At 36.3% G+C, this 115,343-nt stretch carries 107 protein-coding genes and 2 tRNA genes (2 of these 109 running past the window's edge); 63 read left to right on the top strand and 46 right to left on the bottom strand.

Going from position 1 to position 115,343, the window contains the following annotated elements:
• Positions 1–337: the 3' portion of a hypothetical protein gene (locus KIK00_RS21850; protein ID WP_255814359.1), read on the top strand. The gene continues 314 nt to the left of window position 1, outside the view; the window shows 337 of its 651 coding nt (coding positions 315–651); the start codon falls outside the window, past its left edge; its stop codon occupies positions 335–337.
• A gap of 42 nt (positions 338–379) precedes the next feature.
• Here the strand turns inward: KIK00_RS21850 and msrB are convergent, their stop codons facing one another.
• The 4 genes from msrB to KIK00_RS21830 form a co-directional block, all read right to left on the bottom strand.
• Positions 380–1,477 (bottom strand): peptide-methionine (R)-S-oxide reductase MsrB, encoded by a 1,098-nt coding sequence (gene msrB / locus KIK00_RS21845; protein ID WP_255814358.1) that lies wholly within the window; start codon positions 1,475–1,477, stop codon positions 380–382.
• A 17-nt stretch (positions 1,478–1,494) separates the two neighbouring features.
• Positions 1,495–1,938, bottom strand: coding sequence for a DUF417 family protein (locus KIK00_RS21840; protein WP_255814357.1), 444 nt, complete (start codon positions 1,936–1,938; stop codon positions 1,495–1,497).
• A gap of 79 nt (positions 1,939–2,017) precedes the next feature.
• Positions 2,018–2,287: a hypothetical protein gene (locus KIK00_RS21835; RefSeq protein ID WP_255814356.1), complete on the bottom strand. Its 270-nt coding sequence runs from the start codon at positions 2,285–2,287 to the stop codon at positions 2,018–2,020.
• 5 nt (positions 2,288–2,292) lie between these two features.
• Positions 2,293–2,847: a sigma-70 family RNA polymerase sigma factor gene (locus KIK00_RS21830; protein ID WP_255814355.1), complete on the bottom strand. Its 555-nt coding sequence runs from the start codon at positions 2,845–2,847 to the stop codon at positions 2,293–2,295.
• A 240-nt stretch (positions 2,848–3,087) separates the two neighbouring features.
• Here KIK00_RS21830 and alaS point away from each other — a divergent pair, with 240 nt between their 5' ends.
• The 6 genes from alaS to KIK00_RS21800 all read left to right on the top strand — a co-directional run bounded on the left by alaS (position 3,088) and on the right by KIK00_RS21800 (position 13,881).
• Positions 3,088–5,691 carry an alanine--tRNA ligase gene (gene alaS / locus KIK00_RS21825; protein ID WP_255814354.1) on the top strand — a complete coding sequence of 868 codons (2,604 nt, stop codon included), beginning with the start codon at positions 3,088–3,090 and terminating at the stop codon, positions 5,689–5,691.
• Positions 5,692–6,108: 417 nt separating this feature from the next.
• The gene (locus tag KIK00_RS21820; RefSeq protein WP_255814353.1) at positions 6,109–7,587 is read left to right on the top strand and encodes a PhoX family protein; all 1,479 of its coding nucleotides are present in this window, start codon (positions 6,109–6,111) and stop codon (positions 7,585–7,587) included.
• A gap of 65 nt (positions 7,588–7,652) precedes the next feature.
• A complete protein-coding gene (locus KIK00_RS21815) occupies positions 7,653–9,467 on the top strand; it encodes a cytochrome-c peroxidase (RefSeq protein WP_255814352.1) in 1,815 nt (604 codons plus the stop codon).
• Between the two features lie 231 nt (positions 9,468–9,698).
• On the top strand, positions 9,699–12,098 hold the full coding sequence (locus KIK00_RS21810; RefSeq protein WP_255814351.1) for a DUF5686 family protein: 2,400 nt from the start codon (positions 9,699–9,701) through the stop codon (positions 12,096–12,098).
• A 68-nt stretch (positions 12,099–12,166) separates the two neighbouring features.
• Entirely contained in the window at positions 12,167–12,403 is a 237-nt protein-coding gene (locus KIK00_RS21805) for a hypothetical protein (protein ID WP_047377060.1), read from the top strand.
• 8 nt (positions 12,404–12,411) lie between these two features.
• The gene (locus tag KIK00_RS21800; protein ID WP_255814350.1) at positions 12,412–13,881 is read left to right on the top strand and encodes a M20/M25/M40 family metallo-hydrolase; all 1,470 of its coding nucleotides are present in this window, start codon (positions 12,412–12,414) and stop codon (positions 13,879–13,881) included.
• Positions 13,882–14,296: 415 nt separating this feature from the next.
• Here KIK00_RS21800 and ilvA read toward each other — a convergent pair whose 3' ends face one another.
• The 7 genes from ilvA to folP all read right to left on the bottom strand — a co-directional run bounded on the left by ilvA (position 14,297) and on the right by folP (position 22,633).
• Positions 14,297–15,559 (bottom strand): threonine ammonia-lyase, encoded by a 1,263-nt coding sequence (ilvA, locus tag KIK00_RS21795; protein ID WP_255814349.1) that lies wholly within the window; start codon positions 15,557–15,559, stop codon positions 14,297–14,299.
• Between the two features lie 11 nt (positions 15,560–15,570).
• The gene (gene ilvC, locus KIK00_RS21790; RefSeq protein WP_255814348.1) at positions 15,571–16,617 is read right to left on the bottom strand and encodes a ketol-acid reductoisomerase; all 1,047 of its coding nucleotides are present in this window, start codon (positions 16,615–16,617) and stop codon (positions 15,571–15,573) included.
• Positions 16,618–16,664: 47 nt separating this feature from the next.
• On the bottom strand, positions 16,665–16,946 hold the full coding sequence (locus tag KIK00_RS21785) for a hypothetical protein (RefSeq protein ID WP_052184688.1): 282 nt from the start codon (positions 16,944–16,946) through the stop codon (positions 16,665–16,667).
• Positions 16,947–16,956: 10 nt separating this feature from the next.
• Positions 16,957–18,681 carry a biosynthetic-type acetolactate synthase large subunit gene (ilvB, locus tag KIK00_RS21780; RefSeq protein WP_255814347.1) on the bottom strand — a complete coding sequence of 575 codons (1,725 nt, stop codon included), beginning with the start codon at positions 18,679–18,681 and terminating at the stop codon, positions 16,957–16,959.
• A gap of 6 nt (positions 18,682–18,687) precedes the next feature.
• A complete protein-coding gene (gene ilvD / locus KIK00_RS21775) occupies positions 18,688–20,370 on the bottom strand; it encodes a dihydroxy-acid dehydratase (protein ID WP_255814346.1) in 1,683 nt (560 codons plus the stop codon).
• A gap of 180 nt (positions 20,371–20,550) precedes the next feature.
• Positions 20,551–21,423 carry a branched-chain-amino-acid transaminase gene (gene ilvE / locus KIK00_RS21770; protein WP_255814345.1) on the bottom strand — a complete coding sequence of 291 codons (873 nt, stop codon included), beginning with the start codon at positions 21,421–21,423 and terminating at the stop codon, positions 20,551–20,553.
• Between the two features lie 367 nt (positions 21,424–21,790).
• Entirely contained in the window at positions 21,791–22,633 is an 843-nt protein-coding gene (gene folP / locus KIK00_RS21765; RefSeq protein WP_255814344.1) for a dihydropteroate synthase, read from the bottom strand.
• A gap of 372 nt (positions 22,634–23,005) precedes the next feature.
• Between folP and KIK00_RS21760 the strand changes: the two genes are divergently transcribed.
• From KIK00_RS21760 to tpiA, 5 genes are read left to right on the top strand one after another with little or no spacing between them, the layout of a single operon-like run.
• A complete protein-coding gene (locus tag KIK00_RS21760; RefSeq protein ID WP_255814343.1) occupies positions 23,006–23,572 on the top strand; it encodes a DUF1599 domain-containing protein in 567 nt (188 codons plus the stop codon).
• Between the two features lies 1 nt (position 23,573).
• Complete coding sequence (locus KIK00_RS21755; protein ID WP_255814342.1) at positions 23,574–24,683, top strand: BT_3928 family protein; 1,110 nt, start codon at positions 23,574–23,576, stop codon at positions 24,681–24,683.
• A 14-nt stretch (positions 24,684–24,697) separates the two neighbouring features.
• Complete coding sequence (locus KIK00_RS21750; RefSeq protein WP_255814341.1) at positions 24,698–25,378, top strand: DUF6058 family natural product biosynthesis protein; 681 nt, start codon at positions 24,698–24,700, stop codon at positions 25,376–25,378.
• Positions 25,379–25,381: 3 nt separating this feature from the next.
• The gene (locus tag KIK00_RS21745; protein ID WP_142719433.1) at positions 25,382–25,729 is read left to right on the top strand and encodes a TerB family tellurite resistance protein; all 348 of its coding nucleotides are present in this window, start codon (positions 25,382–25,384) and stop codon (positions 25,727–25,729) included.
• A 35-nt stretch (positions 25,730–25,764) separates the two neighbouring features.
• A complete protein-coding gene (gene tpiA / locus KIK00_RS21740; protein WP_255814340.1) occupies positions 25,765–26,523 on the top strand; it encodes a triose-phosphate isomerase in 759 nt (252 codons plus the stop codon).
• 100 nt (positions 26,524–26,623) lie between these two features.
• Here tpiA and KIK00_RS21735 read toward each other — a convergent pair whose 3' ends face one another.
• From KIK00_RS21735 to dnaG, 3 genes are all read right to left on the bottom strand, one after another.
• Positions 26,624–27,892, bottom strand: coding sequence for an esterase-like activity of phytase family protein (locus tag KIK00_RS21735; RefSeq protein ID WP_255814339.1), 1,269 nt, complete (start codon positions 27,890–27,892; stop codon positions 26,624–26,626).
• A gap of 202 nt (positions 27,893–28,094) precedes the next feature.
• A complete protein-coding gene (clpP, locus tag KIK00_RS21730; RefSeq protein ID WP_034726592.1) occupies positions 28,095–28,781 on the bottom strand; it encodes an ATP-dependent Clp endopeptidase proteolytic subunit ClpP in 687 nt (228 codons plus the stop codon).
• A gap of 111 nt (positions 28,782–28,892) precedes the next feature.
• Positions 28,893–30,881 (bottom strand): DNA primase, encoded by a 1,989-nt coding sequence (gene dnaG / locus KIK00_RS21725; RefSeq protein ID WP_255814338.1) that lies wholly within the window; start codon positions 30,879–30,881, stop codon positions 28,893–28,895.
• 78 nt (positions 30,882–30,959) lie between these two features.
• Here dnaG and KIK00_RS21720 point away from each other — a divergent pair, with 78 nt between their 5' ends.
• From KIK00_RS21720 to KIK00_RS21675, 10 genes are all read left to right on the top strand, one after another.
• The gene (locus KIK00_RS21720; protein ID WP_255814337.1) at positions 30,960–31,613 is read left to right on the top strand and encodes a transglycosylase domain-containing protein; all 654 of its coding nucleotides are present in this window, start codon (positions 30,960–30,962) and stop codon (positions 31,611–31,613) included.
• Positions 31,613–32,020 (top strand): tRNA (adenosine(37)-N6)-threonylcarbamoyltransferase complex ATPase subunit type 1 TsaE, encoded by a 408-nt coding sequence (tsaE, locus tag KIK00_RS21715; protein ID WP_255814336.1) that lies wholly within the window; start codon positions 31,613–31,615, stop codon positions 32,018–32,020. Before KIK00_RS21720 ends, tsaE begins: the two co-directional genes overlap by 1 nt.
• A 67-nt stretch (positions 32,021–32,087) precedes the next feature.
• Positions 32,088–33,278: an alanine dehydrogenase gene (locus KIK00_RS21710; protein WP_047381225.1), complete on the top strand. Its 1,191-nt coding sequence runs from the start codon at positions 32,088–32,090 to the stop codon at positions 33,276–33,278.
• Positions 33,278–33,649, top strand: coding sequence for a hypothetical protein (locus KIK00_RS21705; RefSeq protein WP_255814335.1), 372 nt, complete (start codon positions 33,278–33,280; stop codon positions 33,647–33,649). Before KIK00_RS21710 ends, KIK00_RS21705 begins: the two co-directional genes overlap by 1 nt.
• A 15-nt stretch (positions 33,650–33,664) precedes the next feature.
• Positions 33,665–34,438, top strand: a complete 774-nt coding sequence (locus KIK00_RS21700; RefSeq protein ID WP_255814334.1) for a histidine kinase — start codon at positions 33,665–33,667, stop codon at positions 34,436–34,438.
• Complete coding sequence (locus KIK00_RS21695) at positions 34,413–35,123, top strand: LytTR family DNA-binding domain-containing protein (RefSeq protein ID WP_255814333.1); 711 nt, start codon at positions 34,413–34,415, stop codon at positions 35,121–35,123. The genes KIK00_RS21700 and KIK00_RS21695 overlap by 26 nt, the downstream gene beginning before the upstream one ends.
• Positions 35,124–35,233: 110 nt before the next feature.
• Positions 35,234–35,623, top strand: a complete 390-nt coding sequence (locus tag KIK00_RS21690) for a hypothetical protein (RefSeq protein WP_255814332.1) — start codon at positions 35,234–35,236, stop codon at positions 35,621–35,623.
• Between the two features lie 96 nt (positions 35,624–35,719).
• Positions 35,720–37,999, top strand: coding sequence for a cation:proton antiporter (locus KIK00_RS21685; RefSeq protein WP_370647721.1), 2,280 nt, complete (start codon positions 35,720–35,722; stop codon positions 37,997–37,999).
• A 104-nt stretch (positions 38,000–38,103) separates the two neighbouring features.
• Positions 38,104–38,589, top strand: a complete 486-nt coding sequence (locus KIK00_RS21680; RefSeq protein WP_255814331.1) for a hypothetical protein — start codon at positions 38,104–38,106, stop codon at positions 38,587–38,589.
• Positions 38,590–38,637: 48 nt separating this feature from the next.
• Positions 38,638–39,162, top strand: coding sequence for a hypothetical protein (locus KIK00_RS21675; protein ID WP_370647720.1), 525 nt, complete (start codon positions 38,638–38,640; stop codon positions 39,160–39,162).
• Between the two features lie 7 nt (positions 39,163–39,169).
• Here KIK00_RS21675 and KIK00_RS21670 read toward each other — a convergent pair whose 3' ends face one another.
• The gene (locus tag KIK00_RS21670; RefSeq protein ID WP_255814330.1) at positions 39,170–39,817 is read right to left on the bottom strand and encodes a hypothetical protein; all 648 of its coding nucleotides are present in this window, start codon (positions 39,815–39,817) and stop codon (positions 39,170–39,172) included.
• Positions 39,818–40,253: 436 nt separating this feature from the next.
• Between KIK00_RS21670 and KIK00_RS21665 the strand changes: the two genes are divergently transcribed.
• From KIK00_RS21665 to KIK00_RS21630, 8 genes are all read left to right on the top strand, one after another.
• On the top strand, positions 40,254–41,276 hold the full coding sequence (locus KIK00_RS21665) for a LysM peptidoglycan-binding domain-containing protein (protein ID WP_255814329.1): 1,023 nt from the start codon (positions 40,254–40,256) through the stop codon (positions 41,274–41,276).
• 1 nt (position 41,277) lies between these two features.
• Positions 41,278–42,129 (top strand): PAAR-like protein, encoded by an 852-nt coding sequence (locus KIK00_RS21660; protein WP_255814328.1) that lies wholly within the window; start codon positions 41,278–41,280, stop codon positions 42,127–42,129.
• 3 nt (positions 42,130–42,132) lie between these two features.
• Positions 42,133–44,355, top strand: coding sequence for a hypothetical protein (locus KIK00_RS21655; protein ID WP_255814327.1), 2,223 nt, complete (start codon positions 42,133–42,135; stop codon positions 44,353–44,355).
• A gap of 455 nt (positions 44,356–44,810) precedes the next feature.
• Complete coding sequence (locus KIK00_RS21650) at positions 44,811–45,959, top strand: SH3 domain-containing protein (RefSeq protein ID WP_255814326.1); 1,149 nt, start codon at positions 44,811–44,813, stop codon at positions 45,957–45,959.
• A gap of 396 nt (positions 45,960–46,355) precedes the next feature.
• Positions 46,356–47,075, top strand: a complete 720-nt coding sequence (locus KIK00_RS21645) for an SH3 domain-containing protein (protein WP_255814325.1) — start codon at positions 46,356–46,358, stop codon at positions 47,073–47,075.
• Positions 47,076–47,088: 13 nt separating this feature from the next.
• The gene (locus tag KIK00_RS21640; protein ID WP_255814324.1) at positions 47,089–47,565 is read left to right on the top strand and encodes a hypothetical protein; all 477 of its coding nucleotides are present in this window, start codon (positions 47,089–47,091) and stop codon (positions 47,563–47,565) included.
• 50 nt (positions 47,566–47,615) lie between these two features.
• Entirely contained in the window at positions 47,616–48,197 is a 582-nt protein-coding gene (locus tag KIK00_RS21635) for a hypothetical protein (protein WP_255814323.1), read from the top strand.
• A gap of 247 nt (positions 48,198–48,444) precedes the next feature.
• Positions 48,445–49,287: a prephenate dehydrogenase gene (locus KIK00_RS21630; protein ID WP_255814322.1), complete on the top strand. Its 843-nt coding sequence runs from the start codon at positions 48,445–48,447 to the stop codon at positions 49,285–49,287.
• Between the two features lie 107 nt (positions 49,288–49,394).
• Here KIK00_RS21630 and KIK00_RS21625 read toward each other — a convergent pair whose 3' ends face one another.
• On the bottom strand, positions 49,395–50,813 hold the full coding sequence (locus KIK00_RS21625; protein ID WP_255814321.1) for an L-serine ammonia-lyase: 1,419 nt from the start codon (positions 50,811–50,813) through the stop codon (positions 49,395–49,397).
• Positions 50,814–50,994: 181 nt separating this feature from the next.
• Here KIK00_RS21625 and KIK00_RS21620 point away from each other — a divergent pair, with 181 nt between their 5' ends.
• Positions 50,995–51,573: a Crp/Fnr family transcriptional regulator gene (locus KIK00_RS21620; RefSeq protein WP_255814320.1), complete on the top strand. Its 579-nt coding sequence runs from the start codon at positions 50,995–50,997 to the stop codon at positions 51,571–51,573.
• Positions 51,574–51,633: 60 nt separating this feature from the next.
• Positions 51,634–52,257, top strand: a complete 624-nt coding sequence (locus KIK00_RS21615; RefSeq protein WP_255814319.1) for an FMN-dependent NADH-azoreductase — start codon at positions 51,634–51,636, stop codon at positions 52,255–52,257.
• Positions 52,258–52,317: 60 nt separating this feature from the next.
• Here the strand turns inward: KIK00_RS21615 and KIK00_RS21610 are convergent, their stop codons facing one another.
• The 6 genes from KIK00_RS21610 to KIK00_RS21585 all read right to left on the bottom strand — a co-directional run bounded on the left by KIK00_RS21610 (position 52,318) and on the right by KIK00_RS21585 (position 57,687).
• Complete coding sequence (locus KIK00_RS21610) at positions 52,318–53,661, bottom strand: ammonium transporter (RefSeq protein WP_255814318.1); 1,344 nt, start codon at positions 53,659–53,661, stop codon at positions 52,318–52,320.
• 103 nt (positions 53,662–53,764) lie between these two features.
• Positions 53,765–54,412 carry an alpha/beta hydrolase gene (locus KIK00_RS21605; protein WP_255814317.1) on the bottom strand — a complete coding sequence of 216 codons (648 nt, stop codon included), beginning with the start codon at positions 54,410–54,412 and terminating at the stop codon, positions 53,765–53,767.
• Positions 54,413–54,542: 130 nt separating this feature from the next.
• Positions 54,543–55,169, bottom strand: coding sequence for a YceI family protein (locus KIK00_RS21600; protein WP_047377095.1), 627 nt, complete (start codon positions 55,167–55,169; stop codon positions 54,543–54,545).
• 78 nt (positions 55,170–55,247) lie between these two features.
• A complete protein-coding gene (locus KIK00_RS21595; RefSeq protein WP_255814316.1) occupies positions 55,248–55,814 on the bottom strand; it encodes a YceI family protein in 567 nt (188 codons plus the stop codon).
• A 143-nt stretch (positions 55,815–55,957) separates the two neighbouring features.
• The gene (locus KIK00_RS21590; protein WP_255814315.1) at positions 55,958–57,007 is read right to left on the bottom strand and encodes a glucokinase; all 1,050 of its coding nucleotides are present in this window, start codon (positions 57,005–57,007) and stop codon (positions 55,958–55,960) included.
• Positions 57,008–57,123: 116 nt separating this feature from the next.
• Complete coding sequence (locus KIK00_RS21585; protein ID WP_047377098.1) at positions 57,124–57,687, bottom strand: membrane protein; 564 nt, start codon at positions 57,685–57,687, stop codon at positions 57,124–57,126.
• A 407-nt stretch (positions 57,688–58,094) separates the two neighbouring features.
• On the opposite strand from KIK00_RS21585, the gene KIK00_RS21580 reads away from it, so the two are divergent.
• Both KIK00_RS21580 and KIK00_RS21575 read left to right on the top strand, forming a co-directional pair.
• Positions 58,095–59,474: a DUF1800 family protein gene (locus tag KIK00_RS21580; RefSeq protein ID WP_255814314.1), complete on the top strand. Its 1,380-nt coding sequence runs from the start codon at positions 58,095–58,097 to the stop codon at positions 59,472–59,474.
• 162 nt (positions 59,475–59,636) lie between these two features.
• Entirely contained in the window at positions 59,637–60,821 is a 1,185-nt protein-coding gene (locus KIK00_RS21575) for a DUF1501 domain-containing protein (protein WP_255814313.1), read from the top strand.
• A 350-nt stretch (positions 60,822–61,171) separates the two neighbouring features.
• On the opposite strand, the gene KIK00_RS21570 is transcribed toward KIK00_RS21575, so the two are convergent.
• The 3 genes from KIK00_RS21570 to KIK00_RS21560 all read right to left on the bottom strand — a co-directional run bounded on the left by KIK00_RS21570 (position 61,172) and on the right by KIK00_RS21560 (position 62,837).
• On the bottom strand, positions 61,172–61,309 hold the full coding sequence (locus KIK00_RS21570) for a hypothetical protein (protein WP_255814312.1): 138 nt from the start codon (positions 61,307–61,309) through the stop codon (positions 61,172–61,174).
• A gap of 100 nt (positions 61,310–61,409) precedes the next feature.
• Positions 61,410–62,429, bottom strand: a complete 1,020-nt coding sequence (locus KIK00_RS21565) for a YafY family protein (RefSeq protein WP_255814311.1) — start codon at positions 62,427–62,429, stop codon at positions 61,410–61,412.
• 72 nt (positions 62,430–62,501) lie between these two features.
• Positions 62,502–62,837 carry a HopJ type III effector protein gene (locus KIK00_RS21560; RefSeq protein WP_255814310.1) on the bottom strand — a complete coding sequence of 112 codons (336 nt, stop codon included), beginning with the start codon at positions 62,835–62,837 and terminating at the stop codon, positions 62,502–62,504.
• A gap of 751 nt (positions 62,838–63,588) precedes the next feature.
• Between KIK00_RS21560 and KIK00_RS22925 the strand changes: the two genes are divergently transcribed.
• From KIK00_RS22925 to KIK00_RS21540, 4 genes are all read left to right on the top strand, one after another.
• On the top strand, positions 63,589–64,389 hold the full coding sequence (locus KIK00_RS22925) for an RtcB family protein (protein WP_370647756.1): 801 nt from the start codon (positions 63,589–63,591) through the stop codon (positions 64,387–64,389).
• A 79-nt stretch (positions 64,390–64,468) separates the two neighbouring features.
• Positions 64,469–64,578 (top strand) — tRNA-OTHER (locus tag KIK00_RS21550).
• Between the two features lie 245 nt (positions 64,579–64,823).
• Positions 64,824–66,578: a hypothetical protein gene (locus KIK00_RS21545; RefSeq protein ID WP_255814308.1), complete on the top strand. Its 1,755-nt coding sequence runs from the start codon at positions 64,824–64,826 to the stop codon at positions 66,576–66,578.
• A 164-nt stretch (positions 66,579–66,742) separates the two neighbouring features.
• Positions 66,743–67,966 (top strand): hypothetical protein, encoded by a 1,224-nt coding sequence (locus KIK00_RS21540; protein WP_255814307.1) that lies wholly within the window; start codon positions 66,743–66,745, stop codon positions 67,964–67,966.
• A 57-nt stretch (positions 67,967–68,023) separates the two neighbouring features.
• On the opposite strand, the gene cobC is transcribed toward KIK00_RS21540, so the two are convergent.
• Both cobC and KIK00_RS21530 read right to left on the bottom strand, forming a co-directional pair.
• Positions 68,024–68,578, bottom strand: coding sequence for an alpha-ribazole phosphatase family protein (gene cobC, locus KIK00_RS21535; RefSeq protein WP_255814306.1), 555 nt, complete (start codon positions 68,576–68,578; stop codon positions 68,024–68,026).
• A complete protein-coding gene (locus tag KIK00_RS21530; protein ID WP_255814305.1) occupies positions 68,563–69,345 on the bottom strand; it encodes an adenosylcobinamide-GDP ribazoletransferase in 783 nt (260 codons plus the stop codon). Before KIK00_RS21530 ends, cobC begins: the two co-directional genes overlap by 16 nt.
• A gap of 179 nt (positions 69,346–69,524) precedes the next feature.
• Here KIK00_RS21530 and KIK00_RS21525 point away from each other — a divergent pair, with 179 nt between their 5' ends.
• Positions 69,525–70,541, top strand: coding sequence for a hypothetical protein (locus tag KIK00_RS21525; RefSeq protein ID WP_255814304.1), 1,017 nt, complete (start codon positions 69,525–69,527; stop codon positions 70,539–70,541).
• A 61-nt stretch (positions 70,542–70,602) separates the two neighbouring features.
• Here KIK00_RS21525 and cobT read toward each other — a convergent pair whose 3' ends face one another.
• Complete coding sequence (gene cobT / locus KIK00_RS21520; protein WP_255814303.1) at positions 70,603–71,610, bottom strand: nicotinate-nucleotide--dimethylbenzimidazole phosphoribosyltransferase; 1,008 nt, start codon at positions 71,608–71,610, stop codon at positions 70,603–70,605.
• Positions 71,611–71,826: 216 nt separating this feature from the next.
• Between cobT and KIK00_RS21515 the strand changes: the two genes are divergently transcribed.
• The 3 genes from KIK00_RS21515 to KIK00_RS21505 all read left to right on the top strand — a co-directional run bounded on the left by KIK00_RS21515 (position 71,827) and on the right by KIK00_RS21505 (position 74,310).
• Complete coding sequence (locus KIK00_RS21515) at positions 71,827–72,573, top strand: nucleotidyltransferase domain-containing protein (RefSeq protein WP_255814302.1); 747 nt, start codon at positions 71,827–71,829, stop codon at positions 72,571–72,573.
• A gap of 133 nt (positions 72,574–72,706) precedes the next feature.
• On the top strand, positions 72,707–73,234 hold the full coding sequence (locus tag KIK00_RS21510; RefSeq protein ID WP_255814301.1) for a hypothetical protein: 528 nt from the start codon (positions 72,707–72,709) through the stop codon (positions 73,232–73,234).
• Positions 73,235–73,239: 5 nt separating this feature from the next.
• On the top strand, positions 73,240–74,310 hold the full coding sequence (locus tag KIK00_RS21505; RefSeq protein ID WP_255814300.1) for a DNA polymerase beta superfamily protein: 1,071 nt from the start codon (positions 73,240–73,242) through the stop codon (positions 74,308–74,310).
• Positions 74,311–74,396: 86 nt separating this feature from the next.
• Here the strand turns inward: KIK00_RS21505 and KIK00_RS21500 are convergent, their stop codons facing one another.
• Positions 74,397–74,738, bottom strand: coding sequence for a TfoX/Sxy family protein (locus KIK00_RS21500; RefSeq protein WP_255814299.1), 342 nt, complete (start codon positions 74,736–74,738; stop codon positions 74,397–74,399).
• Positions 74,739–74,905: 167 nt separating this feature from the next.
• Here KIK00_RS21500 and KIK00_RS21495 point away from each other — a divergent pair, with 167 nt between their 5' ends.
• The 6 genes from KIK00_RS21495 (at position 74,906) to KIK00_RS21470 (ending at position 82,862) form a co-directional block, all read left to right on the top strand.
• Complete coding sequence (locus tag KIK00_RS21495) at positions 74,906–75,421, top strand: DUF2975 domain-containing protein (protein ID WP_255814298.1); 516 nt, start codon at positions 74,906–74,908, stop codon at positions 75,419–75,421.
• 1 nt (position 75,422) lies between these two features.
• Positions 75,423–75,626 carry a helix-turn-helix transcriptional regulator gene (locus KIK00_RS21490; protein ID WP_002980904.1) on the top strand — a complete coding sequence of 68 codons (204 nt, stop codon included), beginning with the start codon at positions 75,423–75,425 and terminating at the stop codon, positions 75,624–75,626.
• A 153-nt stretch (positions 75,627–75,779) separates the two neighbouring features.
• On the top strand, positions 75,780–76,652 hold the full coding sequence (locus KIK00_RS21485; protein ID WP_255814297.1) for an ABC transporter ATP-binding protein: 873 nt from the start codon (positions 75,780–75,782) through the stop codon (positions 76,650–76,652).
• Between the two features lie 2 nt (positions 76,653–76,654).
• Entirely contained in the window at positions 76,655–79,879 is a 3,225-nt protein-coding gene (locus KIK00_RS21480; protein ID WP_255814296.1) for a M1 family aminopeptidase, read from the top strand.
• A 118-nt stretch (positions 79,880–79,997) separates the two neighbouring features.
• On the top strand, positions 79,998–80,438 hold the full coding sequence (locus tag KIK00_RS21475) for a MarR family winged helix-turn-helix transcriptional regulator (RefSeq protein WP_255814295.1): 441 nt from the start codon (positions 79,998–80,000) through the stop codon (positions 80,436–80,438).
• A gap of 6 nt (positions 80,439–80,444) precedes the next feature.
• Positions 80,445–82,862, top strand: a complete 2,418-nt coding sequence (locus KIK00_RS21470; protein ID WP_255814294.1) for a TonB-dependent receptor domain-containing protein — start codon at positions 80,445–80,447, stop codon at positions 82,860–82,862.
• Positions 82,863–83,019: 157 nt separating this feature from the next.
• Here the strand turns inward: KIK00_RS21470 and KIK00_RS21465 are convergent, their stop codons facing one another.
• Complete coding sequence (locus KIK00_RS21465) at positions 83,020–85,278, bottom strand: polyribonucleotide nucleotidyltransferase (protein WP_255814293.1); 2,259 nt, start codon at positions 85,276–85,278, stop codon at positions 83,020–83,022.
• A 440-nt stretch (positions 85,279–85,718) separates the two neighbouring features.
• On the opposite strand from KIK00_RS21465, the gene KIK00_RS21460 reads away from it, so the two are divergent.
• Together KIK00_RS21460 and KIK00_RS21455 are read left to right on the top strand one after the other, a co-directional pair.
• Positions 85,719–87,140, top strand: a complete 1,422-nt coding sequence (locus KIK00_RS21460) for a sugar MFS transporter (RefSeq protein ID WP_255814292.1) — start codon at positions 85,719–85,721, stop codon at positions 87,138–87,140.
• A 118-nt stretch (positions 87,141–87,258) separates the two neighbouring features.
• Positions 87,259–87,618, top strand: coding sequence for a DUF4260 domain-containing protein (locus KIK00_RS21455; RefSeq protein WP_255814291.1), 360 nt, complete (start codon positions 87,259–87,261; stop codon positions 87,616–87,618).
• 272 nt (positions 87,619–87,890) lie between these two features.
• On the opposite strand, the gene rpsO is transcribed toward KIK00_RS21455, so the two are convergent.
• Positions 87,891–88,160: a 30S ribosomal protein S15 gene (gene rpsO / locus KIK00_RS21450; protein WP_034692246.1), complete on the bottom strand. Its 270-nt coding sequence runs from the start codon at positions 88,158–88,160 to the stop codon at positions 87,891–87,893.
• Between the two features lie 173 nt (positions 88,161–88,333).
• Here rpsO and KIK00_RS21445 point away from each other — a divergent pair, with 173 nt between their 5' ends.
• From KIK00_RS21445 to KIK00_RS21420, 6 genes are all read left to right on the top strand, one after another.
• Positions 88,334–88,882: a pyruvate decarboxylase gene (locus KIK00_RS21445; protein WP_255814290.1), complete on the top strand. Its 549-nt coding sequence runs from the start codon at positions 88,334–88,336 to the stop codon at positions 88,880–88,882.
• 690 nt (positions 88,883–89,572) lie between these two features.
• A complete protein-coding gene (locus tag KIK00_RS21440; protein WP_255814289.1) occupies positions 89,573–89,719 on the top strand; it encodes a hypothetical protein in 147 nt (48 codons plus the stop codon).
• Positions 89,720–89,866: 147 nt separating this feature from the next.
• Positions 89,867–90,016, top strand: coding sequence for a hypothetical protein (locus KIK00_RS21435; RefSeq protein ID WP_164976669.1), 150 nt, complete (start codon positions 89,867–89,869; stop codon positions 90,014–90,016).
• Positions 90,017–90,352: 336 nt separating this feature from the next.
• Positions 90,353–91,675 carry a magnesium transporter gene (gene mgtE / locus KIK00_RS21430; protein ID WP_255814288.1) on the top strand — a complete coding sequence of 441 codons (1,323 nt, stop codon included), beginning with the start codon at positions 90,353–90,355 and terminating at the stop codon, positions 91,673–91,675.
• Positions 91,676–91,701: 26 nt separating this feature from the next.
• Positions 91,702–92,442 carry an ABC transporter substrate-binding protein gene (locus KIK00_RS21425; protein ID WP_255814287.1) on the top strand — a complete coding sequence of 247 codons (741 nt, stop codon included), beginning with the start codon at positions 91,702–91,704 and terminating at the stop codon, positions 92,440–92,442.
• Between the two features lie 42 nt (positions 92,443–92,484).
• Complete coding sequence (locus tag KIK00_RS21420; RefSeq protein ID WP_255814286.1) at positions 92,485–92,952, top strand: cupin domain-containing protein; 468 nt, start codon at positions 92,485–92,487, stop codon at positions 92,950–92,952.
• 111 nt (positions 92,953–93,063) lie between these two features.
• On the opposite strand, the gene KIK00_RS21415 is transcribed toward KIK00_RS21420, so the two are convergent.
• A complete protein-coding gene (locus KIK00_RS21415) occupies positions 93,064–93,513 on the bottom strand; it encodes a GAF domain-containing protein (protein ID WP_223600517.1) in 450 nt (149 codons plus the stop codon).
• Between the two features lie 13 nt (positions 93,514–93,526).
• On the bottom strand, positions 93,527–94,954 hold the full coding sequence (locus KIK00_RS21410) for a hypothetical protein (RefSeq protein ID WP_047377120.1): 1,428 nt from the start codon (positions 94,952–94,954) through the stop codon (positions 93,527–93,529).
• A 54-nt stretch (positions 94,955–95,008) separates the two neighbouring features.
• Here KIK00_RS21410 and KIK00_RS21405 point away from each other — a divergent pair, with 54 nt between their 5' ends.
• The 3 genes from KIK00_RS21405 (at position 95,009) to KIK00_RS21395 (ending at position 97,348) form a co-directional block, all read left to right on the top strand.
• Entirely contained in the window at positions 95,009–95,776 is a 768-nt protein-coding gene (locus KIK00_RS21405) for an MBL fold metallo-hydrolase (protein ID WP_255814285.1), read from the top strand.
• 93 nt (positions 95,777–95,869) lie between these two features.
• Positions 95,870–95,949 (top strand) — tRNA-Leu (locus KIK00_RS21400).
• Positions 95,950–96,277: 328 nt separating this feature from the next.
• Complete coding sequence (locus KIK00_RS21395) at positions 96,278–97,348, top strand: acyltransferase (RefSeq protein WP_255814284.1); 1,071 nt, start codon at positions 96,278–96,280, stop codon at positions 97,346–97,348.
• Positions 97,349–97,658: 310 nt separating this feature from the next.
• Here the strand turns inward: KIK00_RS21395 and KIK00_RS21390 are convergent, their stop codons facing one another.
• Complete coding sequence (locus tag KIK00_RS21390; RefSeq protein WP_255814283.1) at positions 97,659–98,354, bottom strand: VIT family protein; 696 nt, start codon at positions 98,352–98,354, stop codon at positions 97,659–97,661.
• Positions 98,355–98,572: 218 nt separating this feature from the next.
• On the opposite strand from KIK00_RS21390, the gene lgt reads away from it, so the two are divergent.
• Complete coding sequence (lgt, locus tag KIK00_RS21385; RefSeq protein WP_255814282.1) at positions 98,573–99,409, top strand: prolipoprotein diacylglyceryl transferase; 837 nt, start codon at positions 98,573–98,575, stop codon at positions 99,407–99,409.
• A 78-nt stretch (positions 99,410–99,487) separates the two neighbouring features.
• Here the strand turns inward: lgt and KIK00_RS21380 are convergent, their stop codons facing one another.
• A complete protein-coding gene (locus tag KIK00_RS21380) occupies positions 99,488–100,243 on the bottom strand; it encodes an SDR family oxidoreductase (RefSeq protein WP_255814281.1) in 756 nt (251 codons plus the stop codon).
• A 735-nt stretch (positions 100,244–100,978) separates the two neighbouring features.
• Between KIK00_RS21380 and KIK00_RS21375 the strand changes: the two genes are divergently transcribed.
• A complete protein-coding gene (locus tag KIK00_RS21375) occupies positions 100,979–101,401 on the top strand; it encodes a cold shock domain-containing protein (RefSeq protein ID WP_255814280.1) in 423 nt (140 codons plus the stop codon).
• Positions 101,402–101,769: 368 nt separating this feature from the next.
• On the opposite strand, the gene KIK00_RS21370 is transcribed toward KIK00_RS21375, so the two are convergent.
• The 8 genes from KIK00_RS21370 to queG all read right to left on the bottom strand — a co-directional run bounded on the left by KIK00_RS21370 (position 101,770) and on the right by queG (position 111,187).
• Entirely contained in the window at positions 101,770–103,221 is a 1,452-nt protein-coding gene (locus tag KIK00_RS21370; RefSeq protein ID WP_255814279.1) for an efflux transporter outer membrane subunit, read from the bottom strand.
• Positions 103,202–106,324 carry an efflux RND transporter permease subunit gene (locus KIK00_RS21365; protein ID WP_255814278.1) on the bottom strand — a complete coding sequence of 1,041 codons (3,123 nt, stop codon included), beginning with the start codon at positions 106,322–106,324 and terminating at the stop codon, positions 103,202–103,204. The genes KIK00_RS21370 and KIK00_RS21365 overlap by 20 nt, the downstream gene beginning before the upstream one ends.
• A gap of 28 nt (positions 106,325–106,352) precedes the next feature.
• Positions 106,353–107,441: an efflux RND transporter periplasmic adaptor subunit gene (locus KIK00_RS21360; protein WP_255814277.1), complete on the bottom strand. Its 1,089-nt coding sequence runs from the start codon at positions 107,439–107,441 to the stop codon at positions 106,353–106,355.
• 60 nt (positions 107,442–107,501) lie between these two features.
• Positions 107,502–107,798 (bottom strand): hypothetical protein, encoded by a 297-nt coding sequence (locus KIK00_RS21355; RefSeq protein WP_149388227.1) that lies wholly within the window; start codon positions 107,796–107,798, stop codon positions 107,502–107,504.
• Positions 107,799–108,050: 252 nt separating this feature from the next.
• A complete protein-coding gene (locus KIK00_RS21350; protein WP_255814276.1) occupies positions 108,051–108,503 on the bottom strand; it encodes an SRPBCC family protein in 453 nt (150 codons plus the stop codon).
• A 51-nt stretch (positions 108,504–108,554) separates the two neighbouring features.
• Positions 108,555–109,202, bottom strand: coding sequence for a murein L,D-transpeptidase catalytic domain-containing protein (locus tag KIK00_RS21345; protein WP_255814275.1), 648 nt, complete (start codon positions 109,200–109,202; stop codon positions 108,555–108,557).
• 3 nt (positions 109,203–109,205) lie between these two features.
• On the bottom strand, positions 109,206–109,889 hold the full coding sequence (locus KIK00_RS21340) for a TIGR02117 family protein (protein WP_255814274.1): 684 nt from the start codon (positions 109,887–109,889) through the stop codon (positions 109,206–109,208).
• 359 nt (positions 109,890–110,248) lie between these two features.
• Complete coding sequence (gene queG, locus KIK00_RS21335) at positions 110,249–111,187, bottom strand: tRNA epoxyqueuosine(34) reductase QueG (RefSeq protein ID WP_255814273.1); 939 nt, start codon at positions 111,185–111,187, stop codon at positions 110,249–110,251.
• 175 nt (positions 111,188–111,362) lie between these two features.
• Between queG and KIK00_RS21330 the strand changes: the two genes are divergently transcribed.
• A complete protein-coding gene (locus KIK00_RS21330; RefSeq protein WP_255814272.1) occupies positions 111,363–111,662 on the top strand; it encodes a rhodanese-like domain-containing protein in 300 nt (99 codons plus the stop codon).
• Between the two features lie 30 nt (positions 111,663–111,692).
• Positions 111,693–112,310 carry a hypothetical protein gene (locus KIK00_RS21325; protein ID WP_255814271.1) on the top strand — a complete coding sequence of 206 codons (618 nt, stop codon included), beginning with the start codon at positions 111,693–111,695 and terminating at the stop codon, positions 112,308–112,310.
• 98 nt (positions 112,311–112,408) lie between these two features.
• On the opposite strand, the gene KIK00_RS21320 is transcribed toward KIK00_RS21325, so the two are convergent.
• The 3 genes from KIK00_RS21320 to KIK00_RS21310 all read right to left on the bottom strand — a co-directional run.
• On the bottom strand, positions 112,409–113,179 hold the full coding sequence (locus KIK00_RS21320; protein WP_255814270.1) for an alpha/beta fold hydrolase: 771 nt from the start codon (positions 113,177–113,179) through the stop codon (positions 112,409–112,411).
• Positions 113,180–113,194: 15 nt separating this feature from the next.
• A complete protein-coding gene (locus KIK00_RS21315) occupies positions 113,195–114,184 on the bottom strand; it encodes a nitronate monooxygenase family protein (protein ID WP_255814269.1) in 990 nt (329 codons plus the stop codon).
• A 120-nt stretch (positions 114,185–114,304) separates the two neighbouring features.
• A protein-coding gene (locus tag KIK00_RS21310; RefSeq protein WP_255814268.1) for a peptidylprolyl isomerase crosses the window boundary here: on the bottom strand, positions 114,305–115,343 show its 3' portion. 329 nt of this gene lie beyond the right edge of the window; 1,039 of the gene's 1,368 nt are visible here — the last part of the coding sequence; its start codon lies beyond the right edge, outside the window; it ends in the stop codon at positions 114,305–114,307.

The raw sequence follows: 115,343 nt of genomic DNA, 5'->3' as shown, positions 1-115,343 counted from the left end.
TACATATGGTGATTTTGTATCTGTTTTGAATGATCTGGCAATAGCTAAACAAGAACAGTATGCCGTTGACCTGGAGAAAACAGGACATATTTTTGCGGTTTATAACTATATTACTCCCAATGTCCAAGCTCCCGAATATGAATGTTTGCTTTGTAACGATACTATAGATTGGGGACCAGCAGAAACTTTCAATAATTTTGGAACTACCCGATACGGGAAAATCTTTAATTTGTTTACTACTGCTTCTAAAGAAACCTCCTATATTATTTTTGGATTTCTGATATTTCTGAATATTTCAATGTTCAGCATTAAAGAAAGGTTTCAATTGCATCATTAATTCAAAATAAAAAGGCTGCCAGATGGCAGCCTTACTTTCACATTACTTTTTATCTAACAACGGAAGATATTTTCCGTATCCTTTACTTTCCATTTCCGCTTTAGGAATAAATTTCAGCGAAGCACTGTTGATGCAGTAACGAAGTCCACCTTTATCCTGCGGTCCGTCTGTAAAAACGTGTCCCAAATGGGCATCACCGGTTTTACTTCTTACTTCTACTCTATCCATACCATGGGTACGATCCAGTTTTTCGTCAATCAGATTTTTTGTAATTGGTTTTGAGAAACTTGGCCATCCACAGCCGGATTCAAATTTATCTGTTGAGACAAACAAAGGTTCTCCAGTGGTAATATCTACATAAATTCCTTCACGGGTTTCATTCCAGTATTCATTCTGGAAAGGTCTTTCTGTACCGTTTTCCTGAGTAACATTATATTGTTCTGCGGATAATTTTTCTTTTAAAACTTTTTTATCCTGTTTTTGATAGGCTGGCTTTGGAAGCGGGTTGGCTTTTTTTGCCATTTCAAAAAGTCCCGGTTCAATGTGACAGTAGCCTCCCGGATTTTTATCCAGATAATCCTGATGATAATCTTCTGCTCTGTAGAAATTTTTCAATGGAATTGTTTCCACCAATAAAGGTTTGTTATAGTTTTTCGCCAGTTTCTGCACTTCATCTTTTACCACAGCTTCATCTGTTTTGTTGGTAAAATAGATTCCTGTTCTGTACTGGTTTCCTCTGTCATTTCCCTGCTGATCTTTACTTGTAGGATCAATTGTTTTAAAATATAAATCAATCAACAGTTTCAGATCTACCTGCTCGGGATCATACTTCACTTTCACTGTTTCAGCAAAGCCTGTTGTATGACTTACCACCTCTTCATAAGTAGGATTTTGGGTATTTCCATTGGCATAACCCACTTCTGTTCCTACAACTCCACGAATTTGTTGAAAAAAATGTTCTGTTCCCCAGAAACATCCACCTGCAAAATAAATCTCTCTAACGTTTTTACTATCCATAATTTTCTCATTTTCTTTTTTTATTTCCGTTACATTTGGCTTATTTTTTTTGAAAAGCCCGGATCCAGCAGCAAAGACTGCTATACCCAGAATGACTCCGAGTACAATTAATATATTTTTCATTTTTACCTTTTTATTCATTACTTATTATTTTGAACGATCATTAATCCAAATCCTAAAAGCATAAGGTCTTTTAAAATAAAGAAATCCGTCACAGGCACTCCATCCACTATTTTCCAGATCCCCGGTGTTGTAAATAAATAGCTTAATGTCACCAGAAAAGTCACTATCATTCCTATGCCTGCATACTTCTTCAGTACAGCAAATTTCGCACTAAATATGAGGAGTAATGCAATGATAATTTCTATCGCTCCGATAAGATTTGACACTGCCTGGACGCTCATAATTTTATATACGAAAAAAGTTAGGAAATGGTTTTCCACCAAGGGTCTTATTGCTGAAGCTTCTGTGGGGGTAAATTTGAAAATGCCAATCCACAGCAAAATAAGAGCTGCTCCGAAGAGTGAGATGTAATACCCGGTCCGGGTCAATTGATTTTTAGATTCCTGTACTGTTCCGACCATGTTTTAAGATTTTAATTGAATACTTTATTGTTTTCAATAGTATAGTCGGAGTCTTTTTACAATCCTGACAGAAATTTTCTTAAAAATTCAATTTATCGATCATTTTATTTTTAAAATCCTGAATTTCCGACTCATTTATTTCAGTTTCTTTTTCAGAAAAAGTTTTTTTAAAAGCTTTATCCAGAAGAGCCAGCTTTTCATTGTACATTCTGCACCATTTACAGATCATCAGGTGCATAGTGAGCATTCTGTTTTCTTTTGAAGAAATGGATTGGGCATTCCTCTTTTCCATCAGTAACGTGGCCTCACTGCATGGTAAAAATAATATATGTAGTATTCTTCTTATCATTTCACTTATGATTTTGAAAACCAGTTAAACTCCAGACACTCTCTGAGCTGCATACGGCTTCTTTGCAAAATCTTCCAAAGATTAGTCGTAGAAACTTCCAATTCCTGACTTACTTCCGGTGCTTTTTTTTCTTCTATATAATACATTTTAAGCAGGATTTTCCATCTGGAGGGCAGTTCCTCGATACATTCCTCCAATGTTTTATTAAAATCTGCGCTGTCTAAAAGTTCATCACCTTCACCAGATACATCCCAGTTATTCAAAACATCATTATTTTTCCATGATCCGGTTTCATCAAAAAAATGATCAAGTCTGATATTAGGCTCTGATTTATATTTTTTCCTGTAAAAATCAGCAATTTTCCTGTTCAGAATAGCCATCAGCCAGGTGAGAGGCTGGCTTTTCGCTTCAAAAGAATCATATCCCGAATAGGCAGCAAGAAAAACCTCCTGAACTACGTCCTGAGCATCTTCTTTATTCGAAAGCAGATACAGCGCTTTTTTCAGGAGAGGCCCCGAATATTGCTCTATCCAGCTTTTCAGAATTTCATTTTTCATCATGGGAAAGGATATTTTTATCTTAATCAGATCATCACGAAGGTAATAAGTTAAACGGATAACTGCAAAATTAGAAAGATTATTATTGATTACAGGTACTACAAACCTTATAGGTTTACCACACACCTATTACCCAAACCCGTCATCATTCAAAACATGGCATAAAATTATTACAAATCGCTTAAAAATCTTAAATTTGCATCTTATCAAAAATTTGATATTAAAAAAAGCAAAAGCAATACTATGACATCACAAGAGATACGTCAAAAATTTTTAGATTATTTCAAAAGTAAGGAACACCTTATCGTTCCTTCAGCTCCAATTGTGCTGAAAGATGATCCTACCCTTATGTTTTCCAACTCCGGAATGACACAATTCAAGGATTTTTTTCTTGGTTACAAAACTCCTACCGCCCCTAGAATTGCCGATACACAAAAGTGTCTGAGAGTTTCAGGGAAGCACAATGACCTGGATGATGTAGGTAGAGATACTTACCACCACACCATGTTTGAGATGTTAGGAAACTGGTCTTTCGGGGATTACTTCAAAAAAGAGGCTATTGCTTTTGCCTGGGAATTACTGACTGAAGTATACGGAATTCCAAAAGAAAATTTATATGTAACGATTTTTGAAGGTGATGCTTCTGAAAATCTGGACAGAGATCAGGATGCTTATGATTTCTGGAAATCTCACATTTCAGAAGACAGAATCATCAACGGAAATAAAAAAGATAATTTCTGGGAAATGGGTGAAAGCGGACCATGCGGACCGTGTTCAGAAATCCATGTTGACTTGAGAACACCGGAAGAAAAAGCGAAAGTTTCAGGACTTGAACTGGTAAATAATGACCACCCCCAAGTTGTAGAAGTATGGAACCTGGTTTTCATGGAGTTCAACAGAAAAGCTGATAAATCTTTAGAGAAGCTTCCTGCTCAGCATGTAGATACAGGAATGGGCTTTGAACGTCTTTGTATGGCGCTTCAAGGGAAGTCTTCCAACTATGACACCGATGTTTTCACCCCACTTATTTCTAAAGTTGAAGAGCTTTCAGGTAAGAAATACACCGGAATTTTAGAAGATGAAAAAGATATTGCGATCCGTGTTGTAGTAGATCACATCAGAGCGGTTTCTTTTGCGATTGCTGACGGACAGCTGCCATCGAACGGTGGTGCTGGTTATGTTATCAGAAGAATTTTAAGAAGAGGAATTTCTTATTCTTACCGATTCCTGGATATGAAAGAACCTTTCCTTTACAAACTGGTTGCTGTTCTGCAGGAGCAGATGGGACCTTTCTTCCCTGAACTTGAAAAGCAGGGAAAATTGGTTGCTGAAGTGATCAAAAGTGAAGAAGATTCATTCTTAAAGACAATTGAAAACGGTCTGATCAGAGTTGAAAAGCTAATTCAGCAGACCATTGCAAATAATCAGAAAGTATTACCAAGCGAAGAAGTTTTTGAGTTGTATGATACTTATGGTTTCCCTGATGATTTAACGCGAATTATTGCTGAAGAAAAAGGGTTAACTATTGATGAAGCAGGATTCAAAGCTGAAATGGAAAAACAGAAGCTTCGTTCAAAAGCAGATTCTGCTCAGAAAGTATATGACTGGGTAAATCTTGAATCAAAGCCTGAAACATTTGTAGGCTACGACCAGATTGAATCTGAAACCTATATTACAAGATACAGAAAAGTAGAAAACAAAGACGGAGAATTTTACCAGGTGGTATTAAGCAGTTCTCCTTTCTATCCTGAAGGAGGTGGACAAGTGGGAGATAAAGGGGTTCTGGAAAATGCTGTTGAAAGTTTTGAAGTACTGGAAACGAAAAAAGAAAACGGATTGATTATTTCGTTAATCAATGGTCTTCCAAAAGATGCAGGTGCTGTTTTCTATGCTAAAGTAAATGCTTCCGAGAGAAAAAATTCTCAGGCTAATCACTCTGTGACTCACCTTCTGCATGAAGCTTTAAGAGAGGTTTTAGGTACTCACGTAGAGCAGAAAGGTTCTTATGTAGGTCCTGATTATCTTCGTTTCGACTTCTCTCATTTCAATAAAATGACTGAGGAAGAACTGGCATTAATTGAAGAAAAAGTAAACAAAAAGATCAAAGAAAGTATTGCTTTACAGGAATTCAGAAATATTCCGATCCAGGAAGCTCTGGAGAAAGGAGCAATGGCTTTGTTTGGTGAAAAATATGGTGACAGTGTGAGAATGATCCAGTTTGGAAGTTCAAAAGAACTTTGCGGAGGAACTCACGTAAAAAACACCAGCGAAATCGGTCATTTCAAAATCACTTCTGAAGGTTCTGCAGCAGCTGGAATCAGAAGAATTGAAGCCATTTCTGGAGATAAATCTGAGGAATATTTCAACAATCTTGAAAAACAGATCGCTGAGCTTTCTCAATTATTAAAGTCTAAAGATGTGGTAAGATCTATCGAAAAACTGATCGAAGAAAATACGTCATTGAAGGCTGAAGTAGATGCTCTTAAAAAAGAAAAAGCAAAAGGAGAAATCGGAGAATGGAAGAATGCTTATGAACAGAAAGGCAATAAGCAGCTTCTTGTAAAGAAAACTTCTCTGGATGCAGGGTCTGTAAAAGATATCGTATTCCAGTTGAAGAGAGAAATTCCTTCTTCAGTAACGATCATTCTTTCTGATGCGGACGGAAAACCAATGATTACCGTTGGAGTTTCTGATGATCTTGCTGCAGATTATCAGGCTGGAGCTATTGTAAAGGATCTTGCAAAAGAAATCCAAGGCGGTGGCGGCGGAAACCCTGGCTTCGCAACAGCTGGTGGTAAAAATCTTGAAGGTCTGGAAAATGCTTACCAAAAAGCTTTGAATATCTAAAATAGAAACATCTATTATAAATTTTAGCCCCGGCTGTCTCAGAATTGAGACAGCCGGGGTTTATTTTTATGGTATATATTTAAAAAAAACGCAAAGATTTAAACCTTAATATTTTATATTCAAGAAGCAAACAAGGGAATCAATTTTATTGATTCTTACCAAGCACATGTAATATTCATATTTCTCTCAAATCAAACAGAACAGTTTTTTAAATGATTAAACCTTTGTGTTCAAAGAAAATAACACAAAAATTTAAATCATTGAAAATAAGAGCATTCCTTATTTATACCCGTTCTAATTATTGACCTTATCTTAACAAATCATTACCTAATATTAAACTATTTGTTTTATCCTCTTAAAACTTAGTTAACAATAGACCTTTAGTTTTGCCTTAATCGAAATTCAAAAAAAGTAATTATGAAAATTAACCAAACTATTGGAGCTCTATTCCTTGCAGCAATTGTTTTTCAAAGCTGTAATGATGATAATAACGGGGACTCCAATACCCCTGTCAATGACAAAATAAAGATTGAAAATTTTTCCAAAGAGCCCGCTTTCGTTTTTGGAATGCCTGGCTTTGAAAATTTAAATATTACCACTCTTATTTCCAGTTCTGATGTTCTTTCAGGTTCTCCCGATTTCGTTTTCGGAGGTCAGCCGGATGGAATGGGAATTATGAAAGATCCGAACTCTGACGGCTATCTGATGATCACCAATCATGAAATCAAGCAGTCTGTATCAAGAGTATATCTGGATAAAACGTTTAAGCCTGTAAAAGGAGAATATATTTTAAATGGAACCGGAGGAATGACAAGATTATGCTCCGCTACATTGGCAACTCCTGAGACTCATGGTTTCAGTGCATTTCTTACTGCCGGAGAATCTGGTGAAGAAAGTATGGTTCATGCTTTGAATCCATTGGCAGCAGTATCTCAGGCATCAGACAAAACAAGAGTAAAACCAGCATTGGGAAAGGCTTCCATGGAAAATGCAGTTCCACTTCCTAAGGATGTTTCCAATGGAAAAACTTACATCGTCATTGGGGAAGACCAGTCTTATTCTTCTTCCCACCAGTCTGCAGGACAATTAATCATGTATGTTGCCGATACACAGGGAGATCTGGATAATGGTAAGTTGTATTCTTTAAAAAGAACCAACAGCAACTATACTGAAACAGATATGACGAAAGGAAGCAGCTACGATGTAGAATTTGTGGAAATTCCAAATGCTAAGAGCCTTACAGGAGCTCAGATCAATCAGAAAAACATTGACAATAATGCTATCCGTTTTTCAAGAGTGGAAGACGTAGATTACAGAAAAGGAGCAGGAAAAGGAAGAGAAATTTACTTTACAGCTACCGGAGAATCTTCTGACGGTGTGAATCCAAAAGCTGGATTAACAATGTGGGGAAGAGTGTACAAACTTGTCTTGAACTCCAATAACATGCTGACAGGAAAACTGGAAGTAGTTGCAGAAGGAGATTCCAATCCGGGAAATAACCTGATCAATCCTGATAACTTATGTGTTACTGAAAACTTTGTATACATCCAGGAAGACGGAGATTCTTATTACAAAAATGCAAACCACGATTCTTATATCTGGCAGCTGAATATTGCTACAAAGCAATATAAACCATGGCTGAATATGAAACATAACAGAAATGATTCTGCTTGGCAGACTGCTTACAATCAGTCCGGAGATCTGCAGAAGTTTGGCTCATGGGAATTCGGAGCAATGGTTGATATTTCTGACATCATTGGAATTCCAAATACATTCTCTGTGAATATTCACTCACATACATGGCAGCTTGATAAATTCAAAAACCCTGATGGCTCCGGAATCAACACCAATAAAGAAGGTGGACAGATTGTAATCATCAGAAACGTAGAAAAATAGTTTTAATTCCTTCATATCAAATTAAAGTATCAATAGAAAATCTCTGTTGATACTTTTTCATACCTATGAATAAACTTTCTAAATACCCGATACTTCTTTTCTTATACTGTGCAGCAGCACTTTTTACGCTCTATTATTGTAAAAATGATAAGCAGCAGCCTGTATACGAAGATCTTGGTTCTGTAAAAAGCAGGATTATCAAAACCAATACTGATTTTGAAAAACAGATCAATAAACTGAAAGCCCTTGTTTCTAAAGATTCTGACGAAAAACTTCTTCAGGAAAAATTTCAGGATATCAGAAAAACCTACAAAAAAATGGAATGGGCTGTAGAATACTTCCTTCCCCACTCTGCTAGGTTTATCAATGGTCCTGCCCTTCCTGAAATTGAAATGGATGAACATACAGAAATAGAGCCGGAAGGATTGCAGATTTTGGAAGAGATGGTATACCCCTACGATAAAGCGAATAAGGATGAAGTGATCAGAATGCTCAATAAACTCATCAACAAAAGTAATACTATAGAAACCAATTTTCAGGTCATTACCATCAGTAAAGATCAGGTTTTTGATGCTTTAAGACAGGAAGCATTCAGAATTTCAAGCTTGGGAATTTCAGGTTTTGACACCCCAGTTTCAGGTGTATTTCTGCAGGAAATGCCTTTTTCGCTGGAAGGAATCAAGGAGACATTGGAACAAATTTCCACCGACCGGTCGAAAGACAGGGCATTAAAAAGTATCATTGCAGAAATTAATTCAACCGTTGGAATTCTGAAAAAGAATACAGACAAAAATACGTTTGACTACGCCAGTTTTATCCCTGACCATTTGAATAAAATCACCACTCTGATGCTGGATTTTAAAAATCAGGAAAAAATTCCGGATGTTGAAGTAACGACTGCTTTAAACAAAAATGCAGCTACTTTCTTTGCTAAAAATGCTTTTAACCCTAATGCTTTCACTCCAGGAAAAGAATATGCGTTCTCTGAAGAAAAAGCAGTTCTTGGGCGTCAGCTTTTTAATGATAAAATCCTTTCCAACAACAATAACCGAAGCTGTGCAACATGTCATATTCCTGAGAAAGCATTTACTGACGGGCTTGCAAAATCTATATCTCTGGAAAATTCGGAGCTTGCCAGAAACGCTCCTTCTCTCAACTACGCAGGATATCAGCACGGCCAGTTTTGGGATATGAGAAAGGATGACCTGGAAGGACAAAGTTCGGATGTGATCTCCAACAAAGAAGAAATGCATGGTGATCTGAATGTAATTCTGGCGAAAATTAATCAGGATAAAAACTATCAGGCGGCATTTAAAAAGATTTATCATTCTCAAAAAACCGAGGTGTGGCAGCTTCAGAATGTGCTGGCGAGCTATATCCGTTCTTTGTCAAAATTCAATTCTGCTTTTGATGATTATATGAGGGGAAATAAGTCAGCAATGACGGATAGCCAAAAACGTGGATTCAATCTTTTTGTTGGAAAAGCCCAATGCGCAATATGCCATTTTATTCCATTATTCAATGGTACAGTTCCTCCTAATTTCAAGAAAACCGAACAGGAAGTTTTAGGAGTAGCAATCAACGGAGACAATAAAACATTTGACAATGATCTGGGAAGAGGAAAGTTTCATGAAACAGTGCCTTCATTACAGCATTCCTTCAAAACTCCTACGCTTAGAAACATCAATAAAACAGCTCCTTATATGCATAATGGAGGATACAGAACATTGAAAGAAGTTATGAATTTCTACAACAAAGGTGGTGGAAAAGCTTTTGGATTTAAAGTAGAAAATCAGACACTGTCTGATGCTCCGCTACAGCTTACCGATAAGGAAATAGATGATATTATTGAATTTATGAAAGCGCTGGATGATCGATAAAGCCATTCAGGGACACAAAAGATAAAAAAATTAAAACTCCTGAGAATCATTGGTTCAGGAGTTTTTTTATTGGAAATTCTGAAAAAAGACAGAAAGACTATCTAAGTGATCTTATCATTCAGTTTTATAAGGTACAAAGTCCATAAAAACATTAGATTAAATCAATGTTATACTCTGTTAAAAACTTTTTTACAACAATAAATATCATTAATTTTGACGTAGTTTTTTTACATGAAAAGGGAATTACTGTTATTATTTTTTCTGCTTAGTTTTTTGGGGTATTCACAATCAAAGATTAAAGTTGTGGATGACGCCAGTCAAAAACCTGTTATTAATGCAAAAGTATCATGTGACAATACCATCATTGGATACACTAATGAACAGGGCATTTTGGAATTTAAAACAGGATGCAAAAACATTGATATTGACGCCAATTTTTACCAGAAAGAAACCATATCAGTTGAGAGCAGCATGGAGATTTCCCTGCTCAAAAAAATTTCAAAAACCACCAGTATTGAAGCTGTAGTTATTGAAGATAAAAGTGATCCCAGAGCATTGGAAATTCTGAAAAAAGTAAATAAACTGTTTAACGAAAATTCTCCAAAAAGTTTAGGCTCTTATTCTTATAAATCTTACGAAAAAATATCCCTGGATATTGATGAGGACAGCCTTTCTCAGTTTAATCAGTATTTTAATGATTTAAATATTTTCAAGAAAAAAAGGGAAAAAGACTCATTGAATAATATTTCCGCAAGAAAAGTATTTTCGAAAAGTAAACTCTTTCTCTGGGAAAGGGCACAGGAGTTTTTATACTCCAAAAAATATGGTGAAAAGATCAATATTCTGGACAACAGAATTTCTGGCCTGAAACAGCCTATCTATGAAATGATTGCTCTCCAGCAGAGTAACAGGGACATTGTTCCTGAACAGGTGAAACCCGAGAACAGAGGACTTTACAGGTTCTTTCTTTCGGATACTGTTACCCTTGACGGGAGAAAAAACTTTGTGATCCGTTTTCGTGAAGTCAATTACAAAAAGCCGGACAGAAAACGAAAATATAATGGTGCTATCTATGTAGATACGGAAACCTACGGAATCAAAAAGATTGAAAATTTCAGTAAAAATAAAAACGACGGGATCATTACCAGCACATGGGTATTCTACAATAACAAATGGTTCCTTGCCCATGAAAAAACCAAGCTTAAAATGGGTAAAATGGCGATGGACGACAAGGAGCATGCTGACGATAAGAAAGCTAAAAAAAGCTTTGGAACCTACGCTTTTCTTACCTCAAAATATTTTGATTTCGAAGCTCCCATAGAAGAGAATCCCAAAGATTTCAAAGGGTATACCTTCTCTGTAAAAAATATCGACGGCCATTCTCTGGACCGTTACAGAACCGAACCTCTTACCGAAAGAGAACAAAATACCTATAAGACCATCGACAGTTTAGGTAAAAAATATAAAATAGACAGCAAAGCCCAGATCTTATCCGGATTACTGAACGGGCAGATCAGAGTAGGCTCTGTAGACTTCGCTGTGGATGAAATTGTCAATTATAACTCTTATGAAGGCTTCAGATTAGGTTTAAAAGCCAAGCTTAATGAAAATTTTAATCCTTATTTTTCGCCGGATTATTATTTTGCATACGGTGTAAAAGACAGAAGATGGAAATACGGAATGGGACTTGATATGAAAACCTCGTTGGAGAAAAATTCAATTTTCAGATTTGAGGTGTATGATGACGTAACAGCATCTGGAGAGTTTAACAGAAAACTCTGGAACTTCAAAATGAGAACGATGAATTTCGGGAACAACCTGAATAATGATAAATATTTTCACTTCAAAGGAGCTTCTTTATCATATATGAATGATGTGACAAACGGTCTTACCCTTGCGCTTGCCGTAAGACGAAATACAGAGGAAGCAGAATTTGATTATCAGTTCAGAGACAGAGGTACTTCATACAGGAATTTCAACACCCTTTTTACCTTAAAATATTCTCCGAATTCTACCAATATTATGACACCTCAGGGAAAATCTCTGATTGACCAGAAATATCCTGAACTGTATTTTAATTATGAGCAGAGCTACAAACTGCTGCAAGGGAACTTTAATTATTCGCGTTTTGATGCCCTGTTTGTTCATAATTTCAAGACCCCCATTGGGACCACCGGTTTCAGATTGTATGGAGGGGTGGTTTTGGGTGAAGCCCCAATCTGGAAGAACTTTACAATGAACGGACTTGCTTCTCCCGGTAAAGATTTTAATTTCAACCTTACATCTTACCTTGGATTTGCTACACTGGAGGGAGGAAAATATTATAATGATAAGTTTATAGCGTATTACTTCACTCACAAGCTGCCATTGTATTTTAAGAGTTTCGGGCACAATGTTTCCAGTTTTGATTTTGTTCTGAGAGGAACTATCGGAGATATGAAGCATCCGGAATACCATCAGTTTAAATTCAGAAAACTGGACCACCTGTATCAGGAAGTCGGTTTGGAATGGAACAATTTCCTTTCCAGCTACTTTAATCTGGGCTTATTCTACAGGGTGGGTTATTATGCCACCCCTTATTTCAAAGAAAACTTTGCGATCCAGTTTAAGCTGAAGTTTCTGGAATTTTAATATTCCCGATCTTTACCGCAAAAATTTTACATTTTACATTTTACATTTTACATTTTATATAAAATATCATGCAGAAAATCGAAATCAAAGCAGAACAGTTTTTTGAACTATTAAAATTAAAAGACACTTCAATGTGGGCCATTTTCTCACAGATGATGGACGGAAATGAAAAGGAAATTATCTTTTTAGATAATGAAGATAAGATTCTTTTTAACTATATTCTGCCTTCTACACCGGAAAAACTGGAGGAAGACAGAAAAGAGTTTTCAAAACAGTTTTCAGAAAAATTGACTAACTTCAATTAAAAATTTTGATGAATAAAAATTATGTTTTTTCTCTGCTAAGTCTCTTCCTGTTTACCATTGGAAATTCTCAGAGTTATAAAAAGCCTTTGGTTTCTGCCATCAAAGAATCTGATCTTCGTACCGATATGTATCAGCTTGCAGCAGACCAATTCTGGGGCCGTGAAGCAGGAACTCTGGATGAACTGAAAGTTTCTATGTGGCTGGCTGACAAAGCCAAAGAAGCTGGAATGAAACCTGCCGGAGATAACGGAACTTTTTTCCAGTTTTTTGATATGTACAGGCATCAGGTTATTCCGCAAAGCAGCCTAAAAATTGGAGATAACACCTTAAAACTATGGAAAGATTTCCTGGTTGCAGAACCTGTGAACGCTTCTTTAGATGCTGAAATTGTATATGCCGGAAACGCAGAACCTGAAGATCTTGCCAAATTGAATATTAAAGGAAAGGTTCTTGCCATAAACGCTTCTGACAAAAATATATCAAAAGATATGACTCTTTTTGTAAGAAGATATCCCGGATTCGTAAGAAATAAATATTACAATAAAACTTCTGAACTGGGAGCGAAAGCCATCATTTTCATTACCGATGATATTTCTGAACAAAGCTGGATAGAAGTATTGCCACAAATGACAAGAGGAAGTTACGGCGTGGAAGGATTAAGAGAGAAAATCACGAACAATATTCCTGTTTTATGGATTAAAAGAGAGAATGCAGGTTGGGTAAAAAACAATCCAAAAGCTTCTCTGAACCTGATCACTGAAACGTACAAATATCCATCAGTTAATATTATCGGGAAAATAGAAGGTACAGATCCTGTTCTTAAAAACGAATATGTTTTGCTAAGTGGACATCAGGATCATGACGGGATCAGACATCCTGTAAAGAACGACACCATCTACAATGGTGCTGATGATAATGCCAGTACCTGTGTTGCCATGTTGGCAATGGCGAGAGCTTACAAAAAGCAACCGGGAAAAAGAAGTATCCTGTTTGTTTTTCATGGAGCCGAAGAAAGAGGATTGCTAGGTTCCAGATGGCACGCAGCACATCCAGTAGTTCCGAAAGAGAAAATTGTAGCTGTTCTGAACGGTGATATGATCGGGAGAAATGATAATAATGAAGCGGCTTTATTGGGAGGAAATGCCCCTCACAAAAATTCTGAAGAGCTTGTAAAAATGGCTGAAGAGGCCAATAATGAGAGTACAAAATTCAAATACCTGAAAGATTGGGATTCTCCTAGCCATGCTGAATATTTCTATTTCAGAAGTGATCACCTTCCTTATGCTAAAATCGGGATTCCTGCGATATTTTTCACCAGTGTGCTGCATGATCAGTATCATACACCACAGGATGAATCAGAAAATATCAATTATAAAAAGCTATATAAAATGACGGAATGGATGTACAGAACATCCTGGAAAGTTGCTAATGAAACAGAACGTCCGAAAGTAATTTCAAATTTTTCGCTTGAAAGATAATTTATAAGGAAAAAGAATTGAACCATTAAGAAGAATTTAGGTGATAAGGAAAGTTAAGATTAAAATCAGTTTGAATGAAACATTCCGCTTAATAAATATCAAAAGATATTTTCCTTCGCTATTCTTAAAAACTTAATCATCCTTAATGGTTTCAAAATAATTTTCATCCTATCAAAAAAGCTTCACAGATTGTGAAGCTTTTTTCATCATTGTATTTTTAGAATCCGTTTGAAAATGAAATAATTTAATATAGAATACAATTTGAAATTGAGACTTTAAGAAAGGTTAAGATTCAAGTCAGTTTGAATGAAGCATTCCGCTTAATAAATATCTCAAGATATTATCCTTCACTATTTTTAAAAACTTAATCATTCTTAATGGTTTCAAAAATTATTTTTAATTAATTATAGTTCTTTTAAATAAGAAGATTCATCAGAGAAGGATCATTGTTCAGGTAGTTGACAAAAAAATCATTTTGTTTCATCTTATCGATTAAAGGGGTGAAATCTTTGTTTTGTTTCAGAGCAATTCCTACTACTGCAATTCCTTTTTCTTTTGAATTTTTCTGGGTGTACTCAAAGTAGGTAATATCGTCATCAGGGCCTAATACATCTATCACAAAGGTTTTCAATGCTCCCGGACGCTGTGGAAATCTGACCAGGAAATAATGCTTTAACCCCGCATAAAGCAATGCTTTTTCCTTGATTTCTTCCATACGGGTAATGTCATTGTTGCTTCCGCTGATAATACACACAACATTTTTACCTTTTATTTCCTCTCTGTATCTTTCCAATGCTGCTACTGAAAGTGCTCCCGCCGGTTCTACTACGATAGCATCTTTATTATACAGGGACAATATGGTTTCACATACAAGTCCTTCATCTACTGTAACCATATCGTACAGGATATTTTTACAGCGTTCAAAAGTAATATCTCCTACTTTCTGTACTGCTGCCCCGTCTACAAAACGGCTTATCTTTTCAAGAAGAACAGGTTTTCCTTTTTCAAGGGCTTTTTTCATGCTTGCTGCAGCGGAGGGTTCTACTCCGATAATTTTTGTTTGCGGAGACAAATGCTGAAATACAGTACAGATTCCTGCTGCCAGTCCACCGCCACCTATCGGAACAAAAAGATAATCAACAGCACCTTCTGCCTGCTCCAGAATCTCGAGTGCTGTTGTTGCCTGTCCTTCAATAATCGCCGGATCATCAAAAGGATGAATAAATACGCTGTTATGATCTTTACAAAACCTCATCGCAGCATCTTTTGCTACATCAAAAGTATCTCCATAAAGAATAACATCTATGTATTCTCCACCGAACATCTTTACCTGTTCAAGCTTTTGTCCGGGCGTTGGTAAAGGCATGAAAATAGTTCCTTTTACTTTCATTGTCTGACATGCAAACGCAACGCCCTGCGCATGATTTCCGGCACTGGCACAAACAACACCTTTTGAAAGTTCTTCCTCAGACATGGTTGCCATCTTATTATAGGCTCCTCTTATTTTATAAGATCTTACCCTTTGAAGGTCTTCTCTTTTAAAACGAATGTTCGACTCATAAATAGCTGACAAATTATTATTGACAGCCAAAGGTGTTTTTACCACTACATTTTTTAATCGTTCCTCTGCTTTATAGACATTCTCTAAAACAGAGGAACTTACTCCCTCTTTCATCATCTGTTTGGTAATTAATTGTTTTCTGGTCTCAGGCTTCGTACTGTCTTACCAGCTTTCCACATTTCGCTTTCTCTCAGCTCAGTAAGTTCGACTTCTAATTTTTCACGATAATCCGGTTTGCTGTTGCTGTCGATTGAACGTTGTGCTTCGTTTCCTTTGGCTACATTGTCATATAGTTCTTCAAACAAAGGCGAAGTAGCATCTCTGAAGCGTTTCCACCAGTCTAAAGCTCCTCTCTGAGCTGTTGTGCTGCAATTGGCGTACATCCAGTCCATTCCATTTTCTGCCACTAAAGGCATTAATGACTGAGTCAATTCTTCTACGGTTTCATTAAAGGCTTCGGAAGGGCTGTGTCCGTTTTTTCTCAATACATCATACTGAGCGGCAAATATTCCCTGTACAGCTCCCATCAATGTTCCACGCTCTCCGGCAAGATCACTGTATACTTCTTTTTTAAAGTCGGTTTCAAAAAGATATCCGCTTCCTATTGCGATGCCTAATGCTGTTACTCTTTCTCTGGCTTTTCCTGTAGCATCCTGATAAACGGCAAAACTGCTGTTCAGACCTCTGTCCTGCAGGAACATTCTTCTTAATGAAGTTCCTGAACCTTTTGGTGCTACCAGAAATACATCTACATCGGCTGGAGGAACAATTCCTGTACGCTCGCTGAACGTGATCCCGAAGCCATGAGAAAAGTATAACGCTTTTCCTGGAGTAAGATGCTGTTTTACTTTCGGCCAGTATTCAATCTGTGCGGCATCACTCAGAAGGTAGCAGATTATGGTTCCTTTTTCCAATGCTTCTTCGATTTCAAATAAAGTTTCTCCCGGTACAAATCCGTCTGCTACTGCTTTATCCCATGATTTGGAGTTTTTTCTCTGCCCTACAATAACATTAATTCCGTTATCTTTCTGGTTCAAAGCCTGTCCGGGTCCCTGTACTCCATATCCGATCACTGCTACGACTTCGTTTTTTAATGTTTCCTGAGCTTTTTCCAACGGAAATTCTTCTCTTGTTACTACATTCTCTTCTACTCCTCCAAAATTCAATTTTGCCATTTTCTTTGATTTTATTTATTATTGATTGTGATGTTTAATTTTTATTCTTAGCTGGCATATTCTACTGCCGTCAGGTATGGATTTCTGTGATAATGTACTTCCAGAACGTCTACCTGCTTTTCCATTTGTCTGCTGATCTTCTGAACAGAGTCTTCTGTTTCTCTGATTACGATGACAAACTTTTTTACTTTTTCTATTTCGGAAGGACCTACATTGAAGGTCACCATAGAAATTCTTCTTCTTGAAAAAATAGCATTAATCCGTCCGATTAACCCTAAATAATCTTCTGTGTACGCCGTAATGGTGTATTCTTTATGATCTGTTTTCATCTTTTTATTTTTAAGCTTTATTATTTAATACAATCTCCGAAACACTTTTTCCCTGCGGAATCATCGGAAATACATTGTGTTCTTTTCCTGTCATTACTTCAAGGAGGAAAGCACCTTTATGATCAAGCATTTCACGGAGAGCCCACTTCAAGTCTTCTCTCTCGGATACTTTCTTTCCTGATATATTGTACCCCTTTGCTACCTGAACAAAATCCGGACTCTGAATATCTACTGAGGAATATCTTTCTTCGTGAAACAATTCCTGCCACTGTCTCACCATTCCGAGATAGCAATTATTCAGAATTAAAATCTTTACTTCCGGATGATACTGCATTATAGTTCCCAGTTCCTGAATATTCATCTGAGCTCCACCATCACCCATCACCGCAATAACAGGACGGTTGGTCTCTGCATAAGATGCTCCTATTGCAGCAGGAAGACAGAATCCCATAGTCCCAAGCCCTCCACTTGTGACGTTGGTTCGGGAATGTTTGAAATGAGAGTAACGGCATGTTGCCATCTGATGCTGCCCCACATCGGTTACAATAACCGCATTCCCTTTTGTCATCTCATTCAGGTAACGGATAACTTCTCCCATTGTAATCTCGCCTTCTTCAGGGTAAAGCTCTGTATTGATCAATTGGATACTTTCAATTTCATGACATTTTTTAAATCTCTCATGCCATTCCGGATGTTCTCTTTTCACAATCCATTTTGTAAGAAATGGAAGCGTATGTTTACAGTTTCCAAGAACCGGAACATCAACTTTTACATTTTTATTAATCTCTGCGTTATCAATATCAAGGTGAATGATTTTTGCCTGTTTCGCATACTGATCCAGTCTTCCGGTTACGCGGTCATCGAATCTCATTCCGACAGCAATCAGAACATCACATTCGTTGGTTAATATATTCGGGCCATAGTTTCCGTGCATTCCTACCATTCCTACAGCTTGGGGATGATCGGTAGGAATGGCGCTCATTCCTAAAACCGTCCATGCTACCGGAATTCCTGATTTTTCGGCAAACTCTAAAAACTCTTTTTCAGCTTTCCCCAGCATAATCCCCTGTCCAGCAATGATAAATGGCTTCTCTGCATTATTGATCAGTTCCGCTGCTTTTTCAATACTTTCAAAACATAAATTGGGATCTGGTTTATAACTTCTCAATGATTGACATGGAGAATATCCTTTATAATCAACAGACTGCAGCTGGGCATTTTTGGTAACATCAATCAATACAGGACCTGGACGACCTGATTTTGCAATGTAAAATGCTTTTGCCAATACTTCGGGAAGCTCATTAGCATCGGTTACCTGATAATTCCATTTGGTAACCGGGCTCGTGACGTTCATTACATCTATTTCCTGAAAGGCATCAGTTCCGAGAAGGTGTTCAAAAACCTGCCCTGTAATGCATACCAAAGGAGTATTATCCAATAGTGCATCAGCTAAACCGGTTACGAGATTGGTCGCGCCGGGACCGCTGGTAGCCAATACAACACCAACTTCCCCTGAGACTCTTGCTAAACCCTGTGCCGCATGTACTGCAGCTTGTTCGTGACGTACAAGTATATGTTTCAGGTTCTCCTGATAGTCGTAAAGAGCATCATAAATAGGAATAATAGCACCTCCCGGATATCCGAAAACTGTTTTTATGCCTTCGTTAAGAAATGCCTCCAAAATGATCCGGCTTCCGCTAAGTTGTATTTCTGTTGATAAATTCAGGTTTTCCATATACTTTTATTGAGTGATTTCGTCTGTTACACAGCCTTCTGCCGCTGATGATACTGTTAATGCATATTTATAAAGCAATCCTTTCTGTACTTTAAGAGGCGGTTTTTGCCAATCTTTCTTTCTTTTTTCTATTTCTTCTTCCGAAACTTTGAGCTGTATGGTGTTGTTTACGGCATCAATTTCAATCAGGTCATCATCATTTACAAAGGCTATCAAACCTCCTTCGTGAGCTTCTGGAGTGATGTGCCCAACTACAAATCCGTGGGTTCCTCCGCTAAATCTTCCGTCTGTAATCAAAGCGACGCTGCTTCCAAGACCTGCTCCTATCAGTGCACTGGTAGGTTTCAGCATTTCAGGCATTCCAGGAGCACCTTTCGGTCCTTCATGACGGATAACAATGACATCGCCATGCTGTACGGTTCCATCCTGAATTCCTCTGATCAGATTCTTTTCACCATCAAATACACGGGCTTTTCCTACGAAACGTTCTCCCTCTTTACCTGTGATCTTTGCCACGCTTCCTTTTTCAGCAAGATTTCCGTATAATATTCTCAGGTGTCCGGTAGCTTTTACAGGCTCTGACAATGGTTTTATGATTTTCTGTGTATTGAAATCCAGATCAGGAACATTTTCTAAATTCTCTGCTAATGTTTTTCCTGTTACTGTTAAGCAATCACCGTGTAATAATCCCTGATTTAAAAGATATTTCATTACTGATGGTATTCCTCCGTGTTCATACAGATCCTGCATCAGGTATTTTCCGCTGGGTTTCAGATCTGCCAGTACTGGAGTTTTATCACTCATCTTTTGGAAATCATCCTGAGTAAGCGGCACTCCAACACTTTTTGCCATGGCTATGAAATGTAAAACCGCATTGGTACTTCCTCCGAGAATAACAATCATGCGAAGAGCATTTTCAAAGGCTTTACGGGTCATGATATCCGAAGGTTTAATATCTTTTTCCAATAATACTTTCAGGTATTTTCCTGCTTCAAGGCATTCTTCCTGTTTTTCTTTGCTTAAGGCTGGGTTGGAAGAGGAATATGGAAGACTCATTCCTAATGCTTCTATCGCGGAAGCCATTGTATTGGCAGTATACATTCCACCGCATGCACCTGCGCCTGGGCAGGAATTCTTTACAACACCATCAAAATCTTCTTCAGTGATTTCTCCGGCAATCTTTTTCCCTAATGCTTCAAAAGCAGAAACAATGTTAAGCTGTTCACCTTTGTAGCAGCCTGGAGCAATTGTTCCTCCATACACCATGATGGATGGTCTGTTCAGCCTTCCCATTGCGATGATAGTTCCCGGCATATTTTTGTCGCATCCTGGCAATGCGATCAATCCGTCGTAGTATTGTGCTCCGCAGATCGCTTCGATACTGTCTGCAATTACATCACGGCTTACCAGAGAATAACGCATTCCATCTGTTCCATTGCTCATACCATCACTTACTCCGATTGTGTTAAAAACCAATCCGGCTAACCCATGATTCCATGTTCCTTTTTTTACAACCTGAGCCAGATCATTCAAATGCATATTGCAGGTATTTCCGTCATACCCCATACTGGCAATTCCTACCTGAGCCTTGTGCATATCTTCTTCTGTAAATCCTATCCCGTACAACATTGCTTTGGCTGCGGGTTGCTCACTGTTCTGCGTGAATGTTTTTGAATATTTATTTAACATATTTTTACTGCATTTTCTATTCTTTTCCTCTTCTTAAATTGGAGTTCTTTACTAAATTTCGATCCAAAACTACATTTTGTAATATTCTTTTCATTTTCGGTTTTTCTAAAAACTACAATACTCAACCGTTTAAAAAATAGATGTATTTGATTGATAATTAAATACTTAAACCATAAAAATTTACAATGACAGAACTCTTACCAATTTCAAATATGCCTGCTGTACTCTCCCGCTTGCAGTATCTTCCCAGTTTTTGGTAAAAGGAATATCATCAAGTGAATTCAGGGCAACAATTTCTGCTGCTGTACCACAGAAAAAACCGGCATCTGCACCTCTCATTTCTTCCGGTTTAAAAAAAGTCTCTTTTACAGGAATATCAAGCTTATTACAAATTTCCATCACGGTTTGTCTAGTGATTCCCGGAAGGATACTTCCTTTGGCCGGAGTATATAAAACTCCGTCTTTTTCGTAGAAAACATTGGCACCTGAGCTTTCGGCAACGTTTCCGTTTTCATCCAGTACCAGCGCTTCATCATAACCTTTGTCTTTAGCGTCTTGACAAGCCAATATTGAGTTTACATAATGGCCACCTACTTTGGCTTCAACCTTGAAAGCTTTAGGATTAGGACGTTGAAAAGGGGAAGTCATAATTTTCATTTTGTCTGCCAGATAGCCGTTATTCCATTCCCAGGCAAGAAGTGACAGATAAGATTTTTGTCCTTTTGAAAGTGACATATTGGGTGAACATGTGACCAACGGACGGATATAAGCATCTGTGAAACCATTACGTTCCAGAAGTTCGTAAGTAAGATCAGTAAGCTGTTCTACGGAATAATCAAAGGGAATGTGCATCAGTTCTGCTGATTTTTTCAGTCTTTCGTAGTGTTCTTTTGCTTTGAAGATTCTGGTTCCCTGATCTGTGCTGTAGGATTTAATTCCTTCAAAAACAGAATAACCATAGTGAAGTGATTGTCCGTAGAGGTCTGTTCCGGCATCTTTCGCTTTCATAAATTTTCCGTCAAAGTAGATGGTCGTGTCGTCGTTGTAATACATGTTATAAGGTTTAAAAAATTTAAAAATGGGAATAAAAAAAGCCCTCTCACGTTGTGAGAGGGCTCAATATATGTACAGTCATACACTTTCCTTCTCACAGACGCAAGGGAATAATAATGACGATAATAATTACTGATAATAACTGATACATACTCTTGTACTATAAAAAATTAAAACAAAAAAACCGTTTCATCATTTGAAACGGTTTTATATATAATTTAAATTAAATCTATTTAAAATGCCGTTTCCTTACTGTTGCTAATGACAACAGCAATAATAGAAATGACAATAATATTTTTCTGATTCGTAAAATTCATATTGCAAATGTATAAACTTTTTAATTACTCACAAGTTTTTTTCACACTTTTTATTTTTTTCGTAAAAAACGGGTCAGTATTTTCTTTGCTTCAGCCACATCATGAACTCTTAAAATTTTTGCGCCCTGCTCCAACACTTTCATATGAAGTTTCTGAGTTTCTTCATTGATATCCAGAGGTGATTTTCCGAGCGGTTTATAGATAAATGACTTTCTGGAAATACCTATTAAAAGAGGGAATTTTTCAAATCCGAGATATTCAACTTCATGGATCATTTTCATCTGATCTTCTACTGTTTTTCCGAAACCAAAACCGGGATCAAGAATGATATCATTCACTCCTTTTTCTAAAAGTTCTTTCGTTTTTTGGGAGAAATACCGGTTCACTTCCAGCGTAATATCTTCAAATTTTATTTTATCATGCATGGTTTGGTAGGAAGGATTTACATGCATGAGGATGTAAGGAAGCTTCGTTTCAGCAGCTGTATCAAACATTTTTGCATCATACTGTCCGCCTGAAATATCATTAATCAGATCAATTCCTTCGTTAAATCCGAATTTCACTGTTTCTGCATAAAAAGTATCAAGGGAAATCAGAGCTTCCGGAAATTCTTTTTTGATCAGAGAAATAAGATTTCCGATTCTGTTTATTTCTTCTTCAGTACTTAAAAAATCAGCATTGGGACGTGTAGACTGAGGACCGATATCCAATATTTCAGCTCCTTCTTTTAACAGCTTTTCGGCATGATTCAGTGCTGATTTTTCATTATTAAATTTTCCACCGTCAGAGAATGAATCCGGAGTCAGATTCAGGATTCCCATGATCTTTGGAGTGTCCAGTTGTACTAAACGACCGTTGCAGTTGATTGAGTGAATTTGAGGGTTGGAGAGCATGGAAGTTATTATTGATGGATGAGAGTTAATAGTTGATAAATGATTTGTGGTGCAAAATTAGTGATTTATGAGTTTTTAATGAGAAGAAATTAAAAATTATAGGCTGGAAGCTAGAAGCTGGAGGTTGGAAGCTAAATGTACACTCTCAAATCCCAGAACTCAGTAAATCGAATCTTGAAACTTTTTCCTCAAATACTTTCTAATCTAAAACTCTCTCACTCTCAAACTCTAACACCTAACTACTCGAAATCCGCATCAAGAATCCGAAATACTCGAACTCTCCCACTCTCAAACCCTCTGACTCACAAACTCAGCTCATCAAATTCAAAAATCTAAAACCGAATTCGTATATTTGGAAGATTAAGAAAATTTATGCTAAAAACATCAGTACAGTTCGAGAAAGTTATCAGTCAGTGCCGTGATCTTTTCGGTAAAAAATTACAGGATTATGGTGCAGCATGGAGGGTGTTAAGACCGAGTTCCATTACAGATCAGATTTACATCAAAGTCAACAGGATCCGTACGCTGCAGATGACTGATAAAAAAATGGTGGATGAGAGTGAGGAAGATGAATTTATTGCCATTGTGAACTACTCTATCATTGGACTTATTCAGCTTGAGAAAGGTCTTTCCAATGATTTCAATGAAAATAAAGATGAAATTTTAGGTCTGTATGACAAATATGCCAATGAGGCAAAGGCTTTGATGGAAAGAAAAAATCATGACTATGGTGAGGCATGGAGAGATATGAGAATTTCTTCAATCACGGATCTTATTTATCAGAAAGTATTAAGAACTAAGCAGATTGAGGACAATCAGGGAAAAACAATCGTTTCGGAAGGGCTTGATGCCAACTATTTCGATATGCTGAATTATGCCGTCTTCTGCCTTATCAAGTTCTCGGAAAAAGAAAATCAATTCGAACCCAAAAATATTTAATATGCTCAAAGGTTTATTACGCTTTATTATTGCTGTTATTTTTATCCTTTCAGGCTTTGTGAAAGCCGTGGATCTGATAGGTTTTTCTTTCAAAATGGAAGAATATTTTGCTCCTCCTGTTTTCAACATGCCGTTTTTAGAAAAGTTTGCCCTGCTGTTTTCCATTATAGTAGTGGTACTGGAGCTTTTCCTTGGATTTATGCTGCTGCTTAAATTAAAGCTTAAATTTACCTTGTCCCTATTAATTGCCCTTTGTATTTTCTTTGGATTCCTTACTTTTTATTCAGCCTATTTCAATATGGTAACGGACTGTGGATGTTTTGGCGATGCCATCAAATTTACGCCTTGGCAGAGCTTCCTTAAGGATGTTGTACTTCTGATAGGATTGATTATATTATTTGTTTTGTACAGAAAAGATTTCCGTAAAAAAGATGAGTATGGGGTTACCAAGAAAGAGACCTCCAACACATTTAAATATATCCTTTTAACCGTCTTTTCTCTAGGGATGATCTATGTAATGGCGCAGGGAATTATGCATGAACCTATCATTGATTTCCGTGATTATAAAATAGGCACGGACATTAAAGGTGAAAAAGGAAAAATCGGAAAAAACCCTTCCGAATATAAAACTTTTTACTCTCTGAAAAACCAGAAAACAGGAGCTGTTATAAAGGTAAATCAGGATGATTATATCAAAAAAACAGAATACTGGGCAGAAGGTTCTCCATGGAAAATTGAGGAAGGAAAAAATGAATCTGTAATGATCAAAGAAGGTTACAAATCTGAAATTGTGAAATTTAAGATTGAAGATCCTACAGGAATGGAGGTTACGAACGATATCATCAACGCCCCAAAAGCTGTTTTGGTATTCTCTTATCATCCAAAAGATGTTCCTGCTGATCTGCTTCAAAAGGTGGAAGCTAAAGTAAATACACAGAAAGGAGCTCTTATCTATGGTATTTCTACCTATCCGAATACTTTTAAAACTATTAAAAATGCAATGATGGACGGAACTGCCATCAAAACCATAGCAAGAAGCAACCCGTTTGTACTGATTCTTGAAAATGGAAAAATTATAGACAAACAGCCTGCAAAGGATTATATCAATTAATTATTTCAAAAGTGATGGAACAAAATTTTGATTATATTAATGAAAATTATATTACAGAAAATGAATTGTGTACTATAACGAATATCAGTAAGGATGAACTGGCTGCGCTCATTCAAAATCAATTAGTTCCACAACCTTCTTACACGGTTTCCAGAAGTATCAGAATTACATCACCTCTTAATGATGAATTTGAAAGTGAAATTACAGAAAAATATTTCAGTAAGAACTGTATTTCACTGGTTAAAAAGAATAAAGAATTGAGGGATATTCATCTATACAAAGAAGAATTTAAAGAAAACTTTATCCTAAATCTGATCAACCATCCTGATAAAGCCTTTGCTTATGATAGTATATTCAATACTTCTTTTCCGGAACAGGAAAAGCTAAATGAAATATTTGAAAGTGAGTGGGCTGCCTATTGTAATGGCATATATGGGATTTGTACATTACATTCTACAGAAGAGGAAATTGTAAAAAAGGAAATTGCAGTAAAAAAACTGATTCATTTCAACACACAGTCTTCTGATAAAAAACTTACCCCAGAAGAATCAGATGAACTGATAAAGCTGAACGAGGAATTCAACGAAGTAACTCAGAAATTTGCTCCTTATCAAAGAAATTCAAGCAGTAGAGGTAAATATCTCGATAAAATTTTAAAAGAAAATAACTTAGACGATCTAGTAATAAAATATTAAAAAATGCAAAAATCAAATAAATCAATCGCCGGCTATCACTTATTAATGATTCTTTCTTCTGTAGACGGAGAGTTTGCTCCTGAGGAAGGAATGCTGGTTCAGCAATATCTGGCAGATGAATTTCCGTTCAGAATGAATCTTGACAACGAACTAGACACATTAGCTCTTTTGCAGCCTGAAGAATGGAAAGATCATTTTGAATTCCATGCAAGATGTTTTCATGATGATTCTACAGAAGATGAGCGTGTAAAGTTTGTTCAGTTTGCAAAATCATTGATCAAAGCTGATAATAAAGTAACTGAAGAGGAGCATACGTTCTACGTTCTGCTGAAAAATCTTTGGGGATTGTAACAAAAAAAAATAAAATAAATCTATATTTAAATCTTATGAGAAGAAAAATAGTTGCAGGCAACTGGAAAATGAACAAAAATGTAATTGATGCACAACAATTGATGATTCAGTTACTAAGCTATAAAAACAACAACGCTACCAACTGTGAGGTTTGGATCGCTCCACCTGCATTATATTTAATGATGGCAAAAGACATCTTTGAAAAGGATGAAATCGGGGTATTTTCTCAGGATATGAGTGAGCATGAAAGTGGTGCTTATACAGGAGAAATTTCTGCAGATATGTTGGAATCTATCGATGCTACCGGTTCATTAATCGGGCACTCTGAAAGAAGACAGTATCATGGAGAAACAGATTCTCACTGTAACAGAAAAATCAAATTAGCGCTTGACAAAGGTCTTATTCCTGTTTACTGTAATGGGGAAACTCTTGAGCAGAGAAAGGCAGGACAACATCTGGAAGTAGTAAAAAATCAGACTGAAGTAGCTCTTTTCACACTTTCTGCTGAAGAAATTAAGAAGGTAGTGATTGCTTACGAACCGGTTTGGGCTATCGGAACAGGAGAAACGGCAAGCCCGGAGCAGGCTCAGGAGATTCATGCACATATCAGAAGTATCATCGCTGCAAAATACGGACAGGAAGTTGCTGATGAGGTTTCAATCCTTTATGGAGGATCTGTAAAGCCAGACAATGCAAAAGAAATCTTCTCTCAGCCGGATATCGACGGAGGTCTGATTGGAGGGGCAGCTTTGAAATTAGAGGATTTCTCTAAGATTATTGAAGGTTTTAATTAATAAGCAAAAAAATAATGGGGTTCCGGATAAAACCCGTTCCTATTGATACATAAAAACGGCGGCATCTTCGATGCCGCCGTTTTCCGTTAAAAAAATCTAATTATTGAATATCGACTACATACATAGTTCCTTTGTCTACTTTACCTGTCTTTGGTAAAATTTTGGCTTTAGGATTTCCGTTTCCATCATCCACTACTCCAAAGTCATCATCATTGAAAACAGCCAGTTTATTATTTCCTAAATAAACTATTCCTTCAAATTTATCATGTTCATAGCCCAGTTTTGCAACCAGATCTACGGCTAATGTTTTTGAAACAGCTTTTATCCCTGCATTGGTAATTTCATCCCATGAGCACTGTTCTAAAGCTTTCCCATTAATTTTCATCCCGTCTACTGCATTAATATCAGTCCCGTTCACATCGGAGGCATTGCTCAGGTTAATTCTGTATACTTTTTTTATTCCTCCCTGAGATCCGAAATTTCCATCTCTTTCAATCACCAGGAATTCATTGTTACTTAATGCTGTAATATCACAAACTGAATCAGAAGCGCCTCCATCCTGCTTATATAAAAACTGTTTGGTCTGCCCTGTAATAATATCAAATGTGACAATTCTCGTTAAAGTAGTATTAGTTGCCAATGCTTTGCTCGGTACAAGCATCATTGACTGTATGGTTCCTACCAGCGTTCTTCCATCCGGGGTAATGCAAAGTCCTTCCATACCTCTGTTAGCTCTTCTTTTCGCTAAAACTGCGGGTAATTTTCTTGGTCCGGTATTTACACCTATCGGACTTATTCTTTCCATTTCTACTCCATCTGCACTGTAATGTACGATGTGTGGACCATATTCATCAGAAACCCAGAATGTACCGTCTGATGCTGCCACAATACTTTCACTGTCTAATCCATATTTATCTGTGCCTAAAACATTTCCGGAAGCGTCATAGGCTATTTCCCCTGTACTTCCCATTCCTACCGGGTTTGGAAGCCCTGTAATAATCTGTCCTGATGGATTTTTAAGCTTAATATATTTGATTACTTCCACATTCCCTTCAGCATTGATTTTAAAATGCATAATGGTAGGAGTAAAGTTAGGAGCAAGGAATTTTTTTCCATTCTGAAAGTCAGTATTAGGCCCTCTATCTGTGATGACGTAGAATTCACCTTTTCTTGTAGGGTGGGCTGCTGCTCCGGAACCAAATCCACCATTGATGACATCTACTCCGTTTATGGTAGCCAGTTTTGTAAATGGAAATTCCTGAGGTAGTTTGGAATAATTAATATCCTGATTAATTATTGTGGTATCATCATCACTTTTACATGAAGCCAATACTGCCAGCACTACAACAGACAATAGTAATTTTTTCATATTCACTTTTATGGCTGCGAATGTATAAATTGATTGTAAACTGATCTTGAATATAATGATAATTGTATTTTAACATTAGACTCTGAAAATAATTTGAGCACAAGCACAAAGATCCATGATTAAAAAAATGTGACTACTGCTGCCATAAGCCAACAAAAAAACCGCACCAGATTGGTGCGGTTTCTTATGATTTTACAATCAATTATTTTTTCTCTGTAGATCTTTGTAGAACCTCATCTACCATTCCGTAGCCTTTAGCTTCTTCAGAAGTCATCCAGTAATCTCTGTCAGAAGATTTTTCTACCCACTCGTAGGTTTGTCCTGAGTGGTGACCAATGATTTCATAAAGTTCCTGCTTCAGTTTCAGCATCTCTCTCAAGTTGATCTCCATATCAGAAGCAACTCCCTGAGCACCTCCTGAAGGCTGGTGAATCATTACTCTTGAGTGCTTAAGCGCAGAACGTTTTCCTTTTTCTCCTGCAACCAGTAATACAGCTCCCATTGAAGCAGCCATACCTGTACAGATTGTAGCTACATCCGGCTTAATGATCTGCATCGTGTCATAAATACCTAAACCTGCATAAACACTTCCACCAGGAGAGTTGATATAGATCTGAATATCTTTTGATGGGTCTGCACTTTCTAAGAATAAAAGCTGTGCCGTAACGATGTTTGCTACCTGATCATCAATCCCTGTTCCCAGGAAGATAATTCTGTCCATCATCAAACGGGAGAAAACGTCCATCTGAGCAACGTTTAATCTTCTTTCTTCCATGATGTACGGAGTAAGATTCGTTGGGCCATACATTCCCATATACTGATCGGTAACCAAACCGTTGTTTCCTAAATGTTTTACAGAGAAATCTCTGAAATCCTTTTTAATGTCCATATTTCTATTATGTATTATTTTTATATTATTCTCGAAGTTTAAATTACAATATTTATTCCTAAAATTTTATAGGACTTTTTGTCACAGAATATCAAAAAAACTGACTTAAAACTATCTTTTCCTATCTCCATAGATTCCTTTGATGGGCGAATATTCGATGATATTACTCAATCGCATTGAAGCCTGTTTCAATAAAGTGATTTTTTTGATAAGCTCATAGTACTTTACTTCGTCTGTATCCCTGTATAGATCTAGCTCTTTATCTGTTTCTGTGATTAAATAATCAATATATCTGTATTTATGCAATAAAACATCTCCCTGAATCTGATCCGCCACCTTATCCCCGTAATTGGGAGGATAAATATTTCTGGAAGCCCAGTTTTCAAGATCATCCAACGGAATCAAAGCATCCACAACCTTTGTGGTAATCTCTTCATCCATAAAAGATACAAAAAAGTTTCCACTTCTAAGCTCATCTTTCTGAATTCCTTCCCTCACCTGAGTGATAATGATTTCATTGCCTTTGACTAAAAATACATACTGCTCTTCTTCAAAATGATGAAGAATTTCCTCAATTACTGTAATCTGATATTCTTCACCTTGTTCATTTCTACGTTTCAGAATAATATCCCCAAATGCCAGCATGTGTTCTACAAGTTTATTCTCCATGAACAGCACATCATACAAAAATGGATCTTCCTTTTCCTGGTCCAAAGGAACAATCTCCATCTTCGGAGATGCTGCTTTTTCCTTCTGCTGTTGCTGAACATGATGTGTCTGGTTCTGTGTGATCTGCTTCTGAACATCCAGCTCATTGAAAAGACTCTGCTCAGAAAGTCCGAATTTATTGGAAACCTCTTTAAGGTAAACTTCCCTTTTCAATGCATTCTGTACAAAGGAAACAGATTTTACGATATCCCTTATCGCTTCTGCTTTTTTAATAGGATCATTACCAACATCCCTCAACAGAATTTCCGCTTTGAAGTCGATAAAATCCATCGCTTCATTTTCAATATACTTTTCTACGTATTCCTGCGGATGTTTTCTGGCGAATGAATCCGGGTCGTCTCCATCAGGGAAAAGAAGGACACGAATGTTCATTCCTTCTGTCAAAAGCATATCAATACTTCGGAAACTGGCTTTGATACCGGCATTATCACCGTCAAAAAGAATCGTTACATTTTCTGTAAGCCTCTTAATCAGTTTAATCTGCTCCGTTGTCAAAGACGTTCCGGAGCTGGCCACCACATTTTCAATGCCTGACATATGAAGGGAAATCACATCCATATATCCTTCCACCAAAAGACAGCCATTCTTTCTTGAAATAGCCTGTTTGCTTTGGTTTAATCCATAAAGAACATTGGATTTATGGTAAATTTCTGTTTCCGGCGAATTGAGATATTTTGCAGTCTTAACATTATTTTTAAGAATCCTTGCACCAAAACCCAGAACCCTTCCTGAAAAACTGTGAATAGGGAAAATCACACGTTCCCTGAAACGGTCTACTCCTGCAGGAGTGTTTTCCGGGAAAATAGAAAGCCCGGACTTCTCAAGAATTTCTTTGTTGTATCCCTTTTCCAGCGCATAAGCAGTAAAGGCATTCTTCTTCTCGGGAGAATACCCCAACTGAAATTTTCTGATAATATCGTCCTTAAGCTCTCTTTCTTTAAAATAAGCCAATCCAATACTTCTTCCCTCTTCTCCATCCCAAAGAATTTCCTGGAAATAAGCATTGGCAACCTCATGAATTTTATATAAAAGATCTTTTTCGGTCTGTGCATGTTTTGCTTCTTCAGAAATTTCACGCAAGTCCTCTTCAATTTCAATTCCATACTTTTTTGCCGCATGGCGAAGGGCTTCAGGATAGGTAAAATTCTCAATTTCCATCAGGAAAGAGATTGCAGTTCCTCCTTTTCCGGTTGAGAAATCTTTCCAGATCTGTTTGCTTGGTGAAACAACAAAACTTGGAGATTTTTCTTCATGAAAAGGGCTGAGTCCTTTAAAGTTAGACCCTGCTCTTTTCAACTGCACGTACTCACCCACAATCTCTTCAACCCGGATTGTGGAGAATATTTTATCAATGGTCTGTTTGGAAATCATGATGTAAAAATAGGTAATTTTATAGAAATGTTAGATACTAGAAAGCAGAGGTTAAATTTTTGATTATGCTAAAATTTTATGTATAAATCACTTCCATTGATTATTTTTGAACAAAGATTTATCTTTATGAAGTATCTAAAAAAGATGTTATTACTTATAACTTGCAGTCTCTTTTTATTTGTCTTATATGTAGAATTGAGTGGCAGATATATTTTAAGTACATCTGATAAAAGGGTTATTACATGGTACATTAGAAGCAGTAATGGATTACCAGAAAATTTCAACACCTTTTATAATACAATTTATCCCAACTCTTTATTCCAAAATTCTTGGTCTTTTTTAGGAAATGCTATCATAAATCCAAATTCTCAAAAAAAAGAATGTCCTTGTAATCAGATGGCCTCTAACATTTTTCCTGGATTAGAGTATCAAAATAAATCTTCTTTCGATCAATTTTTTATAGCCAGATATATTGAACATTCTTACAGCCAGAAAGATTGCCTGAATTTTAATTTCCGTAATTTTGACTTTTTAGAAAATAGAAAAGGGATTGAAAATGTTTCCAAATCATTATTTAATAAAGATGTGAAAGACTTGCAACCAATAGAAATTGCTGAAATATTAGCTTTATACGAAAATCCAGTTAAAAACAATCGTTACAGAAATTCTGAAAGAGCAAAAAATAGGGCTGAACATTTTTACAATTTATATTCTAAAAATTTAAAGAAATAATGAATTACACTATACATAAAATTGAAGACTGGCAGGAAGTTGTTGACAGCATCATTCCGGAATTAAAACATAACATTCTTTTATTAAAGGGAAATCTGGGAGCCGGAAAAACTACTTTTACCCAATTTCTGCTTAAAAATATGGGCAGCAAGGATGAAGTCAATTCTCCCACCTACTCTATTGTCAATGAATACAATACAGAAAAGGGAAAAGTATATCATTTTGATCTTTACCGCTTAAAAAACATTGAAGAAGTCTATGATATCGGAATTGAAGAGTATCTGGACAACTCTTTTTTATGCATTATCGAGTGGCCGGAAGTCTATGAAGAGGAGCTTTACGGTCTCAACTATCACACAATGAGTATTGTGAACACGGGTGAAAACAGAGAAGTTTCATTCGATTAAATATTATGTATCTTTGCTCATTAATTGAGTGTAAATAACAATCTGTAAGACATAATTTAATTTAAGGATGAGTACAAATATTTTTACTCCTTTCACAGAAGAAGAATTAATGCCGAAAGAGGAAAAATTGGAGGTTATTAAAAAGGGGAAACAGTTTAGTATTGGAATTCCTAAAGAGACCTGTCTCAATGAAAGGAGAACCTGCATCACTCCTGACGCCGTACAGGTGTTGGTAGAGCACGGCCATGAGATCATTATAGAATCCGGGTCCGGAGAAGGTTCGTTTTTTACAGATTTACAATATTCCGAATCAGGAGCGAAGATCACTAATGATCCTAAAGAAGCTTTCGGGCAGGATCTCATTCTGAAAGTCAACCCTCCTACTGAAGACGAAATTGAGTACATGAAACCTAATACTTATTTGGTTTCGGCACTTCAGATCAACCTCAGAGACAAGGAATATTTCTTAAAGCTTGCAGAGAAAAAAATAAATGCCATTGCTTTTGAATTTATCGTTGATGAATACAAACAGCTGGCATTGGTAAGATTAATCGGAGAAATTGCAGGAACTGTTTCCATTTTATATGCTTCGGAATTACTAGCCTTATCAAACGGCTTAATGCTGGGAGGGATCACAGGAGTAAGACCTGCAGAAGTAGTGATTCTTGGAGCCGGAATTGTAGGTGAATTTGCCACGAAAGCAGCCATTGGCTTAGGAGCCAGTGTAAAAGTTTTCGACAACTCTTTATCAAAGCTGAGAAGACTTCATACGATTGTTGACAGCCGTGTACCGACTTCCATTATTGATCCTAAAGAGCTCAGCAAAAGCTTAAGACGTGCTGATGTAGTGATAGGAGCTCTTCCAAGATTGAATATGACTCCTATCGTCACTGAAGATATGGTGATGAAAATGAAAAAAGGAAGTGTCATTATTGATATTACCATAGACAACGGTAAAGTTATTGAAACCTCAGAGCTTACTACCATGGAAGATCCTTATGTCATCAAACACGGTGTCATCCACTGCGGACTTCCGAACCTTACTTCAAGAATGCCGAGAACCACTACGAAGGCAATCTCGAATTTCTTCCTTTCCTATATTTTAAATTATGACGAGGAGGGCGGCTTTGAAAACATGCTGATCCGCAAAAACGAAATGAAGCAGAGCTTATATATGTACAAAGGAAGACATACCAAGAAGATCATCTGCGACCGTTTCGGACTTACGTACCACGATATCAATCTTTTAATTTTCTAATGAAAAAACTGAAATTTTATGCAATAGGCTTCATTCCGGGGCTTTTGCTTGTATTTTTTATTTTAAACAAAAAAGGGGCAAGCTGCAGCGGCTATTTACCCAACAGCCGTGTCATTGCCGAAAGTCTTTCCAAAGAATTCAAATATTCTGAAGAGGCCAAAAGTGCAATGGCAGCCTACAAGATTGATGAGAAATTTATAAAAGACAGTATCATTACCAAAGGAAAAGTAGATTTTGACCGCAGCCATGCACAGAAGAAACCTTGTCCAAGCTATCTTTTAACCTATCCTGAAAAAAATCCGTCTTACGAAATCACTTATGAAAAATGTGAAGAAACAGTGATGGTAAACGGTCTTAAAAAACTTAAATAGTTTTAATACCACATTATGGGCGGCAATTATTACATGATTCATGATTATCTGATATTCATCGGAGTTTTTGCCATTTTCCTGTTTCTCACCACCAGTATTTACCTTTTCAGCCAGAATCAGAAGCTAAAGCAAAGAAATACCAAATTATCGGAAACCAACAAACTTATTGAACAGCGTCTGAATGAAGTTCGTCTGGAACATATCGGGACAAAGCTGAATCCGCATTTGTTTAAAAATATTCTCAATTCGGTACAGTCTCATGCCTATCAGACCTATATGTCACTGGATAAGCTGGCAAATGTTCTGGACTATATTTTATACGAAAGCAACAATAAGTATGTAAGCCCAAAAGAGGAGCTCAATTTTGCTTTAAGTCTTATTGAAATTAATAAAATTAAAATTAATCCTCTTTTTGACTTCAGAATCAAATCAAGGATTAATAAATCTGATGCTTTGTATGAGGAAAAGGTATTTGCTCCGCTAATTTCTGTGGATCTTATTGAAAATGCCTTCAAACATACAGATTTCCTGGCCCAAGACTCCTTTATTTCCATTTATATGGAGCTTGAGGGCGGAATTTTTACGATGAAAGTAAGCAATAAAGCTTCGCTAAAGAATATTCTGGAAAAGGAAAAAAGCGGTTTTGGAAGCCAGTCTTTTGATCAAAGGCTTAAAATGATTTACAGTACGTATTACCAACTGGAAAGAAGCTCAAAAAACGGAGTCTTTACGGCGGAATTAAAAATCAATTTAGGAGAATTCTATGATAAAATGCGTTATTCTGGATGATGAATTACTGGCCATCAGTTATTTAAAACTTCTATGCGAACAGATCGACAATGTAGAAGTTGTAAAAGCATTCAATGATCCCAAAATCTTCCTGAGTGAAATAGATAACATCGACTGCAATCTGTGTATTCTGGATATTGAAATGCCCGGAATGACAGGTCTTCAGGTTGCTGAGATTATTTCAGGCTCAAAAAAAATAATCTTTACCACTGCTTATAAAGAATATGCAGCCGAAGCTTTCGATCTGAATGTGGTAGATTATGTAAGAAAACCTATTAAAAAAGAAAGACTGATACAGGCCTTCAAAAAAGCCAAAGAATTAGTGGAAAATTCTCCTAAAAAGGACTTCATCGAATGGAATACCAATATCGGGAAAACCATCATATTCACAGAACAGATTTCTTATATTAAAACCTCTGAAATTGACAGCAGAGATAAAGATATTATCCTCAGCGACGGAACCACCATCGTATTAAAAAACCTGAATTTTAAAAACCTCCTGGAAATGCTTCCAGCCAAAGATTTTGCTCAGGTCAACAAAAAAGAGATCATTGCGCTTTCTTCCATTAAAGTATTTTCTACCAACGAAATTATTACAACAATTGCTACTGAAGACCACACTTTTCTGAAACTTCAGATTGGAGATGCCTATAAAAATTCTTTGATGGAACTATTCGGAAAATAGGCCTTTTTCAAATCTTCAGGGTTTCGTTACAGAATATCCAACCTTTATTACAGCTTCCCTTTTCCAAGGTAAAATCCATTTATTTTTGCATAGAATTAATTGATTTTATAATGAAAAATTGCTTTTATGCTGCAGGAATCCTCATATCCGGGTTGTGCTTCTCCCAGGAACCCCCTTCAAAAGTTAAGGTATCATTTTTTGACGGAATAGCAGTGGCCGGATATGTAGATCATGGTGCTTTTATTAACTTTACAGGACCAAACATAAGTCTTACCCATAAAAAAGTTAAATTCGTATTGGGAATGCTTCCTTCACTGAGAATAAAAGAAGACCGGTCATCAGGAACGAAAAACAGTCCTATTATGCCTACATTGGGCGCTGGTCTTACCATGGTTTATAAAAAGATTGCCTTTCAGATTCCCGCTTACTACAATACCAAAACAGCCGATCAGAATGGCAGCTGGAAAATAGGGATCGGACTTGGCTATTCTTTTAAATAGATTTTATTACATTTTTTAGAACATTCATTACATTTTAAAAAAAAGAGTATTTAACATAACTATATTCTTATCAACTTTGCATAAAATATTGGAATTATGAATTTGGGGAAATACAAAAATTTAATTTTCTACATTACTACCATCGCAGTTTTTTCGTGTCTGATGTATTATTTCATTATCGAAGGACAGACATTGGAAGTAAAAGAAAATATTGTTGCTAAAACCAGCGGCGGCTCTACCTGGGAAAATTTCCTGGAATCATTTAAAACCAATCTTCACCATCCGCTTGCATTATTATTGGCGCAAATCGTCACTATCATTATGACTGCAAGGCTTTTCGGATGGATTTGTATGAAAATAAAACAGCCCACTGTAATCGGAGAAATGATTGCTGGTATTGTGCTGGGACCGTCACTTGTGGGAATGTATTTCCCTGAGTTTTCGGCATTTCTTTTCCCCAAAGAATCATTAGGCAATCTTCAGTTTCTGAGTCAGATAGGTCTTATCCTTTTCATGTACATTGTTGGAATGGAGCTGGATCTGAGTGTATTAAGAAAAAAAGCTCATGATGCCGTAGTAATCAGCCATGCAAGTATTATTATTCCTTTTGCTTTAGGAATTGGACTTTCTTATTTTGTTTACCAGGAATTTGCACCGGAAGGTATCCAGTTTACTTCTTTTGCTTTATTCATCGCCATTTCTATGAGCATTACAGCGTTTCCGGTATTGGCAAGGATTGTACAGGAGAGAAATCTTCAGAAAACCAAACTGGGAACAATTGTTATTACCTGTGCAGCTGCAGACGATATTACTGCATGGTGTATTCTTGCTGCTGTAATTGCCATTGTAAAGGCAGGCTCTTTCGCAAGCTCCATCTATGTAATTATTATGGCCATTGCTTATGTGTTTTTAATGATAAAAATTGTCAGACCATTCCTGAAAAGAATCGGAGACCTTCAGGCAGGTAAAAATACAATCAGCAAACCAATGGTTGCTATTTTCTTTTTGACTCTGATTTTATCTGCATATGCTACTGAAGTAATTGGTATTCACGCATTATTTGGTGCTTTTATGGCGGGAGCTATTATGCCGGAGAATACAAAATTCCGTACTCTTTTTATTGATAAGGTAGAGGATGTGGCTTTGGTGCTTCTGCTTCCGTTGTTCTTTGTATTTACAGGACTTCGTACCCAAATAGGACTTCTGAATGACAGCCATCTATGGATGACGGCAGGATTTATTATTCTGACCGCTGTTCTCGGAAAGTTTGCAGGAAGTGCACTCACAGCCAGATTTGTAGGCATTAACTGGAAAGAAAGCTTAACGATCGGAGCTCTGATGAATACAAGAGGTCTTATGGAACTTATTGTGCTGAACATTGGATATGACCTTGGGGTTTTGAGTCCTGAAATTTTTGCAATGCTCGTGATTATGGCTCTTTTCACCACTTTTATGACAGGACCTGCCTTAGACTTTATTAATTTTATTTTTAAATCTAAAAAAAATCAGGACGAGCTAATTCATGAAAATGATTCCAAGTACCGTGTTCTCCTCTCTTTTGATAAACCGGAATCAGGAAGTACTCTCTTAAAACTGGCTCACAATTTCACTCATAAAATGAACGGCAATAAAAGCATCACTGCTATGAATATTGCTCCGGTAGATGAGATGCATGCCTACGATATCAACGAGTATGAAGATTCACAATTTCAGAATGTGATTGAAACCTCTCACGATCTTAATCTGGAGGTTACCACCCTCTTCAAAGCATCTACAGATATTGAAAGTGATCTTACCAGCATTACCAATAAAGGACATTATGACCTTCTGCTGATCATGCTTGGAAAATCCATGTATGAAGGAAGTTTATTAGGACGATTATTGGGTTTTACAACTAAAATCATCAACCCTGAAAAGCTTCTGAATACGGTAAAAGGCAAAGGAAATATATTCAACAATTCTCCTTTTGACGATTTCACGCTTCAGATTCTGGACAAAACCAATATTCCTGTGGGAATTTTGGTAGAAAAAGACTTTAAAGTGGCGGATAAAGTATTTGTTCCGATCTTTAATCTGAGTGATTTTTATCTTCTTGAATATGCTAAAAGGCTTATCAATAACAACAATTCTCAGGTTATCATTCTGGATGCTGCAGGACAGATCCGAAACAATATTGAAGTGAAAGAATTGATCAGAAGTATAGAACAGGTAGCTCCAAACCATATTACGCTTTACAATGAGAAAAAGATTGAGAAAGAATTTCTGAATTCTCAGGATCTGATGCTGATCAGCAGTAAAAGCTGGAAAAACCTGATTGATACAAAAAGTCTTTGGCTTTCTGATATCCCATCTACATTAATAATTTCAAACCCATAGCCCAAATAACACACCGATATTTCTATTTCTACTAGAAGCTGTAAATATTATTCGTTGTCTGTAAAGAAAAAACGGGTATATTTATAGCTTCAATTTTTTGGGACATGCTGATTAACAGTGAAAATGGAGTTATAGAGCTGAAAACCTTCAATACACAGCTTTATCAGGGAATGAGTCTTGATCAGCTTAAGCAGACTGATTTTTATAAAGAAAAATATCATAATTGCTGGGATGTAAAAACCGGGTACTTTTGGTATTACTTTCAGCGTATAGAAATAAAAGGGTATCAGGTATCTTTCAGTTTGTGCTTTTCCGGAAATCAGCTGGACATCATCCATATGAGCACCTGGGAAAATGGTGACGCAAAAGACTGGAATGAATGGACAGAGGAAAAAGAAATGAAAGTTTTTCACAGAAACAACACCTTTCTCACCCAGATCCTGGAAATCCCTCCAACCCAAAAAAAGAAAAAACCTTACCCAAGCTGCACCTTCAAGTTTCCCTGGGGAAATGTATGGTCGGTCTATGATCCGCGAAGTGCCAGCAGCCTGATGGGAATCAGTTTTAATGAAGAGGATAAAAACAAATAAAAATAACTTATAACCAAAGAATAAGATCATAGTATGTGCCGATACTCCATGATGGTTTACAAAGGACATTATGCCTGTTTCAACTGCCAGAAAACTTTCAAACGACGCCACCTAAAAGATGTGGACCGGGATACTAAAACCTCGGTAGAAGCCAAGTGCCCCGAATGCGGAAACCTTATGGCCAATATGGGACTCGATTTTAAATCCCCTCCCAAAAATGACGACAAACAATGGGCTCACATCCGCGATTTGTATACGGTAGGAATCACTTTTCATTCATGTGGATGCTCTGGTCCCGGATATATCCCGCAGGACCGAAAGGCTATTATTACCTATCTGGAAAAAATCCGCTCAGAATATATGCATTCTCTGGTCTTCTGGAGATACCGGATAGAACCTGAGAATAAAAAGGAACGCGAACTGGATTATCAAAAAAACAGCGGCCATCTGTGGGCTGTCAATCGTAATGCTTTTAAGGAAACTGTGACCAACCAGGAAGGAATCAACTATTGGCTCAAAAGGATCAATGAAGTTGAAGAAAGACTTAATATTATCAAGGCAGATAAACCATAGCACTCCTTTAATCCATAAGTTTCAGAAGCCTTTTAAAATCTTCTTTGATCTTTTTCTCCTGCTCATTGGCATAATCCATACTGATACCAGATCCATGTCCGGCATTATTGCTGATCAGGATTATATTTCCGTTTTCAAAATAATTTCGGGTCATTGTAATTTTTGATTTTCTCAAGTCAAATGCTTCCGTATCATTATTTTCTTTCATTGCTTTAGCATCATAGAAAAGCGGTCGGTTATACCTGTACTCTTTCTCGAAAACAAACGATAGCTGTCCGTTCAGAAGATAATATTCTATCAGCTCCTGTCCCATTTCTCCATAATATCTGGCAATAACTTTTTCCAACCCTTTATCTGTATAATAAAATGCTGCCTCTCCTCCTTCTGCCGATTCTCCTTCAATATTTTTCTTTTGAACAGAAGTCCATTTTGTCGTGGAATTGATCCTTTTAAAATTGGTCTGAATAGGTTTCAGCCGGTTTTTTAAGCTCTTACTGTTTGTTGTATCCTGTTCGTTGAATGTTTCGTTGATTCTTACAATATCCTTTGCCTTCGTGGTGAAAAAAACAGATGACTGAGTATTGGACTTCTGAGCATATGCGGAACCCAAACTGATTAATACAATGATAACTCCGTGTAAGAATCTATTCTTCATGTTTGTTGTTTTTTATAGCTTTAAAATTAGTAATAACTTTTGGTTGTATTGTATATAATGAAACTACAAAAGTTTTTTTGTTGGCTTGTTTTAAGTTGCTACTAACTGTTTTAAAAGTATACCAGTTTTGAAATATAGCAGCTTAGATTCCTACGGAATGACATAATTGGAATGATAGTCTTACCCATACAGTTTATCATTCCATAGGAATCGCATTAAAGTATTGGAAAGTCACAATTCTGACAAAAACCTCAACTGAAGACGTAATATTCCCTTCCTCTGAAGGGGTTGCGAAAATTCAAAGAATTTTTGACGGGGAGGTTTTCATACTGCCTTTATCCTTATGTCGTAATTCTACTACAATTTTTAAAATTTAACCCCAAAAATTAATTTCAAATATAGTTTTTTAATAGCTTTATGCGATAATTCACATTGGATGGAAATTGATTTCTTACAATATCAGGTACGAAATGGAGACACGCTGACCTCTATCGCTTCCCGGCTGGGTATGACTGGTGAGGAATTAAAGCTGTTTCACAATTCCCATTGCCAAAGGATGGATAAAGTTTGGCTTGACAACCTTAATGACGTTAAAAATATTTTGGTTCCTACCAATTTTAAAACGGAGACACAAAGAGAACAGGAGAGAAAAAACAAACTTCCTGCTGAACTTTCAGATTCTTTTTTTGCTAAAACATATGCCGTTAATGAAACTTTTGAAACTCCGTTCGAGTCTCCGGTTACTATCGATTATATTATTGAACTTAATCTTCGCAAAGAAAGAAACACAGCCCAGCACATTCTGAGCTACAGCCAGAATAATTTTAAATCCAATGGAAATACGCCTGATGATAAGGTAAGTATTTTATCCATTACCTGTATGAAAAGTATTATGCCTCTTGAATTTATGATTGATGAACTGGGTAAAATCATCGGATTTGCAGATCATAAGAAAATTACGGACACTTTTTCCAAACAACGTAAAGAACTTGAGGATTTTTACATAGGTGAAGTTTCTCAAAATTATATGGATACATTTGAAAGAAGTATCCAGGATGAATCGTTTTTTTTACAGCAGCTTAAGAGTACACTCCTGTTTCAGACTCTGCTTCCCAAAATAGATTGGTTCCAAAGGAAAAAGAATTGGACAGAACCCTTTTATTTTTTACAGAATTCATTTCCTGTACAATGTGAACTCAATATTGAACAGTCAAATGATGATGATAACTCTGTTTTGACTATTTTAAACGGTAAAATCACAGAATTATGTACTTCACAGGAGATTACGCGCGGTATTAAGCTTAAAGAATCTGCGCCTGAACCTGCACAGGGAAACATTGTATTAGAATACACCACTCACACCAAAAATAAGAATCTTCTTCAGGCCAAAGCTTCGGTTTTACTCAGCCATGAAGAAGCGTTTATTCACCAACATCACATCACCATAACACAAGGATAATATGAAAAATTATGTTACACAAAAAGGCGATACATTCAGTTCGCTGGCCCGGCAGTTCAAACTGAAAAATGAAGGCGTTTTAAAAACCTATCATAATCTCCACTGCCCGCCGGAAGATATCATGCAGGAACCTGTTCCTGGGAAAACTATTCTTATTCCGCAAGATCCACAGCTTATGGCTGATGAAACAGAACCCCAAATTATTACTGCATCCTCTCACAAGGAATCTACAGAAGATGGCGTTTCTGATGAAGAAAATTCTACGGAAGAATCTCCACAAAATGAAGATCAGTCATCCGGAAAAGCTGAACAGCAAGCTAATAAAGAAGAAAAGAAAGATAAAAAAGAAGACAGCGGTTCCAGTCCTCATGAAGGAAAATATTTCGTTGTGCAGAAAGGAACCGTACAATGTAATCAGGGATTTAAATTTCCAAAATTTAAAGTAACCAGCCATCAGAAACATTACTGGAATGATGAGGAAGGACAGGCTGATTATCTGGCTGTAACAGAGGATGACCTTCAGCTTGATCCTGCGGCACAACCATTCGGACAGTGTAAACTTAAACCCACTTCCGGAGGATACCTTCCCTGTGCCTATGCTCCTGCTGGAAAATGGCAGAAGACTTACGAAAAAGTAAAAGTCATGGAAAAAAGCTGCCTTACAGAAATTTCAGAGCTGATGTGCAGTACAGGAGGAAAAATAACCATCCTGAAGCATGGACAGCAAAGTGCAGTGGGTAAAAGCCAGGTGGCAAAGGCAAATACGCAGGAACAGCAGGTTTACAATCCTGTTGTGGATTTTGATGAATTCAAGGAAGATACAAAAGGAACAGACGAACTTTATTACAGCTAAGCCATGACAGGAAATATTATTGGGAATCAGAATCCTCTGGTAGGAACAACATACACCTACGAAATAAAACCTTCCATCCTCTCATTTGGACTGAAAGGTGAATATGAATGGTATCTTTACAAGAAACAAAAAAACGGAATCTGGAAAGACATCACCGGAAAGCCTAAAACCGGTGAAAAGGTTACTTATAGATTTGGAGAAATTGGTTTGGGAATAGAATTCCAAATGAAGGTCTATGAGACTAAAAAAGGTATTTTCCCAGGTCTTCCTGCTACTAAAGAACTGGTTGGCAGCTGTATACTAATTCCTACCAGTGATAAAGTTTCAAAAATAGATAAAGTGGTACTCTTCAACAGAGGAGGAACGAACGTCAATAAGGCCAGTTATCGTGATACTCTGATTGCTCAGGCTCACTGCATTGCGATGTTTAATAAAGAGATAGAATTCCATCTTTGGGAAGATGATGCACCTGGAAAGGGCCATGATGCTGTCATCAACAAAAACAACCGCCATACTCGCAGTTACAAAGCATTGGTGAATGCAAAAGGTATTGCAGAAGTACAGATACCTCTGATGTCTGATGAAAAAATCCTTCGTCAGGTTGCCAACCAGTTTATGATGAAAGGTGACAAAGGTGAAGGAACCAATCACGAATATTATGTAACAGCCACTTACTCCGGGAAAATTCAGGGAGCCAGCCAGGTGAATGTAGATGTAGCCAATCCTGATTATAAAGGACAACCTCAAAACCAACCCAAACCTAAGCCTCAACCCGGCACACAGACCCCAAAATTTTCTCCAAAACAAGGAGCTGGTCCCAAACAACCAGATCCTAAGGGTAATATTATAGAAGCTCTTTTCATTGATGATACAGGAAATGAACTGTCCAAAGTCGCTGTAGGAGATAAAGTAAGAATAAGAATCCACTCCAAAAATATGGTAGGAAAACACATCCAGTATGTAGTTTGGGAATATGATTCCACTTCCAATGATGAAGTTTACAGAAGCGGAAACATTAAAATTCCTGCCGATGTATGTGATACTTCAGGATTTGTCATTACAAAAGATATTTTTGGAAAAGGAATAGACTCTCCTATCGGCGATCCGGATTCCGATAAACAAAATTATTTTATAGAAATTATCTCTAAAGATCTTTCCGCAGAATCTCAAAAATTTGGGGTAAATTCGGAAGGCCTGATGCAGGTGGAGAAGGTGAAGAGTGCGGCGGGGGTGCAGAATACAAAAGATCCCAAACCAGAAAACGGAAAATGTCCAAATTGTGAGAAGGATATAACCTTAGAACAAATTAAATCAATATGTGTAAGTAAAAAAAATAAAAATGGTAGCGAAACATGTCTTATAAAAGATGACTCACTTATTAAAGCTGCATTACCATTTCTAAATAGTTATAGAAAAAAAGCTGACATAAATACTTGTATTACCAAAGCACATTTTATCGCTCAACTATGCCAGGAATCTAAATTTTATGATTTACAAGAAGCTTTCAGGTACAGAGACCCTGAAAGAATGAGAAAATTATTTTTTTCTTATTTTAAGCAGTTTGGTAGTTTAGAAAAGCAACGTGCAGAAGCTAAAAGACTTTCAGATTTATCTTTAGATTCTAAAAATTGGAAAACTGTAGCAAATGCGATTTATGGAAAAACACATCCAAATGGTAAAAATAATACTGATAAAGATGATGGTTGGCGATATAGCGGAAAAGGATTCAAACAAATTACCTGGAGAGATAATTATTTAAATATACAGAAAACTGCAAAAAATATATTTGAAAAAAATGTTACCTGGGTAGATAATGATAATCCATATAAATTAGTGAATTCCTCTGAGGATTCCATGCTATCTGCACTAGCATTTTGGAAACGGGGTAACATCAGTGGTAAAGCCACAGAAATAAGTGATGAGGCCGTAACAAATGTCACCTCACTTGTTAATCCTGCTTTAGTGGGTTTGGATGAACGAAAAAGATTCTTTAAAAAAGCTGTAGAAATTCTTCAAGTAGATAAATGCAAACCTAAAGGAAAAGTAAATAATGGTAAGGAAGATGGAACTGTTGTTGTTGTTTCTGGTACAGATACAAAAATAGAAAATGATGCTTTTAAACCTACAGAGTTCTCATGGAAAATGTATAAAACAAGCGTCTATAAAAATATGAGTTTAAGCACATATTATAATTTAGAAAAAAACAATAAATTACCCGGAGGCTGACTATGTAACTTATTTAAGTAGAGATACACATCAGACTTCTACTAGTAAAGGAAAAATTTTAAAACATTCGGATAAGAGGTTTGGTACCTATAATGAAATTCCACCAGGCGAATACTACCTTGTACCAGGTGTCTCCGGTCAAAAATATAAAATATATGTAATTGATTCTGAAAGCAAATCTGCTGCTGCTGAAAATGGTATTGACGGACCTGATGGTACACGAGGAGGAGTCGCTCTACACCATTATACTCCACGTTTTTCTGTTGGATGTTTTACGTTTAATTCAGGAAAGGATACAAGTCCTGTTCAGAAATTAATTGACAACTTACCAGACTTGCCTTTAAATGATAAGAAACCTGTCCGTTTTATTGTTAAGGAAAGAAAGGTGAAAGAATCTACATGGACCAACTCCAGCTTTGGAACTAAAAAATGGACAGGAATTTAAAAAAAAGAAAATGAAAAATATTACACCTTACTTCTTAGCAGGCTTGTCTCTTTTCATATCATGTAATGGGCAAGAAAATAAATCACAAAAAATTAAAGAAACAAAAAAAGATATGAACTCTTTAAAAATAGCACCTTATAACATTACAGATGAAGGAGACGGCACAAAATCAAACTATGATGACCTGTCTCCTGAATTTATCAATAAAGCGAAAAAAGTATTAGAGCAAAGAAAATTTCAATTTCCTGATGAAAATACCTTTAATCAAAAAATTTTGGATGTATTTTCTTTAAATTTAAAAGATTATAAAAATTCCATAATTGCTTTACGTCCGGCAATGTTTCCAGAGGTAGCTATTAAAGAAAATAAATTTATTTTCATTCAGGATGCTAGTGCTGCCGAACCAGAGTTTATAAATCCTGACTTGTTATATCATTTTAATTCTTACGTATTTTATAATACTCCCGTATCATATGTTTGGCTGCAAGCAAACAATTCAAATCTTTTATATGATTTAGTTGTTTACTATGGATACAATAAGGATAAAAAACTTGTAGAATCAGTGTTTAAAAAATTTGATTTTAATAGCCTTTCCGATATGGAGCAGTTAATTTTTATAGATTCTGGTGGCTATAAAAAGTTGAAAAAACAAATATTTGATGACATAGAAACCATTATTTATAAAGGTAAAGTTGAAGACTTTTCTTATGCCAAAGAAGGTAATGGTTATTTAAGAATAGGTGATATTATAAGTAAAATATCATCATCTCCAAAAGAATATTTTGAACCTGAAAAAGCAATATCTTATTTATTTGAGAGAGAATTAAGAGTTGGAATACAAGGTGATATTGAAAGCTATTTAAATAAAAATCCTATATATATATCAAATCTGGAAAAAAATAAATTTTATGATTTACCTACTTTAAAAGACTATGTGAAATATATTTACCAAAAAGAAAGCAATACCAATTTTATCATTCAGGATAGTGACGGTTTTACCAATCTAAGAAAGGAGAAAAACTCTTCTTCCCAAATCCTGCAAAAAATCAACACAGGTGAACAAGTAGAAGTTTTAGACCAAAACGGAGATTGGTGGTTGGTAGTATCTAAAGAAGGTAAAAAAGGATATATTCATAAAAGCAGAATAAAATCAGAATAAATAACTTAACCAAATGGTGAAATTTTTTTTAGTCCTATTATCATTTATATTATTTTCATGTTCAGTTAAGAAGGAAAAAAAATAATAGAAAAAGAAACTGAAATAATTGAAAATTATTTCACCCATCATAAATTCAAAAATACCAAGGAAAATTTTGATAAAATAAACCTGGATCTACTTGGCATTAAACCTGATAAACTTCAAGACGGATATAATGATATTTTAATATTCAATGAAGCTACCAATTTTCAGATATCAAAGGAAGGAAAATATATTAAAATAGGTAATGATATTCTACCTGATTTAGATAATGTCAAAGTAAGTATAAATAGTAATCAAAAACATCCTTATTTTGAGGAATTATTAACCCTAAACAAAATTATTTACCAGAATGACTTGACCTCAATCTTAAATGTAGCATCTAAAAATCCAGATCTTGCAATCGATTTAGTAGTTATGTTTAACTATGAAAAAAATGAAGCCCTTTTTAATTCTGCAGTTAAAAATATCCAAAGCTGGGATGATATCGAACAAAGTTCTAGACTATCGTTTGTATTCTATAATAACACTACAAATTCATTTAAAATTAGAGAAAAACTATTAGAAAGTTTAAAATCCAAAGATTCTTTTCTGTATGCACTAACATCTTATTTAACTGATAATAAAGACAATATCATAAAAACAAATGGCATTACACCTGCTTCATTAGAAAAGGCTATTGCCTATCTTTTACAACTTGGCTTTACCGGTAAGGAAAATACTGATATTCAATCCGATAAATCATACTTATTATTAAATAATGTCTATGTTTCTCATCCGGAACTAAAGGACTCTTTTCAAAAAAACAAATATTATGGTTATCCATCTCTTGAAAAATACTCCAAAGAGTATGGACTTTTACAAGAAGATAATCAAGAAAAAAAATATTCAATAATAATAGATCCTGATGGTTTCACTAACCTAAGAAAAGAAAAAAATACATCATCTCAAATTCTTCAAAAAATTAAAACAGGAGAACAAGTTGAAGTTTTAGATCAAAACGGAGATTGGTGGTTGGTAGTATCTAAAGAAGGTAAAAAAGGATATATCCATAAGACCAGAATAAAATCGGAATAAGTAATTTAAACAAATGATGAAAAACTTTTTAATTTTACTATCACTCATATTTCTATCATATTCATGTGAACAGAAGAGAGAAGAAAAAAAAGATAACTATAATAGTCAAAGTGATGAATCTGATTTAGAGAAAAATACAGGAAGTATTTCGTCATCAAAACAACAGATTTCAATTCCTTCAGGAGAATATTTTGCAACCAACGAGAAGTTAGATGATTATGGAATTTCATTGAAAATTGATAAAGATTCTATCATTTATACAGAATCCGGAAACATGGGGAAAATGTATAATCAATATGTACTTCAAGAAGATAAAACTGTTGATGGAAGAATATTTTTAAAATATTCACAGGTAATTAACGGATATACAGGTGATGCAGATAAACCATTTTATTTCGGTACTCTTCGATATGATAAAGGTAAGTTATTATTTGAGAGCGAATACACAGAAAAAAGATATGGATTGAAAAACGTAATATTAAAAAAATAAATAATCCTTACTGTTTCGAAATGTTTGAAAATTAAGATAAACGCATAATGATGAAATCCTTTTTAACTTTATTAATTCTAATATTTTTCTTTTATGGCTGTAAAGGTCAAAAAGAGGAAAATGTCTCTGCAATAAATATTGATAAATACTCTTCCATAAACTTTCTGGATAATAAATATCAGGTAAATGGTTTTTTCATTCCAGATATCTCCAATCCATACCCAACTTACACTTATTCGGATAAAAAGAGGGGTATTTTCAGTGTTGACTTTATTGGAAAAAATGATGAAACTCAATATTTTTGGAGTATAAATAATTCAAAAGGATATTTTTTAAAATCTACTAACCCTGAAAATGATTCCCAAAATTCAAAAGCAATAAAAAATCTTATTAAAGAAAACGATTATTATGTAGTTGCTTCATATCTATCTAATAAGTTCATTACTTATATAGGAGGAGAAGATGGTGAATTTGAACCAAAACCAAATGCTAAAACAATATTCTATTTATATGAAGACAGAAAATGGAAACAAATAGGAGAAATAGAGACATTAAAAATACCAGAAGATATATTATCATTCGAAACCAATCTTATCAAGAAATATCAAACTAATACCAATAAAAAAGATTAATCTGCTATAGACTGAATAGAAAAGCCAAAACAAAAAAATCCACTTCCCATTAACACCATCTATACACAATTTAGAAAAGAAATTTCGTTTCATTTAAAAAATATTTATACCTTTGCTCTGTGATTTTTAACAACGGAACATATTATTATAGAATTTTTACCTCAGCTCTGGGATAGGGATTCTTATGAATATAATTTAAAACCTCGTCCTAGGGACGAGGTTTTTTTATTTTAAAAAATTTAAAAAGATGAAAATAAGTATTATTGGAGTGGGATTAATCGGAGGTTCGATGGCTTTGAAATTAAGAGAAAAAAACATCGCCAGCTTCATCTACGGAATCGATAACAATATACAGCATATTAGTGACGCATTGGATCTTAAAATAATTGATGCCGGAGCAGACCTTGAAGAGGGAATTAAAAACTCGGATCTGATTATTCTTGCGATCCCTGTGGATGCTGCGAGAAAACTGTTGCCTTCTGTTCTGGACCTTGTGTCTGATCAGCAGACTGTAATGGATGCAGGCTCTACAAAAGCAGGAATCGTCAATGCAGTAAAAGACCATCCGAAGCGTTCAAGATTTGTCGCTTTCCACCCGATGTGGGGAACAGAAAACAATGGTCCGAAATCTGCCATTGCAGAAAGTTTCTCCGGAAAAGCAGGTGTAATCTGCAACAAAGAAGAATCCGCAGAAGATGCGTTGAACATTGTTGAACAAGTGGTTAATGCCCTTGATATGCACATGATTTACATGGATGCAGGAGATCACGACGTTCATACCGCTTATATTTCACATATTTCACATATCACGTCTTATGCCCTTGCTAACACAGTACTGGAAAAAGAACGCGAGGAAGAGACTATTTTTCAGCTTGCGAGTTCCGGTTTTTCAAGCACGGTACGTCTTGCCAAGTCGCATCCTGAAATGTGGGTTCCTATTTTTAAACAAAACAAAGAAAATGTACTGGATGTTCTGAACGAACATATCTCTCAGCTCAGAAAATTCAAATCTGCCCTTGAAAAAGAGAATTATGAATACCTTGAAGAGCTGATCACCAATGCCAACAGAATCAGAGGAATTTTAAGATAAATTATTCTATACGATACTAAAAGCCCAACGGTTTTTACTTTTATTTTATTAAGAAACCCTTAGTCGTAATGTCTAAGGGTTTTATTTTTAAAACAGTGTTATTTCTATTAACATTCCGGAACGTTTACGGCAATGGCCAGTCCGCCTTCCGAAGTTTCTTTAAAACGGTCACTCATGGACTGAGCGGTTTCCCACATCGTCTGAATTACCTCGTCTAACGTTACTTTTGCCTTGGTAGGATCACTTTCCAGTGCAATATTGGCTGCAGTAATCGCTTTCATAGCGCCCATTGTATTTCTTTCAATACATGGAATCTGCACCAGTCCTTTGATTGGGTCACATGTTAATCCAAGGTGATGTTCCATTGCAATTTCTGCTGCCATCAATACCTGTCCTACACTTCCACCCAGAATCTCTGTAAGTCCGGCAGCTGCCATTGCGGAAGATACTCCGATTTCAGCCTGACATCCTCCCATCGCTGCAGAAATAGTCGCGTTTTTCTTGAATAATGTCCCGATTTCTCCTGCTACAAGCAAGAATCTTACAATATCATCTTCACTGGTGAATGATGTAAATGCCTGAGCGTACATCAATACTGCCGGAATTACTCCGCTCGCTCCATTGGTAGGTGCCGTAATGATTCTTCCGAAACTTGCATTCTCTTCATTCACTGCCAGTGCAAAACAGGCAATCCATTTATTGATATTGGTAAAGTTTTCTTCAGCGTCTACAACCTGTTGGAACCATTCATCTTTATTTTTATAAATTTTATCACCTAGCAGTTTTCTGTTGATTCCCGCAGCTCTTCGGGAAACATTCAGTCCGCCTGGAAGAATTCCTTCCTTATTGACGCCTTTATAAATACATTCTTTGATCTGCTGCCAGATGTAAAGCGCTTCCTGTCTTGTTTCTTCCTGAGTTCTCCAGCTTTCTTCATTCATGAAAATTAAATCTGAAATTTTATCAAATCCCAGTTTCTCACAATATTTTGCAATATCCGAAGCCTTATGACAAGGATACAATGTACGTACACACTGCTTTTGAATTGAGTTTTTTTCCTGGCTGGCAATAAAACCGCCTCCTACAGAATAAAAATCCTGCACAAGCTCTGTTCCGTCTTCGAAAACAGCTCTGAAGATCATTCCGTTCGGGTGAAAATCAAGGCTCTTTTTCATATTTAAAATCAAGTGATGACCATAGACAAATGGAATAATTTTCTCCCCTCCCAGGTTAATGGTTTGAGTACTTTTGATATATTCTATTTTCTCATCAATTTTTGAAGTATTGATCGTCTTAAAATCTTCTCCATTTAAACCAAGCATCCCTGCAATATCAGTTCCGTGCCCGATTCCCGTTTTTGCGAGCGAGCCAAAAAATTCAAGAAAAACCTCTTTAACTTCTTCGATTGATCTTTCTCTTTTTATAATTCTGATGAATGCAGCAGCTGCATTCCAAGGTCCCATCGTATGCGAACTGGACGGGCCTATCCCTACTTTAATAATCTCAAAAACCGATATTGATTCCATAAATGATTCGTCATTTTCCTCAAAAACAAAGATACATGATAAATCCTAATATATGCATAGCAAAATCTTAGATTTATTTGGTTTTGACAGTCCATAAAATAAGTATTTTTGTAAATGAGCTGATTGTATGAATTTCAGTCAGATCTATCATTACAACCGTTCTTTTTAATCATTTTTTTGAATGGAAACATTAATTAAGAGCATTCTGCAGCATGTTCAGCTAAGTCCAGAAGAAATAACTGTCTGTAAAAGTTTTTGGACAGAAAAAACATTGGAAAAAGGGGATTTTCTATTAAGAAACGGGGAAATCTGCCGGTATGACAGTTATATTATTTCGGGAGTTTTAAAAGCCTTTTGCATCAATGAAGAAAATGGAAATGAAGAAATCCTCTTTTTAGCCATTGACCATTGGTGGGCAACAGATATTGCCAGTTTTTCAAAACAAAAACCCTCCATTTATAATATACAGGCTGTAGAAAAAACAAAGCTCTTACAGATCAGCCATCAGTCTTTTCAAAAAATGCTGAAGGAAATTCCATCCTTGGAAAAATACTTCAGAATAATTCTGGAAGGTTATCTTGGAACTCTTGAAAAAAGAGTTGTGTTCAATCATATGTACAAAGCCGAACAAAAATATTATGATTTCCTGAATACTTACCCTGATATTTCATCAAGAGTCCCTCAGTATCTGATTGCTTCCTATCTGGGAGTCTCCGCAGAATTTATCAGCAGAATCCGGAAAAAAAATAAATCCTCTTGAACTAGATCAATTTTTCAGGAATAAATAATCAGGAATTTTGCTGTTATAAATTCTTAACAAATGAAAATATTGATTATCAATGCCAGTGTAAGAAATGAAAGATCTTACAGCAGAAAACTAACCCAGCTTTTCGTTGAAAACTGGAAAACAAAATATCCACTTGACACTTTCACCTACAGAGAAGCCGGAACTGATACTATTCCCAATATTGATGAATCCTGGATAGCAGGAGCATTCAAGAAACCTGAAAACAGAACTGAAGAAAATCAAAAACCTTTACAGCTTAGTAATGAACTGGTAAAAGAACTCAGAGAGCATGATCTATATGTCATCGGAACTCCAATGTATAACTGGTCTATTCCGGCCGGATTGAAGGCTTATATTGACCAGGTAATGCGGATTAATGAAACCTGGAAATTCAGATCCGGAGTTCCGGATGGTGATTACGTAGGTCTCCTTGAAAACAAAAAAATGTTTATCCTCTCAACACGCGGTGATACCGGATATGGAGAAAATGAAAAGAACGGACATATCAATTTTCAAACTACCTATCTGAAACATATTTTCGGGATCATGGGTGTGAATGATATTACGGTTTATTCCTTAGATAATGAAGAATTTGGAGGTGAAGTTTTTGAAAATTCAAAAAATAAAATATTTGAAGCGATTGAATCAATTCAATAAATCATTTTTGATTTGAATATATTACTCAGGGCATTAGTCAATACTTATGCCCTGTTTTTATCAGCTGAAACTTTCCTCATGCTGAGAAAGATCAAGACCTTTATTTTCAGATTCTTCTGAAACTCTGAGAGTAATAATAGAATTTGTAATCTTATACAAAAGCAGCGAACCGAAAAATGTAAAAACGGAAACCAAAACTAGTGCAGCCATATGATGAAGAAAAACATTAATTCCTCCGTGAAGCAGACTCGCTTTTTCACCATGGGCAAAGATGGCGGTAAGAATCATTCCCATAATTCCTCCTACTCCATGACAGGCAAAGACATCCAATGTATCATCTACTTTCTTTAAAACTTTCCAGTTCACCATTATATTAGAAACTACAGCAGTAATAAATCCGATAAAAAGACTTTCCTGAATACTCACAAAACCACATCCGGGAGTAATCGCTACAAGTCCTACCACAGCTCCGATGCAGGCTCCCAAAGCGGAAACACTTCTCCCATTAATTCTGTCAAAAAATATCCAGGTCATCATCGCAGAAGCAGAGGCTATTGTAGTCGTTCCAAAAGCTGTAGCTGCAGAAGCAGAAGCACTCAGTGCAGATCCTGCATTAAATCCGAACCATCCGAACCACAGCATTCCTGTTCCCAGAAGTACATACGGAATATTGGAAGGCTCATGATGCGGATTTTTTCTGTTTCCAACCACCATGGCTCCGGCAAGTGCTGCAAATCCCGCACTCATATGCACTACAGTTCCTCCTGCGAAGTCTTTTACTCCAAAATATTTGTTCAAAAGACCATCAGGATGCCATACCATATGACAAAGCGGTGTATAAATAAAAATGCTGAAAAGGACAATGAATAATAAATAAGAAATAAAACGAACCCTTTCTGCAAACGATCCCGTAATAATTGCCGGAGTAATAACGGCAAATTTCATTTGAAATAAAGCAAAAAGGATAAAAGGAATAGTAGGAGCCATCATTTTATGAGGTAGATTCCCTACTCCGTTAAAAAAGGGATAACTGAGAGGGTTTCCAATGATACCATAATGTTTCCCGGCAATGGTAACACCCAAAGATTCACCGAAAGACAAAGAAAAACCTACTACCACCCATACCATAGAGATCACTCCTAAGGCGATAAAACTCTGTAACATGGTAGAAATCACATTTTTTCTGCCAACCATTCCTCCATAAAAGAAGGAAAGTCCCGGTGTCATTAACAGAACAAGTCCTGCGGCGGCAAGAATCCAGGCGACATCAGCACCTACGATTTTATCTTCAGTTAAAAATTCTCCTGTATCAGGAATATCCGCAGCCGGATTCCAGAACAAACCTCCGATTGCTACAAGTGTGATAACAGAGAATGAAACGATCCATTTTAATCCTATTTTCATAAAATTTATATTTAACCCTATCAAATTTAAATATAAATTCCATAACAATCATACTTTTATCACATACACCCCTATAAAAAAAACCATTTTACAAATAATACTTTCAATTTTCACAAAATACTTCATTCAGTATTTTGGAAACTTCTTTGGATTTCGTAGCCGGAAAAAGATGCGTTCCTCCTTTTATTACGTAATCCGGTTTGGAATAACGAATGGGAAAAACAATGTCTTTATCACCCAATATCTGAATCACATTGGGATTTTCATCAAACTTCCATTCGGAAACTTTTTCTACAGACCATTTCAGATAATAAGGATCTCTTACTTTAAAATATTGCAGAAGTTTTGGATTTTTAGGATCAAAAAGCTTTCGGATAACAGCATATACATTGGCGGCCTTATCGTTGAACAAGCCTACAGGTAATATTCTGGGGATTTTGGTAACTTCACCTGTCTTTATAAATTTAGATTTTTCTTTGTCAGATTTTATACTTCCCAGGATAACTACTTTCTCCGCAGGTTTCAATAAATTGATTTCCTGTACAATAATTCCTCCAAAAGAATATCCTAACAGGCAGAACGGCTCAGAATCATCTACTTTTTCCGCCATTCTTTTGACATAGGCATCGAAAGGCTCATTTTTTTCAGGAATAAGCCAGTCTATAAAAATCAATTCACAGTGTTTGGGAAACTCTATTCTTTCAAGGACTTTAAAGTCTGCTCCCAGACCGCTAACGATATAAATTTTCATACTACGAATTTATAAAAAATACAGAGAAACAAGGAATGGGTTACTGCAAATCTTTGATTTCAAAAAAGCATAAAAAATGAGCAGCTCTGATGAACTGCTCGTTTTTTTTATATGGATTGTATATTCAATCTTATTTTTTCTTCTTCGGAACTCTATTCTCGTTATCCAGCATTTCTGTAGTAACTTTGAATTGGATATCCATTTCGTTCTTAATGAAATAATCTTTCAATGAAGACTGGTAGAATACTTTGAAATCTCTTCTGTTCAGAGAGAATTTCGCAGACTCAATAGATGTTGTGAACTGAGTAACATATACATTTGCAGGGAAAGAGATTGTTTTTCTCACACCTTTAAGGGTAAGGTCACCGTACACGGTAGAATTGTATTCACTGTTTGCTAAAGGAATAATTTTAGTCAAATGGAATTTTGCAATAGGGAATTTTTTTACTTCAAAGAAGTTTGTGCTTTTCAGGTCGTTGGTAAGCTTGATCTGATCTTCATCAGAAACATCTCCCGCCATCATACTTCTCATATCTATTACAAACTCTCCATCTACCAGAACCGTGTGGTCAAAGTTGAATTTTCCGCTCTTTAGCTTTACTGTTCCTGAGTGGGAAGAAGCCTCGGTTTTTACCACCTTATACCCCCACCATCTGATCTCTGATGAAGTCACTTTTGCAACCTTATCAAATTTCTTTTGGGCAGAAACAAATGATATACTTGCGCACACCATAGCAAACAATAGTAATCTTTTCATTCTTTTTTATTTACAATTCAACAAAAATAAAAAAAAGTGTAGAACTTCTACACTTTTAACAATCTTTTTTTGATTAATTTATTGAGCAGTTACCTTTACAAGCATATCAATATCATCTTTCACAAAAACATCCTGCATTGTAGACTTGTAAGCTACATCAAATTTTTGTCTGTCGAAAGAGAATTTGTTTGATACTAAACTTACTACTCCTTTGCTGTAAGAAATCTTAGCAGGGAAAGAGATTGGGCTTGTTTTTCCTTTTACAGTAAGGTTTCCGGTTACAAGAGAGTTATAAACTTTATCGTTGTTTTTCTTTACTCCTGTAATTTTGAAGCTTGCAGTAGGGAATTTTTCAACTTCAAAGAAGTCACCATTCTTAAGGTGTCCGTTCAGTTTTTGCTGATATTCTCCTGTAAGGTCAGTAGAGCTGATAGAAGTCATATCCAACACGAAGCTTCCTCCTACCAATTGGTTTCCTTTCATAATCATATCTCCAGACTTCACTTTCACGGTACCATCATGAGAGCTTGCCTCAGATTTTGCTACTTTGTATCCCCACCAGTGAACATCAGACGCTACTACTTTTTTGGACTGTCCGAAAGCTAAACCACCAGCTAAAACTGCTAATAAAAATATTTTTTTCATTGAATAGAGTTATTTACTTATTTAATGAGACAAAGGTAGGTATCTTATCCAATAGATTTCATTGATGTACATCAATAAAATTTATTATTTTCATGAATAATATCATCTCATAAAAAAACTCCGAATTTCTTCGGAGCTCTGTTTTATACTTGATAGTAAGCCGTATAAAGCGCTATACCATTTAATGCGGTGTGATTTTGCTTGACCAGATAGATAGGAGTACTTCTAAGCATCTCCTCCATTTTATCACTGATCTTAAACTTCTCATAGAATTTTGCCTTGTCAATGTATTCTCTTACAATCTGTGGAATATCCCCGGCAATCAGTAGTCCTCCTGTAGCCTTAAGCTTTAAAGTAAGGTTATTGGCTTCTCTTGCCAGAAACTCAAGGAAAGTATCTAAAGCAATTCTACAGATCAAAACATTTTCCTCTACGGCAGCTTTGTACAACTCTTCCACAAAATTCCCTTGTGCAAGACGCTCTCCCAGCCATTCTGGTTCAGGATGTCTTTTCACATCTCTTAAAAATCTATAGATATTGAATAGTCCTGACTTGGAAAGTACATTTTCCCAGCTTACAATACCATATATATTATTTAGGAACTGGTAAAATTCAACTTCTACATTGGTTCTTGGTGAAAATTCTGAGTGTCCACCTTCTGTAGCGAAAGGTCTCAGGTATTTTCCGTCAAAGAAATATCCGGCTTCACCCAATCCGTTTCCGGGAGCAAGAACCGCTACATTTCCTTTTTCAAGATGTCCTCCTGTATAAATAGCTTCAAGATCGTTATCTTCAAGAAGAGCCATTCCGTAGGCAGAAGCCTCAAGGTCGTTCAGCATGTCTACTTTTTCGAACCCGAAATCACGGGCATATTCTTCAACATCTAAATTCCAGCCCAATCTTACAGGACTGCTTTTCCCGTCAAGTACAGGACCTGGAACTGCCATTCCCAGACGCTTTATATTTTGCAATTGGTTATCCTGAATAAACTTCTTTAAAATATCTGAAAAAGAAGCGTATTCTTTGGTTGCATATTTATTTTGTACTTTTATCTCAAGACCTCCGTTCCCGGAAACGAAATAGCCTAAGATTGTTATATCTTCACGGAGACTTGCCCCAATGATAGAAACATTATCATTATTACTGTTCTCTACTCCTGGTAAATAAAGTGGAAATTTTGGATTCAGAATCATAACCTCAAATTTTACCAAATATAATAATAGTTTTTGTAAATCATGCACAGAACAAAAAAACCTTTCCACTTTCGTGAAAAGGTTTTGGTTAATAATTGTTTATATATTAAATCTAACTACTTTCCTAATGGAATATTGTAACCGAATCCTACACCGATATTCCCCACATTATAGTCCTGACCAGGTAAATCTCCTTTTGTTCCTACAAAAACCTTTTGGTATTGTACGAAGAAATTCCAGTCTCTGTTGTGGTAACCGATCTCCGGTTTAAGGTAGAAACCTCCGCTTGCTCTTTCAACATTGGTGTTGGATGCAACCGTTTTATCTCCTACTAAGAAACCATACCCTAAGTCTGTTCCGAAATAGAAGCCGGTTTGTTTTGGATAAATTCTGATTAAAGCGGCTACAGGAACTACTCCTACATCATTATTTTTATATCCGTTGTTCTCTTTTCCAAAGTAGTGAGTATATCCTGATGCAATACCTAATCCAAATCCTGGTGTAATCAGGTTTTGGTAAGCTACATCCACTCCTACTGCAGCGGAAAGATTATCAGCGGGAACTGCTAAACCAACATTTGCACCTACTTTGATCATATTATTCATCTGAGAACTTTGGGCGCTTGCTATACCTGCTGTTAAAATACCAGCCAGTACTATTGCTTGTTTAAACATTTTCATAACTCTAATTTTTAAATTTTACTAAACAAGAGGATGTAAAAATCATGCCAAGCAAGCGTTTTACTTTGATTTTAACATCACGAAAAACCATAAAACAATGAATATCAATATCTTATTTTTAACAAAATTTAAATATTTGTTTAACAAAAATTATCAAAAAATTGATCCCAAAAAGTGAATTAAAGAAAAAAGAAGCAAGCAAGAAGATGGAGGCCGGAAGTAATATACTGTTATATAAAAACCCACATCTGTTATGATTAGAATAAAAGAAAATTTCTCCTTCCTACAGCTATAACTCCCAGCTTCATTCTTCCAGCTTCCAGCGGACACGACAATATTAACAATCCTTAACCCGTTATCATTTTAGCCTTTTTCTTCAAAATACATCAAAAAATAAATTCCCCACAATGGCTGATTCATTATTAAAAAACAAGCATCTTCTTTGGCGCGCAGGTTTCGGTATTGGCATTCATCAAATTGATGACTTGAAAAATAAAAGCATTAAAACCTTAATGGCTGAATTATTAAATGAGGGCAGCTTCAATGAGATCACTTATGATACGCCTGATCCCGATTCGGCAGCAGATTACATGAACAGTACGGCTCCTGCGGAAAAGAAAAAAGAAATGCAGCGACTCAACAGAGAGCAAAATAATGAACTTAACCTCAATTTTCTGAATACAATCGTCAACAGCAAGGAACAGATGAGGGAAAAGATGGCCTTTTTCTGGCATGGACATTTCGCCTCAAGAGTAGTTAATCCAAAATTCAACAAACAGCTTTTAAATACCATCCGAAAGAATGCGCTGGGAAATTTCAAAGATCTGCTTTTTGAAGTGAGCCAGTCGCCAGCCATGCTTAATTTTCTAAATAATCAACAGAATAAAAAGGATCATCCTAATGAGAATTTTGCCCGCGAGGTCATGGAACTCTTTACCATGGGAAGAGGCAATTACACTGAAAAGGATGTAAGAGAAGGAGCAAGAGCTTTTACCGGGTGGAGCTATGATAAGGAAGGAAATTTTAAAGAAAGAAAAAATCTTCATGATGAGGGTTCCAAAACTTTTTTAGGAAAAACAGGTAACTTCAGCGGAAGTGATGTACTAAATACTATTCTGGAACAGAAAGTGACCGCACAATTTATTACAACGAAAATCTATAAATTCTTCGTTAATGAAAAAGTAGATCAGGATATTGTCAGCAAGCTGAGTACCAGTTTTTACAATTCCGGATATGACATCAAAAAACTGATGACTGACATCTTTTCAAGCACATGGTTTTATGATCAAAAAAATATCGGTAACAGGATAAAATCTCCTGTAGAGCTGATGGTAGGTATGATGAGGATACTTCCCATGCATATTCAGAACCCGGAAAACCTCATCGTTTATCAGAAATTATTGGGACAGATGCTGCTTTATCCACCCAATGTTGCGGGATGGCCCAATGGAAAATCATGGATAGACAGTTCTACCCTAATGGTAAGACTTCAGATTCCACAGATCTGGTCTGGGCTTCGTCCTTTGGAATACAGTCCCCGGCAGGATGATGATATCGATATGGGAATGAAATCCCACGAAACAGCTTTAAATAAAAGCTTTAAAAATCCGAATATTACTATCAACTGGGAGCGTATTGAAAAACTCTTCACCAATAAAAACTGTGAAGACTATCTTTTGCAGAACACTAAGAGTTTGGATATGAACTCAGTAAAGAATTTTTCTGACAAGAGTATAAAAATGAATATCATCAACCTGATGTCTACCCCGGAATATCAGTTAATGTAGGGAAAAGATTTTAGGTAGCAGGTAATATCGGTCACGGTATAGATTTGCAACAATTTATTTATTATTCTCTGCCATAAAAATTTTATAAAAAATAATCTTTAATAAAAATGCAACCCAATCCTACAACCTATCATCAGCCACCTTTAACCTAAAAGCAAAATTATGTTAATCAAAAGAAGAGAATTCCTTAAGATAAGTTCACTGGCTACCGCTTCTATGCTGATGCCCAATTTCTTAAAAGCCATGACCCTGGACGAAGCTCTGAATCCCAATCAGAATATTCTGGTAGTTCTTCAGTTTACTGGTGGAAACGATGGGTTGAATACCATCATTCCAGCTAAAAATGATATTTATTTCAGGGAAAGAAAAACACTTGCCATTCAGGATTCAATACCATTGACTGATGAGGCAGGAATCAATCCGTCTCTCTCCTATTTTAAAGAGCTCTTTGACCATGGGGAGCTTTCTGTAATGAATAATGTAGGATATCCCAACCCCGACAAATCTCATTTCCGAAGTATGGATATCTGGCAGTCGGCAAGCAGAAGTGATCAGTTTCTGGAAACAGGCTGGCTGGGGCGTTTTCTGGACGAAGAATGCTATCGCTGTGACCATCCTACCCAGGCACTGGAAGTAGATGATATGCTAAGCTTAGCTTTAAAAGGAGAAAATAATAAAGCTTTTGCCTTTAAAGACCCTAAAAGACTCTACCAAACCAGTCAGGAAAAGTATTTTAAATCTCTCTATGACCATCATCACGACGATGAAACAGTTTCTTATCTTTATCAGACTTTAGGTTCAACAATCAATAATGCTGATTATATTTTTGAGAAAAGCAAAGCCAAAAAGACAGAACAGATTTATCCTAATTCCCAGTTGGGAAAAGACTTTAAGACCGTTGCATCTTTAATAAAATCCGACATCAATACGCAGGTTTACTATCTTTCCATTGGAAGTTTTGACACCCATGTCAATCAGAATGACAGGCAAAAGAAGTTATTCAATGACATCAATGAAGCTGTAAAATCATTTGTTACCGATATGAAAAGCAATGGTCTTTTCAATAATATCCTGCTGATGACATTTTCAGAATTCGGACGCCGTGTTGCACAGAATGCCAGTAACGGAACGGATCACGGAACAGCCAATCAGATGTTTTTTATAAGCGGAAACCTTAAAAAGAAAGGCATACTAAATGCTCTTCCTGATTTACAGAATCTGAATGAGGGCGACCTGATCTACAAAGAAGATTTCAGAAAAGTATATGCAACGATCCTGAAAAACTGGCTTAAAGCAGACTCTTCTAAAGTATTGGGATGGAAAGATGGGATTTATGATTTTGTGTAAGGAAACCGTAAAAGTCATAAAAGATTTTAAGAAAATTCAATCTAAGCGATGAATAATAAGGACGTTTAAATTTCTACGGCATGACAAACTTTGTGGATAAACCATCATTACAATTGTGTCATTCCGCAGGAATCCAGTCACAATCTCGCAGAAAAAGTACAGTTCTGACCAATATCCCAACTGGTGACATAAGAACTCCCCTCTTTCGGAGGATTGGCAAAAATTCTTTGGATTTTTGACGGGGTGTTTTTCAGCGTTCCTTACAAGAAACGACAAATAACAAAAAAGAGACTGTACATACTTATGACAGTCTCTTTTTCAATAATTTTAAATTTTAACTACTTTAACGTTTATGCAGTAATCTGCTTTTTTCCGTTCTCTTTGTCTTCTTGTTTTTTATCTATTTTCTCAGATATTTTTTTAACGATATATTCTATCGCCAGCGGTGCTATAATTGCAATTAATGCTTTAAATATTCTTGATTTCATAATGTGATATTGTGATGTTAATAATGCAATTTCCAAGCCAAGATAAAATGTAAAAATAAATTACCTTTGATCCTAGCTTCAAATCGTTATTTTGAGCAGATTACATCTCCTCAGGAATCACCAGATTCTGATAGTTTTTACTTCCTTCATTGAATTTCTCTTCCATTTTCACTCTTAATTTTTTAGGCTTATGAACAATCAGAGAGTTCCCGAATCCAAGCAATAGTCTCTCCAGCTCAAAATTGATCTGAACACATATTTTGAATAAAGTACCATCCTGATCTTCCCTGATAATTTCCTGGCTTTTGTGCAGCGGTTTGGTCTTCACATAAGGAGCATTTCCAGAATCTACCCAGAAAATCACATTTCTCGGATCCATTGATTCCGAAACTGTAACTCCTACAATATCTTTGAAATATTCATCTCCATCCAGATCCTTATCAATATACGGAAGACTTTCATCTGTTTCAATATTTTCCATCCTGTCCAAAGCCAGATTGTACATTTTCTGTTTATAAAGACAGATCAGAAACCAACGGTTGTTGAATTCCTTCAACAGCTGCGGGTGTACAGTAAATAGATTGGATTCTCTTGCCGTAAAGCTTTTGTAAAGAATCTTCAGTACTTTTTTATTCGCTATACTTTCATACAGAATATCAATATGCTCCAGGCCTTTCAGCTGTTCATTCTTATCCAGGTGAATAATCGATTTCTGGTTGGTTGCATGGATTGAGTCTTCCAGTTTCTGAATGACACCATTCATCTCTTTGAACATAGAAAAGTCTTTGAACTGTTTTAAAATCTGAACCGCATTGTTCATAGCCTTCAGATCACTTTCATTCACAGAGATATTATGAATACTGTAGTCTGGATCACTGTAGCGGTAATATTTTCTTTCGTAGACTTCAATAGGAGCTTCATATCCGAATTTCTCACTCCGCATATTCTGAAGATCGAGCTGAACCGTCCGTTTGCTTACATAAGATTCTTTCCCTTCAAATTCAAATAATGCTTCTGAGCATTCATCAATGAGATCTTCAAGCGTATATTTTTTATATTTGTTTTTAAGACATTTGTCTAATGTTTTATACCGGATCAGAGCGTTTTTATTGGATGACATACCTTAGTGTTTAATGATTGGTGTTTTTAAATAAGCTCTTCACTTATTCGTTTTTTTGCTCTTTTCTAAAAACTATTTTTCTTTTAAGGCATTTTCGTCAAAAGTAATTCCCTCCCAGCCAAACTTCATAAAGTTTCTGATATTCTGATGATCAATTCCATCGGGGTTTTTCAAAACATCTTCCCTATAGAATTCTCCAAAGAGCCAAAGTGTTTCTTCTTTAGTCAGATCCTGGATGCTTGCGAAACTGAAAACTTTACACGTGCCATTGTTCTGTCCTGCCTGATTCGTTGTATCTCCGTTTTGAAAAGCTGTAGGTGTAAACTCATAATGATCATCAATGTGCGCAATAACGTCACCAAATTGGATGGTTTCCGGGAAATGTTTTAATTGTTCTAATAGTACCATAACTGCAGATTTTAATTTTGTTTATATTGTTTCAGGATCATGTGCCAATATATAGATCAGCTTTTTTACCCTTTTTATAACTTTTTTGTAAAAATAATTAAAATTTCTTTATCTACGCAAAACTATTGCGCAATAATGATATTACTTTGCATCATCAAAATGAAACAAAATGGAATTTAATGGAAATCATTTAATCGAATTAGGATATAGACCGGCAAAATGGTTTAAAGATGCCATTAGCTATATCAACGAGAATAATCTGGATGAAAATCAGATCGCAGAATATCTGGTACAGTTCAAGCAGCCAGACCTTATTCCGCTTCATGAAACAGCTAAAGATTTTATGATCAACATACGTGCAGAGCACGAAAGTGAAAATGACAATGTGGAAAAGGTAATCAGAACTATGAAAGTGCTGATGAAAACCCCTACACTAATTGGAGGAGCTATAATGCCTGATGCCTGCCCTACAGGTCCTGAAGGTCAGATTCCGGTAGGAGGTGTCGTAATTGCAAAGAATGCCATTCACCCGGGATTCCATAGTGCGGATATCTGTTGTTCTGTAATGCTGACAGATTTTGGAAAAACAAATCCTAAAGATGTTCTGGATGCTGCACATTCTGTAACACACTTTGGGTATGGAGGAAGACCAAGAGGAGAACAGATGCCGATGTCTCAGGAACTGATGAACGCTTTCAGAGAAAATGAATTCTTAAATGATGAAAAGCTGATCAGCATTGCCCGTTCTCATATGGGAACTCAGGGAGACGGAAACCACTTCCTTTTCGTTGGAATTTCTAAAAATACAGGAAATACCATGATGGTTACGCACCACGGATCAAGAGCTCCGGGAGCAGCATTATATGATAAAGGGATGAAGACTGCCAACCGTTTCAGACAGGAAATTTCTCCTGAAACATTGAAAGAAAATGCCTGGATTCCTTATGATACTGAAGAAGGTAAATCTTATTGGGAAGCGCTGCAATTAATAAGACAATGGACAAAAGAAAACCATACTTCTCTTCACGATGCCGTGCTGAACAAGCTGGAAATGGAAAAAGAAAACAGGTATTGGAATGAACATAACTTCGTTTTCAAAGATGGAGACCTGTTCTATCATGCAAAAGGAGCAACTCCGCTGGATGATAAATTCATGCCCGATATCACTGGACCAAGACTGATTCCGTTGAATATGGCAGAACCAGTATTGATTGTCCAGGGAAAAACAAATGAAAGAAACATAGGTTTTGCACCGCATGGAGCCGGAAGAAACTTCAGCAGAAGCCAGCATAAAAGATCATTGGCTCATAAAACAACTGAGGAAATCTTCAAAGAGGAAACAGAAGGATTGGATATCCGTTTCTACTCCAATGAAGTAGATATTTCTGAGCTTCCAAGCGCTTATAAAAGTGCTAAGAATGTAAGAGCTCAGATTGAGGAATACGGACTTTGTGAAGTTCTGGATGAAGTGATGCCTTACGGATGTATTATGGCCGGAGATGTTGAGAAAAATGCACCATGGAAGAGAAAGAAGAAATATAGAAAAGCATAATTTTTAATTAAAAAAACTAATAACCAGACCTTATGGGTGTAAAAGCCCTTAAGGTTCATGAAAACTTTTCATAACGGCAGGGGCAGTAGCTCAGATGGTAGAGCAACAAGATTACTTTTGGCTTAAGGCAAACAAAGTTCCTATAAATCAAATATTTGTGTGTCACAGGTTCGAGCCCTGTCTGCTCCTCAAAAATAAAGAAAATGCTGATATTCATGTATTAGTCATTTTCATAAGATAAAAAACTGAAGGCAAAGAAAGTTCCTATAATTTCAGAATTACTTTCCGCCTTTTTACAAATTATAAGGCAAAGGGAGTTCCTATATTTTTTGGATAAATTACTCCCCGCTTTTTATAAACTATAGGTAAAAGGAGTTCCTATACCCTTCACTTTTAATGAAACTACTCCTCACTTATTTTTTAAATTTAAAACTATGAAAACACTACAATTATTCAATGCTGTACTGGCCAGAAAATCTGATGAAAAGCCATTTATTTCTGATGATGGTTTTATCATTGAATCTGATGCTGTATGGGCAAAAAATGAGATCATCTCTTATTATGCCAAAGAAAAACTGAATGGAAATGATTTGAATAAAACTTTCCATAAATCCTGGGCGAAAATAAAAAATACTTCGAGAATTGAATTGCTTTTTGAACAGGTCCGACATTATATTTCAACCTATGGAAGTAATTTTCAGAATGAAATTTACATTCCCAAAGAAATATTGAATATTCCTGAGACAAAGCTGGTTTTTAAAATCATCAAAGCCTACTCTGTAGAAGAAATGCAGGAAAAATGCCTTTCTCTTCTGAAGTCCGGGATTGCTTTGAAAGAAGAAACCATTGATGACTTGCTGCATATTCTGCATTCGGAACTGGAATATGATTTCACAGGAAAAGAAAACATCAGAAATAAGGAAGCTATCATAAAAATAGCTGATCGATATGACATTTATCCTGAAAATCCTGTTGAATTTTTCCGTTATGTTATTTATAAAACAACCAATACCACACTTTTAATCAAAAACGATGAATTGATTGGTTTAATTAAGCAAAGTAATTTTAACCCAACCTATCTCTTTGAAAGTTTTGGTATGGAAAAACTGGCAGAAATTTTTAACAGATTTAAGCCGTTATTCCTTGCTTATAAAAACAGAGCTCCCAAAGCAATCAATAAAATTTCAAAGCTTTCTAAAGTAAATCATAAACCATTGATTTCAAACCCATTGAATGAGGCTACAAATACATTACTGGAAAACAGTGATTGGCATTGGCTGGAAAATGCGACACCATTTGCATTATTTAAAGCATTGTCAGCATGTTATTCAAGAATGTATGGTCAGGATACTTTTGTCTACAGAGTCAGAAATGGAAAATCATGGGTGAAAAAAGGTAATGAAACTTACGTGAATCAGTTCAACTATGAATTTATTTTAGATTTTCTGAAACTGAAATATGAAAACTTGTCCGGAAAGAAATTCTATTTCCCAGAGAATGTAGAATTTGCATTGCCAACTTCTGAAAAAATGTTCGTTGGAAATATTCCTACCGGAACCCGTTTTTATGGTGAAAGACTGGCTGTAGGTATTTATTGGGAAGACAAATGGGGGGCTAATGACCTAGATCTTTCAGGGTTAAATATTGCTGGAAAAATAGGCTGGAATGCTGCTTATAATCATGGTGACGGACAATTGATGTATTCCGGAGATATGACTTCTGCTCCTAACGGTGCTGTTGAATATCTTTATGCCAATAAAGGGCATTGTGCACCAACACTTGTCATGAACAACGTTTTCAGCGGAGATGCCAATTGTGGATATAAGATCGTTATCGGAAAAGGAGATGATATTTCCTACGAGTATATGATGAATCCTAACCATCTCTTTGCCGAGGCAAAATGTAATTCTGTTCAGAAGCAAATGATTCTGGGAATGCTGGTGACAAAAAAAGAAAAACAATGTTTCGTATTGCTGAATTTCGGAGCCGGACATTCTCATGTTTCAGGAAATACTGAAGTATCTGCGATGGCAACAAGCGCATTGTATCAGCAATGGTATGAAGCCATGCCTTTCAATGATCTTATAAAAGAGCTTGGAGCAGAAATTACCACAGAAAAAGCGGAAGCAGATTTTGATTTCTCGCTGGAAAGCCTGGAAAAAGATAGTTTTATCAGGATTTTTAAATAAATTCAATCACGCCATCTGATCACATCGGGTGGCGTTTTAACCATAACTCAGCTTATAAAATATTCTCATTAACAAGCACATTACTCTTCCTAAATAATATTATTATTTTTTATATATTTGCCAACTTTTAAATGTATAAAAACTAATAATCTAAACAAACACTCATGAAAAGAAATTTATTCGTGAAAAATTTTTTATTTTTCTTCTTATTCTTTGTGCTCACTTCTTGTGGATCTGACGGTGGCAGGGATGATGACAATGGCGCAAACAACAATGCAAGTGCCTCTCCAAAAGTAGTAACCGGCAAACCTTCTTTCAGCAATGCACAGTTCAAATTTGCAGGTACAGTAACCTCTTCCGGATCGGGATACTCAAAACGCGGATTCTGCTGGTCCAAAAACATCAACCCAACCATCAGCAATTCAAAACTGATTGAAGAATATACTAATGCCACAGGAGATTATCAACTTACGGCAACTTATAGTACTGATTTTGAAAAATCAACGACTTATTATGTAAGAGCATATGTAGCAGCTAATAATGGTGATATTATTTATGGCGATAATGTGACCTTCGTTACTCCTGCAAAGATGGATATTACTTTCAAAATGGCTAAGGCAATATATACCACATCAGCCACTTTAAGTACTGATGATATTTCGGTAAATTACCTTGAAGCATTCTATCCTGATGAAAAAGGATTCTGTTACAGAACCAGTACGGGAGTTAATATATCAAACGGACAAATCATCAAAATATCAAATCCTAATAATTATTCAGCATACGAACTGGAAGCTACAGCATTACTCCCGAACACCACTTATTATGTAAGATCTTATGTAAAAGAAGGTGCACAGGTTTATTATTCGGACGAGAAAACATTTAAAACAGCCGGTGCCATTGGTGCTTCAGGGGGATATGTTTTTTATGATAAAGGAGAGTTTACGGACGGCTGGAGATATTTGGAAGCTGCGCCTGCCAACCTTACCTATAATGGTTCTGATAAAATTAAATGGGGATGTACATTTAATATTATCAATCAAACTCAGACTGTAATGGGATCAGGGCCTGCTAATACAACTAGAATTATTTCTCAATGTTCAGATGCTAATTGTGCAGCGAGATTATGTGCTAATTATACTGTAAATGGCATTGGTAACTGGTTTTTACCATCTGAAGAAGAACTGATGGCATTCTATAAAAGTTCCAAGAATGTTTACAATATTGCCTCAAACCCTTGGAATGATGTGTCACAAAAGTATTATTGGAGCTCTACTGAAATTCCGGGTGGTAATTCGGCAAGAATTCTGGATGGATATGCTGGGTATATGTGGGAATACAACAAAGATTACAACATGGTTAGGGTAAGACCATTCAGAAGATTTTAAAATATATTAAACACAAGAACCGCTTCAATAGCGGTTTTTTTTTATAGAAAGTGAGAACTATATATTGATGTTTTTAATTGAAAGTATTTCGTTTTTAACGTTCAAAATGGTCTTTTTTCCATAATCAATCTGAATACTGAACATATTCTCCAGCGGAAACTGAAGTACAGCCTGAAGAATCAAACGAATGACTCCGGCATGGGTAACGATGAGCGCTTTTTCTATATCTTTTCTCTGAATAAATTCATTCCAGAAACTGAGAACGCGGGTTTGCATTTCGAGAAGATTTTCACCTCCTGAAGCGTTTGTATGAATAAAATCTTTGTACCAGGGATTAATTTCTTCTTCCGGAATATCAGTCCATTTTTTCATTTCCCAGCTCCCGAAATTCATTTCGCGAAGCCTTTCATCTGTTTGATATTCAGACTTAAAATAATCAGCTAAAAAAAGGCAGCGCTCAGAAGGACTTGAAACAATTAGGTCATAATCCTTATCTATGGCTAACGTTTTAAAATCTTCAATATAATTTTTTCTTAAAGGCATTTCAGCAAAACCATAACACAGGTTTTCAGGATTTTCTACTGCAGTATGACGGATTAAATGAACTTCCATACGATGATTGTTCCTAAATAAAATAAAACTTCACAAACCTGCTGTACAGATCCAAGACAATCTCCGGTGTACCCGCCAATATGTTTTTTAAAATACCAGCCCATATACATTTTCCCCAGATACGCCAGAGCAAAAGCGAAAATTAAATGCCAGTCAGGAATTAGGGTAAATGCAATTAAAATACTGATAAAGCCTATCCATAAAGCCATTTTATCCAAGGGCTTATTAGCTAAAGGTTTCGATTTGCTGACATCAATATCAGTCACATATTGATGGGTATAAATCATTGTTCCCGAAATAAATCGGCTTACAGTGTGAGCTAAAATGATAATACCTAAAACTCTCAATGGTGCAACGGCTCCCAAAGCCTGAATACTGTAGAATTTCAAAGCAAAAAGCAGGATAATACCAATAGTTCCGTACGCCCCTACCCGACTGTCTTTCATAATGGTCAGGATTTTTTCTTTTCCATATCCGCCTCCGAAACTGTCGCACATATCCGTAAAGCCATCTTCATGAAACGCTCCGGTTAGCAAAACACTGGAAATCATCATTACAACAATCCCGATTTCAAGATTAAAGAGCATCATAGAAAGATAAAGAATTAATGCATTAATGAATCCTATTACCAACCCAACCCATGCAAAGTATTTTTGAGATTTATTCATAATCTCACTGGAATACGGAATGGTAAACGGAACCGGAATTCTTGTAAAAAACATCAGGGCTGTTGCAAAATAGATCAGTTCATTTTTGAGGACTTTCATCTGTTGGTTTTAAATATTGAAACTGGTTTAATCAATTCCTGTAAAATTAGGAAAGCTTTTAACAATGGTAAAGAGATCGATTAAAAAAATGAGAAACATGAATCTTATCACGTTAGATTTATCCTTTAAACCCGGCAGTATTTATACTTTTGCACCGTAATAACCATGAAAAAAATCAAATGAAAAAATCTTATTTCATTGCATTATGCGCTATATCCCTGGCTAGCTGTTCAGCTCCGGGTGATGAACTGGAAAGTTTAAATGAGTCGCAAACTCTTAACGGATCTGCTCCTAACAAATTAGCAAAAGGAGGCTTCAGAGATAATCCGGATACACCAACTCCTCCACCTGCGGGAATCTGGTCCAAATCTTTTTACTTAACCAATCCTATTTACGGTTTCTACAGTGATCTTACCAAAAAACATCTGTACAATACCTCTCCTTTACCATCTGAACTTCCTAAATCCTATCCTGGACTGAGCTATTATTTTCAGGAGAGATTGTTGGGGTCTGCAGATGGTCCCGGTGCCGTTATATCAAGTTGGTTTCACACAGGCAGTAATGATCTGGTATTAACCACCAATCCTAATGAATTTGCCGGACAAAGTTATTGGGAGAAAAGAGATCTTGGTACCAGCTACAACGGTGATGAGCCGGGAAGCTTTCCGATCTACAGGTATTTTAATGCTGATAAAAAGACCCACTTTTACACGAGAGATAAGAATGAACTGGGAGACGGAAAAGATGGATTTGTTTACGAAGGTATTTCTTTCTATCTGAAAGAATCAGAGCCTAAAGCTTTCAGAATCCGTGACGGAGAGTTTTTCCAGGATAACAGTACAGGAGCGGTATACATTGTCTTTGAAAGTACTTTAAGACGTATTGAATCCTGGTCTGTTGTCAATGGATTATTTGATTTCAAACCGAATCCAAGAACAGGGAAACCTAAAGACTGGAAGATTTTGAAAGTTAATAATATCAATGACTATACTGGAGATAGAGGACCTGATATCACTTCAGCTAACCAACTGGTACAAAATACCAACGACGGTAAGATATATTTAGTTGATGATGGTTTATACCGATATATTCCTACTGATCTGATATTTAAACTCTATAACTTCAATGAAGATGCTATTCAGCACAAACCTGTACGTATGATGTTTACAGGGAAAGATATTGCTAAAACTTACTAATAGTTTTCATTTTCTATACCATAAAAGGGGCTTCATTGCCCCTTTATTATGATCATAAAATTTAAGATGATTTATTGGAAATATGAGCATCTTCAAAGCTTGACATCTCATTCAGGAAATTAACTGCACTTTGAATAATGGGATAGGCCAATGCACAGCCTGTTCCTTCACCAAGACGCAGGTTGAGATTTAGAATAGCTTTCTCCCTCATCAGTCCCAATAGCTGAGGATGGGCATTTTCATTACTTACATGGCAAAATATACAGTTGTTCAGGATCTCAGGATTCTTTTTCCAGACCGTGGCTACAGCTACCGTTGCAATAAATCCATCTACCATAATCAGCATGTTATGGTGATAAGCTTCTTCAATTGCTCCGATCATTTGTACAATTTCTAATCCGCCAAAGGTTTGAGCAATTTCATCCTCACTCATTTCAGCCGGATATTTTTCTATGGCTTTCGTTAAAATATGAATCTTATTCTGAAGCTGATGGTCATTCAAACCTGTTCCGCGTCCAATACAGTTTGTAATTGGAATGTCAAACAGTTTGCTCATCATCAATGAAGAAGCGGAAGTATTCCCGATTCCCATTTCACCGAAGCCGATAATATTGCAGCCTTTTTTCGCAATATCATTCACCACTGCTTTTCCATTTTTAAGCGCCTGCTGATATTCTTCGGAAGTCATGGCAGGTTCTTCCAGAATATTACGGCTGGACTTTCTGACTTTTTTATCCACCAGATTCAGGCCTTCCGGAAAATCAAAATTTACTCCGGCGTCTACAACTTTAATTTTAATATCATTCTGCCTGCAAAAAACATTGATGGCCGCACCTCCACCCAGAAAATTCATGACCATCTGATACGTTACCTCCTGTGGGTAGGCACTTACCCCGGCTGTGGCAATCCCATGATCGGCCGCAAAAACTACCATATGAGGATTTGATAACTGTGGTGAAGTGGTTTTCTGAACCATTCCGATTTTGTGTGCAAGGTGTTCCAAATGTCCTAATGCTCCTAATGGTTTTGTTTTAAAATCAATTTTATGCCGTAATTCTGATGATAACATGGATGTTAAATGTAGTTATGTTAATAGAAGAAGTGCAATATTAGTGAAATGAGGGATATTTTGTATTGTTTGTTGGTAATTTTTAAAGGCTGGAGGCCAGATGCTAGAACCTGGAGGCTAAAAATCCCCTCTCGCTCTCAAACTCTCGCAACTCAAAATAACTACGCAAGTACATTGCGTATAAAATCACTTACTTTGCATTATAAATGAAAAACAATGACACCAAAAATACTTGAAAAAATAAAAGAAGTTGAGGCAAGTCGGGGCGTAAAAGTCCTTCTTGCCGTAGAATCAGGGAGCAGAGCATGGGGTTTTGCGTCTCCTGACAGTGATTATGATATACGTTTTATATACCGTCATGAAAAAGACTGGTATCTTTCTCCCTGGGATAAGGATGAAACCATAGAATTTATGACAGAAGATGATCTGGACGGTTCCGGCTGGGATCTGCGAAAGACTTTTCACCTGTTGCTGAAATCGAACGCAGCTTTGCTGAGCTGGTTCTATTCTCCTATCGTTTATAAAGCGGATGAAAGGTTTGTAGAACTCTTTAAACCCTTAGCTGATGCCTGCTTTTCTCCGGTAGCGGTTTCTTATCATTATCTGAGCATGAGCAAGAAATATCTGGAAGCATGCAGAAGTGATGAAGTAAAATTAAAAAGTTACTTTTATTGCTTAAGAACAACATTAACAGGAAAATGGATCATAGAAAAAGGAACGGTTCCGCCTGTATTGTTCAGTGATCTGCTTGTTTTAACAGATAATTCAACCAGACGAAAAATAGAAGATCTCGTTGCCTTAAAAGCAACCAAAGGAGAATCTTACTACCATCCAAACGATTGGGAACTGTTTGAATTTCTGGAGAAAACAATCGCTGAAAATGAAGAAAAATCGAAAAACTTATCAGGAGGAAAGGCGGATAAGACGGAGATGGAGAGGGTTTTTAGGGAGATATTGAAATAGAAAATAATACAAAGCTTATTTTGCATAATAATTAAAATATAACCGTTCTCTCCCATATATTATATACAGAAGACAGCAACAGTCTGAAAAAAAGTATCGCTCAACTCACCTTATGTATTAAAAATTTGAATTAATGAATCCGGAAAACACATTCATCAGACATTGTGATAGTATCGAATCACAATATGGCATTATAATTCCTAAAATTATGCAAAGTTATTTTGCCAGATTTCATGATGAATCGACCAATATTTACTATCAAGCACTTAAAAACGCTGACGATTTTAAGATATTCTATACAATGGAATTTATAGAATTTGTTATTGCTCAATATGCAAGTTTACAAACTGAATCTGAAACACTTCAGAATATGTTGAATGAAGGTAACTATGAATATTCTCTGCTTGAGAAACAATTTGTTTCAGACCAAATTGATCTTTCTTTTTTGAATCAGTGTCTTAAAAAATTTGAAGCAAACCCTTTTTATATTGGCATTTTCACATTTGAGATCTGTGGTGGCGAAGAATTTTTAATAATTAATGGAGATAAAACAGGATATGTTGCAGGCCGTTCACACCATGATATAGAAGAAATTAAAATTGATGATATCATTATTACCTACCAAAAAATAGCATTTATTAAAAAACTTTTATTTGAATAATTAAAATGACCATTTCAGACTTAAAAAACAAAAACCTCCTCCTCTTTGAAGCCATTTCCGGAAGCCGGGCTTTCGGGCTGGCAACAGAGAATTCTGATACAGATATCCGTGGGGTGTATTATTTGCCGAAGGAAGATTTCTTTGGATTGAATTATATTCCACAGATTTCCAATGAGACAAATGATCTTACGTATTATGAAATCGGGAGGTTTGTAGAACTGCTTCAGAAAAACAATCCTAATATTCTGGAAATTATGGCAAGCCCTGAGGATTGTATTCAATACAGACATCCATTGATGGATTTACTGAAAACTGAAGATTTCCTGTCAAAACTATGTAAAGACACCTTTGCAGGATATGCTGTTTCACAGATCAAAAAGGCAAAAGGTCTCAATAAGAAGATTTTAAATCCGATAGATAAAGAAAGAAAATCAATCCTCGATTTCTGTTTCATTCTTGATGGACAAGGTTCTGTACCATTAAAACAATGGCTTTGGGAAAATGAGAAAATTCAGGAGAAATGTGGATTAACAAACATTGACCATACAAAAGGAATGTTCGCATTATTTTATGATGAATCGGGAACATTGGGATATAAAGGAATTATTCAGAATGAAGAAGCTAATCAGGTTTCCGTATCATCCGTTCCTAAAAATGAAAAACCAATTGCTTATTTATTCTGCAATCTGGATGCCTACTCTGTTTACTGCAAAGACTACAGGGAATACTGGAAATGGGTAGCTGAGCGCAATGAAGACCGCTACAACGTCAATCAGACTCATGGACAGAATTATGACAGCAAGAATATGATGCACACCATCCGGCTGCTGCAGTCCTGCGAACAGATTTTTAAAACCAGTTCACTGACTATCCGTGTAGAAAACCGGGACGAACTATTAGATATCAAAGCGGGAAACCTGTCTTATGAGAGCGTTATGGAAAAGGCAGAAAACCTGATTCAATCTATAGAAGATCATTATTCCAGATCCAGTCTTCCTGACTTCCCGGATTTGGAAAAAACGACAAAAATCTTAGTTCAGATAAGGAAAAACTTATATGATAATGATGAATTATAAATGATGGGTTATGAATGGTGGGACTGTTGAACTTCAGCGCTCCCACTCTCAAACTCACCAACTCGAACCCCGAATCCCAACCCCACTCACTTTTTCGAAGCTTTTGCCACCGGATTATAATCAAGACATATTTTGATCCAGTATTCAAAATCATCTGCTTTTTTAAAACCAATGGGTTCTACATAGCAATATCCATTTAACTGTTTCCCTTTCATCATCATCGGCAGAAAACCATTCTTTTCCGAAGCCTCATCTTCCAGTTCCGGATTGTAGCGGCACATCAGATTATCATGACTGATGTTGATACACATCTTTCCATTCACCAAAAAAGACAGGCCGCTGAACATTTTCTTTTCTTGAACTTCAATATTATTTTCCATCGAAAGCCGTTCACGTACCCGGTCGGCAAGTTCAGTACTGTAAGCCATGATTTCAATTTTTTTGTTATTTAAAATTAATTAAAAACGGTGATTATCACACTATTTCTTCCAGTTAATTGATAGATTTAAGTTTTGGAGGATAAAATTTTATTTAAATTAATTATTGTTTTACGATAATTAATTATACATTTGCAATATTAATTACTATTCATACCATGAACCAGACTAAAATTATTTCAAAGATTTTATTTTATATCTGTTCCTTACTTTCAGCCGGATATCTGATCACTTTTGTGTATTCTTTATTCTGCCTTATCACCGGATTTGCGGTTACGCCTTACAAAGAGGGAAAGTTCCTTCACATCAATTATCCGTTTACAGAACAGCCGTTTCTTAATATCGAAAACAATTATCCGTACATGATCTTTTCTTTTATGTTGGTGCTCATTACTTATGGAATCTTTTTCTGGTTATCAGCCAGGGTTTTCAAAGTATTTTTCCAGCAGAAACTGTTTACTCAGGAAAATATTATTCGGCTTAAGAAATTTTACCTTTATAATATTTTCATCCCGCTTCCACTGGTTATTATCGCGAGTTTCTTTGTGGAAGTAGAAAGTATGATATGGGGACTGGTGTTTATTCACTTTATGCTTGGAATTTTCTGTCTGTTTCTTGCGAATATCTTTAAGCAAGGACTACATTTGCAAAACGAACAAGACCTATTTATTTAAAATGCCAATTATAGTCAACTTAGATGTGATGCTTGCCAAACGAAAAATGCAGAGTAAAGAATTGGCAGAAAAACTGGGTATCACGCCCGTAAACCTCTCTATCCTGAAAACCGGCAAAGCCAAAGGTGTCCGCTTCGATACCCTTGAAGCCATCTGTAAAATCCTGGAATGCCAGCCGGGAGATATTCTTGAATTTAAAGAGTAGTCTGGTGAGAGTTTGAGAGTGTGAGTATTTGAGAATGGGCCTGTAAAAATTCCCAATCTAACTTCTGTCTTCCATCTTCCAGCCATTAATGTCTGACTTCTAAAACCAGCTGCCGAAAGGCCGCCTGTACTTCTATTCCCCAAACACAACACTATGAATACATTATCTATCAACAACCTCAGTCTTACCTACAAAAATGGTTTTCAAGCCATTAAAGACATTTCTCTAGACATCAAAAACGGAATGTTCGGACTGCTTGGACCCAACGGAGCAGGAAAATCATCTCTGATGAAAACTATTGTGGGACTTCAGAAACCAACATCAGGAACCTTGGTTTTCAATGAAGTGGATATTATTAAGAATCCTGATTATATCAAACAAAATCTGGGATTTCTTCCTCAGGATTTTGGAGTATATCCCAAAGTTTCAGCCTATGATCTGTTGGAACATATAGCCATATTGAAAGGTATTACCAATAAAAGTAAGCGTAAAAATCAAATTCTGAGTCTGTTGGAAAAAGTCAACCTTTCTGATTTTGCTAAAAAAGAAGTACATACATTTTCTGGAGGAATGAAACAGCGTTTTGGCGTTGCCCAGGCATTATTAGGGAATCCGAAAATCATCATTGTGGATGAGCCTACCGCAGGATTAGATCCGGAGGAGCGCAATCGGTTCAATACATTGCTCAATGATATCAGCCAGGATGTTATCGTCATTCTGTCCACGCATCTCGTTGAAGACGTCAGAAATCTCTGTTCGGAAATGGCTGTAATGAACCATGGGCAGATTCTCAGAAAAGGAAATCCGGGAAAATTAATAACAGAACTGGAAAACAAAATCTGGTCAAAACCTATTGACAAAACCGAACTGGAAACGTATAGTTCCAGCTATGAAATCATCAGCAGGCAGCTTCTTGAAAGAGAACTTCACATTACCGTATTTTCTGAAAATTCTCCTAAAGATTTCAGTTCTGTAACCCCTTTACTGGAACACGTTTATTTCCATACACTTACTCAAAAACCTTAATCATGAACACAATATTTTTATTTGAAGCCGGACGCACCACCAAGCACTGGCTCACTTATCTTATGGCTTTACTTTTAATAGGTCTGGGCATCTTTTGCGGCAGCCAGTTCAATCTATCCGTAGGAGAAGGTATTTATTTGAATTCACCCTACACCATTGGTTTTATGACCGGAATGCTGAGCCTCGCCGTGATTTTTTTCGCTACCGTATATGCATTACAGCTGCTTTTTAAAGATCAGGATTCAAAATTTGACCATATCCTGTTTTCATTTCCGTTTTCAAAATTCACATATCTGAAAGGAAAATTCACCGCTTATTTTCTTCAGACATTGATAAGTTTTTCATTTCTGATGACTGGATTTCTCATAGGACAAATCATGCGAACCGGAAGTGAAATGCAGGAGGGTTTTAATATCATACATTACATCTACCCATTGTTGATCTTTGGATTTATCAACAGCTTGTTTGTCTGCAGTTTTCTTTTTCTCATTTCATTTATTGTCAGAAAAAAACTGCTGGTTGTAGTGGGTGGATTGCTTCTGTATGTATTTTATATGATTATTTTACTGTTTTCCAACTCTCCCTTTATGGCAGGAAGCTTACCTCAGTCCTTAGAAACGCAGCAGCTTTCAGCTTTGATTGATCCTTTTGGACTGTCTGCTTATTTCATGGAAGCCCGTAACCTTAATTCGCATCAGAAAAATATTCAGATGGTTCCTCTTACGGGCTATCTGCTGTTCAACAGGCTCTTATTTATCTTTATATCAGTTGGAATTCTTCTCCTTTCACTCAGATTATTCTCATTCTCCAATACATCCGGGCAGAAAGTAAAAACAATGGGAATTATCCCGCCAATATCCGAAACAAGTCAATCAGAGTATTCTTCTGTTTCACCCAGCTTTGATAGACTGGCTTCTTTTAGGGCTGTATTTTCTTTTGTGAAAACCGATCTTACCTATCTGTTCAAGAGTACTGCTGTTCCTGCAGTCTCTATCCTCCTATTATTTTGTGTCGGCATGGAAATGTATGCGGAGATTGAAAAAGGAATCCGTCTTCCGCAGAAATATACCGGTTCGGGACTTATGGCAACAACTATTTCAGAGAACTTTCATCTGCTTGGTCTTCTTATTTCAGCTTATTTTCTGAATGATATATTCTGGAGAAGCCGATCTTCCGGATTTTTCCTGATTGAAAACAGTACTTATTTCTCAAAAAACAGATTAACCGGACATTTTATTTCAATCTGCCTTCTGCTGCTTTTCTTTACAGGAATTTTAATTGCTCAGGGAATTATCTTTCAGGCTGTTTATCAGTATTTTCATATCGACTGGAATGCTTATCTCGGCGTTTTCCTTTTCAATACTTTTCCTCTGATTTTATTTTCAGGATTGATTTTATTGATTAATGACCGGATTCCCAATAAGTTCATTGCACTCGGTATTTCTATTCTCGCAGTTTTTACATTATCAGGTCCTGTTTCCGGAAAAATCATCTCCTACCCTCTTTTCAGAATCTTTTCAGATTTTAAAGGTACTTACAGTGATTTTAGCGGCTATGGAATTTATGAAAAGGCTTTTGCACAAAGACTTCTGTTCGGAGCGGGTGTCATCTGTATTTTATGGGTATTTAATCGTTTAATAAAGATTAAAAAAATCTCTGCCATTACTTCCGGCCTCAGTATTCTTTTGTTGATTTCAGGAATCTATGCAGGAATATTGTTTATGAAAGGTTATGATTCTAAAGATAAAGACCAGGCCATCTTAAGTTCTGTAGAATATGAAAAAAACTTCCGGAAATACGAAAACCTTCCACAGCCTGATATCTCTGATATTATAACAGAAATTAAGCTTTATCCTTCGGAAAACGCCTATCAGATCGTAGGAAAGTACACCCTTACAAATCAAACCAGCCAGCCCATCAACAAAATACTCGTTAATTTTAATGAGGATCTAAAGCTTGAATCTGCTGTATTGACATCCGGTACTGAAACAATGAAAATTGATAAAAAAACTACAGAAGTATCATTAAAACAAGCTATTCAGCCGGGCGAAACAGCTTCCCTGAACTTCACTCTTTCCTACCAATGGTTTGCTGTAAACAGTCACCAGTCTTTTAATGCTATTATTGAAGACGGGGCTTTTATGAGGATTAGCAGGTATTATCCCACCATCGGCTATCAAAAGGATTATGAAATTCAGGATGAAAAGCAACGCGTCCAATTCAAACTGGGAAAACTTACTGCACTGAAGAAACCTGAAGCTCCTGAAGTGGTAAAAAAGGATTTTATTAATCTCAATATGACCGTTTCTACTGAAGGGAATCAAACAGTTATAGGTACAGGAGATCTGGTAAAGAAATGGACAAAATCCGGGCGTCACTATTTCCAGTATAAAGCAGGTCAGATTCCTTTCCGGTTTGCGGTTTCATCAGCAAAATATGAGATAAAAAGTGAGAACTATAAAGGAATCACCATCAATATCTTTTATCATAAAAAACATTATGAAAACGTAGATCACCTTCTTGAAAATGCCAAACTTACTTTAGATTACTGCCAGCAGAATTTCGGGCAATATCCTTTTAAGACCATCAATTTTGCAGAGATTTCATCTTTTACCAAAGGTTTTGCGGCTACAGCCTATCCTTCTGCGGTCTTTATGCCGGAAGACATGATTTTTCATGCCAACATACAGGCAGATAAAAAGCAGGATGTCATCAATGAACTGGCAGGTCATGAGCTCTCCCATCTCTGGTGGGGAAACAGCCAGATCAATCCCGATGACAGAGAAGGTTCTGTGATGCTTACCGAAACACTGGCTATGTATACGGAAATGATGCTTTACAAGAAAATGCACGGCAGAGAAAAAATGATGGAGAGAATCAAAGTGCATCAGCAAATCTATGATAATGAAAAAGGACTGTCTGAAAATGTTCCCATCTATAAAGCAACAGGAGAAGTTCCTCATATTTCTTATTCCAAAGGAGCTGCCGCAATGGTTGAGTTGAGCAATTTAATCGGTGAAAAGAAGGTGAATACGGCCTTAAAAAGCTTTCTCAACAACAATCATTATCCCAGAAAGCCTACTTCACTGGACCTGATCAGTGAGTTTTACAAAGCTTCTCCGGATGTTTATACCAGAAAACAAATCGACAGATTATTCAAGACTACAGAAAATATAACTTTTACTTCAGGGTCGAAAAACGCCTCTACAAAGACAAAACAGGAATAACTTACAGGCCGTTTTTAATTTTTTTTGAAAATACTTTCCAGGAATTGTAACAAAATAAAAAGGGATTCTACCAATTGATTGATATATCAATAATTGATAAATCATTTAATTCTAAAATATGGAAAAGTTAAATTCAATTATATTCTACAACATAGACAAAGCAATCAGAGCCTATAGAAACTATGCTCAGCGGCAGCTGAAAGCCCATGGTTATACGATCACAATTGATCAGTGGCTTATCATCAAAGCGATTCTGGAAAACCCGGGAATTACCCAGAATGAGATTGGTGACCTTGTTTTCAAAGACAATGCTTCTGTTACAAGGATTATTGAATTAATGGTAAAATCCGAATACATTACAAGACATGTTCATCCTGAAGACCGCCGAAAAACCAATCTGGAAGTAACAGATTCCGGAGTAAAAGTGATCAGAGAGGTTCAGAATATTGTGGAGAAGAACCGTAAAACAGCTTTGAAGGGTATTAAAAATGAGGAACTGGAAGTCATGTATTCAGCTTTACTGAAAATTTCAGAAAACTGTCTTAACCCTAAAAAGTAAAACGCTATGACCAGAATACTCTCATTTATTTTTATCTGCATACTGACCTCGTTCAGCAGCAGATATTCTGCCCAACAGGCTACGCAGAATTTGTCTTTGTCCGGAAATATAAAATCCGGAAAAACTGAGCAGATGGAGATCAATCTCTTTAATGCAGATCATCAGCTAATCAAAACAGAAATTGCTGATAGTAATGGTAAGTTTAATTTTGATGATTTAAAAGAAGGAACTTATCAGATAAAGATCAATAGAAACGGTGCTGAAGTCTATCATTCGGAAAATATTTCATTAGCTGAAAATACGACGCTCCCTTCCATAGACCTGAGTGTAAAATCTATTGAAGGTGTAACGATCACCAAAACCAAACCTCTTATTGAAAGACAGGACGGAAAAATGATCATGAATGTTGAAAACAGCATTGCAAGCACCGGAAATTCTGCTTTTGAAGTCTTGGAAAAAGCTCCGGGAGTAAGTATTGACAATAATGATAATATCAGCCTCCGCGGGAAAGGAAATCTTCTGATTCAGATTGATGGCAAAAATACACCGATGACCGGAAGCGACCTTGCCAATTATCTTAAGGGAATTCCGTCCTCCACTATTGAAAAGATAGAATTCATTACCAATCCATCTTCCAAATATGATGCAGCGGGATCTGCAATCATTAATATTAAGCTTAAAAAAGAACAGAGAAAAGGAACCAACGGAAGTGTTTCCACCTCGTTAGGAACGGGTAAATATGTGAAGAACAATAACAGTTTCAGCATTAACCACCGAAATAAGAAAATCAATATTTTTGGAAATTACAGCTTTGCCTACAGAGAAGCTTACAATGGTCTGGTACTGGACAGAAATTTCTATGAAGCCAACAATTTTAAAAAAGCATATGTACAGGATAATTATCTGAAATTCAAATTCAACAGCCATGTTGCCAAGGCAGGAATGGATTATTATCTGAATGATAAAAATGTGCTTGGATTTTCTATGGGGCTGATCTCAAACAAATTCAATGTGAACGGAGATAATTCCAATGTGACACTGGGAAGCAACCATCTTCCTGAAAGCTCATTCACCACCGTCAACAGATCAAATGACCGCTGGACCAATCTTTCATTCAACCTTAATCATAAATATACGATTGATTCTTTAGGCTCTGAAATCTCTACTGATTTCGACTACATTAATTATGCAAACTCTTCACTGCAAAGTTTTGATACCCAAACGCATGACATAGCCAGCGGAACGAATAATCTGGACATCATAAAAGGTGATATGGATGGAAAGCTGAATATTTATTCTTTAAAATCTGATCTTACCAAGAATTTTAAACATGAATGGAAACTGGAAACGGGAATTAAAACCAGCTTTGTAAAAACAGATAATGATCTGAAGTTTTTCAATGCAAGCTCAGGAGTTTCGATCCCTGATCTTGCCAAAACCAATCATTTTATTTACGAAGAAAATATTAATGCGGTGTATGGAAATGTCTCTAAAAAATGGGAAAAGTTCAAAGCGACAGCAGGGTTAAGAATGGAAAACACCAATGTAAAAGGAACCCAGATTACTACTAATCAAATCAACAAAAGAAATTACACTCAATTGTTTCCAAGTGCCGTTTTTTCTTATGATCTGACAGATAAAAGCAGCCTTGAAGTTAATTTCAGCAGAAGGATCACAAGACCTAGCTATAACCAGCTGAATCCTTTTAAGTTTTATCTTGATCCTACGACACTTAAAGCAGGAAATCCTGATCTGAATGCACAGACCACAATGAATTATGAACTGACTTACAGCCTGAGCAACAAATATTTTGCAACATTAAGCTACAGCAAAACATCTAATAATATCACAGATATCCTTAAACCTGTGGTAGAAAACGGACAGGTAGTTACAGTACAGACTATTGAAAATTTAAATTCTGTATCTTATTTCGGGTTAAACCTGATTGCGCCTGTAAAAGTGACCCCATGGTGGGATATGAACAACAGTGCTAATTTCTACTATGGATCATACACTGGAAATGTTTCAGGAACACAGATCAATAACAAAGGAAACTTCACTTTTAATATCAACAGCATCAATTCATTCAAGCTAGGAAATGGTTTCACTGCTGAGCTCACCGGGAATTATAAGGCAAGAGAAGTGTATGCTTATCTGGATATAAGTCCTAATTGGTATCTGAATATCGGAGCTCAGAAGAAATTCAAAAACAACAGTACCCTGAAGTTATCTTTCACTGATATGTTCTTTACGAGCAATATAAAAGGACAAACCGTTTATAATGATTATCTTGAAAACTTTGCAGTAAAAAGAGATACCCGTGTGGTGACGCTTTCTTATACTTACAATTTCGGTTCTTCTAAAAATGGACAGCCCAGAAAAACGGGAGGTGCTGAGGATCTGAAACAGAGAATTGGAAGCTAATAATTATAGTCATTACGAGGCGAGGGTGAAGTAATTTCAAAATTTCCCTTTAAATTTCCAAAAGTGAGATTACTCTAATGCTATACATTTCGCAATGACATAAAAAGCAAAAATCCCTCAAAATTGAGGGATTTTTTATATTTAAGAATAAATCTTATTAAGCTTCGTTCGAAGGAGTTTCGTTTTCCACTGGTCTTTCACCCTGTGGTTTTTGTCCTTCAGGTCTTCTTTGTCCCTCTGGTCTTCCCTGTCCTTCTGGTCTTCTTTGCCCTTCTGGTCTACCTTGTCCTTCCGGTCTTGGAGGTCTTGGTAGAAGAACTTTTCTTGAAAGTTTCATTTTCTTACGGTCATCATAACCCATGAACTTCACTTCTACTTCATCACCTTCAGCATAAGGAACTTTGTCAAGACGAGCCCATTCAATTTCAGAAATGTGAAGAAGTCCTTCTGTACCTTTAGCAATCGCTACGAAAGCACCAAAGTCCATTACTTTTACTACTTTACCATTGTAAACTTCTCCTACAACCGGTACGAAAGTGATTTCATTAATCTTAGCAACAGCAGCATTGATTTTCTCTCTGTCTGTTCCTGCAATTTCGATACGTCCAATTTCACCTACTTCTTCAATAGCAATAACAGTATCTGTATCTTTCTGCATCTGCTGAATGATTTTTCCTCCAGGCCCGATTACAGCACCAATGAAGTCTTTAGAGATCTCCATTACCACCATTTTCGGAGCGTGAGGCTTCACATCTGCTCTTGGTTCAGAAATAGTTTCAGTAATTTTATTTAAAATGTGTAGTCTTCCGTCTCTGGCCTGCATCAATGCTTTTTCCATGATGTCCATAGAAAGTCCCTGGATTTTAATATCCATCTGACAAGCTGTAATACCATCTGCAGTACCTGTTACTTTGAAGTCCATATCTCCCAGGTGGTCTTCATCTCCTAAGATATCAGAAAGTACAGTGAATTTACCTGATTTTGCATCTGTGATCAATCCCATAGCAATACCGGAAACAGGTTTTGTAATTTGTACCCCTGCATCCATTAGTGCTAGTGTTCCTGCACAAACTGTTGCCATTGAAGATGAACCGTTTGATTCAAGGATATCAGAAACAATTCTGATTGTATATGGATTTTCTTCAGGAATAACGGCCTGTAATGCTCTCTGAGCAAGGTTACCGTGTCCTACTTCTCTTCTTGAAGTTCCTCTTAGAGGTCTTGCTTCACCTGTAGAGAATGGAGGGAAGTTATAGTGTAAGAAGAATTTCTCGTCGTGCTGCGTGATTACGCTGTCTACCATATTTGCATCTTTCACAGAACCTAAAGTTACTGCTGTTAAAGACTGAGTTTCACCTCTTGTAAATACTGCAGAACCATGAGCTCCCGGAAGGTAATCAATTTCTGACCAGATTGGGCGGATCGTTTGAGGATCACGTCCATCAAGACGGATATTGTCTTCAAGGATCATCTGACGCATTGCTTCTTTTTCTACGTCATGGTAATATACTTTTACGAAAGGAGTTACTCTTTCCAATTCTTCTTCATTATCACCGTATTGAGCAAGGAATTCTTCACGAACAGCTTTGAATTTCTCTCCTCTCTCCTCTTTTCCAGATGGAGTTCTTGCTACTTCATATACTTTATCGTAAGTTTCTTTCCACACTTTTTCACGAATTTCTTCGTCGTGATTTTCGTGAGAATATTCTCTCTTAGGGAAAGCTTTTCCTACTTTTTCTGCTAATCTTTCCTGAGCTTCAATTTGCTTTTTAATTTCAGCATGACCAAAATTAATAGCTTCTAACATTTCCTGCTCAGAAATTTCTTTCATTTCTCCTTCTACCATTACGATGGAGTCTTTAGTAGCTCCAACCATGATGTCTAATTCAGAATTTTTCAATTCTTCGTAACTTGGGTTGATAGAAAGCACTCCGTCAAATCTTACAACTCTTACTTCAGACATTGGTCCGTTGAAAGGAATATCTGTAATAGCAATAGCTGCAGAAGCTGCCAAACCTGCTAAATCATCAGGAATTGTTTTTCCGTCATAAGAAATTAATGAAATCATCACCTGAACTTCAGCATGGAAATCTTCAGGGAAAAGCGGACGTAAAACTCTGTCCACCAAACGCATCGTTAAAATTTCCTGATCTGAAGGTCTTGCTTCTCTACGAAAGAAGTTTCCAGGAATTCTTCCACCTGCATAGAATTTTTCTCTGTAATCAACGGTTAATGGTAAAAAATCTACACCAGGATTTGCTTCTTTATTGGCCACAACAGTTGCTAAAAGCATTGTTCCGCCCATTTTTACTACCACAGATCCATCAGCCTGCTTAGCCAATTTCCCTGTTTCGATAGTGATTTCTCTGCCATCTGCAAGAGTAATCATTTCTGTAAACGCTTGAGGTATACTCATAAATTTGTCTTCTTAATACTCCGTATTGAGTATGAATTAATATTTAAACTCTTTAAATTTCGTGTGCAAAGGTACTATATAATAATGAAATATTAAATTTTTCACTTGTATAAATAGGTCGTCAAAATACAAAAAATTGGCTATCAGTTGATGAAATATTCAAAATTTATAGCTGTAATCTCAACATATTCATTATTTGTGAAAACAGAAATGTGTTTTTCTGAAGATAATGCATTGAAAAATGCTGTTGTTTTTGTATTATTGTCTCAAAAAATGAAAATAACATTCTAAACCGAAAAGAAGCATACATTTCATTATAAAAACCATTAAAATTATTGCAAACCAATAGGCTGATCCCTATATTTGCCCTACTTCACCAATTACAATGCTGTAGGCTAAAAAAGTTAAGGAACGATCCTTATCCAGATAAATAAATGTTTATGATTAATAAAGAAGTACAATCTCAAAGCAGGAATTATACGGTTCCGTTGATTACCATCACCCTGCTGTTTTTTATGTGGGGATTCATCACTTGTATGAATGATATCCTGATCCCCTATCTGAAGCAACTTTTCAATCTTACCTTTTTTGAATCCATGCTGGTACAGTTCTGTTTCTTCGGAGCTTACTTTATCGGATCACTGATTTATTTTTTGATCTCTATCACGAAGGGAGATCCTATCAATAAATTAGGATATAAAAAAGGGATACTGTTCGGAATTTTTCTGGCAGCTTTCGGCTGTGTTCTGTTTTATCCGGCAGCTACTTTCTCGTATTATCCGTTGTTTTTGGGAGCTTTGTTTATTTTGGGACTGGGCTTTACGGTACTCCAGATCACTGCCAATGCGTATGTTTCGTTACTGGGAAGTGAAGAATCTGCTTCCAGCCGACTGAATATGACACAGGCATTCAATGCATTCGGAACTACGATTGCTCCTGTGCTTGGAGGCCACCTTATTTTTGAATTTTTCTCGTCTCCGGATGGATCATTCAGTGCGGTAGCAACAAGAATTCCGTATCTTATTTTCGCGGGTATTCTCTTGCTGGTAGCCTTATTGATTTCCAGAGTTAAACTTCCGTCATTCCAGATGGGTGAAGAGGAAATTGTAAAAGGTTGGGGAGCTCTTGAATTCAGCCACCTGAAATTTGGTGTATTTGCTATGTTCTGCTATGTGGGTGGAGAAGTAGCGGTGGGTAGTTTTATCATCAGTTTCCTGGAGCAGCCTCAGATCATGGGTTTTAATGAAATTATCAGTAAAAATTACCTTTCCATGTATTGGGGCGGAGCGATGATCGGTCGTTTTCTGGGAGCAATCTCTTTAAATCAGTCCTTAAGTCAGGGCAAAAAGGCAGTTTACATGCTGGGAGCAGCAGGAGCTGTTTTTCTTGTGATCTTCAGTATTGTGAATCTTACCTTCTCTCAGATCAGCTTTTTCCTTGTATTTATCGTTCTGAATTTCATAGCTTTTTTCATTGGTAAAGCGGCTCCGGCAAGAACATTATCCATCTTTGCCGCGATCAATGTTGTATTATTGATTTCTGCTATGGTGAATCATGGTGAGCTTGCAATGTACAGTATTTTAGGAATCGGAATTTTCAACTCTATTATGTTCTCTAATATTTATACATTAGCAATTTCAGGACTTGGTAAATATACCAGCCAGGGATCTTCTTTGGTGGTAATGGCCATTTTGGGAGGTGCTATTGTTCCTATTTTCCAGGGATATCTTGCAGATCAGTTTGGAGTACAGCACTCATTTATCATTCCTGTATTCTGCTATCTGGTAATTCTCATATTTGGAGCATATTGTACCAAATATTTGGGTCATGTAGAAAGCACTGAAGCCAAATCAGGGCATTAAAATAAATTATATAAAAATATACAAAGCGGAATATCTCAAAATATTCCGCTTTTTTTATATCTATTCATGTAACTTTCTCCTGAAATGAGAAACCTATCCTAAACCTAATGCAATTACAATGAAAATACAGTTAAAACTTGAATACGCAGCATTTCTGTTATTAGGAATTTATGCTTTTGCCCAAACAGGGTATTCATGGTGGTGGTTTGCAGGACTATTCCTTGCTCCGGACATTTCAATGCTGGGATACATAATCAATAATAAAGTAGGAGCTTTCTTTTACAATCTCTTCCATCACTTTGGAGTTGCTATCGTTGTTTATCTTGCAGGAACAGCTCTATCTCTGCCCTATTTACAGGTGATTGGAACCATTTTATTTTCTCATTCAGCTTTTGACAGAATTCTTGGCTATGGATTGAAATATCCGGACAGCTTTCAGAATACGCATTTGGGGAAGATTGGAAAAAAGGCTGAGTAGTTATATACCCCATTCTTTGAATTTTCGCCACCCCTCCGAGAGAGGGGAATCTTTGCACCTTTGGCTGTAATATTTGTTGTAGTTGAATTTTTTTTAATTATTCACGGATAATAAGGGCTGCATTCCTACGGAGTGACTAAGTTGAAAGATTCGTCAGTGTATAGATATCAATACTTCAAAAATTTAAATACCTTTTTTGACTTTTGTGGTAACATTAAAATAAAAAAGCAACCTCTTTCGAAGTTGCTTTTTATTTTGAAAATCTTTATAGATTATTTTCTTAAACCTAGTTCAGCAATAATTGCTCTATATCTTGCGATATCTTTGTTTTTAAGGTAATCTAGTAAACTTTTTCTCTTACCTACCAATTTCACTAGAGATCTCTCTGTGTTGAAATCATGACGGTTAGCCTTTAAGTGCTGAGATAAGTGGTTGATTCTGAAAGTGAAAAGAGCGATTTGTCCTTCAGCACTTCCTGTGTCTTGTGCAGATTTTCCGTGTTTTGCGAAAATTTCCTGCTTTTTGTCTGTTGTTAAGTACATTCCAATATTGTTTAATGATTATTATGTAACGGGTGCAAAATTACGACTATTTTTTGATTCTGCAAACATTATTGATTTCATAAATCAAATTTGATAGAAAAAAATGTTAAAAATTTCTTAATAAATTTTATGCCATCCAACGAAAAGGCAGTAATTTTGCATTCGGATTACAAATGAAAAAAATTATATTCTTTACAGCAATTACCACTTTTTTATTTATTGGCCTTACTTCGGTAAAAGCTCAGAAAGCTGCTGATGACAAAATAAAAAAAGTTCTGTACTTCAATCCCGAGGTAGAGCCTGATATTGATGAGATAAAAGATCCTACCAACAATGCATTCTTTGATGCTGTTTCCGATAATTTCAGCAACAGAAAAAATAAAATGCTCCGGGCGGAAGTTCAGGTTCCCTTTGACAGCATAGATAAGCAGACTATTGCAGATTACTGCATCAATAACGACGCTGATTTTGCTATTGTTTCCAAAGTGAGATATTTCAAAGTAGGATTTGGAAAGTATGTTTTTTCCAATCAGGTAGTTGTCAGCATGAAACTTTTTGGTCCTGACGGAAATCTTGTCACGGAAACAGACTATGATACTTACCGAAAAAATATGCGTCTATTGGGTTCAACAGTAAACTCAGTTAAAATAGGAACCGAAGGAGCCATAAAGGGAATTATAAAAAAACTGAGAAAACTGAAGCCGACGGAAGCTGAGCTTTAAGGTTTAAATATAAGACCTTTGATAATCAATGGTCAATTTTGCTTCGCAAGTCAATTGTGAATTTTTGTCATGCAGACTAATACACATAGCGGTCAAATTCATAATTCTTTTATAGACGTTATCCCGTATAATATCTACATGTATATCAATACTTTGAATACTTTCATTAGTTTAGTTTTATCTTAAATCTAAATTATTATGAAAAATTCAAATTTAAAAAGACTGAGGCAGAAACAGCCAGAAAGAAGTCTTAGGAATTATCATACGTCTTCACAATGTCAATACCATTTTGAATGTCCGGGTGGATCATGCTGTCACAGAGTATGTGTGGCTTACCCATGCCCTGAATTATAAATATTTTCATGTTAAATAAAGCACTTGTTTACACTTATGAACAGGTGCTTTTTAATTTAAAACACTTTATAAACTACTGATTAACAATTAAATATTTTCACCAAATAAGGAATTATTAAATATTTTTTACTATTTTAGTCAAACCTTAAAACTAAATCTTATGAAAAATTTAAAGAAACTCAGCCGAGAAAAAGCAAAGCAAATTAACGGCGGCTCAATGGAAAGATGCAGTGAAAGCAATCCGTGTACTGTTGGATGGTGTTGTTTTGGAATCTGTTCTCCCTTCATCTGTCTTGAATAAAAAAAATTAAAATAAATCACATAAAATCAAATCTCATGAAAAATCTAAAAAAACTCAGCAGACAAGTACAAAAGGAAATTAAAGGCAGCGGGCCTTTCAAAAGATGTACAGAACATTACCAATGTCCGGGCGGATCATGTTGTAACAACATCTGTGTTCTCAATCCATGTCCTCTGGAATAATATATGATCATTACAGACACCTGCACTTGTAGGTGTTTTTTTATTTAAAAAATTAAATAAAAAATTGATTTGCAATAAAATATTTCATTAACAAATGAATAATATAGAAATATTTATTATTTTAGTACAACATTAAAACTAAATTATATGAAAAACTTAAAGAAACTCAGCAGAGAAGCTGCCAAACAAATTAATGGTGGTATCGGACCGTTCAGATGCAGCATAACAAGACCTTGCTCTGTTGGATATTGCTGTAACGGAGAATGTATTGATCATGATTGTATGATAGAGCCTTAATATATTGATGATTATGAAAAATTCAAATCTTAAGAAGCTCAACAGGTTCGAGCAAAAAAATATTAAAGGAAACGGAATAAAAAAGTGTGGTGACAATTCTGATTGCGGACCATACCAATGCTGTACAAACGCTGTCTGTACATACATTCCTACTTCAGAATGTGAACCAATTTAAAGAATATTGGAATTTTAAATTTAATTTTTGACATCCGTTCCGACGGATGTTTTTTGTACTTATACTGAAGCACTAAACTTTAATTAATCCTTAATTTTCCCAGTTTATTGCTTAGTCTTAAAAATTTGAATTATTTTTGCATATCCAAAAAAATTCACGTTTTGAATTCTAGAGACGAACTTATCTTCAACCCTGCCGATATTGCCGAAACTCTCAGCGAACTTCCTGCTGATGAGAGGCTGCTTGCGTTCCTGAAGGTTCCGAAAGAGTACAAAGCAGAAGTTTTTTCACACCTTGACCCTGATTTCCAGGAAGATACCATCAGAAGTATCGGAAGCGATGAAGTTTCTGAAATTCTGAATGCTATGACTCCGGATGACAGGACTGCTCTTTTCGAGGACTTCCCGGATGAGCTTATCAAATATTCCATCAATCATCTTAACCCGCAGGAAAGAAGAATTGCTATAAAGCTTCTTGGCTACAACTCAGATTCTATTGCCCGTCTGATGACTCCCTATTATATTCAGATCCGTAAGGAATGGACGGTAAAAAGATGTCTTCAGCAGATCAAAAAGGTAGGAAAAAGAGTGGAAACCATGAACTACCTTTATGTGGTGGATGAAAGAAACCGCCTGATTGATGACCTTGCTATCGGAACTTTACTGTTGGAAGAGGAAGACACGCTGGTTTCTGATATTACAGATAATCATTTCGTGGCGATTACCACTACAACTTCCAAAGAGGATGCGGTAACTTATTTCGAAAAGTATGACCGTGGCGCTCTTCCCATTATTACGGAAGCCGGTGTGCTGGTAGGAATTGTAACGATTGATGATATTCTTGATCAGATTGAACAGCAGAATACAGAAGACATTCAGAAATTTGGGGGATTGGAAGCATTGGATCTTCCCTACACCCAGACATCATGGACTGAGATGATCAAAAAAAGGGCAACTTGGCTGATTATCTTATTCGTTTCGGAAATGCTGACTGCTTCTGCAATGGGATATTTTGATAAAGAAATTGAAAAAGCTGTTGTGCTGGCATTATTTGTTCCGCTGATCATCTCCAGTGGAGGAAATTCCGGGTCACAGGCAGCAACATTAATTATTCGTGCAATGGCACTTCAGGAAATCAGTCTTAAAGACTGGTGGTATGTCATGAAAAAGGAAATTATCTCCGGATTATGTCTTGGGGCTATTTTGGGAGTGATCGGATTTATCCGGATTATGCTTTGGCAGCAGATAGGTCTATTTGATTATGGACAATATTGGGTATACGTAGGATTGAGTGTTTCTGTTTCTCTGATTGCCATTGTATTATGGGGAACTTTATCAGGTTCTATGATCCCGTTCGTCTTAAAGAAATTAAACCTTGACCCAGCTACCTCTTCTGCTCCATTTGTAGCAACATTGGTGGATGTTACTGGACTTATTATCTATTTTACCGTAGCCGGACTTTTCTTAACCGGAAAACTTTTGTAATTTTAGGCATCATCTAACATGCCAATATGAAAATCGTCTCACTTGTCCCCTCAATTACGGAGGCTTTATTTGACCTTGGACTCACCGAAAATGAAGTTGTAGGGAGAACAAAATTCTGTATTCATCCCCAGGATAAAATAAAAAATGTATCAGTAATCGGTGGGACCAAAAATATCAATATTGAGAAAATAAAAATGCTACAACCGGATCTCATTCTTGCCAATAAGGAAGAGAATGTAAAAGATCAGGTAGAAGCTTTGATGGATGACTTCAAGGTAACAGTCACCAATGTAGAAACCATTGAGGACAATTATTACTTGCTTAAAAATCTCGGGAAACTTTTCGGAAAGGAGGAAAGAGCGCAGCTTTTTAATCTTAAAATATATGAAATCCTGAATCAGACCAAGTTGGAAACTCCTGTAAAAGCAGCTTATCTTATCTGGAAAAATCCCTATATGACAATTGGTTCAGATACGTTTATTCATAGAATCTTATCAGAGATTGGCTTTGAGAATATTTTCAAGGATAAAACCCGTTACCCTCAAATTACGACTGACGATCTTGCGGATGCAGATGTCATCATGCTTTCTTCTGAACCGTTTCCGTTTAAAGAAAAACATATTGAAGAACTGCAGGCCTTCTATCCTGATAAAAAGATTATGATTGTAGATGGTGAAGCATTTTCCTGGTATGGAACTCATATTGCGAAATGCGAGAATTATTTTAAAGGACTTCTTGCAGAAATTCATTTGATGCAGCAAAGCTAATTTTTTTGACCATCAACTTTAAACTCTAAACATTAAACTCACATGTCCGATACAGTTATATTATCCGAGGGAGCAGAATTCGATCACGTTATTCAGGAAGTTTCAAAATACATCAATCTTTATGTAATGGCATTTGAAAAGAACGAAAGAACCATCACACAAATGGATAAACGTGAGAATATGTATGGTGGAAACGGAACTGTATATATGCTGCAGATGTTTGCTCAGAAGGAATTAGCTCATAATCGTCTGGCTGCCTATATGGTTTTATTGAATAAGGGTGATGAATCAGGGTTTCATACACATAATCAAAGAAATGAACAAGAACTTTACGTGGTCATACATGGAACCGGAGAATATCTTGAGAGAACCGGAATTGGAGGACCAATACGAAGTAAAATTCTTCAGAAAGGAGACATCACAGCTATCAGTTCCATCGGCTACCATTCTGTCAAAAACACAGGAGATGAGCCTTTAATCATGTTTGTCATTACCACTTATAATCCATAATCTATGAATAGTAATACCGGGAATCTCCGGTTATACATTTCATTTCAAATATCATAAAAAAACTCCGCCTGTAAAAGCCGGAGTCTATATTGTATTCGGATTGAAATTCAATTACAAAACTTTAGAAACTTCGTTACAAAGCCATTCTAATAATTCACGGTCTTCATTAGTGAAAGGATCTACCGTATGGGAATCGATATCAATCTGACCGATGTTTTTTCCATCTTTAAAAATAGGAACTACAATCTCGGCTTTTGTATCGATGGAACAGCTTAAATAATTGCTTTCTTCGTTCACATCAGGAACTACAAATGTTTCATTGGAAACCGCAACCTGCCCGCAAATTCCTTTACCGTAAGGAATAATGGTATGATCTGTTGGAGCTCCTACGTAAGGACCTAAAATTAATTCTTCCTTATCTCCATTTTTGAAATAGAAACCTGTCCAGTTGAAGTAAGAGATTTCCTGATCCAACAAGTGGCAAACTTTTTCAAGTTTTTCTTCTGTATTATGTTTAGGACTTTCAAGAATTGAGGAAAGTCTTTTCTTTAATTCTGACATTGTATATATTTTTTTAAGAGAATTGTTTTAGGGAAAGTTCTTCTTTATATCCGAACATTCCACGCTCTTTAATCATTTCTGCTACACCTTCCGGAACCTGAGTTTCCCAGCCTTTCACACAACATGCTATTTTTCTCAATATTTCTCTTGAGTAAATTTCCAAAAACTCCGGATTATAGTTCGTAATATCTACAATACGATTGTTGTGTTTGAAATATTTGTATAGTTCTTTCAGGTTTTCTTCTACTTTCAGGTTTGAAGAATCCAGCAATTGGTGAGTTTCAGGATCTTTATAAGGATACAGATATACTCTCATCCCGTTTCTGAAAAATTTTCCGAATGCCTCAAGGATTCCACCTGACATATTTTTATAGTATTTCTCGTCAAATACCATCAACAGGTTATTTACTCCCATTGCTACTCCAATATCCCCACTTGTGTAAGATGCAAAATAATCAATCAGCCTATAGTATTCGGAGAAATTGGAAATAATAACAGTGTATCCCAGTTTAGCAAGAATATCAACCCTGTCAAGGAAATCTCTTTCGTCAATATCTCCGTCTGCTCTCAGATTTGAAATGGTGATCTCGATAAGAACTTCTGTTTCTTCATGGGTACAGATAGCATCTTTGAAAAACATATCCATCCCATTTTTAAGCATATCAATGTTTACTTTCGTTACCGGTCTGAAACTTCCTCTTACCGCGAAAATATTTTTCTTGTATAATACATCTGCTGGAAGCATATTACTGCCCTGAGAATTGAAAATCACCGCATCGGTCATTCCATTTTTCACCAGCTGAAGAGACATCAGCCTGTTATCGACATATGCAAAAGCAGGTCCGCTGAAATCGATCATATCAATTTCCAGATTGTCTTTTGCAATATCATCGTATAAAGATTCTACTAAAGTTCTTGGATTGTCAAAATAATTGAAAGCCCCGAAAATAAGATTTACCCCCAGGTTCCCTAAGGTTTCCTGCTGAAGGGTAGCATCATTTTCTTTGAATTTTACGTGAATCACGATTTCATTGTAATCTTCATTTTCTTTGGTCTGAAAACGAATTCCTACCCAGCCATGGCCTTTTACAGTTTTGTCAAAATTGATGGTTGTTACCGTATTGGCATAAGAAAAGAATTTTCTATCGGGATTATTATCTCTTGAAATTCTCTCTTCAATCAAAGCTACTTCATACCGAAGCATTTTGCGAAGTCTGTTCTGGGTAACGTACCTGTTTTTTACTTCTTTTCCGTAGATGGCATCACTAAAATCTTTGTCATAAGCAGACATCGCCTTAGCAATCGTACCGGAAGCTCCTCCTGCTCTAAAAAAGTGGCGAACAGTCTCCTGCCCTGCTCCAATTTCTGCGAAAGTACCATAAATAGTAGGATCTAGATTAATTGTTAATGCTTTTTGTTTAGGAGTTAGTTTCTGATACATTAGGACATGAAATTTTTTGTAAATTTACCAAAATTAAACCAACCTCAAAACAAAATGAAGTTGAAATTTTTAGGAACCGGTACTTCACAAGGTGTACCCGTTATAGGCTGTACATGTGAAGTATGTACTTCTGAAAATCCCAAAGACAATCGTTTACGATCTTCTGTGATGGTGACTACGGAAGAAAATAAAAAAATACTGATCGACTGCGGTCCGGATTTCAGGCAGCAAATGCTTACCAACCACGAACATACCGTAGATATTGCGTTGATAACTCATGAACATAATGACCACGTAATCGGGCTTGATGATATGCGGCCATTGATTTTTAAGAGTGGAAAAGATGTTCCGCTCTACTGCTACTCAAGAGTTGCCCATGAAATAAAAAACAGATTTCCTTATGCTTTTGCTGATGTAAGATATCCCGGAGCACCCGCTTTTGAACTTCATGAAATTAAAAATACCCCCTTCCAGGTACTTGATACGGAAATCACTCCTGTAGAAGTGATTCACTATAAAATTACTGTCTTCGGATACAAATTTAAAAACCTTGCCTACATTACAGATGCCGGATTCATTTCTGAAACAGAAAAAGAAAAGCTGAAGAATCTGGACGTTCTGATATTAAACTGTATCAGAAAATTTGATCCTCATCCTGCCCATTTTATTCTTCCGGATGTTATCAAACTATTTGAAGAGCTAAAACCAAAGAAATTATTTTTAACACACATCAGTCATCATTTAGGACTACATGATATTGAAGATAAGCAGCTTCCACCCGGAATGCACCTTGCCTACGATGGTTTGGAACTCAATTTTTAAAAATTTTTCTTCAAAAAGCTTTTGAACATTGAAAAAAGTTTATATATTTGCACACCAATTTGAAACAAACATCACGTTTGAAGTAAACATCAAGCCCAGGTGGCGGAATTGGTAGACGCGCTGGTCTCAAACACCAGTTCTTAGGAGTACCGGTTCGATCCCGGTCCTGGGTACAAAAAACCTCTGAAATCATTTGATTTTCAGAGGTTTTTACTTTTTAGGATGATCAAAAGAGTGACTTTTTACACGACTCTATTCTTTTAGAAATTAATAACTTCTTCAAGTTGATCAATTACAAGTTCATACAATAAATAATTCTGGATTTGTGCTTCAAAGCACAATATGTGGGACAGCACTTTTACTCTTGTGTTATCATTCTAATTTTTTCAAATATTAGAAATATAATAATCAAAGTCTAAACAGATTTATTAATAAAAGTTAAGAGTACTATTATTTTTTCACGGTTTCGTATTTTACTTTACTTTTGCGGAAAATATTTTTATGAAGATAAGATTTGAATTTCTTGATGGGATAAGAGGAATTTCAGCGTTATGGGTAGTTTTGTATCATTCTTTATTATTTAATGGGTATTCTACAGCTCACGATATCAAATGGTCTAATGACCTTATTCTATACTTTATACAAAAATCTACATCAATTGGTCATTTAGCCGTATCTATATTTATAGTTCTTTCAGGTTTTTGTCTTGCCATTCCAGTGGTTAACAATAATATGGAAATAAAAGGTGGATTTAAAAGATATATCAGCAGAAGAGCTAAGAGATTAATTCCGCCATATTATATTGCTTTATTATTATCAGGATTAATGATCTTATTTTTCCCTTTATTACAAACAGCACAAAATACAGCCTGGGATAGTAAGATACCTGTCACTTTGGGGTCTGTTATCAGCCATATTGGGTTAGTTCATAATTTGGATTCTTCATGGATTTATAAGATCAATGGAGCTCATTGGTCCATAGCTACAGAATGGCAGATCTATTGGCTTTTTCCTCTCATGCTTATATTTTGGAAAAGAATTAATATGTATGTATCGTTTATTCTATTCGCTGTATTGGCATTATTATTAAAAAAGCTGATTCCAATGGCAAAACCTGAATTTATAATTCTATTTTTCATGGGAGTTATATGTTGTTATTTATCATTTAAAAGGACTACAATCAATAAATTTTTAATTCCGTTAGCGGTAACTCTTTTCATAGGAAGTTTAGTGGTATTCTCGCTGTTAGATATTAACGGTTTTTTAATGATATTGATTACAGGGGTAACTTTCTCTTTTTTACTGTATGCATTAGTCACTTACAAAAAATTAACAGGAAAATCAATTGCTATTCTTGAAAACAAACCATTAGAATTTTTAGGAAAAATATCTTACAGCCTATATCTTATACACGGTCCGTTCCTTGCATTAATAAATCTTTATTTATTAAAAAACTTTGAACTTACAAATGATACCCGGCAATGGGTTATCTTTGGATTTATTTTTATTTTTATAATCCCTATAACAACTATTTTTTATAACCTGGTTGAAAAGAGATTTCTAAATAAGTAATAATGATCTCCAATTAAACAATACAAAAGACCACCTGCAAAACGCAGGTGGTCTTATTCTTTTATTTAACAGATCTGTTTTTTTAACTAATCCAATGCTTTTAAAACCGCTTCAAGCTCCAGATCCCGTTTCTGAATAATATCATCATTAGAATACCGGATATAGTTATTGATCCTCATTCCTACTTTTTGAGTCTGGGATTTGTCATAATAGAAAATACCATTTCCGGTAAATTCCAGATTATACCAGGCAGTTTTACAGCTCTAAATACACTTTTAAGTATATAAAATGTAAATAATTTTCATAGCCTTTACGCTACATTGACTCCGAAAATATGCCCTACAAATGCTGTAATTCCCATTGCAACGGTTCCCCAGAAACAGATCCTCAATACTGCGACTTTAATATTGGAACCTCCCGCTCTTGCAGAGATTGCTCCCAAAAGCATTAAAAATATAATTGAAAAGCCGTATTGGAAATACACCATTTGTTTAAGAGGTGCCAAAAGAGAAACGCTAAACGGCAATAAAGCGCCCACCGCAAATGAACTGAATGAAGCCATCGCTGCCTGCAATGGTTTCGCCTGCGTTATTTCATTAATGCCTAATTCATCACGGGCATGCGCTCCCAATGCATCGTGTTCTGTAAGTTCAATAGCTACCTGCATCGCTGTTTCTTTGGTGCATCCTCGTTTTTCATACACTTTAGCAAGTTCTCTAAGTTCTATTTCAGGCATTTGCTCAAGTTCATGTTTTTCGCGAAATAAATCTGCCTTCTCGGTATCTTCCTGTGAACTCACGGAAACATATTCCCCCGCTGCCATAGACATAGCCCCCGCAATCATACCCGCCAATGCCGCAAGAATAATGATATGCCGGTCTGGTTCCGCAGCCGCAACCCCGATAACAATACTGGTAGTGGATAATAACCCGTCATTCGCTCCCAATACAGCTGCCCGAAGCCAGCCTACCCTGTTTACATAATGTTTTTCCAACTGATGATGCATAACTTTTTGTTTTGGTGCAGGTTAAAGTTACCAAATGTTTCATCAAGAATCATTTTAAATTATATTCATTCTTATCACTGATAAAAACCTTATTCTGCTCAGAAATATAATTTTATCTTTTAGGTGAAATCCATCCTTAGCATTCTGAAAATCAAATTAAAAAACACAGGAATACGGCCAGCCTGTTCAGAAATTCCTAATTTCTTATCTTTGCAGGAATGAATTTATTATATATCAACTGGGATGTCAATCCCGAAATCGTCAATATCTTAGGGTTTCCTTTAAAATATTACGGAATACTATTTCTTGCAGGACTGGTTTTATGTTTAAATATTTTAAAACGTATTTATAAAAAAGAAGGCCTTAGTTCGCAGGCTCATGAAGCTTTATTCTCTTATGCACTTATAGGAATTCTAGTGGGTGCCAGACTGGGACACTGTCTTTTTTATGATTTCGACTATTATTCTCAGCATCCGCTTGAAATATTATTACCGATTCAGAAAGGAGTGGACGGAACTTACCACTTTACAGGATTTGCAGGACTTGCCAGTCATGGTGGTGGTATCGGATTGGTGATCATGCTTCTTATATATGCAAGAAAATTTTCTATCCCGTTCATGACGGTTTTAGATGCTATAGCGATTGTACTTCCGTTGGGTGGTACTTTTATAAGGCTGGCCAATCTTATGAATTCTGAAATTATTGGAATTCCTACGGATGTTCCATGGGCTTTTATATTCCGTCAGGTAGATGATCTTCCGAGACACCCAGCACAGCTTTATGAAGCTATTTCTTATTTTATTATTTTCCTTTCCGTGTATTTTATTTACAAGAAAAACATATTTAAAATCGGAAAAGGGTTTTATTTCGGAATCAGTATTCTGTTGATCTTCATCATGAGAATTCTGATCGAGTTCATCAAAGTAGACCAGGTAGAATTTGAGCACGGAATGAGCCTGAATATGGGACAGCTGCTGAGTATTCCTTTTGTTCTTCTCGGTTTATTCTTTATCATTAAAAGTATATTGGAAAAAGGAAAGGTAAAAGCCACTTAATTTCCTGATTTCTTCTAAAATAAAACTCACTGAAAGCTGTTTCAGTGAGTTTCTTTTTTTTATGGATTACCCAATAGATTATCTTGTTGTATATCCTCCGTTAGCAAAAATGGTCTGCCCGGTAATCCACCAGCCTTCTGTTACCAGAAATTCTACCAGCGGAGCGATATCTTTAATATCTGTAAGGCCTCCCAATGCTGATGCTGATTTATGATAAGCAACTGCATCATCCGTTTCCTGTCCATAGAAGAAAGGAGTATCCATTGGGCCAGGTGCTACAGCCGTTACAGAAATTCCTCTTCCTCCAAATTCTTTAGAAGCAGCTCTTGTAAAATGCTCTACCGGTGCTTTTGCTCCTGCATAAGTAGAATACAGTCCTGTGTATGCCGCCAGCAATGAAGTAACAATAGTACAGATTTTCCCCTGATTGTTCAGTTTTTTACCAGCTTCCTGCAAAAAGAAGTAAGCTGATTTTGAGTTGACATTAAACATGGTATCATATTCTTCTTCTGTAGTTTCAGCAAATGGCTTTTTAAGTACCATTCCTACAGTATTGATCGCAATATCAATCCCACCGAAACGAGAAACTGCTTCATCAAAGAATTTTGTAATATTATCTACTTTGGTAAGATCACCCTGAAACAAAAATGCTTCTGCTCCTAATGCCTGTACCTCAGCAAGTGTTTTTTCGCTATCAGCTCTAGAGCTTTCACTGTTGTAATGTATTGCCAGTTTTGCGCCTTTTGCTGCAAAATCTCTACTTAACAGTCCTCCCAGGTTTTTACCTCCTCCAGCAATTAAAACAACTTTTCCTTTTACATTTTGTGTTGACATTGATTTTATTTTTAAATGTTAATGAGGCAAAGATGGATAATAAAAACGGCCACAACATGGTGAAATTTTCGGAATTTGTATTAAATTCAATAGAACTATCAGCAGTTTTTCTGATTCTAATTTTAAACTGAGAAAGAAATATTTACATTTTTTTATGTAAACAATATTTTTTAATAGAATGCTATTTACCAGCCATATATGACTTAGTAAAGCCCTTGTATATTAAACAAAGCTATATAATTCACTATTACACGTCAATTTTAGGCATAACATTTGATGCTTTTCCAGCCGTATTATACACCACTTCATTTTTATAATATATTTTTTTATAATCCTCAGTATTCTGGGGATTTTTTTATGCCCTTGTTCTGGCTCTCATTATCGTCTTACACTCAGACTATAAAGTACCCCGGCAGATCTGCCGTAAAACCATTTCTGATAATCAATCATTTAAAACCTGATAATTCATTTTATTGTTGTATATTTGTACATTAAATAACCAAGTCAATACTTTGTTTTCTGTAACGACCTGAATATTTTTTATTCAGTCTTTGCTTTTTGAGCAGCCATATTTTAAACTTTTATTCTTCTACTAAGAACAATACTTGTCGGAATTTTAAAGCTCTGTATGATTGGGATTATCCAAAACAGAAAACATAGCCAGGCTTTATAGGGGTCTAAAACAGACCAGATTGAACCAATTAATTTATAGAAACTAAATACTAAAAATAATTTATGGCAGATTCTTTTTCTAAAAAGGAAAATTTCAAGAAAAAAATTCAAAAGCAAAAAGAAAAAGCGCTAAGACGCGAAGAACGTAAAACTAACAACAACAAAGGAGCGGAGGATGTTTTCATGTATGTAGACGAATTCGGAAGATTAACTTCTACTCCACCTGAACAAAGACAGGAAGTAAACCTTGATGATATTCAACTGGGTGCTGCTCCTATTATTGAGGAAGATCCAAGAAAAACAGGAATTGTTACTTTCCTTAGTGAAAAAGGATATGGTTTCATCACTGAAGATAATTCTAAAGAAAATGTCTTCTTCCACAACAACAACTGTGCAGAGCCGGTAAAAAAAGGAAACAAAGTATCTTTTGAAAAAGAAAAGTCTCCTAAAGGATTCTCCGCTGTTGAAATTCAGCTTGTTAAATAATACTTACGCATAAAACAATCTGCTGTAAGCAGCTATGTTTTAAAAAATACAGAAAGAGACTGCCCTTTGGACAGTCTCTTTTTTTAATCATATAAAAAATATCTCGACTTATTAAAGTTAGATTCTCACGCAGACACATGGAGCAGCCATCTGTAAATTCAGGATCTCAACAATTTTACACTTTAACTGTGTTTCAGGTTAAATACTCCCCTTGAGATTTTCTTCAAATTTTTATGGTTATTATTTTTATCAGATGATAAATATCCCGGAATTATTTCAATGAAGATTACGGGAATCCGTAGAACACAATAAAAAATAAAAGAAGCTGCCTAAAAGACAGCTTCCTTCATCGTAAAAAAAAGTAAAAATTAATCCAGTTTCCCTCCCAGTGCTTTAAACAGCAGGACGTTATTTCTGGTATTCTGGTGCTGGAACTGTAATAAATCCAATTCAGCGGTGAGTTTGCTCTTCTGAGAGTTGATCAGTTCAAAATAATTCGCATATCCTGTCAGATATAGATCGTTGGAAACCTCCACACCACGGTCAAGAAAACCTACTTCTTCTGATTTCAGTTTCAAAACACGTTCATAGATCTTAGTCTGTTTCAGAATCGATTGAAGCTCGTTAAAAGCAGTTGTAATGCTTTTCTGATAGTTTAAAAAAGCAATTTCCTGCTCTTTACTCGCCACTTTGAATTCATATTTCAACTGCCCTTTATTAAAAACAGGAACCATTAATCCACCCAACAATTGCCCTGCCAGAGAACTTGGTTTAAATAATGTCTCTACAGAAAAAGAATTCAGTCCGAAACCTGCACCAAGGTCAATCTTAGGGTAAAAAGCAGCTCTCGCAGCCTTGGCATCAGCCTGAGAAGCTTCTAAAACATAATAGTTCGCCGCTACATCCGGCCTGGAATGGATTACTCCTTCCACATTAATGGTTTTATTTAATACTTCCATATTGGTAGGCATCAATATTTTTCCACGTTTTACATCTCCGCCGTAGCTTCCCGTCAACGTGGTAATAGCCTGCTCTACAGTAACAATTTCCACCCTTATATGTTCGATTTCTGCCAACCAGTTGTTATTCTGTGCTTTGAACTGCTGTACAGCCAATTCTGTAGCCTTTCCTACTTCACGCTGCGCCAGGACAATTTCAAATGCTCTCTGCTGAAGGTTGTAATTCTTCTGATAAATGGCAAGACGATTGTCTAAGGCTACCAACTGATAATACAAATTAGCAATATCAGTAAAAAGCTCTACCTGTAATAATCTCAGCCCTTCTGTTGAAGCCAGAAATTTCTTCTGTGCAGCAATCTTTTTATTCTTAAGTTTCCCCCATGCATCAATTTCCCAGCTGCTTCTTGCTCCTACCCAGTAATTAGGGGTAAAGTCTCTGTTGATTTTCTGATTTTCCTTAATATTGGGTGAAAGATTGGTATCATAGTTCCCTACTCCTTCCATGGTATATTTTCCGTACCTGTTTCCGGAAGCCTCCACCCCTACTTCAAGGGAAGGCAGTAAATCCATTTTCGATCTTTGAAGGAAACTGTTCGCAATTTCCACTCTTTGCTGCGCAATCTGGAAATCCGGATTGGCCTGAACCACTCTATCAAAAAGTTCGAGCAGCTGCGGATCTGTAAAGTAAGCCTTCAGGTTGATCTGCTGAAACTCATCCGAAGTTTTATTTTTATCTGTTTTGATAATTTCAATCGGTAGTTCCTGGGCTTTTTTCAACTCGGTTACTTTAGGAACTGCACATGAAACAAGGCTCAATGAAGCAATTCCGAATATTATATTTCTATGATTTAATCTTTTCATCTTTCTTCTTATTTTCAAGTTTTGCAAAGAATATATACAGTCCCGGAATCACTACCAGTCCGAAAATAGTTCCTATCAGCATTCCTCCTGCTGCGGCTGTACCAATGGAACGATTACCTATTGCTCCTGCTCCTGATGCAATACATAATGGAATAAGCCCTGCTACGAATGCAAAAGAGGTCATCAGAATAGGCCTCAGACGCTGTCTTGCCCCTTCAATGGCTGCCGGAATGATATCATAGCCCTGTTTATTTCTCGCAACCGCAAATTCTACGATCAGAATGGCATTTTTAGCTAAAAGTCCGATCAGCATGACCAATGCTACCTGTGCATAAATATTATTATCCAATCCCGCGAGTACCAATGCGATGTAGGAACCGAAGATTCCTGTCGGAAGGCTTAATAATACAGGCATGGGAAGAAGAAAGCTTTCATATTGTGCCGCCAGTAAAAGATAGACGAATAAAAGGCAGATCGCGAAGATGTAAACAGTCTGGTTTCCTGATAAGATCTCTTCTCTTGTCATCCCCGACCATTCAACATCAAACCCTCTTGGCAGTGTCTCTTTGGCAACACGTTCTACGGCAGCAATGGCATCTCCGGAGCTGTAGCCGTCTGCAGGCTCTCCATTGATCATAGCAGACATGTACATATTGTACCTCGTCAGTACTTCAGGGCCATACACTTTTTCAATGGTGATGAATGTGGAGAACGGAACCATTTCACCCTTATCATTCTTTAAATATAAATTCAGAATGCTTTCAGGGGTATCTCTATGCTCCGGACTTGCCTGTACCATCACTTTATACATCTGGCTGAAACGGATAAAATTCGTAGCGTAATAAGATCCCAGCATCGTCTGTAATGTAGACATAGCATTATCTACAGAAATTCCTTTCTTCGCTGCCATATCATAATCCACATTGATCATATATTGCGGAAAAGTAGCATCAAAACTGGTAAAACTGTTCTGTAATTCAGGAGCTTCATTTAGTTTTTTAACAAAGTCCTTAGTGATTTTATCTGTATTCTCAATGGTTCCGCCGGTTCTGTCCAGCAAACGAAGTTCAAAACCACTGGTATTACCGAATCCCGGAACTGTGGGCGGTGCAAAGATCTCAATCTGGGCATCTGCTATGCTTTTTGTTTTATCAGAAAGCTCCGCGATCAGATCATTTACCGAAATATTTCTTTCTTTCCAGTCTTTAAGATTGATCATCGCCATTCCATAAGATGAACCTGCAATCTCTGTCACAATACTGTATCCCGCAAGCGTAGTCACATTTTCTACTCCTTTAATCTTTTTGGCAATAACCGTAACTTCATCCAATACTTTTTCAGTCCTTTCTACCGTTGCTCCCTGTGGGGTCGTCACACTTACATAGACCATTCCCTGATCTTCCATTGGAATAAACCCTGTTGGCAGGAATTTGCTGGTCACAAAAGTCAATCCGACAAATAAAAATAACAGTCCGAAAGTCACTGTAGTTCTTGTAGCAAATTTTGATAAAATACCTACATAACCATTAGTCAGTCTTTCAAATCCTGTATTGAAACTCTGGAAAGCCCTATCGATGATAGTTTTCTTTTTATCATGATTGTGGGGTTTTAAAATAATAGCACAAAGCGCCGGAGTAAGCGTCAATGCATTCACTCCGGAAATCACAATACTGATTGCCAATGTCAATGAAAACTGACGGTAAAACACTCCTACCGGACCATCAAGAAACGCCACAGGAATAAATACGGCAGACATTACAATCGTAATCGCAACTACAGCTCCTGCAATTTCTTTGGTAGCGCTGATGGTGGCATCCATTGCATTCATTCCTTCTTCCATTTTCACGTGGACGGCTTCAACGACGACAATGGCATTATCGACAACAATTCCAATGGCAAGAACCAATGCAAACAATGTTAAAAGATTGACAGAGAAATCAAGCATATTCATGAAGGCAAAAGTTCCTACCAATGCTACAGGTACAGCCAATACAGGGATTAAAGTGGAACGCCAGTCCTGAAGAAAGATAAATACGACAATTCCTACCAGAATAAAAGCTTCAATAAGGGTTGTCAATACCGCACTGATGGAAGCATCCAAAAATCTGGAAACATCATAAGCCATGTTATACTCCATTCCGGGAGGGAAGGATGTGACTTTTAATTCTTCCATTTTTGCCTTTACACTTTCAATAACTTCGGAAGCATTGGAACCGGGACGCTGCTTCATCATGATGGATGCGGATGGTCTTCCGTCTGTTTTGGAAACCATTCCGTAGTTCATCGCTCCGAATTCAACTTTAGCAATATCTTTAAGCTTTAAGATTGTTCCATCAACATCAGATCTGATGGGAACTTCTTCATATTGTTTAGGCTCAAAAAACTTCCCTTTATATTTGATCACATATTGAAGCTGGCTGGAAGTTTTCCCGGATGTTTCTCCCACTTTTCCCGGTGCCGCGGAAATATTCTGCTTTTGCAGAGAAGTGATCACCTCATCTGCAGAAATACTGTAAGCTGCCATTTTCTGCGGATCCAGCCATACTCTCATTGAGTATTCTTTCTGCCCCATAATCTCAGCACGTCCTACTCCATCAATACGTTTTAGCTCCTGAAGGACATTAATATCCGTAAAATTATAGATGAACTGCTCATCCTGGCTTGGATCTGTACTTGTGATATTGAGGTACATCAGCATACTGTTCACCTCTTTTTCAGTGGTAACTCCGGCCCTGATCACTTCTTCAGGAAGCTCATCAAGAATGGTTGTCACCCTGTTCTGAACATTTACCGCTGCTACATCAGGATCTGTCCCAACTTCAAAGAATACCTGGATAAGGGTAAGACCGTCATTTGAAGTAACCGTAGACATATACGTCATTCCCGGTACTCCATTGATTGCCCTTTCCAGAGGAAGAGCCACAGCATTGGCAGATACTTCGGCATTAGCTCCTGTATATTTTGCCGTAACGGTTACTGAAGGTGGTACAATATCCGGAAACTGAGTGATCGGCATCTTCAGTAATGCCATAATTCCCAGTAATACAAACAATATGGAAATAACCAACGAAAGAACCTTTCGTCTTATAAACATTTCTACCATAGTAAATAGATTTAAAGATTATGAAAGGTTAATACTTCTTTTTGATTTTGATGATATCACCGTCTTTCAAAGACTGAGTTCCTTCATAAATGATTAAATCTCCTTTTTTAAGACCGCTTTCTATCATATAAGAATCTCTTAATGTGGTTCCGATCTTAATACTGGTCATCTTCACTTTATTCTGTTTGTCTACTACAAAAACGTAGGTCTTATCCTGGATGGAGAAGGTAGATTTTTGTGGGATAAGAATAGCGTCAGCCTGATGTTCGGAAATAATAAGCTTCCCGGAAGTACCATGCTTGATCAGACGGTCCGGATTCGGGAAAAGTACTTTATAACGGATGGAACCTGTGGTTCTGTCGATTTCCCCTTCAGCGGTTTTCAAGGCTCCGTTGAACTGGTAATTGACTCCGTTTGGCAAAGTCAGTTCGATCTTTTGATGGCTTCCGATCTTGTCGTTGGCCAGAAGCTCAAAATACAGATTTTCAGGAATTGAGAAATACGCATATACTTCATTCAACTGAGACAAAGTAGTCAGCAACGTGCCATTTTCTACCAAACTTCCGTCTTTATGAGGAATCACATCAATCACCCCGTCAAAGGGTGCCGTAATCTTTGTAAAGCTTATTTTCTGAAGAACCGTTCTCTTCTCTGCATCGGCAAAAGCATGTTTTGCTTTAGCGGAAGATAACTTTGCCTTCACCATTTCCAACTCATTGTTGGCCACAAATTTTTTAGCATGAAGACTCTGAATCTGCTTCAATTCTACTTCTGCAATACGGACATCAGCTTCTGTCTGCTTTAGTGCCGCATTGGCTTTCAGAAGTTCCATCTGCAGCTCGGCATCATTGATTTTAAATAAAGCCTGCCCCTGATGTACAAATTGTCCCTCATTTACATAAATATGCTGTATAATACCACCTATTCTGGATCGCATTTCTACGTTTTTTTTAGCCTGGATATCAGTGACAAACTGGTTGCTCACCAATGTATCTTTTTCTTTGATTTCCAGTACGGGAACTTCTTTGTCTCTTTTATTATTTTTCTCCTTGTCTTTACTGCATGACACAGCGAATAATGTTGCCAGAAGGCAAATTATTACAGTTTTAAAATACATTCTCAAATGTTTAAGTTATAAAATTTTCGTTAAAATGATTTGATGTTCAATAACTTAAACCTAGTACAACTGGAGGAGATGGAGAAAAGATTTAACTCCACAAATAGTAGATACAGCAATCTCCGGAAGCGTGATTTTGGGAATAACTTTTAATATTCCTGAAAAATCTGCAATTGCGGGATCATTTTTTTTAACGGAATGTTTTACAATTTTGGCAGCAGCAGGTAGTGCATGTGTGTTCATATCTGCCTCTTCGTAAACATCCAGAAGATGAATATTGGTTACGTGGGGAACATGAGGAATATTCTGCAATGATTTTTCTGCCCAATTCGAATTGAAAAGGGTAAAAACCAGCATAATATAAAATAAGAAAAATGACCTCAGACCTGCCATGTCAATCAGAACACATTAGTTTTTCAGTAAAAACGATATTCCTGCAAAAATAGGCATTTCTACTGGAAAATCGAGTCATAGAACTGTTAAAAAAACTTAAACAATGGATGATAATTCTACTAACTTATAATTTAGATGTTGGATAAAGCCAGTTGAATTTTGGTTTATTATTAACAGGCTAAAACCCGTTTCCATTGAATAATTAAAATTGAATAGCTAGAACAATTTACTCAGTATCCGAAAACGGTAATCAAAAATATGTTCCAGTTTCTTTCTGACGAAAAGGCGGTGAGCAATTTCGCCTAAAAACCCCATAGGTAGTTCATAGTCTATGGTATCTCTCATCAGAACGCCATCTTCATTTGGAATAAATTCATGATGGTGGTTCCATAATTTATAAGGCCCTTTTTTCTGGAAATCAATAAAGTTTTTTTGAAAATCAACGTGGATGATCTCCGTCTGCCATTTCATTTTAATACCGAATAATGGGGAAACATAATAATCGATGAGCATTCCTTCATAGATTTCATCATCTGCCATTTCTGTCAATACAATAAAGCCCATGTCTTTCGGAGTAATTTCTGAAAGGTTATTAGCTGAAGAAAAGAACTTCCAGGCGGTTTCTATATCACAATTGAGCTGCTGTTCGCGGAAAAGCGTATGTTTCATAAGACGGAATCAATTTACATGATTGTTACAAAACAAATGTATAACAAAGATTTAATTATATATCCACATCAGTACAGGTTTTCCTGATTTCTGAATCATTGGATCAATTTCCTTCATCGCGTTGTTGGAAATGGTGGGACAACCCCATCCTTCGGGAGATCCGTTCGGGAAAACTTCAGTATCACTCATCATATTCCAGGAATGAAAGACAATAAACCTTTTTAAAGCATTGCTGTTTGTTTCTTCAAGGCCGTGCATCAGGTATTTTATATTGATTCCCCAGTCGCTGTAGCCTCTTCCCTCAAGCTTGTATTTCCCTAAGGAGGAAAGGTGGCTTCCGTCTTCATTACTGAATTCCGGATTTGCTTTAGAATCATCTTTACTCCATGAATTGGAACCACAGCCATGGCCTACCAGGTATTTTTTTGAAATCTTATTATTTTTAAAGTCCCAGACAAAAAAGCGATTCACCCCGGAATGGAGACTCATATCAATAAGGATGCAGAAATTATTGTTAAGATTATTTGAGTTACAGAACTTCAATGCTTCTTCTGCTTTTATTTTTATCCTGGATGAGTCTGCAACAGGCTTTTTTTCAGTAATAGCAGGTATTTCTGCAGTATGTATGATACTGCTTTTCTTCTCCTGAGAACATGAACACAACCAAAGCGCAATGAAAAACAGATAAACCCCTTTCATGAATTATTTATAGTGCTGAAAAATTCCGAAATCTGACGGAGTCCAAAGTGCTGCTTTCTGCCCTGCAGCCTTTAAAGCATTATTTGACCAGGTATTACAAGTATAAAGAAAGCTGTAGGTACCTTTTGCATCATAAAAGGCATCATTATCACTGTACACTGCATTTGTAGGAATTAACATGAAGTTACCGTTCTGATCTCTGTCAAATTTATCTTCTACAAATTTTACCAGATTCTCATACTGGTTTCTGCTGATCATAATCATTTTACAATCATCCCCTTCTTTCATAGTATGGTAATAAGTACAGTGCATTGCTGAATCGCTTAGCCAGAATGCAGCTTTCACAGCAGTTGAAAATTTCAGATCTGCCCAGGTGGGAGTATCAAGATAGAATCCTTTATCTCCCCAGCCTATTCCGATATACTGATAATCTGTTTTTTTTGATTTTGTATTAGCAAAAGGAATCTTCCGGCTCCAGTCCTGAAGGTCGTTTTTTACTGGCATTACTATATCGGTATGTACTCCATTGGTATAAATATAGATTGGAATTTCTTTCTTCTGCCCATCATCTTTTGCAGAAACGGGGATATAAGGAATCAGTAACCCAAGGATTACATAAATAATCACAATACCTAAAATAATTCCTATCACTTTCAGAAGATACATTAATATAGTTTTCACGGTCATGTTTTTTAATAAAATTTAATCTTTAATTTTAGTAAAAGTATTTGTTTTAATCGAAAAATTAGCTATATTTAGTTACGAAATATTCACAAATATGCGTAAAAATACTAAATCCCAAAAAAGGTTTAAAGTAAGAGTAAAAACTGCTCCTAAAAGAATACAAAAAAAACGTTGATTTTCGGTGAGATTCTGATCTCCTGAAAATCTTTTTTTCTTTATAGGAAAGGCTTTTCAAAAAACTTATTGATATAAATCTTTACCTCCTTAAAGCCAAAAATTTAAGGAATGGTCGATTATCAGCTCTGGTTTGGAACTATAAAAAATTCCAAAGGAGGGATTGTCACCGAAAGTTCAGGGAAAAATCAGTCAGAAGACTTCTGTAAAAACTCAATATTTCTCTTGAGCCCTGCAAATTTGGTTCTTTTTACGGGGGACTTTCTGAAAATTTCCGAGAAAATTTCCTGAGTAATTTCTTTCCATTCTCCTTTTTTGAAGTTTTTCAGAGCTTCATTAGGCTTGAAACGGCTTTGTTTATTGGGTACTGAAAAACGGTTCCACGGGCAAACATCCTGACAAATGTCACAGCCGAACATCCAGTCTTCCATCTTATCTTTAAAATAATCCGGAATTTCATTTTTGAGCTCTATGGTTGCATAAGAAATACAACGGCTTCCATCAATAATTTTTTCAGAAACAATAGCATCTGTGGGACATGCATCAATACATTTTCTGCAGCTTCCGCAATGGTCTGTGGTCGCATGATCAGCAATCAGTTCCAGATCACAGATAATTTCAGCCAGAAAGTAAAAAGATCCATTTTGCTTGGTAATGAGATTGGCATTTTTTCCTACCCACCCAATTCCAGATTTTCTGGCCCAGCTTCTTTCCATAATGGGTGCAGAATCCACAAAAACACGAAATCCGAACTCCCCTATTTCCTCCTGCAGCTCCGCTACCATCTCACGGAGAATTTCTTTGATTACTTCATGATAATCTTCTGCATAAGCATATTTTGAGATCTTATAATTCTCTAATACTGAAATTTTTTCTTCGGGAAAGTAATTGTAGGAAAGTGAAATAACAGATTTGGAACCTTCCACCAGAAGGCGTGGATCAAGTCTTTTGTCGAAATGATTTTCCATATACTTCATTTCGCCGTTATAATTGTTCTTCAGCCATTTTTCAAGATGGGGAGCATCTTCTTCCAGAAAATCAGCTTTAGAAATGCCACAACTCTGGAATCCAAAACTTTTTGCCTTGGACTTTATCAGTTGGGAATATTTTTCAGCGCCTGCATTCATAATTTCACACTGCAAAATTAAGATTATTTTATCAATCTTCTGATTTCTGTGGAAGTTCACCTGAACTCCTGTTTCTATCCTGCTTCTTTTCTGAAAAATTATGTTTTAATTAGGATTTTTTTCAAAAAAAAATTGCGTAATTTCGTTTCTAATTTAATGTTTAAACTTAACAACTATGTCTTTAATAGAAGTAATACAATCCGGAAACTATGAATTAATCGACGTCCGTGAGCCAATGGAGCTTGAAATGGACGGTAATATAGATGGTGCTAAGAATATTCCTCTAGGTGAAGTAGAAGATAGACAGGATGAGATTCTATCTATTGAAAAGCCGGTAATCTTATTCTGCAGAAGTGGAAACAGAAGCGGAAAAGCATTGGAGTATCTTAACAGTCAAGGATTAAAGGACGGTTATAACGGCGGAGGCTGGGCTGAGCTAAAGGCTGTTCTGGAAGCAAATCAGGGAACTTTTTAAAAGTTCCTTTTTTTTATACCATTATTTCTAATGAGTCTAAAAAATCAATTTGAACAGCTTTGTTCTCCGTTTACAGAAGATCAGCAATTAATTCGCGATCTGTGGAAGGAGATTGAAACCAAGTATTCTGAAAAAGGCAGGCACTATCATAATCTTCTTCATCTTGAAAATATGTTTAGTGAGCTTGAAACAGTGAAAATGAAAATCTCAGATTTTACAGCTATTTCTTTTTCAATATTCTACCATGACGTTATCTACGATGCGACTTCCAAGTCTAATGAGGAGAAAAGTGCTGTTAAAGCTGAGAAAAGACTTGCTGAACTTCATATAGATAAAGACAAAATTACAATTATTTCTGAGCAGATTCTTGCTACAAAATCTCATCAGCATTCTGATCAGGAAGACACCAATTATCTGTTAGATGCTGATCTTTCTGTACTGGGCAAAGATTTTAAAACCTATTTAGAATACACGCAGAATATAAGAAAAGAATACTCTATTTATCCTGATTTTCTTTATAAGCCTGGACGAAAAAAGGTACTGAAGCATTTTCTGGAACTTGAGAGCATCTTTAAAACAGAGTATTTTAAGGATAGATACGAATCTCAGGCAAAGGAAAATATTGCTGAGGAACTTCGATTGCTGTAATTAAGGATATTATTGTATTTTTTCTATTCCCCCTTTTTAAATTAATAAGACACCCTAATGACAAGGTGCCTTATTTTATATTGTAAAAAACTTTCTGATTAAGAATTTTTACTGATAAACGCTGTTGCTTTTTCCAGCACAAGTTCGGGAACTTCTTTATGCGGTGTATGCCCGATACCGGGGATGATATATTTTTCGGTGATTCCACTTACCTGGGTAATTGTTTTTTCCAGCTGATCCAATGTACCATATTCATCAGCTTCTCCCTGAATAAATAGTAATGGAGCAGTAATGTCTTTCAGCAGATATTCAATGTTCCAGCTTCTGTAGTCTTCACGCGTCCATGTTTCTGTCCAGGCTCTGAAAAGCATTTCTACCTTATCACCATGATATTTCTGCAAACGTTCTGCAAGGTTGGTTGTTTTATAAGCTTCCCAGGCGTCATAAACTCCTTTTAAAGTTACGTCTTCCACAAAGATATGTCCTGCTTCACAAATAATAGCTTTTACTCTTTCCGGATATTTTGCAGCGGTGATCAAAACAATTGTTCCACCATCACTGTGCCCAAACAGAATAGCATTATCGATATTCATTTCAGCCAATACATTATTTAATAGATCTGCTTCCAGCTCCATATAATTTACCGGTCTTTCATGCGTAAGCATCGGACCTGATTTTCCATATCCCAAACGGTCATAAGTAAGTATATTGCATTGCGCAGCTTCGGATAATTTGGATGGAAAGTCTCTCCAAAGCTGTACTGAACCGAGTGAATCATGCAGAAAAACAATGGTAGGTCTGCCTTCAAACGGATTATGGTGTTCTATATATAATTTTTTACCCTTTACATCAATTATTCTTCCCTTCATTGAATAAAATTATATTTAAAAAGTTGGCATTCTTGTTTCTTCAAATTCTTTCAACAAATGGCTAAAAACACTTTCCACCGGAAGAATTTCATCAATCAGAGCAGAAACCTGGCCTATTTCCAGCTCTCCATCTTCCATATCTCCCTCAAACATTCCTCGTTTTGCTCTGGCTCTTCCCAATGAGGCAACCAAAGCGTCTTTATTTCTTCCAATCTGATAAATGTCTTCCAGTTCACTGAAAAATTTATTTTTAACCATTCTTACGGGTGCAAGTTCCTTCAAAGTAAGGTGGGTATCTCCTTCCTGCAGTTCTGTAATTTTCTTTTTCCAGTTTTCATGAGCACTGGCTTCTGTAGTTGCAGCAAAACGGGACCCGATCTGTACGCCATCTGCTCCAAGAATCATTGCCGCTTTGATCTGTGAACCTAAAGCAATTCCTCCTGCAGCAATTAACGGCTTAGAAATATGCTTCTTTACGTTTGGAATAAGACAGAATGTTGTTGTTTCATCTCTTCCATTGTGTCCTCCTGCTTCGAAACCTTCTGCAACGATAGCATCTACTCCTGCATCTTCACATTTTACAGCAAATTTGGTGGAAGAAACTACGTGAGCTACTTTTATTCCTTCTTTCTGAAGGGTTTCTGTATAAGTTTTCGGGTTACCTGCTGATGTAAATACAATTTTGACTCCTTCTTCAAGAATAATCTGAATGATCTCCTCAATATTAGGGTATAACATCGGTACATTTACCCCGAAAGGTTTATCTGTAGCCTGCTTACATTTCTGGATATTTTCTCTCAGGATATCAGGATACATACTTCCTGCTCCAATTAAACCCAATCCACCACAATTGGAAACCGCAGAAGCGAGCCTCCATCCGGAATGCCAGATCATTCCTGCCTGGATAATGGGATATTTGATATTAAAAAGATGTGAAATTCTATTTTGGGTAGTCTCCATATCATGAAGTTTTTTTGCAGCGTTGAAATCTATAAAATTGCTCATGCGTAAAAATACTAAAAACAACGGTTTTCCAGGAAATATAAGTCAATATTTCTATCATAGACTTTCATCTTTTAAAACCTTATAATAAAAAAACCTTCAGAAATTCTGAAGGTTTTCATTTTATTTTGCCATGGATTGTTTCTTCCAGTTAGACTTAAAGCTACAGCTGTCGTAGCGTCCGTCAATAGAGATAAAAGTTGTCGGTAACTTAGAGTTGACAAACTTTTCAACCATTTCACTTTTCTTTTTATTCAGCGCCATCTGTTTGATTCTGCTGAAATCTGTTTCCAGTGTAATCTGGTGGGAAGGAATCACATCTTCAATTTTAATGATCTTGATCTGCTTTCTTTTGTTTTCTTCATCTTCAAAAGCAGTAGTCATGTCTCCCTTGTTCAATCCTGCCAATTCGTAGCTGATTGTACCCGGAATACTTTCTCTTTCAATTTTATCAGAACCATCAGCTCCAGGAATTACCCCTGCGTTGAACTTCGTTCTTTTATCATCTGAGAATTTAAAAGCAGCATCTTTAAATGTCATTTTACCATTTAGTATAAGACCTCTGATACTGTCTAGTTTTGCTTTTGCAGTTTTAAGCTCATCATCAGTTGGTACAGCTTTTAACAGGATATGTCTTGCGTCATACACTTTACCTGATCTTTTCAGCAACTGGATAATGTGGAATCCGAATTCTGATTCAATAGGATCTGAAATTTCATTTTCCTGAAGGTTCAATGCAGCAGCTTCAAATGGCTTCACCATCTGCCCTTTATTGATATTTTTATATAATCCTCCGTTGGCAGCTGATCCTTCATCTTCAGAATAAATTCTGGCCTGGCTCTCGAAAGTTTCCCCTCCAAGAATATCCTGCTTGATCTTTTTCAATCTGTTGATAAGCTCTTGTTTGTGTGCTTCTGTTAAAGTAGGATAGATCATAATCTGAGCTAAAGTAACCTCATCTTTTACCTGTGGCAGCTGTGATTTATACATATTGTAGAAATCAGTCACCTCATTTGGAGTAACGTCAGCTTTATCGGTAACTCTCTGGTATTTTGCCTGTCCGTAATACTGGTCTGTGTCTATCTTTTCGATAGCGTTTTTCATCTCATAAGCGTTTCTGAACTTATAGGCGGCAAGCAATGTTTTTTCATCCGGAAATTGA

The sequence above is a fragment of the Chryseobacterium sp. MA9 genome (assembly GCF_024399315.1).
Classification (GTDB): Bacteria; Bacteroidota; Bacteroidia; order Flavobacteriales; family Weeksellaceae; genus Chryseobacterium.
Note: the sequence above shows the minus strand (reverse complement) of the source record. Positions and strands in the feature narration are given on the sequence as shown.

Coding starts and splice junctions, on each gene's coding strand:
- msrB (WP_255814358.1), bottom strand. CDS start 1,477: ATGAAAAATATATTAATTGTACTCGGAGTCATTCTGGGTATAGCAGTC.
- KIK00_RS21840 (WP_255814357.1), bottom strand. CDS start 1,938: ATGGTCGGAACAGTACAGGAATCTAAAAATCAATTGACCCGGACCGGG.
- KIK00_RS21835 (WP_255814356.1), bottom strand. CDS start 2,287: ATGATAAGAAGAATACTACATATATTATTTTTACCATGCAGTGAGGCC.
- KIK00_RS21830 (WP_255814355.1), bottom strand. CDS start 2,847: ATGATGAAAAATGAAATTCTGAAAAGCTGGATAGAGCAATATTCGGGG.
- alaS (WP_255814354.1), top strand. CDS start 3,088: ATGACATCACAAGAGATACGTCAAAAATTTTTAGATTATTTCAAAAGT.
- KIK00_RS21820 (WP_255814353.1), top strand. CDS start 6,109: ATGAAAATTAACCAAACTATTGGAGCTCTATTCCTTGCAGCAATTGTT.
- KIK00_RS21815 (WP_255814352.1), top strand. CDS start 7,653: ATGAATAAACTTTCTAAATACCCGATACTTCTTTTCTTATACTGTGCA.
- KIK00_RS21810 (WP_255814351.1), top strand. CDS start 9,699: ATGAAAAGGGAATTACTGTTATTATTTTTTCTGCTTAGTTTTTTGGGG.
- KIK00_RS21805 (WP_047377060.1), top strand. CDS start 12,167: ATGCAGAAAATCGAAATCAAAGCAGAACAGTTTTTTGAACTATTAAAA.
- KIK00_RS21800 (WP_255814350.1), top strand. CDS start 12,412: ATGAATAAAAATTATGTTTTTTCTCTGCTAAGTCTCTTCCTGTTTACC.
- ilvA (WP_255814349.1), bottom strand. CDS start 15,559: ATGATGAAAGAGGGAGTAAGTTCCTCTGTTTTAGAGAATGTCTATAAA.
- ilvC (WP_255814348.1), bottom strand. CDS start 16,617: ATGGCAAAATTGAATTTTGGAGGAGTAGAAGAGAATGTAGTAACAAGA.
- KIK00_RS21785 (WP_052184688.1), bottom strand. CDS start 16,946: ATGAAAACAGATCATAAAGAATACACCATTACGGCGTACACAGAAGAT.
- ilvB (WP_255814347.1), bottom strand. CDS start 18,681: ATGGAAAACCTGAATTTATCAACAGAAATACAACTTAGCGGAAGCCGG.
- ilvD (WP_255814346.1), bottom strand. CDS start 20,370: ATGTTAAATAAATATTCAAAAACATTCACGCAGAACAGTGAGCAACCC.
- ilvE (WP_255814345.1), bottom strand. CDS start 21,423: ATGTATTACAACGACGACACGACCATCTACTTTGACGGAAAATTTATG.
- folP (WP_255814344.1), bottom strand. CDS start 22,633: ATGCTCTCCAACCCTCAAATTCACTCAATCAACTGCAACGGTCGTTTA.
- KIK00_RS21760 (WP_255814343.1), top strand. CDS start 23,006: ATGCTAAAAACATCAGTACAGTTCGAGAAAGTTATCAGTCAGTGCCGT.
- KIK00_RS21755 (WP_255814342.1), top strand. CDS start 23,574: ATGCTCAAAGGTTTATTACGCTTTATTATTGCTGTTATTTTTATCCTT.
- KIK00_RS21750 (WP_255814341.1), top strand. CDS start 24,698: ATGGAACAAAATTTTGATTATATTAATGAAAATTATATTACAGAAAAT.
- KIK00_RS21745 (WP_142719433.1), top strand. CDS start 25,382: ATGCAAAAATCAAATAAATCAATCGCCGGCTATCACTTATTAATGATT.
- tpiA (WP_255814340.1), top strand. CDS start 25,765: ATGAGAAGAAAAATAGTTGCAGGCAACTGGAAAATGAACAAAAATGTA.
- KIK00_RS21735 (WP_255814339.1), bottom strand. CDS start 27,892: ATGAAAAAATTACTATTGTCTGTTGTAGTGCTGGCAGTATTGGCTTCA.
- clpP (WP_034726592.1), bottom strand. CDS start 28,781: ATGGACATTAAAAAGGATTTCAGAGATTTCTCTGTAAAACATTTAGGA.
- dnaG (WP_255814338.1), bottom strand. CDS start 30,881: ATGATTTCCAAACAGACCATTGATAAAATATTCTCCACAATCCGGGTT.
- KIK00_RS21720 (WP_255814337.1), top strand. CDS start 30,960: ATGTATAAATCACTTCCATTGATTATTTTTGAACAAAGATTTATCTTT.
- tsaE (WP_255814336.1), top strand. CDS start 31,613: ATGAATTACACTATACATAAAATTGAAGACTGGCAGGAAGTTGTTGAC.
- KIK00_RS21710 (WP_047381225.1), top strand. CDS start 32,088: ATGAGTACAAATATTTTTACTCCTTTCACAGAAGAAGAATTAATGCCG.
- KIK00_RS21705 (WP_255814335.1), top strand. CDS start 33,278: ATGAAAAAACTGAAATTTTATGCAATAGGCTTCATTCCGGGGCTTTTG.
- KIK00_RS21700 (WP_255814334.1), top strand. CDS start 33,665: ATGGGCGGCAATTATTACATGATTCATGATTATCTGATATTCATCGGA.
- KIK00_RS21695 (WP_255814333.1), top strand. CDS start 34,413: ATGATAAAATGCGTTATTCTGGATGATGAATTACTGGCCATCAGTTAT.
- KIK00_RS21690 (WP_255814332.1), top strand. CDS start 35,234: ATGAAAAATTGCTTTTATGCTGCAGGAATCCTCATATCCGGGTTGTGC.
- KIK00_RS21685 (WP_370647721.1), top strand. CDS start 35,720: ATGAATTTGGGGAAATACAAAAATTTAATTTTCTACATTACTACCATC.
- KIK00_RS21680 (WP_255814331.1), top strand. CDS start 38,104: ATGCTGATTAACAGTGAAAATGGAGTTATAGAGCTGAAAACCTTCAAT.
- KIK00_RS21675 (WP_370647720.1), top strand. CDS start 38,638: ATGATGGTTTACAAAGGACATTATGCCTGTTTCAACTGCCAGAAAACT.
- KIK00_RS21670 (WP_255814330.1), bottom strand. CDS start 39,817: ATGAAGAATAGATTCTTACACGGAGTTATCATTGTATTAATCAGTTTG.
- KIK00_RS21665 (WP_255814329.1), top strand. CDS start 40,254: ATGGAAATTGATTTCTTACAATATCAGGTACGAAATGGAGACACGCTG.
- KIK00_RS21660 (WP_255814328.1), top strand. CDS start 41,278: ATGAAAAATTATGTTACACAAAAAGGCGATACATTCAGTTCGCTGGCC.
- KIK00_RS21655 (WP_255814327.1), top strand. CDS start 42,133: ATGACAGGAAATATTATTGGGAATCAGAATCCTCTGGTAGGAACAACA.
- KIK00_RS21650 (WP_255814326.1), top strand. CDS start 44,811: ATGAAAAATATTACACCTTACTTCTTAGCAGGCTTGTCTCTTTTCATA.
- KIK00_RS21640 (WP_255814324.1), top strand. CDS start 47,089: ATGATGAAAAACTTTTTAATTTTACTATCACTCATATTTCTATCATAT.
- KIK00_RS21635 (WP_255814323.1), top strand. CDS start 47,616: ATGAAATCCTTTTTAACTTTATTAATTCTAATATTTTTCTTTTATGGC.
- KIK00_RS21630 (WP_255814322.1), top strand. CDS start 48,445: ATGAAAATAAGTATTATTGGAGTGGGATTAATCGGAGGTTCGATGGCT.
- KIK00_RS21625 (WP_255814321.1), bottom strand. CDS start 50,813: ATGGAATCAATATCGGTTTTTGAGATTATTAAAGTAGGGATAGGCCCG.
- KIK00_RS21620 (WP_255814320.1), top strand. CDS start 50,995: ATGGAAACATTAATTAAGAGCATTCTGCAGCATGTTCAGCTAAGTCCA.
- KIK00_RS21615 (WP_255814319.1), top strand. CDS start 51,634: ATGAAAATATTGATTATCAATGCCAGTGTAAGAAATGAAAGATCTTAC.
- KIK00_RS21610 (WP_255814318.1), bottom strand. CDS start 53,661: ATGAAAATAGGATTAAAATGGATCGTTTCATTCTCTGTTATCACACTT.
- KIK00_RS21605 (WP_255814317.1), bottom strand. CDS start 54,412: ATGAAAATTTATATCGTTAGCGGTCTGGGAGCAGACTTTAAAGTCCTT.
- KIK00_RS21600 (WP_047377095.1), bottom strand. CDS start 55,169: ATGAAAAGATTACTATTGTTTGCTATGGTGTGCGCAAGTATATCATTT.
- KIK00_RS21595 (WP_255814316.1), bottom strand. CDS start 55,814: ATGAAAAAAATATTTTTATTAGCAGTTTTAGCTGGTGGTTTAGCTTTC.
- KIK00_RS21590 (WP_255814315.1), bottom strand. CDS start 57,007: ATGATTCTGAATCCAAAATTTCCACTTTATTTACCAGGAGTAGAGAAC.
- KIK00_RS21585 (WP_047377098.1), bottom strand. CDS start 57,687: ATGAAAATGTTTAAACAAGCAATAGTACTGGCTGGTATTTTAACAGCA.
- KIK00_RS21580 (WP_255814314.1), top strand. CDS start 58,095: ATGGCTGATTCATTATTAAAAAACAAGCATCTTCTTTGGCGCGCAGGT.
- KIK00_RS21575 (WP_255814313.1), top strand. CDS start 59,637: ATGTTAATCAAAAGAAGAGAATTCCTTAAGATAAGTTCACTGGCTACC.
- KIK00_RS21570 (WP_255814312.1), bottom strand. CDS start 61,309: ATGAAATCAAGAATATTTAAAGCATTAATTGCAATTATAGCACCGCTG.
- KIK00_RS21565 (WP_255814311.1), bottom strand. CDS start 62,429: ATGTCATCCAATAAAAACGCTCTGATCCGGTATAAAACATTAGACAAA.
- KIK00_RS21560 (WP_255814310.1), bottom strand. CDS start 62,837: ATGGTACTATTAGAACAATTAAAACATTTCCCGGAAACCATCCAATTT.
- KIK00_RS22925 (WP_370647756.1), top strand. CDS start 63,589: ATGGGAACTCAGGGAGACGGAAACCACTTCCTTTTCGTTGGAATTTCT.
- KIK00_RS21545 (WP_255814308.1), top strand. CDS start 64,824: ATGAAAACACTACAATTATTCAATGCTGTACTGGCCAGAAAATCTGAT.
- KIK00_RS21540 (WP_255814307.1), top strand. CDS start 66,743: ATGAAAAGAAATTTATTCGTGAAAAATTTTTTATTTTTCTTCTTATTC.
- cobC (WP_255814306.1), bottom strand. CDS start 68,578: ATGGAAGTTCATTTAATCCGTCATACTGCAGTAGAAAATCCTGAAAAC.
- KIK00_RS21530 (WP_255814305.1), bottom strand. CDS start 69,345: ATGAAAGTCCTCAAAAATGAACTGATCTATTTTGCAACAGCCCTGATG.
- KIK00_RS21525 (WP_255814304.1), top strand. CDS start 69,525: ATGAAAAAATCTTATTTCATTGCATTATGCGCTATATCCCTGGCTAGC.
- cobT (WP_255814303.1), bottom strand. CDS start 71,610: ATGTTATCATCAGAATTACGGCATAAAATTGATTTTAAAACAAAACCA.
- KIK00_RS21515 (WP_255814302.1), top strand. CDS start 71,827: ATGACACCAAAAATACTTGAAAAAATAAAAGAAGTTGAGGCAAGTCGG.
- KIK00_RS21510 (WP_255814301.1), top strand. CDS start 72,707: ATGAATCCGGAAAACACATTCATCAGACATTGTGATAGTATCGAATCA.
- KIK00_RS21505 (WP_255814300.1), top strand. CDS start 73,240: ATGACCATTTCAGACTTAAAAAACAAAAACCTCCTCCTCTTTGAAGCC.
- KIK00_RS21500 (WP_255814299.1), bottom strand. CDS start 74,738: ATGGCTTACAGTACTGAACTTGCCGACCGGGTACGTGAACGGCTTTCG.
- KIK00_RS21495 (WP_255814298.1), top strand. CDS start 74,906: ATGAACCAGACTAAAATTATTTCAAAGATTTTATTTTATATCTGTTCC.
- KIK00_RS21490 (WP_002980904.1), top strand. CDS start 75,423: ATGCCAATTATAGTCAACTTAGATGTGATGCTTGCCAAACGAAAAATG.
- KIK00_RS21485 (WP_255814297.1), top strand. CDS start 75,780: ATGAATACATTATCTATCAACAACCTCAGTCTTACCTACAAAAATGGT.
- KIK00_RS21480 (WP_255814296.1), top strand. CDS start 76,655: ATGAACACAATATTTTTATTTGAAGCCGGACGCACCACCAAGCACTGG.
- KIK00_RS21475 (WP_255814295.1), top strand. CDS start 79,998: ATGGAAAAGTTAAATTCAATTATATTCTACAACATAGACAAAGCAATC.
- KIK00_RS21470 (WP_255814294.1), top strand. CDS start 80,445: ATGACCAGAATACTCTCATTTATTTTTATCTGCATACTGACCTCGTTC.
- KIK00_RS21465 (WP_255814293.1), bottom strand. CDS start 85,278: ATGAGTATACCTCAAGCGTTTACAGAAATGATTACTCTTGCAGATGGC.
- KIK00_RS21460 (WP_255814292.1), top strand. CDS start 85,719: ATGATTAATAAAGAAGTACAATCTCAAAGCAGGAATTATACGGTTCCG.
- KIK00_RS21455 (WP_255814291.1), top strand. CDS start 87,259: ATGAAAATACAGTTAAAACTTGAATACGCAGCATTTCTGTTATTAGGA.
- rpsO (WP_034692246.1), bottom strand. CDS start 88,160: ATGTACTTAACAACAGACAAAAAGCAGGAAATTTTCGCAAAACACGGA.
- KIK00_RS21445 (WP_255814290.1), top strand. CDS start 88,334: ATGAAAAAAATTATATTCTTTACAGCAATTACCACTTTTTTATTTATT.
- KIK00_RS21440 (WP_255814289.1), top strand. CDS start 89,573: ATGAAAAATCTAAAAAAACTCAGCAGACAAGTACAAAAGGAAATTAAA.
- KIK00_RS21435 (WP_164976669.1), top strand. CDS start 89,867: ATGAAAAACTTAAAGAAACTCAGCAGAGAAGCTGCCAAACAAATTAAT.
- KIK00_RS21425 (WP_255814287.1), top strand. CDS start 91,702: ATGAAAATCGTCTCACTTGTCCCCTCAATTACGGAGGCTTTATTTGAC.
- KIK00_RS21420 (WP_255814286.1), top strand. CDS start 92,485: ATGTCCGATACAGTTATATTATCCGAGGGAGCAGAATTCGATCACGTT.
- KIK00_RS21415 (WP_223600517.1), bottom strand. CDS start 93,513: ATGTCAGAATTAAAGAAAAGACTTTCCTCAATTCTTGAAAGTCCTAAA.
- KIK00_RS21410 (WP_047377120.1), bottom strand. CDS start 94,954: ATGTATCAGAAACTAACTCCTAAACAAAAAGCATTAACAATTAATCTA.
- KIK00_RS21405 (WP_255814285.1), top strand. CDS start 95,009: ATGAAGTTGAAATTTTTAGGAACCGGTACTTCACAAGGTGTACCCGTT.
- KIK00_RS21395 (WP_255814284.1), top strand. CDS start 96,278: ATGAAGATAAGATTTGAATTTCTTGATGGGATAAGAGGAATTTCAGCG.
- KIK00_RS21390 (WP_255814283.1), bottom strand. CDS start 98,354: ATGCATCATCAGTTGGAAAAACATTATGTAAACAGGGTAGGCTGGCTT.
- lgt (WP_255814282.1), top strand. CDS start 98,573: ATGAATTTATTATATATCAACTGGGATGTCAATCCCGAAATCGTCAAT.
- KIK00_RS21380 (WP_255814281.1), bottom strand. CDS start 100,243: ATGTCAACACAAAATGTAAAAGGAAAAGTTGTTTTAATTGCTGGAGGA.
- KIK00_RS21375 (WP_255814280.1), top strand. CDS start 100,979: ATGGCAGATTCTTTTTCTAAAAAGGAAAATTTCAAGAAAAAAATTCAA.
- KIK00_RS21370 (WP_255814279.1), bottom strand. CDS start 103,221: ATGAAAAGATTAAATCATAGAAATATAATATTCGGAATTGCTTCATTG.
- KIK00_RS21365 (WP_255814278.1), bottom strand. CDS start 106,324: ATGGTAGAAATGTTTATAAGACGAAAGGTTCTTTCGTTGGTTATTTCC.
- KIK00_RS21360 (WP_255814277.1), bottom strand. CDS start 107,441: ATGTATTTTAAAACTGTAATAATTTGCCTTCTGGCAACATTATTCGCT.
- KIK00_RS21355 (WP_149388227.1), bottom strand. CDS start 107,798: ATGCTGGTTTTTACCCTTTTCAATTCGAATTGGGCAGAAAAATCATTG.
- KIK00_RS21350 (WP_255814276.1), bottom strand. CDS start 108,503: ATGAAACATACGCTTTTCCGCGAACAGCAGCTCAATTGTGATATAGAA.
- KIK00_RS21345 (WP_255814275.1), bottom strand. CDS start 109,202: ATGAAAGGGGTTTATCTGTTTTTCATTGCGCTTTGGTTGTGTTCATGT.
- KIK00_RS21340 (WP_255814274.1), bottom strand. CDS start 109,889: ATGACCGTGAAAACTATATTAATGTATCTTCTGAAAGTGATAGGAATT.
- queG (WP_255814273.1), bottom strand. CDS start 111,187: ATGAATGCAGGCGCTGAAAAATATTCCCAACTGATAAAGTCCAAGGCA.
- KIK00_RS21330 (WP_255814272.1), top strand. CDS start 111,363: ATGTCTTTAATAGAAGTAATACAATCCGGAAACTATGAATTAATCGAC.
- KIK00_RS21325 (WP_255814271.1), top strand. CDS start 111,693: ATGAGTCTAAAAAATCAATTTGAACAGCTTTGTTCTCCGTTTACAGAA.
- KIK00_RS21320 (WP_255814270.1), bottom strand. CDS start 113,179: ATGAAGGGAAGAATAATTGATGTAAAGGGTAAAAAATTATATATAGAA.
- KIK00_RS21315 (WP_255814269.1), bottom strand. CDS start 114,184: ATGAGCAATTTTATAGATTTCAACGCTGCAAAAAAACTTCATGATATG.